Source organism: Pseudomonas sp. GW460-LB5 (assembly GCF_059423245.1).
Genome location: NZ_JBWKXT010000020.1, coordinates 1 through 94,122, shown reverse-complemented (window position 1 = coordinate 94,122; position 94,122 = coordinate 1). Strand labels below are relative to the sequence as shown.

The following is a 94,122-nucleotide window of genomic DNA, read 5'->3' as shown; positions in this document are numbered from 1 at the left end:
AGATCCCCCACAGTCCACCCTACAGGCCCACCTTCCAGAGGCCCCAGAGGAGACACCCATGAAAGGTACCGCGCTTTCGGCCCTGTTCGCGGCCGCCACCCTGCTGGCTTCGCCGGTGTTCGCCGCCGATGACCTCTGCAACACCAACCTGCAAAAGATCGACGACAGCATGGCCACCGCCGGCGCCACCTCCGAAGGCCTGGACAAGGCCCTTACCGAGCAGGTGGACAAAGCCAAAGCCGCCCAGGCCTCGGGCGACACCAAGGAATGCATCGCCATCACCAGCAAAGTGCTGGAGCGCCTGGAAAAAACCGAGAAAGGCAGCGGCTCCGGCAGCGGCGGCGCGTGAACCATGAAGCGGGCGACAGGACCGGCTGTCGACGTCGCCCGCGCAATGGCGTATACTCCATCCCACGTGCCGTAAGGTGCGTTAGCGTAACGCTAGTGTGGGGCCGATTAGGATTCGACGCCGGTAGCGAAACTCTAGGTGCATGCCGAGTTGGTAACAGAACTCGTAAATCCACTGTTGCAACTTTTATAGTTGCCAATGACGAAAACTACGGCGCGGAGTACAAGCTGGCTGCGTAAGCAGTCCTCTTGACCCGTTGCTTCTGGTAGCTTCGGCTCCAGCAATCACTAGGGGATGCCTGTAAACCCGAACTGATTGTCATACAGAACAGGATCGTCGCGTAGCACGTTGTGGGCGAAGTGACTAAAACTTACACAACTCATCCAAAGCACCCTGCCCGTCGGGCGGCTGCGGATTAAATCAGTAGACACGGCTACGCATGTAGTACCGACAGCGGAGTACTGGCGGACGGGGGTTCAAATCCCCCCGGCTCCACCAAATCCAAAGAAGAAGACGCCCTCGGGCGTCTTTTTTTGTGTCTGGATTTTGGGATCTGCGGTCGAAAAATCGGATTTACCCCCTTTCTTGTAGGGCGTTTCCCAAAGATACTCCCAGCGCCTGTTTTCCGTTGCGGTCATTTTTTCAGGGTTTTAGTCTCGGTGGGTCGTTGCTCATCAACGACCGGCTTTGACAGGCCGCAACGATACACAGCGCGCATAACCGTTCATGGCGGTTGTGCATGGGGCACGCTCGCGTGCGCCGGTTTCTGTGTTCGCCGGTCTGTCAACCCATGCACAGCTGCCACCATTCCGTTTGACAGCGGGTTGGCGGTGGCCCCTATCGAGAACACAGCACAATGTTAAAGATTGTTCCTGACCCACCTCACCACCTCCACTCCCTGGAAGACACGATCATGATGGCCTCGGACTACGCACTCTGTGCAGAAGCCGTAGCCCAGCAGGCGATGCTGATGCAGCCCAGGTCGCCCGCATCGGTGTTGATCATGGCCTCGATGCACGAGCTCGAAACCCTGCGCCGATTACTCGAGTCAGCGCTGACGCAAATACAGCAGCCAGCGAACCCGCAACCGATGCACTGATTCGCATACCGAGCGAAAAACCTGTGGGAGCCCGGCTTGCCGGTGATAGGGCCAGCCCAGGCAACCACCAGACCAGGGAGATTGATCAATGACCACCGAAGACACCAACTGCACAGTCGGCAAAACTATCTTCTTTCAAGGCGAAAACCAGACCCACCCACTGTTCCGCATCGAACCCGGCATCCCTTGCCAGAACGCGCGCGAACAGGCTTCAGAACTGATGGGCTATGCGCGGGACCTGACTATCGATGGCCTGATGGAAGACAAGCCCAAGCTGATCTGGGCGGCGCATTACCTCTGTGCGTTAGGTAAAGCGCTGTTGGATGATGCCGAACTCGGCATGATGCGTTGAGGTCGAACTCTTGCATTACGTGGCCGCAACCACACGACCTAGGTAGCGGCCACATCATCAAAATGCGGAAAGCTTTCTTTCAAACGCTCAATAGTTGATCCCCATTTCAGTATTTTCTGCCGGCACACCGTATTGTGATCGCCGCCCCCATTCTCCCGAACTGCCTGCCCGATCGGTGGATTTGCAATCCCTCCACCGGAACGAATACTCGCACGGCCTGAGGTCATCAATGATTGCTGCGAGGTTGCCAGCACTAGACCGCACAGCGCCGCCATTGGAAAGTACTGCCGCTCTAGCTGCGTTCAGTCGACCAAGGCGTGAGCGAGTCTTCAGTTGGTTGCCATGATGGTCGTCGCGAGCAACCTTGCCATGATCACAGTGCATGACGAGTCTTGGCGAAGATTTCGGCAAGCAGACAGCATGTGAGCGTGAAACAAAAAAGGGTGCGCAAACAGCGAAAGCTCTTACAATCAAAGGCCGAATTTCCTACACATTTTCTGCCCCCATTGATGCCGAGAGCAGCCCGTGAGTAATCCTGATAGCTCATCCGCGCCACTTGTTGACGTAGCGAAGCTAGCCGCATCCCTTCAGCGTTTTGCAGATGATCGCGACTGGCAACAGTTCCACTCCCCCAAAAATCTGATCCTGGCTCTTACTGGCGAAGTTGGGGAGCTGTGCGAGATTTTCCAATGGATGAATGATGCCGATTCTCTCTCCGCAGCTAAAGATGACGAGATTGGCCAAGCCGTCAAAGACGAGCTGGCGGACGTACTGATGTACCTGGTTCGGCTAAGCGATGTACTTGGCATTGACCTCAACGAGGCCGTGACACAGAAACTCGCCTCGAATGGCGAGAAGTATCCCGTGGATAAAGCCAGAAGCAGCAGCAAGAAGTACGACCGACTCTGACCATTACGCACCTAAGGACAACCCGTGATCGTTTACGCTGCGACCAAACAGCAATTTCTTAAAGACAACGATAACGATGACATTGAGGAGGTGATCCTCAGGCATTACAAGGAAGCTACCGGCAAGAACGTTGGCACCTCGGAAATCAGGTCTTGGCAAGGATCCCTGACGTACATGGCCAAAGTCCTTAGAGACGAGGGCCTGCCGAGCGATGCAGGGCTGGCCATTGAACTGCACATTCCGCAGTCGTCGAAGCGAATCGACTTTCTGCTCACCGGTCGCGACGAAAACCAGGCAAAAAAGGCCGTACTGATCGAGCTCAAGCAATGGAGTAAGGCCAACGCCACAACCAAGGATGCCATCGTCAAAACGGCACTGGGTGGCGGCCTTGTTGAGACCATTCACCCGTCCTACCAGGTATGGTCCTATGCAGCGCTGCTGGAAGGCTTCAACGAGGCGGTGTATGACAAAAGCATCGAAATCCGGCCGTGTGCCTACCTCCATAACTACGTTAGCGACGGAGTCATAGATTCAGCCCACTATGAGCACCACATCAGCAAGGCTCCGCTGTTTCTGAAAGGCCCGGAAGAGCTCAGTAAACTCAGAAGCTTTCTGAAAACACATATAACTCATGGCGACAACAAAGAAGTTCTCTACGAGCTCTCCGAAGGAAAAATTCGCCCCTCCAAGGCCCTGGCCGAAGCGCTGGGGGGGTTGATGAAAGGCAAGCCCGAGTTCGTATTGATTGACGATCAGAAAGCAATTTTTGAGTCGGCGCTGGCGGCGGCAAGCGAGGCCTCGGACCAAGCACCCAAGGTAATGATCATCGAAGGTGGACCGGGCACCGGGAAAACTGTTCTGGCTATCAATCTGCTGGTGAGGCTCACCGAACTGAAGCTGATGAGCAAATACGTCTCCAAGAACGCAGCCCCACGCAAGGTTTACGAAAGCAAACTGGTTGGCACCATCAAACGCAGCCATTTCTCGAATTTCTTCTCAGGCTCTGGGGCATTCATCGACACTGAGTCCAACACATTCGATGCGCTTATCGTGGACGAAGCTCACCGACTGAACGAGAAAAGCGGGCTTTACGGAAACCTTGGGGAAAACCAGATCAAGGAGCTGATTGATTCAGCGAAATGCTCAATTTTCTTCATTGATGAAGACCAGCGTGTAACTTTGAGCGATATCGGCAGCAAGCAGGCAATACGCGCCTTTGCGAAAGCCAAGGGTGCAGTGGTTGAAGAACACGTGCTGTCTTCGCAATTTCGCTGCAGTGGTTCCGACGGTTACCTGGCATGGCTGGATGACACGCTAAGTATCCGCTCGACGGCAAATCCGACGCTTGAGACTCAAGAGTACGAGTTTAAGGTGTTCGACTCACCTCAGGCGATGCATGAAGCAATCAATGAGAAAAACCACGGAAACAAAGCGCGTGTGGTCGCGGGCTATTGCTGGCCTTGGTTGAGCAAGAAAGACCCCACCGCTGCTGATATCGTCATTGGTGACTACAAACGCCAGTGGAACCTGGATCAGGATGGCAGCCTATGGATCGTCGCTGAGAACTCCGTCGAGCAGGTTGGCTGCATTCATACTTGCCAAGGTCTGGAAGTCGACTACATCGGGGTGATCATCGGGCCAGACCTAGTCGTACGTGACGGTAAGGTAGTGACATCGCCGGATGAGCGCGACAAGCACGATAAATCGATTCGCGGCTGGAAAAAAATGATGAAAGAGCAACCCACCCTCGCGAGAAATGAAACAGACCAGATCATCAAGAATACATACCGAACCCTGATGACACGCGGGATGAAGGGTTGCTATCTATACTGCACCGACAAAGAGACTGCGCAATACTTCAAGACTAGGCTTAGCCAACACAACAATCATTGACTGGATCGTTTGCTTCTGGCGCAGCCGGTGTTGGCAAAGGACGTGACTACCCCACCTGCGCCTTAAACGCATCGTACGCCGCTAACGGCAAGCTGATCCCCTCACGAACCGCACGAGCATAAGCTTGCTCCTTCCCCTTGCCCGGCAAGTAAACCCCCAAGGCTTCAAGCCGGGCCATCTGCTCACCCAACCGCGAAGCAAAGCACTCATCCAACAACCTGGGAGCAATCCCAATCACCAGCATCCCAGCCCCCGGCGATTCGCTACCAGCCCGAAAATCGCCTGCATCCAACGACCAATTAGCCCCCGTCACCCCCGCCGCCAGAACCTCAACCATCAACGCAATATTTGCCCCCCGACCACCCCCAAATGCCAACAACGTCCCATGCAGTGCCTCCCGCGCACTGCACGTTTCATTGCCTTGTGCATCAACCGCCCAGCCTGCCGGTATCGCCTCCCCCGCTTCAGCAGCCCGCAACAGGTTCACGTAGGCCGTGGCACTGCTGGCCTGGTCAATCGCCAGCAACCGCCCCGCTGCACTGGCGGCGGCAAATGCGATCGGGTTGGTGGAATACAGCGGCCTGCGCTGCCCCGCCACGGTAAGCAGCGGAGGGCCATTGGTGAACGCCAACGCGACCAGCCCCTCGCGCGCCAGGCGACGGGTGTAATAACCCAACTCGCCACAGGTAAAAGCGTTGAACTGCGCAAACAGGGCGATACCCAGTTGACGCGCATTGCTGCACAGCTGTGGGAAAGCGCGATCGAACCCCAGTTGCGCGATCCCTCGGGCCGCGTCGCAGCGGATCATGGCCGGTGCGACCTGGGTCACGATGGGCTCGGCAGCCGGGGCGATTCGGCCGGTGGCAAAGCCGCTGAGGTAATCAGGCAAATGGCCGAAACCGAGTTCGTGTTGGCCATGGGCCTGGGCTGATACCGTGGCGTCGGCAAGCGCCGAGGCCACTGGGTGGCTGGCGCCGTGGGCCAGGCAGAGTTGGTGTGCAAAGGCGGTGGCATCGGCCAGAGACAGGCGCTTTTCGGGTTTGTGGTTTTCCATGGTGGCTTCGGTGTTCTCGGATTGTTGGTGTGCCGCAGCCTGAGAACCTGCTGGGGCGGCGTTAGCCGCTCCTGCAGGATTTGATGACCGTTACTGAATCATCCTTGGCTCACCCACTTTTGCAGCCTCGCGGTCCAGGCCAAACGTGGCGAGGATTTCTGCGATTTCGCCCGAGGCGTGCAAGGCCTGGATGTTCTTGCCCAGCGCCTCGCCCAAGGCTGCGTTGGCCTTGGTGTACGGGAAGGCGCTCTGCCCGGGCTCAAGCGTGGCCTTGACCCGTTGATCGGGCTCGGACACCTTGATGCTCTTGCCGGGGTAGCCGCCCTTTTGCTGCGAAGAAACGGCCACTGCGAAGCTGTCCGCGCCAACCTGGATGCGCCTGGACGCCAAGTCTTGGGCCATGGCCACGGGGTTTGGGTAAAGCACCAGGTTGTCGCCAAAGGCCTTCTTCAAATCGTCCACCCACAGGTAGCCCTGCACGGTGCCGATACGCTTGCCATCCAGTTCGGAGATCTTGGTGTAACCCTCATCCGAAATAATGCCCATCACGTCCAGGTACAACGGTGCCGACAAGCCCAGCGCCTTGCTGCGCTCTGCCGTGCGATACCAATCGCCAATGCCGACATCGGCACGCTTTGCCACCACCGCCTGCACGACGGCGGCGGTGTCCACCACCATAGTTTTGACTTTCAGGCATTCGCGCTCGGCGATGCGCTTGATGATCTCGCCATCCACGCCGCTCAACTGGTTGTTGGGCCCCGGTATCGAGTAGGGCGGGAACACATACGCCGCCACGGTGAGTACACCCGGGGTGATGGTTTCAAACCGGTTCGCGGGGGTGCATTCGGCCAGGGCGTACGGGGCGCCGGCCAAGGTGGAGCACAAGAACATCCAACGGGTAAAACGTTTGAATGAGCGAGTCATGACGTCACCTTTGCATTAAGAGAGCAGCAGCCGAAATCGGCGCGAGTGGCATTTGTTGTTATGGCTGGCTGGGGGCCAGTCTTTTTTCCAGCGCTGCCACGCCCAGGGTCGCCGGGGCACAGACAGCGGCATACATCAAACCGGCCAGTATCAGCACTGGCATGTACTCGAACGTGGAGGAGCCAATGGAGGATGCCCGGCTGACAATTTCTGGCAGGGCGATGGTGAAACACAGCGACGAGGCCTGGAACATCATGATGGAGAACCCCAGCAGTGATGGCAGCGCCACCCGCAAGGCCTGAGGCAGGATCACAAAGCGCAGCGCGTCGAACCGGTTGAGGCCGATCACTTCGGCGGCCTCGGTTTGCCCTGCGGCCACCGACTCGATGCCACCGCGGATGATTTCACTGGTGTAGGCCGCCGTGCAGTACGCCATGGCCAGCGCAGCGGCCCAGAACGAGGTAAGGGTCAGGTTGACGCTGGGCAGGCCGAAGTAGAAATACTGCAGCAGGATCAATGCCGGTGCACCACGCCCCAGCTCTACCACTACCAGGGAGGGGTAACGCAACCAGCGGTTCGGCGCCGAAACGCCCAGGGCCAGCAACAGGCCCAGCACAACGCCCAGGCCCAGGCTCACCGCTGTCACCTGCATCGACAGCACAAAGCCCTTCCACAATTCTGGCAACCATTGCGCCCACATCGTCAACAGTTCGCTCATCGGGCAATCCTCTGTTTCAACGTGGCCGACAGCCAACGTGAGCACAGGGCCACTGGCACGCTGAGCACCAGGTACACCACCGCCGCCGCGCTGTAGACGCTCAGGCCCTGAAAGGTTTGCTGTGAAACCTGGTAAGCCTGAAAGCTGATATCACCCACGCCAATGGTCGAGGCCACGGCCGAATCCTTCAGCAGGCCAATGGCGTAGGTGGCTGAGGTGGGAATGGCGATGCGCACCAACTGCGGCAACACCACATCGAAAAACCGTTGCGGCGCCGACAGGTTAAGCGCGTAGGCGGCTTCGAACTGGCCGGCAGGAATCGCCGCGAACGCACCGCGGTATACCTCGGACATGTGCGCCGCCGTAATCAGCCCCAGGCCAACCACCGCTGCGGTAAACGGCGACAGGCTGACATAGCCGCCACCGATGCCGAAAAAGATGAAAAACAACCAGACAATCGGGGGGATCGAGCGCAGGGTCAGTACCAGCATGGCAGCCAGAGCACTCAGCACCTTGACCCTGGACATGCGCAGGGCACAGATCGGAAACCCCAGCACTACGCCCACACAGAATGCCAGCACGGTAACGGCAATGGTCCAGGGTACGCCGTTCAACAGCATCATCAGGATGTCTTGCATCAGCGATTCCTCACGGCTTGGAGAAACTGCACCACCCGTTCATGCTGGGGCTCGCGCATCACCTGCTGGCTTGGCCCGTGCTCGATGATGCGCCCGTCAGCCATCACCACCACACGGTCAGACACGGTTTCGGCGAAGTGCATCTCGTGGGTCACCACAATCATCGACATGCCTTCGCCGGCCAGCTCTTTCATCACCGCCAGCACCTCCAGGCCCAGCTCGGGGTCCAGCGCCGAGGTCGGCTCATCGAACAGCATCAGCTCAGGGTCCAATGCCAGGGCGCGGGCGATGGCGATGCGTTGCTGCTGGCCACCGGAGCAGCGCGCCGGATAATGCTGGGCTTTGTCGGCCAGCCCGACGCGTTCGAGCAGTTGCAAGGAGCGGGCGTCGGCGTCTTGGGGGGTGCGGCCCAGGGTGCGGATTTGCGCCAGGCTGACGTTGCGCAGCACTGTCAGGTGCGGGAACAGATTGAACGACTGGAACACCATGCCAATGCGCCGGCGCAACTTGAGCAGCTCGGTACGGGGCAACGCCTTGCCCGCTTCGATGTGCACGCCATCCATGCTGACCCGCCCCTTGGTCGGCGGCTCCAGTTGGTTGATGCAGCGCAGCAAGGTACTTTTGCCCGACCCGCTGGGGCCGATAATGGCCACCACCTCGCCCTTGTTCATTTCAAAACACACGTCGTGCAACACGGGGTAAGGGCCAAACTGTTTATGAATGCCCTCCAGGCGCAAGAACGGTTCGGCGCTGGCCACCGGCCGCGGCGCCAAGGTGGGTGCGGTTTCAATCACGGTCATGCTGCTCATGGTTTTGCTCCAGCTATCGATCGCCGTCGACTAAGGGCGTGCGCGAGAGTTTGATCGGCCCGTTGGCGCTGATCAGCACCTGTTCTTCGAGCTTCACCCCTTCCCCACCGCCTTGCTCACCAATGTAACTTTCCACCGACACCACCATGTTTTCCTGGAACAGGCCGTCGTAGCCCCACTCGGCGAAATCCACGGCGTAGGCGACGCTGGGGTACTCGTCCACCAGCCCGACGCCGTGCAACATCATCATGTAGCGGTTGTGCTCAAAGCGCTTGGGCACCGGCCAGCAGTGTTCGGCAAACTCGCGAAAGGACAGGCCTGGGCGCAGCAGCTCGACGTTGTGATTGATCTGCTGCGAGGCGATGTCGAGCAAGTCGCGTTGGGCCATGGTTGGCGCCTTGCCGGGGCAGATGAAACTGCGCGAGATGTCTGAAAGGTAACCGCCGGGTCCGACCATGTCGGTGTCGAAGCAGACCATTTCACCTGCCTTGATGACCTTGTCGGTGGCGTCCTGAAACCACGGATTGGTGCGCGGCCCGGAGCTGAGCAAGCGGCTTTCGGCCCACTCGCCGCCGTGCGCGACGTTGGTGCCGTGCATGATGCTCCACAGCTGGTTTTCGGTAACCCCCGGCACCAGGCTTGTGCGCATGCGGGCAATGGCCAGGTCGCACACACCCATGGACACCCGGTGGCTGGCCACTTCTTCCGCCGATTTGATCAAGCGTGCCTGCTCCATCAAGGGCTGCGCATCGAACAGTTCAATGCCCTGTTGCGTCAGGCGCTGGGCACCCCAAGGGTCGCAGCGGTCCACCGCCAAGCGGCGGTTGCCGCCACCGTGGCGGGCCATCAGGTCTGCCACCTCCTGTGCCCAGCGCTCGGCTTTTTCCTGCACGCGGGGGCCGGCAAGAAAATACAGCCAGGGAATCGCCGGGCGAATTTCATCGATGATTTCAACGTGCTCGCTGTTGTGCCGGCTGCTGGTGAACTCGAACAGCACCACCGGGCCGTCGGTGGCCACGAACACATAGCGGCTGGGCGAGTGCATCACCCACAAACCAAGGTTATTGGTGTCGGTGGCATAGCGAATATTGATCGGGTCGGCCAGCAGAATGCCGGCGTAATCCTGGGCGCGCAGTTGCTCGCGAATGCGCTCCAGGCGGTAATGGCGCAAGGCTTTGCGGTCGATGGCGGCATAGGCATCGAGTAACGCCGTGTCGACCGGCGCGATGGCATGTTCAGTGACTTTGGCATCGCTGCGAAAGCGCAGGTCGCGTTCGGTTAACGCCGTGAGCAGCTCAATGGAATCAGAACCCGTTTGCATGCAACAACCTCCGCTGAGTCAAACCAACTTTCGGGGCAGTAACTAAAGGTTTCTAAATCGGGTGACGGCTGTCTTTATTGTTGTGGGCAACACACAGTAGCTACAGGTCCTTGACCAGCCGCAGGGCATCGTAGATGGCCGCATGGGTATTGCGCGACGCCACTGCATCACCAATGCGGAACAATTGGAAGCGCCCGTCGGGGTTGCTGACAACGGTTTGCGGCTTGCCGACAATCAGGTCCATGTACTCCACGGCGCCTTCGTTGCTGGCCAAGGGTTTGAGTTCGAAATACAGCTCGTCCAGCGGCCGGGTGCCGTGGTTGACCACCACCTGGTCCACCAGGCGCGTTTTAGTCAGGTCGCTGTAATCGGTGCCGATCGTGGCCAGCAATTGGTCGCCTTGTTTCTCCACCGCCTTGAGCCGGTAGGTGACAGTGAAGGTGGTGTCCAGGTGCTGTAACGCGCGCATGTAGGGCACCAGGTTCATGCCCATGACTTCTGGCGCGAACGAACGGTCGGGGGTCATGATTTCAGTCTTGGCGCCACTGCGGGCTATGAACTCGGCGGCTTGCAGGCCGGCATGGTCGCCCGCATCGTCGTACACCAGCACATTGCGCCCAGGCTTCACATCGCCAGAAATGATGTCCCAGCTTGAAACCAGGTACTGATTGCCGTGTGCCAGCACTTCGGTGTGCGGCATGCCCCCGGTCGCCACGATCACCACGTCGGCATTTTCATCGAGCACAACCGCGGTGTCTGCCCAGGTGTTGAAGTGGAACGTCACGCCAAGGCGCTCGCATTGCGCCATGCGCCAATCGATGATGCTGATCATTTCTTTGCGCCGCTCGGACTGCGCGGTCAGGCGAATCTGCCCGCCGGGTTTGTCCGCCAGCTCGTACACCACCACCTCGTGGCCGCGCTCTGCTGCCACACGTGCCGCCTCCAGGCCACCAGGGCCGGCGCCCACAATCACCACTTTGCGCTTGTGCAACGCCTTGGGTATTTCATGGGGCATGGTGGTTTCACGCCCGGTCGCGGCGTTGTGGATGCAGTACGCAGCACCAGCGTTGTAGATGCGGTCCAGGCAATAGTTGGCGCCCACGCATGGGCGGATATCGTCTTCACGGCCTTCGATGATCTTGCGCACGATGTGCGGGTCGGTCATGTGCGCGCGGGTCATGCCGACCATGTCCACCAACCCCGAGGCAATGGCATGACGCGCTGTGGCCACGTCGGGGATCTTCGCTGCATGGAAGGTCGGGAAGCCGGTCAGCGCCTTGATTTCACCGGCAAAATCCAGGTGCGGCGCATTGCGCATGCCCTGGATCGGGATGATGTCGGTCAGCCCGGCGTCAGTGGCGATATTGCCGCGGATCACATTGAGGAAGTCGATCATGCCACTGTCTTTCAACAGTTGAGAGATCTGCAAGCCCTCCTCTTTTTGCAGCCCACCGGCAAGCACTTCGTCCCCGGTGTAACGGATGCCGACAATAAAGTCCGGGCCCACGCGTTTGCGAATGGCCGTGAGCACATCGAAGGTGAAGCGCAGGCGGTTTTGCAGCGAGCCGCCGTAAGGCCCTTCCAGTTCATTGGTCAGGGGCGACCAGAACTGGTCCATCAAGTGGCCGTAGGCTTGCAGCTCGATGCCATCCAGGCCGGCGGCCTTCATGCGTTCGGCGGCATCGGCATAGTCGCGAATGATGCGGTCGATGTCCCAATGTTCCAGCTGCTTGGGGAAGGCGCGGTGTGCGGGTTCCTGATTGTGGGAGGGCGACACCACCGGTAGCCAGTCGCCTTTGTCCCAGCGGGTACGCCGGCCCAGGTGAGTAAGCTGGATCATCACCGCCGCGCCATGTTCGTGGCACTCGTCAGTCAGGTCTTTCATCCAGCCGACCACTTCATCCTTGTAGGCCAGAATGTTGTTGAACACGGGCGGGCTGTCACGGGAGATCGCGGCGGAGCCTGCGGTCATGGTCATGGCTACACCGGCTTTGGCACGCTCGACGTGGTAGGCCCGATAGAGCTTTTTCGGCATCCCGTCTTCCGGGTAAGCCGGTTCGTGGGACGTGGTGATGATGCGGTTGCGCAGGGTCAGATGCTTGAGGCGATAAGGCTGAAGTAGCGGATCGTTTTTCATATCGGTCTCGCAAACAGGTCATCAGGCAAGCCGACAATATGCCCCTCTGTACACAGGTGTCAATACTCTTGACGATGGTGTACAGTTGCCACAAACAGCAGATTGAAAAGGGAGAAATGCCCATGAAAGGCGCCACCTCAAAGGCGGAACCCGCAGGCCGAGGCTCACTGGAAAGCTGGCTTAATGCGGCTTATGAAAGCCTGACTGAGTCAGGTGTCGATGCCGTGCGCGTGATGCCGCTGGCAAAAAAACTGAATTTGTCGCGCACCAGCTTCTACTGGTTTTTCGAAGACCGCGATGCCCTGCTCGTAGCCTTGATCGAGCAGTGGAAAAACAAGAACACCTTCAACCTGGTGACCCAGTCCCAGGCCTATGCCGAGTCCATCACCGAGGCGATTCTCAACGTCTTCGACTGCTGGCTGAACAGCGAACTGTTCGACTCGCAATTCGAGTTCGCCATGCGCAGCTGGGCGCTGCAGTCACCGGAAGTGGCGCAGGAAATCGGCCAGGCAGACGCGCAGCGCGTCGAGGCGTTACGGCAGATGTTCGACCGTTTCGGCTTTGAAAACGATGCTGCGATTACCCGCGCCCGGTCGATCTACCTTACGCAAATCGGCTACATCAGCATGAAAACCCGGGAGCCGTTGGCTCAGCGCATGCGCTACATCCCCGAGTACCTGAAGATTTTTACCGGCAGGGAGCCGGAAGCCCGTGAGCTGGAGCGCTTTTATCAGCGCAACGGTTTTAGTAGTGCCGATTTGAGCGCCTGACAAACACCGGGGCCTTTGCAAGCTTCAGGATTTGCGCACCTGTGGCCACGGGTTTGCCCGTGAACAGGGCGCAACCCGTGCCATCCGCTAGCCGTATTACCAGCTGTAACTCACCTTCGCCGTCACCTCACGCCCCGGGTTGTAATAGTTCGCCGTCCCCGAGCCCACCACATGCTGCTCGTCAAACAGGTTGCTGACATTCAGGGCAAGGTCTGTCCCCTTGGCAATCTTGTAGTTCAAGGCCGCGTCAAACAGCGTGGTGCCGTCGCTCTTCTTGGTGTTGGCAGCATCCATGTAATAGCCACCAACGTACCTGGCACCCAGACCAACGCTCACATCAGTGTTGGCAATGTCGTAGTAGCTCCACAGCGAAGCCGTATGCTTCGGCGCCACAGTGAATTCCTTGCCCTTGAGCGAACTGCCGTCATACAGCGCACCGCGCAGCACCTCGGTTTCCATGTAGGAATAGGCACCGATCAGGCTGAGGTTTTGCGTGACTTGCGCCTTGGCTTCCAGGTCCAGGCCACGGGCACGTGACTCGCCCACCGTCTGCTGCTCGATGATGCCACTCGGCAGCACCACGGCGATGGTGACGTTTTCCTGGGTCAGGTCATAAACGGCAGCAGAGAACAACGCATCCATGCCCAGTGGCGAGTACTTCACACCCACTTCGTACTGCCTGCCGGTCTGCGGCGTTACGCCCACCTGCGGCGGCGAAACCGATTCCACCATGCTCACATAAGTGGAGACTTCATCGTTGACGATGTAAGTCAGCGCGCCACGGTAGGACGTTTCAGAGAAGTTGTCGCTTTGCTTGCTCACCCCGCCGACGTACTCCGTGCTGGACAGGTCCATGGAGTCATTACGCACACCCGCTGTAGCGATCAAGCGGTCATGGAAGGACAGGTTCTGCTGCAGGAACACGGCCTTGGTGGTGGCGTCGTTCTTTTTGCGGGTATAGGGCGTGATGCCGCCCGGCACGCCGGTGAACACTGGGTTGGCGATATCGATGGAGGGCGCCAGGCTGTATACGGAGCTCTGCTTGGTGGTGGAGTCGAGGTATTCCACACCCACCAGGGTGCTGCTGTCGATGTGCTCGAACTGGGCATCGTATTGCAGCATCAGGTTACCGTTGAGCTGATCGGCATCGCTGTCAGTTCCGAATACATAGCGCGGCAGGGTGGTACCAACCCGCGAAGCGCTGTCGCTCAGATAGACATAGCCAAAGTCATCGCTCAACTCGCTGTAGCGCAGGTTGCCGCGCAGCGTGAAGCCGTTATCGAAGTCGTGGGTGATGTTGCCGCTCAGGCTGGTGCGCTCGACATCGTGGAAGTTGTAGCCGGGTTCGCCGTAGAAATCGCTGCGGTCGTATTCCTTGTCCAGTGGGTAGCCACCGCTGTTTGGCGAGCTGTTGGTCTTCAGGTAGTCGAGGATCACCGTGGCCGAAGTGAAGTCGGTAGGCGCCCAGGTCAGGCCGCCCATCACGAAGCGGTTGTCGTCCTGCGAATGGTCGTACTCACGGTCGCTGTTCTGCATCTTGGCAGTGAAGCGGCCGGCCAGCGTCTGTTCGTCGTTCAGGGCGTCGCCTACATCGATACCGGTTTCGGCATGGTCATAGGAGCCGTAGGTCACGTAGCCCTGGCCAAATTTTTCGAAGCGCGGCTGTTTGGTCACGAAGTTGACCGAGCCGCCTGGGTCTGCCGGGCCGAACAGGGTGGAGTTGGCGCCGCGCAGAATTTCGATGCGCTCGTAGGCGAACGGGTCTTCGCGCACACCGCGCATCGAGCTCAAGGTCAGGCCGTCACGGTAGGTGGTGGCCTGGAAGCCGCGGATCTGGAAGTAGTCGTTGCGGTCGTCCGAGCCGTAGAAGTCGCTGACCACACCTGGGGTGTATTGCAGCGCCTCTTCAGTAGTGCTGACGCTGCGCTGCTGCATTTCCTTGTTGGTCACCACCGACACGGAGGCTGGCGTGTTGAGGATGCTGGTCGCCACCTTGCCGCCCACCCACAGTTCCTTGGCAACCACCGAGTGAGTGTCATCGTCGGCACTGGCCTTGACCTTGGCATTGATGATGACGGGCGCCAGGCGGTAGTCCTCAGTCGCGCCCAGCTCCAGCGGGCCGGCAGGCTGGGGTTGCGGTACCACCAGGTAGGCAGCCTGGCTTTGCTGCTCGGGCTGCAGGTCGGTCCCCTGCAACAGCCGCGCTAATGCCGACGGGGTATCCAGCGCGCCCTGCACCCCTTGGGTATTGCGGTTGGCCACGCTCTGCGCATCGAACGACAGGCTGATACCAGCTTCACGCGCAAAGCGGTCCAGTGCGGGCGCCAGCGGGCCGGCAGGAATGTTCCACTGCTTCAGCGGGGTGTCGTGATCAGCGCTCAAAGGCTGCGCGAGCGACGGCAGTGCGTAGCTGCTGACCATCAAACCGAACAGTGCCGCGTGCAAGGCACGGCTCAGTGGATGGCGCTGTGGAACCGGGGTAGAACTCATTCTCTCGCTCCGTGTAAGAGGGTCGGCGGGGTGGCCTGTAATCCGGCCTTCTCTACAGGCCGGACGAGAATGAGAAATCACCTCATTTATTTTTCAATTCGGGACAAGGCCGTCGTGGCACCTCGCCTGATTCGGTAAAATCCACAAGGTCAAGCATCTATGGAGCGTCAAGAAATGGATTTCACTGCAATCATTAGCCAGCACTGGACAACCCTGAGTTGGTTCATCCCGCTCGTCGTTCTGCTGCTAATCCTCAAAAGGCCAGAAACCAAGGGGTACCTTGGTGAACTGCTGGTGCGCTATTTCGCATGGCTGAAGCTGGACGAAAACACTTACCGCCGCCTGCACAACATCACACTGGATACACCTGACGGCACGACGCAGATCGACCATGTCTTTGTCTCGATCTACGGTATCTTCGTGCTGGAAACCAAAAACATGAGCGGCTGGATCTTTGGTGGCGAGAAGCAGGCCCAGTGGACACAGAAGCTCTACAAACGCACCTTCAAATTCCAGAACCCGCTGCGACAGAACTACAAGCACCTGAAGGCATTGGAAGCGACACTGAACGTCAGCCCCGAGCACCTGCACTCAGTGATCACCTTTGTTGGTGACAGCACCTTCAAGACCGAGATGCCAGCCAACGTCACTCAAGGCAGCACGTTCATTCGCTACATGAAATCATTCGAGCAACCGGTGTTCAGCGAGGCCGATGTAGATGCCATGCTGCAAGCCCTGCAAACCGGACGCCGGGCACCAACCCTGGCAACTCATCGCGAGCATGTGCAGAACCTCAAACGCCGTAGCGACCCGAGCGCAGAACGGCAGTGCCCAAAGTGTGGCAATGCGCTGCTGATCAGAACCTTCAAGTCAGGCGCAAAGGTGGGGCAGCAGTTCTGGGGCTGCTCGGCATTCCCCAAATGCAGAATCATGCAGAGTCTCTAGCTGCTAACTCCTCGCTAAGGTCTGCCCTTTTCAGCTCTTGGTAGTGCTGCGCTAACCGCCCACCCATCACCCCATAACGCGCCAGCTGCCCTGCTGGCGCCACATGAAATCCTCGCAACTACCCGGAAATAATGGCCAATTGCCAAAATCTTTCCCGGGCCTCGCCATGTCAAAAAGTTGATACGCCAGCATTTTTGATACAGAATTAGAAACAGGATGCATTTTAGCGTATTTCAGTATGCTTTAAGCGAGTGCAGGGAATGGACGAATACACAACCTCTGAAGCGGGCACACCGCCGATCGATCAGCTGGACCTCACGGCACACGGCGTTCTGGGGCATTTTGCCAAGTCGTCGCGCAACGCCCAGCTGGTGGGTTTCCTGATGAGCATGGATCGGCTTGACCGCTGGGCGGTGGATTTCGATGAGGATGCCCCTGCGCAGCAGTTCGAAATCCAGTTGCTGATGCAAGAAATCCAGGCCTTCGTCGAAGCCTACGCACTCGTCCTGCACCAGGTTCCACAACCCTTCACCGAGCTGCTGGCCCACCTCACCTCTTCGCGCTGCATGTACCTGGTGCGGTATGTGGCACAGCGCAACATCGCATTCACCGGCGCGCTGGCCCCCCTGCTGGCTGGCGACTTGTCGCAGCCCGCAGAGCTCACGGCATTTCGCCGCCGGCTGGAGGCGTTCAGCAAGGCTCACCTGCTCAGCGAGATTTTCTCCGGGGAGCGGCTGCGCGAGATATCACAGATCATGGAGAGTTACGCAGATGTATGACGGACGACTGAACCCTGTCGCTGTGGCAGTGGGCAAATCTGTGGGCAAACGCGCAGTCATGGGCGGCGTGCTGGGGGCCTGGCTGTTGCTGGCCGGGCCGGCTGTTGCGGCAACCAGTAGCCTGGGCGCCACCTCCAGCAACTTGATTTCACAACAAGACTCGGTGGTGGCCGAAGCCATCAAGGCCGACGCCGAAGCCTGCGCCGAAGGCACTAAGGAAGGCACCATTGGCGCCTCCATCAGTGACGCACTGAAAATCCATACCGAGCTGGCGTCGGCAACGCCAAATGTCGAGTCGCTGTTCAGTGCCACGGCAGACTGCTTCGGCGGTTTGAGCAGCCTGTTCGACCTGTCCGGCTCGATCCCGAGCCTGGGCAGCATCCTGGCCTCGGCCCAGGCTGCCGTGCTGCAGTACGCACAGAAAAAGGTCTGCACCGCGATCCAGCAGGTTGCCTCGATGGTGACCAGCCCGATCAACCAGGCCATCGGCAAGGTCAGCAGTGGTACTTCTCTGGGCGACCTGAATGGCCTTACCAATGGCCTGGTCAGCAAGGGCATGAGCACGCTCGACCCACAACTGGGCAGCGGCTACCACAACGCCGCCGCCGGGTACGAGGCCACCTACACGGTGGATGTAAACCCGTTCAACTACGTACAGACCGACTTTGGTGGTGGCGCCAGCACCGGCAGCGGCACCACGACCGGCAGCGCGGCGGCAACCCGAGCCGTGGCACCGGCGCCCAGCCCCGCACCTGACACCTCTTCGAGCAGCACCGGCAGCTCCTCTTCCAGTAGCAGCAGCGGGTCATCCAGCTCGGCTGCCGGCCTGTTCAACTAAAGGGGGCCGGCAATGAAAAAAGTCGCGGCAGTTCTGGCCGTGGGCCTTGGGCTGGGGGCAACTGCGCTGCCGGCCCAGGCGCTGTCCTGGGCCTCGGTGCTGACCTTCATCAGCACCATGCAGACAGAAATGAGTGCCTGGTCGGTGACGGTCAAGCAGACCGCGCTGTCGGCCAACGTTGTCTCGCAAATGGACAGCGATTCGAAGAAGCAGCTTGCCAACGCGGTAGGGGCCATCGACATGTCCGACCGGGTGATGAAAGCCGCGACCTCGTTCGACTCCGCAGTCGGGCAGCCGGTGACCATCAAGTGCACCGCCCAGGAGCAGGGCAAGCTTTTCGTCGAGGCGGTATCACAGCGTGACAAGGATGCAGCGCGGCTGATGGCCACCTATGCCTCACAGCGGGTCGGCTCCAGGGCGGGTGCCGACCAGGCCACCCTGGCCATGCACCGGGATACCTATTGCACGGTGTCCGAAGCCAGGCAGGGTATGTGCGCGCTCAATGCCAACGGCATGCAGGGCTGGGACGTGGACTACGCAGGGCCGTTCAGCGAAAAGACCCTCGCCCCTGAAGGCGAGGCGGCAGCCTACGCCTATACCGCGATGATCACCGACCAACGTGCCGAAGCGCACATCGACTGCACCTCGGTGGCCTGCAATGACGCCCAGTCGCAACAGCTCGCTGCCTCGGCGATGAGCGCGATGGCTGCCAATTCTCTTGTTGGGCAGGTGACGGACCGTCGCGTGCCAATGCTCACAGGGCAGTGATATGAATTTTCGGCTCAAACTGGCCAGCATCGTCGCAGGCTCGACGATGCTCTCGAGTGTTTCGTATGGCGCGTTGTATGGCTTCGGCCCGGCAGAAGCCTGGACCGCAGCCCAGATAGCTGCGCTTACAACAAGCGTGTCCACCAACATAGCGGCCTTTGGCACGAGCTTCGGTACCCAGATGTCGTACAAGTTCGAGCAGATCATTTCGGCGGTGGCCATTGCCACCAAGCAGGAAGCGCTGTCTGCCAACGTGGTAGCAGACAACAACCGGCAGACATCCGAGCAACTGGTCAACGCCATCCGCGCCCAGCAGCAGAACACGGCCGTTGCCAAAGCCTACCTCGACTTCAACGCAGCGACCGGCCAGGGCTTTGACCCTTGCGGCACGGTGGCCAAGAACAAGTCGATGGACATCGCCTTCAGCACCATGGCGGCCAAGGCCAAAGCTTCGGTTGGTGAACTGGACGCATCGCCAGGGCGCCTGGTTGCCTCGACGGGCCAGGCCATGCAGCAACGACTCAAGCAGCATCGCGACAAGTTCTGTACCGAAGCTGAAGCCAACGCCGGCCTGTGCACGCTCAGCACCTTGCCAGGCGGCGATACGAACGCAGCGTTGCTGTTCGAGCCTGCGGACGAAAACTCGCTGACCACCGAGGCACGCACGGCCTATATCCAGCATGTAATGGGCCCGCCAGATCAGGCGCTGAGCAAAGAGGCCGGTGCGACGCCTGCCGGTGAAACCTACATGGTGCAGAAAAATCGCAAGGACTCGCTGCTCTCGGTACCGGCCTACAGTCTGTCGATGATCAACGCAGCCAACACCCGCAGCGCGGGCTTCGGCAACAAGTCACCCAATGAAGTGCTCAAGCTGCGCGTAAACCAGTACTTCGGTGGAAAGGAAGCGGAACAATGGTCAGGCAACCTGGCACGCCAGACCCAGCGCGGGTTGCTGGTAGAGGCGGCCAAGATGGGTGGGCTTGAGGTATGGATTCATCAGCAACAGTACGAGCAGAACCAACGCCTGCTCGCCAACCTGGCAACGCTGGTGGTCGCCTCCTCCGACAGCCTCGACGCCACGCTGGAAGCGCGGTACCAGAAGGTATTGTCTGAAACCGCTGCACGGTCGGTAAAGTGAGGTAGCCATGAAAAAGGATTTCGACGAAACACGCGATGCGCGCAGATGGAAGGTTTCATTCGGCGTATCGCTGGCCCTGACCTCCACACTGGCCTGGGCCTATTGCCCTCCGCAATACCAGGAAACTACCGTAGCCCCCGCATTCACGACGGCTACCCAGACGCTCAACGCGGCCGTTTCTGCTGTCGATGCGTCCCTCTCTGCCTTGCTTGAAACCGAAAGCCAACGCCTGACGTCGGCCATTGCGGTAATGACCAAGCAGAAAGCCCTTGCAGCCAACACGGTTGCCGAGGCCGGGCGCAATGCAGCGCAGCAGACAGCGACGGCACTCAACGTACTGGCCCAGACACAGCGGGTAAAACAGGCGCGCTTCGACTACGGCGGCGAGTTCGGGCAAGGCTATTCGCCCTGCAAGATTTTCTCGACCCGTACGCTGATCAGCAACCGGGATGCCGACATGGGCACCGAGGTTCGCCAGCGGGTCAAGGCCGAGATCGTGGCCGCACCGGGCACCTACGCCGAACCTATCAGCGCCCAGACGGCACTGATAGAAGCACGCAAGCCGTTCTGCACCCAGGACCAGGCAGACTCTGGCCTGTGCAAATCGGTGGGGACGATGCCGGGCGCCGACCTCACCGTCGCCACCTTGTTCGAACCCGCCATGGAAAACGAAACCCTGTACAAGGCAAAGGTCGGGTTCGTGAACAACGTTGCCGGCCTGCCAGACGGCCCGGTCCCGTCGTCGGCGGGCAAATCGTCTGCCGCCGAGGATTACTCCCTTTCCAAAGCCCGCAAGGACGCACTGGTTTCACCTGCGCTGTCCAGCCTCAAGGCGATCCAGCTCGACTACTCAGGCGTTGAAGGCAAGGAAACAGGTACCGACCTGCCGTTGGCAGTGCATTTCCGTAACGAAGTGAAGCGCTATTCGGGCAACACGGCGGAGTACGACAGCTGGGCGCGGGTCATGGCGGCACAGAACGAGCGTGGTGCATTGGTCGAGTTGCTGAAGATCAAGGCGCTGGACCTGGCCATCCAGGAAAAGCAGTACCGGCAGTACGAAAACATGGAAGCTCAGTTGGCGTCGCTGGTATCGATGAACGTCAGCACAGCTGGCGGCCAGACCCTGACCAGCAAAGCGGCAACGGATGCTGCCAGGCAGAACATGCAGCAGAGCGTGAAGTGACGGAGCGCAAGGGATGAAAAAAACGATCTTGCGCGGCGTTGTGACATTGGGCGTGCTGGCCTGCGCCCACAGTGCCGTTGCAGACACCTGCATGGTATCGCCAACCGACAAGGAAGTTGTTTCTGGTCGTTTCGGCAAATTCCGTGGTGGTGGCTCGGGCAACTTTGGCTCGGCCAACCAGAAAGCGCACATGCACGACGGCCTGGACTTTTCCACCAGTGGCGCGTCGCAACCGGTCTATGCCACCACCGAGGGCGAAATCACCTTCGCCGGGGCGCTAGGTTCTGCGGGTAACGCCGTGCTGATCAAGCGGGCCAACGGCGACATCGTCGCCTACTACCACCTTAGCGGCTTTGCCAACGGCGTAAAGCGCAAGGCCCAGGTCAAACCCGGGCAGCAGCTGGGCCTTTCGGGCAATACCCCCAGCAGCTCGATGACCAAGCATTTGCACTTCACCTACGGCACCTCCACCAAAGACGCCGCCAGGGCCAAGGCATTCACCGAAAACGCACAGCGCGGGCCATTCAACCCCGCGCAGCTGCCACCGGTGTTCAAGCGTCAGGACGGCATTGGCTGGAAGACTGACCCGGCACCCTATTTCTGCCAAACTTACCCCATTCAGGATGGTCACCCGGAGCATCAGCGCATCCTGGGCAAGGATACCAAGGCACAGCACGAGATCCTGTTCGGCAATGTACCTTCAGGCGGCGTTGCGCCAGACTCCACAGCCGAGCCCGTGCAAGTGGCAGCGGCCAATGCCGATGCGGCGCTGGCAGAGGCTGACGGCAAGACGCCACCGATGTACTTGTCCGACGCCGATGGCTATGGTGCCTTGCCGACGCCACCCATCGGTGGTTACGACACCATGTCGGTTTCGGAAATGATGATGACCGAAGCCTCCCGACGGTTCAGCGATGCCGAGTGGAACAACAGCATCACCCATGTTTCCAGCCGCGCGCTATGGGTTGACTACAACCGGGCGATAGGTGTCAGCAACTACTTGTCGGAAGCGATTTATCGCAAAAAGGAAAAAGTTGAAGCATTGCTTGCCGTTTACGCGTCGCAGAAATTGGCAGGTCAAAGGGCACAGACCGAATGGGCGCACCAGCGTGCTCAGAAAGGAGCTGTGTCCAGATCCATTGAATAATGCGGCGCCCACGAAAGGTAAACACAGATGGAACCCAAAGAACTCGACAAGCCTGATCAAGCCGTCGCTGATTCTGCGGCCGGGCAACCCGCCCAGCCAGGGCGGAGTTATGCAGGCATCTTGGTCCATCATGGCGCAGCGCCCTACAAACATGACCCTACAAACCAGAGCAGTTACTACGTCACCCTGGAAACACCCGACGGCAGCCAGACGCTGTGGGGGGCAGGGCTTGAACAGGCCATGCACGACACAACGGCGCAGCGCGGCGAACCTGTATTGATGGACTACCAGGGCGACGCCTGGGTAGCGCGCTCGATCGATGCAACTGCACTGCCGGCTTACAAGGTCGAAGCCGGTGGGATGAGCGCTGGCCAACCCCCACACGCCAGCCAGGCACAAGGCAGCCCAGACTTCGACGCAAGCGTGTTTGACGCCATCATGAAGGTTGCCGGCGAATTGAAGCCCGAAGGCGCTTCGCTCGACCCGGAAGAAGTGCGACGCATCAACGCCACCCTCCACGAGTCGGATACCGCCAATGCTGCAGACGCGCCCAACCCGCAGGCGCGAGAGCGCAACGCTGCCGAAACGCTGCTGCATGGCAGTGCCGAGCTCGTGGGTGGCGTGGCTTCGCTGACGGGTGCAGCCATGCAAGGCCTGGGCAAGGGTGCCAGCGCGCTGGCCAGTACCTTGCGTGCAGGCACGAGCAAGCAGCCTGAAGAGGCCGCTGCGGCGCAGCCGGCAACGCAGGAACAACCTGCCGCTGCGGGTGAGTCTGCGTTTGCTGAAGAGCTGGCTGGCCGGGTGCAGGTATTGCCCCGCCTGTCCGAATACCGGGTGGATCAGGTCGAGAAAGCCGCCAGCAATTACGAGAAGGCTCATCAGGCTTTCTGGAACGCGGGCGAACTGCCCCAGGTTCGTGAACAGATCGAAGCACGCGCCGTACAAACCGGCCTTACCGTGCCCGAAGTGGTCGAGAAGATGAAACCCGACGGTGAATTCACCGACTTGCACGAGGCATTCGTCGAAGCCGTAGGGCAGTCACCGGACGCACAGGCCAGCAAGAAGGCCATGGACAAGGCACTCACCGGCTGGGCCAGGCAGTACGGCCGCGCCCAGGAAGAGCTGCTGAACCCCGAGACCGAAGGCAGCCCGCATTACGACAAGCTCAAGAACCGGCTGGAAAACTCCAGCGAGAGCATGCACCACAATGCAGGCAACACCCCCGCATTCGCAGGCGAATCGCAATCGCACCTGGAGCGTTTGCAAGACGCCATGCAGCGCATTTTCGAGCGCCTGAAGGAAATGGTGCAGGGCATCGTCAGCCTGGTCCGCGGCAAGCCTTCAGGCTCATCGCAAGACAACGGTTTCACTCCCTGAGGCCAGACACGCGTACACGCTCACCCCCCAGCCAATGCCGAACGGGAGCCATGAGGGCGCAGGCATTCATCCAAGCAAGGAGAACGGAATGAAAGAGTACAGCAACTGGAAAGAAGTCACCGCCACGCCAGAGGCCCATCTGGACTTCTTGCGGGTGGTTGACGCCAGCCTGGAAGAGGGCCTGGGTGGCAAAAACCTGTACGAGAAGCTGGCGAAGGAAATCACGGTGAATGGCAAGGCTTTCAGCCAGGCCTTCCACTTGAACAACCTGGAAAACAACTCGGGCAACTGGGACACCGACGAAACCCCGGACCCGGTGAAACTGGAAATCGTCCAGTTGACCTCGAAGATCAAGCAGGCCGACCCTGGCTACGACCTGGCCCACTTCACGATCGGCTATGAATACATGATCAGCGAGATGAAAGAGCGCGGCGTGGAAGTGGACGCAGGCCTGGACCACAGCGAACCTGCGCCCAGAAACCGCAGTGGTTCGGATTATGAACCCGGCATGTGACGGCTGGAGGGGCTCGGTGAAAGCAAGCATGACGATAGTGCTGGCGCTCGGCGCGCTGGCCATGGCGAATGCCACCCTGGCGCAGGACGCCCCCGCGCCCCGTGAGGAGCAGTGGCAGGAGCTACCGCGCAACACCACCATCTACGTGCCTGTGCCGAAGCAGGTCACGCCGGTGGCCGCTTACCGTTCGTGCGCCAATCGCTACGAAGGCGAAAGCTGTGACTTCTCCACCCCTCGCCAGGGCGTGATCGAAGGCACCTGCCAGGCCCCGGAAATGCGACAGCCGCCGGCATACGGCTACGAAGTGCAGCAATACCCTGCGCAGGTACGCACGGCGTTGGTATGCGTACCCATCGACAGCCAGGGCACGCCGGATGATGCCCCCGCCAACCCAGGCCACGAGTCGCCCTACGCGCCTCAGCCTGCGCCGCCACCCGCAATCGACCAGCCTGCTCAATAGCCCCTCGGTACCCCTTGCGACAGGCAGCTGCCCTGGCCCGGCGCCTACGGCATTGGGTCAGGTTCACCCGCTTCTGGCCGGGGTGCAACCGATTGCAGCATGTCGATGATGAACCGATGCGTTTCGGGCAGCTGTTTCTGAAACGCCTCATCGAGCTCCGGGGCTATCTGGATATCGCCTTCACGCAGGCTATGCGCAACTTCTTGCCGGTAGTGCTCCACGAATCGCTCACGTACCAGCTGAGCCTCAGGCGTGCCATCGGCAACCAGCTCAGCCACAAGCGCCTGCGCCGCATGCGCGAACACCAGGGTTCGATTGTATTGCTGCGTCTTCAGGCCGGACTGCGCAAACGTGGACTGGAACTGCGTTTCCATCGAATCGATGGTTGCATGCAATAGCCGATTGGCTTTCTTGAGCGCGGCAACCTCTTCGGCCAGCCCTGCTTCCGGTCCGCCCTCCTGCGCCCCGGCGCGCCTGGCCTGTGCAAACTGCAGCATCTGCCCGTGCATCAGCTTGATCAGTTCACGCTGGCGCTCTACTTCGGCCCGCAGTTGCACGGCTTCGTCGAAGTACTGGCGAACATAGTCACGCAGCGGCTCCAGTTTTTCGTTGGCACGTGCCGCCCCGGCATACCAGCCTTGCGAGTACCCCTCTTCAAAGCCCTCCTTGTGGCCCTCCTCAAGGCCTTGCTTGCGGCCTTGGCTGCGGCCGACATGAAGGTTGGAGATTGCATGATCAAGCGACCCGGTATACCCGCCATCCAGGCCGCCACTGCGCCGCCCTGCCCCCCAGTTATGGTCCATTGCTGCCTCCAGGCATCTGCATATCGCCGGCACACGCGCTGCCGACATCAGCTTCAGGGTGAATCGGTCAGCCCATTGCCCGCGAAAGGGGGCGAATCAGGGCTACTTTGTCGTGTGTACTTCAGCCCCGGCGGCCTGCTGGGCATCCGCCTGAGGCAAAGAAAAATCAGTCAGCCGATGCAAGGCAACCGCTACCCAGTCACCCCCGAAACGCTCGTCCTCCAGCACAGACTTGAGCGCGAGAATCGGCACACAATGCCTTGCATCGCCTTGGACATAAAATACGGCCATCCATTCCGGCAGCAAGTGTTCCGTGCCTTCATGGGTTTCAACGCTGAACATCAACGCAAGCGTCCCGGGCATCGCCTTCACCTCCTGGCTGGGCAACGCATCGGCCAGCCAGAAGGCCACTTGCGCCAATTGGTTGGCCTGAATCGGCAGCAGTGCGATCACCTTGCGCCCGTCGTCATCAACCACGATGCCCGGCTCAAGGTCGAGCATTTTTGCGCCGTAGCCGATTGCCGCGTGCCGAACGGGCAGTGATTTCAGGTAATGCTCCAGCAGCGTGTACATCTCGAAAGCCGCGGGAATGTCCTTCTGGATGGCAGGCGAGCTTTTGGCCATAACGCTGACGAAGCCACCCCCTGCCTGCGCAAAGATATCGCCACTGATGGCCTGCGCCACAAAAGCCTCGAGTTCATACAGCGTATACATGGTCCAACTCCCTCGCACCGGCTCGGCTAGACTGAACTTCAACCTGCTGAAAGGTCCAACCGGCAGTCGTTCGTGTTTTGTATGTTTGCAGCCCAAACTTCAAGGATGTAGCAATGACCCATCAGTTTCACTGTGCATTTCAACCCGCGCCCGGCAATGTCGGCGGCGTGCTGAACATTGGCCCTGCCTCGGTCAGCATCGACCTTGAAAACCTGCGGCTGTTCGCCGATGTGGTCGGGCAGATCGAAAAGCGCCGGGCGGCTGGCGCAGCAAGGTCGGAGATTCTGGGTGAATGGGCTGGCAGTGAAAGCATTGACTGGGCCCATATCGGCTTTCACTCCTGCCGCGAAAGCTACAGCTTGCGCTACAACGGGGTAGCCTGGGAGGCGCCAGCCGACGCCACCATCGCCGCGGCCGCCGAGGCGCGGTTGTTCCTGGACAACCAGCGCCTACAGGCCTGACCCATCGGCATGGCCCTGGCCGTTAACGATTGACGGGCGTGCTTGCCTGATACTGGCCGAAAAACTCGAATTCAACCCGGCGGTTGGCGGCGCGGCCATCTGCAGTGTCGTTCGGGGCAATGTAATCGCCCACTTGCCCTTCGGCACTGATCTTCGACGCTGCCACCCCCCGGCGAACCAGGTACATCTTCGCAGCCTGGGCCCTGAGCAAGGCCACACGGCGGTTCGCCTCTACCGTGCCAACACCGTCGGTGAAACCCACGATCTTCACCTGCAGTGCGTCTTGCGCGGAGCGCACCAGGACGTCGCCATCATCGGCACTGGGGCTGAACCGTGAGTGGCCGAAGGCGAAATTCAGGGTCATGTGGTTGATCGAGGACTGGATGTGGTCCTGCCGCGCACGAATTGCCAGCAGCTCCTGGCGGCTAGCATTGGCATCGGCCTCTGCAGCCGCCAGACGAACCCGCAGGCTCTGGATCTCGACATTCAAGGCGTTGATGGTCTGCTGCATGTGCGCCGTGTCCTGCCCCTGGGCAGAAGGTGCGGCATAAGGGACCGGCGCCGCGGGGCTTTCTACCAGTTCGAACCCTGCGAAAGCCCTGGGCACCATTACCGCCGACATGACGGCCAGAACAAGCGGCAGCACGCTGCGTGGGGTGGCAAGCACGGTGTTCATACATCTCTCCAGTACCGCAGGATCACGAAAACGATGACGGACCAGGCATAGCCCAGCAACAGGGTGAGCATGCCTGCGAGCAAATAGGTTCGCAGCGGGTCGATAGCATCCTGGCCAAGCGGCTGCAGCCCAGGAACCAGCGTGGCCGGGAACCATGCGAACAACACCGCTACCAGCGGCGCGAGCCACAGGCCCAGGCGCAGACGATGATGGTCACCTTCGCGCGTCCACCATGCGTACCAGCCCAGACTCAACAGGTACGCAGGCAGCAGCATCACGCTTAGCAGCAAGGTCGAAAAGGACAGCGCGGCGGCGTAGAAACGTGGTGATCCTTGCGCCATTTCACCCATCAGGGTTGCAATGACCGCGATGGCAAAAGCGACAAGCGCCGCCAGCAAAGGCACCGACAACAGCCACAAGGCTGCGCGGCGATCGCCCACCACCCTCAGGCCCGACTCCACGGCAAGTGGAGGTAATGGGTAGGACATGCCAGGAAACTCCTTGTAAGGGCCAGCTGAACGGTAAGGCCCAGCGCAAACGCCGCAACAACTGACAGCGAAGTGCGTCAGCCACTGCTCGACGTCCTGTCAATTATCAAAATGGCCTGTTAGAAAAATGTTGATATGGATAGCGAGTATGAATTTGAGGCCTTGCCCCGTCAAGGTTTGAATCCTGCTCATGAGCAGCTGATCGCTTGACCCTGGGCAAGGCGTAGCGCACACTCGCCCTATGCAAAAAACATTTTTCTGACAACTAAAATTGATAGCATTTTGTCATCCAGAAGGATCTGACGCATGAACCCCCTGCAACTCGCCCTGCCGCTTTTGGTTTCGCTCGCCTGCACCTCGGCCTACGCAGAAAAAATCGACCCGTCAGAAGCCAGTGCCCGCCTGACCCAGGCGCTCACTTGCAAACGCAATGTATCGCCCGAGCAGTTCGAAGCCTTGATCAAGGCCGCGAACGGTAAAGCCATCGTCCAGGCATCGGACCTGTCCGACGGTGAATTCACCGTTCCAAACCCGCTGGACGTGTACGGCCGTCCCGTCACCCGGCTGTCGCTGCACCCTGGTTCCAATGGCGAAGGCGACTTCAACGCCTACGGCGGCGCATTCAGCGGCGAAAGCATCCAGACGGTCGCCAAGCTGGCCGACATTCCCAAGGACGAGGTTGGCGACTACAAGAAAGAAGTCGGCAACCATGACCTGTGGCTTTATGCAGATGGCAGCGATACCTACATCAGCTGTTCGTACGATGTACGCACGGTGGTGAAAACCCTCAAACGCAAAGCGCGCGAGGCAGCGGACGCAGTGCAGCGCGTCACCCAGTAAGTGCCAATCACCCTGCGTTGAATGGAGTCACGCCATGAGCTTCAGAACACTGGCTGCCAAGTTTCTGGAAACGGTCAAGGACGACATGGGCATCCCCGCCCGGCTGCGCCGGGTCATCGCGCAGGCGCCGAACATTCGAATGCGGGTGGATGACACCGCCGCCGTCATCGCCTCCTCGAGCGTGGTGCGCTGGCATGAGTGGTCGAACCATATCGGCTTCAGCCAAGGCAGCGAAAAGAACGGTGAGGTCAGGGGCTGGCGCGCCAGCGACGGCCACTACCAGAGCGAACACCGGCATATCCCGGCACTCGCCCGACTGGGCAGCAGCGAAACCACGGCCCACTTCACCTGTGACATAGCTGACGTGACGGGCCTGTCGGCCTCCAAGTCCGACCTGTATCGTTTCTACTCCATGCAGCAGATGGCGGAACAGGCCTGCCAGGCGTTGATCCGGGATGTGAGCCAGGAAGGGCTTGCGCAAAACCTGCGCTGGCCCGAGATCGGCATTGTTCATGGCACCAGCGACTTCCTGGTCCAGTACGACTGGGATGACGGACTGTACCTGGCCAACAGCGGTGGCTCGCATCATTTCGTCGCCGCCCAGCATATCGCCAGGCAGTTGCAGCAAACTGTTGCGCTGCAAGGCCGCCTCGTCCGTAACGGCCTCGATGCCGAAGCCGCTGCCCAGCTGAACGATGACTACGCCATCTACGCCGTCACCAAGGACGTGTTCTTTGCTGAAGGTCTCGATGCCATGCGCGACTTCAAGGCCACCCACTACTGGGGCGACCTGCCGCAGCCTTATGACAATGGCGTAGCCATCTTCCTGCCCAGAGATGAAGCACGCTCACGCAAGGTCGCAGAGATCTTCGAGAGTGAAGGCTTTACCAATGTGGGCGAACTACTGATGGCGCTGGCCTCTCCCGACGCCACAGTCGAGCGTCGCGCCCGCCAGGATGAAATACGCAGCCGCATACAAGCCCTGCCCGAACTGGAAGCTAGGGCCGGCGCGGCGCACTTGTTCGGCAAGCACGCAGCAGCCAGCCTTCGTGACGAGTTGCCGACCGCGGTGAATTGGCAAAGCGTCGAGCAAGCGACAATGGATGAAGCCTTTGGCGTGCACCGACTAGATGCCCACAGCGTTTACGATGCGCTGGCCCGGCACAGCCCAGGCGCCATCTCCAGCCAGGCCTTGAACACCCTGCGCGCCACGGTGGACGGCTATGCCGCCCTGCATGAGCACCAGATGGCCAAGCAGGCAACTCCGCAAGCACCGAGCCCAGACTGATCGGCCCCTGCAGGGGCAGTTTCATTCCGGGCTAAGCGGAGCAGTACTGGTCTGCCAGCTGGTGGACACGCTCCGCCGATTGCGTCTGCGCCTGGGCCTGCTCGCAGGCCCATCGCAGTGTTCCGGCATCAGGAACATAGTCCTCACCGCTCGCCTTCTTGGCCACGAACCACAGCGCACGCATGACGAAAAGCGGGTCGCCGCTCAGGCGCTGGTCATCCGCCGCCTGCATGTGGCCGACCAGTGCCTGGGTCGCTTTACCCAACCCCTTGCCCCGGCTGAACTGCACCAGGTTGCCCAGCTCTTGCGGATTCATTGAAGGATGAATCGTCAGTGGCGTGCAGCGCTCGGAATCGAGCAAATCCCAAAATGTCACGCCGTCCTTGCAGACCATGCCCACACGGCGACCACCCGCCATGTCATCGACCTCGATGAAGCTGCCTGGCTGGTATTTGTGGATTTTCATGTTCTAACCCTTACCGATTGACTGGCCGACCATCGCCGGCAACAGGTGCATTCTAAGCAAGCAGGTTGCAAAAAGCGTTACTGCAGTGTGTGCCATCGCCCGTATGTGTAACAGCATTGGCTCACTCAGGGCGCTGGGGCCTCCCAGGCAACGGTTCGCTGCTGCTCGGGCACAACAGGGCAGTCAACCATGGCACGAACCCGTGGCCTGCCATCCGCCCCGGCAATTTCGTATTCGTCTTTCAAGCTGCCTTCCGGCCGTTCAGCGATCCATTGCGCAACCTGAGTGAGGCCCTCGCGAATGACCCCCGCCTGTGCACCTGGCGCCACATGCTGCATGTCTATTGCGATCAGGATGCCGCGCTCTCCCGCAAATGCCGGCGCCTCACGCACAGCCTCCAGGCTGCCCACCCTATTGCCATTGGTATCGTGGAGCGCGATCGGGTCATTGATATTCAGCGGCCCTCGATTGCGGGTCAACTCACCGGCATCGGCAACAATGCGGGCGGCCTCGTAGCCAAAGCCCAGGTCAGCAAAGGCAGAAGAACCCTCGGGATCGACCCGAATCACTGCATACTTCGCCGACACGCTCGCGCCGGGAAGAGGCACTTCCTTCAGGGCCAGGCGCTGGATATGTTCGGCCTCCGGCTTTGAGCCCGCGAGCAATGACGAGAGCTCTGCCAATTGCTTGCGCGGCTCGGCGGCATTGGCATCGAAGTCGTCATCGATCAGCTCCATGGCACCAGCCATGTTTTCTGAAGGGTTATCCGGCACGGCTGAATCGTTGCTGACCTTGCCGTTCCACCCAGCCAGCGTCTGCCCCACATGCCTGCCTATTTGCTGGATGAGAGGTGCAGCGAGCGAGCGATCATTTTCGAAAATGACTTTACGACCGCTCACTGGATGGTCGAAGGGTTTTCGTTGCCATGCCATAAACCCGGACGTGCTTTCCCACCCAATAAAATTCAATGTGCCGCTCTCAGCAGGAAACGGCCGGTTATTGATGCGGGTGTAAGACCCATCCGCTTCCCGCTTGAACGCTTCATTACCCTTGAGCAACCGGGAATCAATCAAAGCCTCCTGCAACCGCTCGGGCTGTTTGATCAACGCATTATATTGCTCGATACGCTCAAGCTCTTTGGCCGGAAAATTCACCAGTTCCACGCCTGCTGACTTCAAGCGGTCATACATGAACGCAAGCGGGCCAGCTGCCAGCAAGTCATTACGGTAGCCACCCCCAACCTGCGAATGGGCCCCTGCAAACTTGACCTCTTCGATGCGCGAGTTGTCGTCATTGCGCAGCGCGCTGGTCAAGGGAAATGTCGCACGGTATTCATGCATGGCCACCAAATGCGTGGTGGACTTGACGTTGTTACTAATCTCCAGGTTTTTCCTGACGTGGCTTTCAGTAATGGGAATACCGTAGGAGGCAACCGTGTCAAAAATGGCAAGCTTGTTGATTTGCGCCTCACCAGGCGGGATCAGGTAATCGTCGGTGGCTTTCCATTGGCTGTCGAGTCGGGGCACACCACGGTCGATCACCTCGTTGGTAAAAGCACGGGCCTGCGCCGCCCCGCGACTGAAGCCGATCACATTCAATTCAATATTCAGATCAGGGTTCTTGTTGCAGAACGTGACGAAGGCATCATAAGCCTGCTCGATCCGGTTCTGGCTGCCGCGCCCTGTGCCCCGCTCGATCAAGGCGATAGGCGCATTACCCTTCTGGCTCCCCACCCCATCAAGGTAAATTTTCTCCGACTGGCCGGTAAGGCCGCCAGGGCAATACTTGCGGGGCGCAGCGCCGGAGTTGAGGGAAAGGTTGGTGCCGTGCGCGGTGTCGTATTCATAAAGCCTGGCCACATTGGTATGGCTACCGAGAGGCGTGTCCCTGTCCTTGTTGTTATCGGTGCCATCCATGTAGACACTAAAATAAATTGTATTAGTCACTTCATATCCCTATGAACAAACTGCCGCATCAGCCCTGATTCAACTTCAGAATATGCGCCTTTATGGCCTGCCCGGCTGCCTCGACAAGGCTCAGATAGAACGGCTTGCCTAGGCCGAGCAACGGTGATCCCTTCAATGATTCGGCCGTTGCCTTCAGCGTGATGACGCCGAATTGCTCGGCGATGATCTCGATACTGCGCTGGCGCTTTCCAGGCTGGTCATATGGCTTTTGATACCACGTGGCAATCTGGTACTGGGCGTCCTCTCTTTCGAATGCCGCGTACAAGTGCTGGGCCAGCGCAATAACCGTTTCACGAATCAGCCCAGGGTCGATATCGTGACTTTCCAGCAATGCCTCGAACGGGGCATTGGCTACCGCCAGAAGATCTCCAATGGTGTAACCCGCCATCGGCGGAAACACACCAGGCGGCAGCTCGACGGCTGGGCCACTCCCTTCATTTGAACTGTCTTCGTCGTGCATAAAAACTTCCTTGGGCTACAGGTAGAAAATCGGCCAGCCTTGTTTCACGTTCCGGATACTTACTGCAATCGCAGCACGGCCGCATGGTAGAGCAGCGTCAGGTCCTGCCTGGCATTCAGCACTTCACTGTGAAAAACCGCCGACACAAAAGGCGCCACCCTGAAAAAGTCGGGCAGCACCTCCGGCGCAGTGGCGTGAATAGGGAACACCGGATTGGCCGGTGCAGCCAACTGGAATTCATAACCAAACCCACCCAACCCGGCCCGCTCGGACAACGCCTGCGCAATGCACAGCACCGAGACCAGCCCGATGTCCGCTACATCATCAGCGTACAGTTCCCCGCCGTCATAGATGAACTGCTCACCGCGCACGATGGCCTGGTCAGCCAACCCGGTAAGAAGCCGTCGAAGCTGGTCTTCCAGTTGATTCTCATCCATGCGATGTCTCCGCCAAGCGATCCGAGTCGCGTATCAAGGTGCGCACACGATTGCGCGTCATCGTCCAAGACAACCGAAGGTTTGAAAAATTCCCACCCCCGCAGGCAGCCGACGGACCGTCATTGCACCCACGAAATGCCAAAACAAGAGCGGCACTTTGCCGCTCATCGACCCTCTTCATCGTCGTCTTTGGCGTTAGCCGAACCAGCCCCGGCAGGAAGCCCAGCGTCATTGAACTGCTGCCCCCGGGAGCCGGCAGTTTCAGGAGCAGCATCAGCCGAAGCGGCCTGATCCTGGCCCGCATCACTCCCGGCCGGTGCCGAACCACCCTTGAGCGAGTCCTTGAATGCCTGAACCCGGGCTGGCGCACCTTCGTGGTACGCCGCCTTGCCTTCTGCCTTGGCAGTCGAGAAGGCTTGCTTATAGTCAGCCCCAGCAGCGCTGGCCGTGGAAGCCAGGCCCGCACCGGCAGTCAGCGCGCCGGCCCTGACGCCGTCACGCAGCCGCCCGCCCATCGAACCAGAGCCCGAGCTTTGGAAGGATTCCACCCCCGAACGCCCTGCCGATAGCGCGGCGCTCCCCGCGCTGCGCAGCGACCTGGCAGTTGCAGCAGTGCCGCCCGTGATTGCCCGCCCCAGCGCGACACCAGCAGCCTCGGAGCGCTTTTCGCCAAGGCTTCGGGTGTCACCCGACTCGGCCGAAGCCTGTGCGCCTGAATCCCGGGCAGCTGCCCCACCGGCGCCCTGGCCGTTGGCATTAAGCAGAGGTGTTGCGCCACCCGCCCCGCCTCGAGGCCCGCCACCTCTGGGCCCGCCGCCAGGCGAAGAGCCATCGGGCGGTGGCAGCTTGCCTTTGTCATTACCGAGGCGCATGCCAGAACCCGAACCCTGAATGCCTGCGCCTACAGAAGCCATACCGCCCCGCATCTGGCCGACAGCATTGGTCTCACCCAGGTCGCCAATGCCTGCACCGATCCAGCGCAATACCTGGTCAGGCAATGTCTGCGGCAAGCCGAAGATCATGTACAACACGGGCAACAACGTCAGCCCGAACACCATGAACCACCAGGCAAAGGTCAGGAACTCGGAGATGGCACCTACACCACCTGAAGAAGACACCACAGCCCCCCGCATGGCAAAAAAGCCCTGGGCGATATAGTCGATCACCGGGTCTGACACCAGCACCGCGGCAAACAGCCCCAGAACAGCCAGCGCAGGGCGGGCGAACAGCGAAAGCAGAAGCAGGTAACCCTGGGTCTGGGAGCCTACGAACGTTCGATCCGGTGTCATGTGCATGACCGCCCACAGCGGCGCAGCAATGATCGACTGCAGCACGGCCAGCACCCAGCCAACAAAGACGATCATGAACAGCGTGTACGGCAGGCTTGGAAGAAAGACCGCAAAGTAGAACGCCAGAGGCTCGATGTACGAGGCCATCAGGGCGAGCTGCTTGACCGGCACGGTCATTACCCAGTCCCAGAGCGGGGTCACAACCTTGTCCAGATCAAGGCCGTTGCCCAAGCCCTTGACCGAGGAAAGCGCGCCGGCAATCACCCGAATCGCTGTCCCGGCAGTCTTGATGGCTACATCGGCCACAAGAATGCCGGCACGCGCAACGGTCAGGTAATCGCCCACACACTTCATGCGATTGAGCGAGCCCCCCATCTGCCCGGCCGTTCCGCACAGGGGTGTCTGCCCGTTGCTGCCCGCACCCGTGGCAATCTCCACCACGTTCAACATGACACTGTTGACGTACGAAGACATCTTGGAGTCCATGTCAGCTTTCAAGGACCCGACGTTGATATCGCTGTTGGGGTCCTTGGGAATGAGGCTGGCAATATCCTCAGGCTTGGCCGTGGTCGATTGCTTGTACCCTGGCTTCTCTTCTGACTTCTTGTCGATTGCCTCGGTGACCGTGGTCACGCTGTGCGTCAGCAGAGAGGCCCGGGCATCGGCAGGCAGTGCACCGAGAGAAGGCGCACTGACCGAACCGACCGGCTCGGACAGCACCCCGGCAATCTGGCCTCGGACCATACCCACGCGCTGGAACCATCCGCCAGCCGCCGACCAGCCATCATCGGTCAGCGTGCCGAGGAAGTCCTTGAGGCCATTGTCGACATCGCCCTGATCACTGCTCACCTGGGCGAACAGTTGCGTGGCCACCTTCTGCTCCGCCGCGTTCACGATGGTATTGAACTGGTCGGAGTCGACCGCATCCCAGCCAGCGTCGTTGATCGTCGCAGGCCAGCTTCTCACCCAGGTGTCCAGCTGGGTCATCATGCCCATGGCCGCTTCGCGCTTCTTGCCCTGCACATTCACCCGCAGCGATTCCAGAGCCCTGGCCATCGCCTCCGTCTGGGTCTGTGCCGAATACACCGCCACCTTAACGGTGCCACAGAAAGCCGCCCCACCGGCCAGGTTTGTATCGGCGTTGCGGTCCTTGATTTCGAAGACGTATTCCGTGCGGCCATTTACCGTGTTGAGCTTGTCCTGCGTGTTGTTCGCCCTTACTTCGGGAACCGCACCGGATGCCGGGTTGTTGCCATAGATCGAGTTGGCCGCCTTGGCACAATACGACGCCGCCAGGTAGCTGCGGGCGAAATCGCGCAAGCCGTAGAAATTGCCAGGTGAGTTAACCCCTTCGACGATGCCGTTCGGCGACAGCACGCCCATGGCCATGCCTGCTTTGTAGGTGCCATTGGCAAAGCCGACGCCCCACAGGGAAAACATCAACACAATGAGCTGTATGAAAGAGAAGCCGCTTGTTGTGGGCAGCAACACTGCGCCGCCCGCCACGATCCGTACCGGCGTCCACAGCGAGGACCAGTTCTTGCCCATCGCCTCCCCGTCGTTGGCCGTGTTGGTGACACCCATTACGGCAACGTAGGAAACGATCAGCGAACCGATGATGAGGATCCCGCTGTTGAAGAAGCCGAACATCGTCGCGAGGATATTGGCGCTTGCCTGCACAGCGTTGGGGTCGGTGCCTTTGACCAGGGCATCGATTACCGGGCCAAAGATCCTGCCAAGCATCTCGACTGACTGGTCGGTGCAGGCGTTTGCATCGCTGCACGGTGAAAACGGCATCTGAGCCATTGAGAATACCTACCTGAATCGAGTTGCGGACGGTTGATCTAAATCGTTCGCGACGAATTCCCCTTGGAATGCTCCGTCGTCCTTGAATTGAGCTCGCTGCACCCGGTAGGCGATGGCTTACACCGATGCTTTGAGCCTGAGCTCATGATACTACTCTGCAGGCATGATCCTGAAGATATGGAAAACGCGGCAATCTTAAACCACAAATGACAAAAAAATCAAAATAATGCTACGAAAGAAAATTAACAAAATCTGGATCAATACTGATCATGAAGCCGTGCTTTTAGCGAAACGGGGAAAGCGACCAACCTGTAAATTCGTGAAAATGCCGAAAATTTGGCTTAAAGAAAGAGATATGAGCGCGAAATTTCATAATTTGGCCAAAAATGAGGTTTTTTGAACCTTCGGGCTAGCACGTCATTCTGATGCTAGCGGGAGCACCATCAACCTGCCTTTTCTGCACAAAAAACGTACAGAAGGCTCTCAATTGAACGGCTTACAGGCTTGTAAAGTTGTGTAAATAGACATTTCACCTACTGGTCAGCACACGAAAGGGGCGGCATGATTGGCCACAACAGCCCGTTTTTAGTGGGCCTCCCGCTCATCAGCGTCCTGATGAGGGCTTTTGAGGACACAAGCCAGCGCTTGCTCCAGGGGATACCTGATTCAACCAAAAAACCTATTTATCCGACTCAAGCACAAGAAAAATAACAGTAAAAATGCTATGGTCACTCAAGCAAGCGAACCGCAGGGTTCGCGGTGGACTGGCACAGCACGTCAGCGCAGACTCATTCGACCGCCCGCATCAGCCTATGCGCCTGGGTACGGCGAGCCGCACAGGGAAGCAGATGTTGCTGAATGCCGACTGACTCGGGCACGTTCAAGCCCCGTGAAAAAACGACGGACATAGATGCAGCTATCAATACGCGATGCGAGCCGATTCGTGATCGGCGCCGGGCTAATGCGACAAAAGGCCATCGAGGCCTCAGGCAACCCGGCAATCAGCCTTGGCAACGTAGCGCAAGCCGCCCTGCGGGAAGGCCCTGACGGCCAGAAAGTCCGCCAGACGATCGACACACTGGCCGATCAAGCGTCTGAATATTTGCGCAACACGCCTCCCCACACCCTGCGCTCCGAGCGGATAATGCAAAGCAGAGAAGCCGAAGCCAGCGCATTCACAGCCATCCATCGTGCCGTGATCAGCAGCGTGACCCTGGAAATGGCCAGCCCGTCCGGGAGGAGTGGCGCCGAGTCCGAGCTGCGCCAGTCGCTGCTCGATGCACTCGAAGCAATCGACAATACCCCCGGCTCACGGGCAGACAGGGAAGGTTTGCTAGCCTCCGTGCGCGATCAGGTAATCGCGGCCTCCTCCGACGCCGACAGCATGAAGCGGATGGTGCGTGAAAGCGAACAAGCCTACCTGGCTGCCGACCTGGACAAGACGTTCGCCCGCTACGCCAACCCATCGCTACCACGCAGCGAAAGCAGTAACGACTACAGCATGTAAGGATTCAAGCCATGCCGACCCCGCAGGAATTTCAGAGCTTCACCGCCTCCGTGTTCCCTTCCCAGGCGGCGGAGACTGTCATTGCCAAGCAGCCCGTACTGGCCGACTACGGCCGTGAGCTGCGCAACGCAATCAGCCAGCTGCCACCTGAAGCCACACGGACGCTGCTCGGCGATTATGGCCAGGCATCCCCGGCGCTCATGACGTCGATCGAGGACTCCATCCTGCTTCGTGAATTTGCCCACGAACGCGTGGCTCAGCAGGCGGACGTCAGCCAGGAGTGGCTGAATGCTGCCGATACGCAACGGACGGGGATCGATGAGTCAGCGGCAGCTGCGGACGACACCTGGAACGCAGAGCCCTAGCCTGACAAGCAGGCACAAAAAAACCGGACCTGCGTCCGGTTTTTTGTGCCTGCTTCCGACTGTGAGGTCGGCCCATCACAGGTTATCGCGAAGCGGTCTTGAACTGACGAGTGCTGTCTTTGCAACCCATGGATGCAACCGTGAACAACACTTCATACCGCGTGTAGGCGCTTGCAGAAACACGTGATGGCCTGGGGCCTTTGTCTACTGTCTTGCTGTAGGCAAGCACCGCATCGCACGCTATCGCATCCACCACCTGGCTGCTGACCTGAGAGGCACGCTGGCGCATACCCAGTTCGAACTGCGCATCATCCAGAACAACCGGCGTACGTGCCGGCGTGGTTGCCAGCGCTACGTGGGCGCCCTGGGACTCTCCCAGCAAGCGCACGGCAATGGTGATGCCGCCGCTGCTCTCGATACGCGGGTATCCGGCAAACCGCGCGGTGAACTTGTCAGCGGCCGCCAACTGGCTGACAGTGCGGCCCACCACTTTGGCCCAGTACTCATTGGGCGGGTTCGAAGGATCATAAGCTGGCGCCCCCCGATCATAGGGCCTGCCCGCCATCCTCAGCTGCTCCTGGCGCAAGAAGTAGCTGGAGCGGCACTTGTTGCTGATCTGCGCGTCCATGGGGCGCCCAGACTTTGCGCTGTAGAGCAGGGCAGAAGCACACTCCAGCTCAAACTGTCCGTTGAGATACAGTTGCTCGCCCGTGCCAAGCGGGCTTGTTGTCGGAACAAGGTTGATCCCTCCCCCACCTGCGCCACCTGCAATCCCGGTAACGAGGCTGCCAGGCATCATCGAGGTGAGCGAACTGACAGCCTCGTCCGAAAAACGAATCTTGGTGGTCCCGTCCGGCATCTGCTCGGTGGTTACACAACCCGCCATCGCCGCAGCGGCCAGCAGGGGCAGGATGAGTTTGCACTTGGTCATGCTCGTGTCCTTACTTGAAAAATCTGCTTGAGCGCGTCAGAAGAACCGCCCCATGTCTTGCTGCTGTGCCTTCACCTTTCGCGTCTCGCGCAGCTGACCCACCACATCGCCCGGCCGCATCGCAAAAGCCTCGCCACAAGGCTCGCCGACCTCAGCCACATAGCCTTCATGCACACTCACCCGCACGAACTGGACGAACCTGGCTTGAGCCATGAGTTCGCGCTTGCCCTGATCGTCGACAAAAATGCCAAGCGCCAGCGGCGGCATGCGAGTGTCCATGAAGTTGACGCTCTCAACCGACAAATACAGCCGGTCGGATACGTAGGCAGCCTCGAAAGGCATGCACCCGGCCCAGGCGGCCTCGAAGGGCTGCACACCCACATACAGGGTGTCCCCTTCCAGCGCAAAGCTGAATCGCCCACTTTGCATGGGCGAGAGCAACATCACGCGGTCGTGCTCAGGATGGCGCAGCACTTCGTCCCGTTTGAAGTTCGCCGTCCAGCGCAAAAAGTTGGCGTACGCCACCACCTGCCTGGCGGCCCGCGCTATCCGGGCTCGCTCATCTGCGCTTATAGCCGGCCCGACATCCTTATGGCCTTGGGTTCCCATTAAATCAGTCCTCGTGCTTTTTGCGCTTTTCCAGCATCCCGAAGAAATCATCAAGAATCTTGTTCAACATCTTTTGCGGCGTATGGCCAAAGTTCTTGGCATGTTCCGACACCCGCTCATGATTGTCGTTGCGCAAGGTGTAGGCATTGGACGGATCTTTTTTCCGGTTACGGAACGAGATCAGCCCAGAACGGCGCGCCATCGACATCATGCGCTCATAATCGGTATGCGAAATGTTGAACTTCTTGCGGATATCGACCTTGGTCAGGCGCTCGTCCGCCTTCATCAGCCGCACCGACTCCAGCATCAGGTTGTGCAACTGGTTGAGCCGCACCAGGTGATTGAAGCCACTGTCGATCTGACCTCGCTCAACGGCACCGCGGTCGGTGTCCGGCCGGGCCAGCCCGCTGGAAAGGTTTTTCAGCACGACTTCATCGGACAGGTCCAGCGGGTTTCGGTTCTTCTTGGTTTCCTTGAAATCGGGCGACTCGCCACTGAGGTAGTAGACCGAGCCCTGCTTGGCTATTTCCACTTCCAGGAACGAGCAGGCAACCATGAAAATGTCTTCAGTGCAGAGCTTGCGCGACACGCCTTGCTGAATGGCTTCGCGGCTCAGGGGTTCGCCAGCTGCGCGCATGGCGGCATGGGTGTGCTTGGTCCGCTGAATGTCCTGGACCATGTTGAAATACGATTTCAGCGGCAGCACCTTGTCGGACAGGTTGACCAGCGGGTGCAACTCTTTGACGGTGTCTGCCAGTACATCCGGCGAGGGGACCAGCAGGGACCGCAAGCCTTGGGCAAGCGACAACAACTTGGTCCCGTCTTTCACTTCATTCGCTGGTCGCATATACGTACCTAAGGTTTTCCAATCCAAAATAGTCTTAAAGTGCCTGCAGGGAGAGCAACACCCTGCTCAAGCAGAACAGCACGGAAGGCTTCGCGGCCCTTGCCTGCTCTTAATCTCCAATCCTGGAAAAGAACCACCTTCGGCACCGCTTGGCAACAATCGGGCAAAGCGAAAAGGCATTACGCCATTTCACACGCCCGCAAACCAGCGAAAGGCATAACCCATCCCTCAAGATGGAAGCAACGGCAATCATTGCGGTGCCAGGCACCCGAGATCGCCGCCTTGACCTGGGTCAAGGCCCATGGACTGAAGCGTCTGCTTGGTAAGCTCCACCTGCGCCTTGATTGACTCAGGGTCATTCGCCATCTGCTGCGCGACAGCATTTTCAATCGGCGACGGGGAGGAAGCAAGATGAGACATGGTGGCCATTACCGCAACCACTACCAATGGCGGAACAACCCAGGCCAATGCAGTCTTGCGCCGGCGCGATCGGGCCTGGCGAGCTGCATCATCGGCGGCCTGTTCGCGCAGGGCCTTGCGTGACGGTTGCGGCGCAGCCACGGGAAGCGAAGCATTAAATGCCGCCGGCTGCAGCTGCCCACCCACCCTTTGAGCTTCATCGCGCTGGAAGTAGTCGTTCAGGGCCTCGTTCAAGCATTGCGCAAGGGCCTGGCGAACGGTGTAGGCAACCAGGGCCGGATCAATGTGGGTCAGCGCGCCCTTGCGATCTGCCTCGGCATGGAATACCAGCTGCAGGGCGGCCAGCTCGTGGTTGGACAGCGCGCCAGTGGCATCCTCGATTGCCAGGCTGACGCTGCCCTTCAGCAAGCGCTGATGACCATCGTCTTCAGCCGTATCAAAACCGGCAACCAACAGGGACAACTGCTGAAACCCCTTGGGAATACGCACGGTCCGGGGCGCCCGCAGCACGTCATGGGGGCTCTGGCTGTCGAACACCACCAGCAAGTGCTCGCTCGAGCCGAAGATGCGGATGCCGGGATCGAACTCGAAGTTCGGCGCTTTGGATTTCATGTACGTTGCTCCTTAAAGTTTCCCAAAGATGTCTTCAAGTACGACGGCCTGTGAAAGGCCCGTCATCATCCTTGGCTTCCCTGTGCGGTGGTCGATGAAGAACGCAGCCGGGACACCCGCCTGTTCCTTGCCGTTGTTTTCGAACGCGGCAAACAGGAACGCCAGGTTGGTGCTCAACTGTTCGACCGTTTCCGGCGATGGCTCAGAGCGGATCTGCTCGTGCTTGCCCAGCACTCGCGCCAGCGTTTTCTGGTCCTTGGCCTGCAGGATAGTGGCCGCAAGCGGCACGCCATCTTCCGGGTTGCCCAGCGCTGCTGAGGGGATCCACTTGATCGAGTGGCCCTTTGCCGCATACGCCCGTGTCAGGTTGTACGCCTCCCGGCAGTATGGGCAGCGGGGGTCGATGATGATGTAGACGGTATCGCCAATACCGCCCTTGCCTTCCTTCACCCCGGCAAGGGAGTCGACCGTCTTCATCGACTCCGGTACAGCCCCTTTGAAACTGCCATCCATCGCTGCGGCCTCACGCACGTTCGGTGCGACAACCGGCGACATCATCGGCGCGGCAGGTGCAACAGCAACGGCTGCAGGAGCAGGAGCAGGAGCAGGAGCAGGGTTGGCGACCTGCGCAGCGCCCGGCAGGAAGGCGTCGGAGATGTTGGCGCCCGATTCAGCATTCCAGGCCACACCGGTGAACAGCACCGCAGAATCCGGGGTGCTGAACAACACCACCTGATGGCCGTTTTTTTCCACCGTCCAGGCAGTCAACCCGCCCAGGCCCACCGGGCGGGCGTTGACGATGCGGCCATAGCGCGATACCCGTTGCGCGGTCAGGTCATCGAGTTCCTGCTGTGCCTGAGTGGCCGGCGCAACGGCTTGAGCGGTGATGAAAGCAGAGAGGTCCGCCGTTTGAGCCGGGGCGGCATGGGCGACTGAAACCCCCGCCGCAAGCACCGCAAGCACGGCAACAGGTCTTGCAAACACACCCTTCATGGCTCAACGTCCTTATTAATAATCCAATACGACCGCATTCTAACAAAAAAGCAGAAAAAGGCACTAAAAAACAAAAAATGGTCATATTGAATGATGACCCTCTGACAGCGAAATGCCGGCTCAGCAGTGCCACTTCATGTCGTTTTCTCATCGTGCATCGCCTTCCGTGCCGCGGCTTCCTTCTCTTCCTGGACGGCCTCGTAACGCTTCTTGTCGGCGTCGGTATACTTGTACGCCGACATGGCCTGTTCAAGGCCATTGACTGCCTTGTCCAGCTGGGGCTCCGCCAGCGATGCACCTGCCTTGCACTCATAAAGGAAGTGCGACAGGATGCCCGGCGCCTCCGGGAACCCGGCCTGGCGCCCGATCGTCTGCAGGGCATACCACATGTCCCTGTCGAAAAAGCGCAGCCAGCGCATCTCGGCGGGAGGCAACACGCCCAGGCGCCGCGCCTGGAAGAACATGGCGAAGATAATGGTCCTGACGAACGCATGGGCATGCAGGATCGCACTGGCGTTAGGGTGCTTTATGTATTTCTGGATGATTGCCCGCGGCACCTCCAGTGGCACTTCAGGCTTCAGCCAGGCATAAGGGTCGGCGGCACCAGCGCCTTTACCCCCCTTCGCCGAAGGCGCCTTGAACTGGTCCCAACACCACGCAACCATGTAGTCGCTGTCGGCCATCGCCGCCTTGAAGGCTTCGTCATCGAGCGACGTGTCTGTGGCAACCACCCGTGGCAAGGCAATTGCCACCAGCAGGGTTTCCGCCGCAGACAAGCTGCCAACCCGGGTCCAGTGCTGGCCCAACTGACGCCGCATCACTTCGGTGGCCTTCTCACGGTCGAGCGTCGGCGCCCAGCTTCGGTCCGACTGCGCTTGCCAGCCACTGATCAGCAGATGCTCGTAGGCAAACTGGCGGGAGGTCTGCGACATGCCGAATACAGGGTGGTCCAGTGGCTGGGCGATCAGGTCGAGCTCGGCGAACATCCGCAGGTGCGGGTACTGCGCCTTGTTCTCTTGCACATAGCTCTTGATGTTGTGTGTCCGGGTGAACCTGAGCTTGGGGTGGGTCTTGTTTATGCGCAGGAACATGCGCACCGAAAGCACTACCATGAGTACCAGCAAGAACCCGTTCATGAACAGGGAGGACGTGGTAATTTCGCCCCACGCCACGTTTGAAAAGTCACGCTGGCAGGCGCCCACAATGCCGTCGGGCGCACACATGCGCCCGACCCATTCGTTGATCGACGAAATACCCGGTATGTCCGCAAAGTCGCCAAGCACGCTCGGCAACCAGAGTTCCACGTAGCGGATGTAGGTGTAGGCGGCGGAAATCTTTTCGTGGGCGAAGTACCAGGCACCCCACCCCCCCAGGTAAAGCACCACGATGATCCCTATCAATATCGCGGGATCATCCCACGTGAAACTTTTTTGCCCACCGCCTTGCTGCTTCATTCAACGCCCCTTCTGCCGCCACAAAGATTTTCGCCGGTCATGCCTGCCGTGCCCCTACCTGACCAGCTCTTTGAGGATGTTGTGGGTGGTACGCACACGCCCCACCATGAACACCGCAGCCTGACGAAAAACAGCGCGTACGGTCATTTTCTTGACCACTTCGATGTAGACCAGCCCGAGCGTCATGCACAACGCCAGCGGCAGCAGAAACTTCCACAGCGCCGGCACCAGCAACAACAGCAACCAAGGCAAGGCAGCGCTTGCGTTGATCACGAAGAAACGTGCGGGTGGAGCACTTCTGCTCCAGTGATACCGTCCTGTTGCCATGTTCTTCCCCTGAATTCTGTTGGGTAGCCTTTACCAGAGCGCCCCGGCTCAGCCGTGGCGCAAGTCGCGGGCAGCCGCTTCGTTGATCACGCCCGCTGCCAGCAGGCGGTCCGCCTCGGCAGCAAACGTATGCCCTTCATCGCGCACGAACTCGGCGACACGCTGGGTAACCCGCCCCATGTCGGTCAGGTCCATCAAGGTGTCACGCACCTGCTCGGTGAATTTCAGCCAAGAGCGCGCCGCCGTGCGCTTGCCATCGACCGTTGGCACCAGCTTTTGCGCCATCATGAAACGGCTGGTGTCGACCAGGTCGTAGATGGCCGTCGCCCGTTCCTGTTCGGGGAAACGGGAGATCATCCGGCGCATGATCGCCGCCACGTCCTTGGCGTGGACCGTGCCGAACACCGGGTGGCCAGTCAGCGACAGCTCGACCGCCGCACGAATGGTTTCCTGGTCTCGCAATTCGCCAATTACACACAGGCCGGGGGCACGCCGCATGGCCTCGCGGTTGGCCCGGTAGAAATCCTTGAAGTGCGTGGGAATTTGCGACTGCACGAAGATCGAATGCTTGCTCTGGATCTTGTCGTAGGTGAACTCGATCGGCTCTTCATGGCTGATCAGGTTGCCCTTGATCGGCGTGTCGTTTTCCAGAATGAAACGGTTGATGGCGGCAAACGTGGTGGTCTTGCCATGGCCCGTGGCCCCGGCCACATAGACGATGCCATCACGCGGCGTGGCCATTCTGACGATGTCCTCGCTCAAACCGACGTCCTGGATTCGGGGCGGGTCATCGGGAATGGCCCGGATGACAATCTGGCACGACGTATCGCCATGGCAGGCAATAGGCGAGGCGTTTACCCGGTAGGCATAACGCAGGCGGGCGCCTCGCGCATCCTTGCGCTGCGGGTCGAACAACTCGTACCGCTCGTTGACCGCCGTCCCGGACACGATATCGGTAGTGGCGGTGTCCCGGTTGGCCGCCATCTTCAACAGTTCGTTGACTTCCCCGACATCGAGCGTACGGCGGGTGACCGCATACAACCGCCCGTACTTCTTCACCACCACCGGCAATGCGGGCTGGATGAAGATATCGCTGACGCCATGGGTAAGGGTTTCCAGCATCATCGCCTTGAACTGGTCGGCGCGGTCGAAGCGAAACGGGTCTTCGTAGCTGGTCAGCCGCTCCAGGCGCTCGATCAGTGCGCCCGGCTCCAGCATCATCACGTCATCGTGGAAGTCCTGCTTCATTGCGGCCCGCCTTCACCGGCAGCGGGCTGCGTGCGCAAGCGGCTGCCACCGGGGGCCGCGAATGCCTCGGCCGCTGCAGGCTGACGGGCGGCGGCCGGCGACGGTGCCGGGTTTGCGGCACGGGCTGGCGCAGCACGTCGCACCGGATCGGCGGTGGTGGAGGTGGCAATCGAGCTGCGCCAGACATTCATGTTGTCGTTGAATTCTGGCAGCGCCGTGATGCGCAACAGGGTTTCGTCCACCGCCATCGACCGCCCTTCCTTGGTAACAGGGATGGCCGCTCCGGAGATGATCGGCAGGGTGACCTGGCCGTGGCGGGCAAACTCACTGAAACGGCGCATGCCATCGATATCGCGGTTCATCCGGTCGAAGCCGTAGGTCAGCATCAGGTTTGCCTGCTCGACGCCTTGCTTCCAGCCTTCACGTACAGCCAGTTTCCATACCCGCTCTTCCTCGTCGGAACGCGGCACCAGCGCAGAAACCAGCGAGGTGCGGTCGAAGCTGGGCAGCGGGAAGGTCAGGTACTCGCGCCAGCTTGGCGGAACGGACGAAAAGCGCGCCTGCGATTCGATCTTGTAGGCCGCCCCCGACAGGCGCAGCGTGTAATCGCCGTCCTGGTTGTACAGGTGGCGCGCCTCGGTGATCACCGGCGGCACCACGCGGTCCTGGATCATCAGGCTGCTGAAGTCATAGACCGTATCGAACTCGCGCTCGCGCACCTTCAGCGCCTTGTTGATGTTGGTGAGCTGCCAGGCCAGGCCAGCCTTTACACCGACCTGCAGCGCGGCATCGAGAATGGCTTCGCCACGGGCTGCCGATGCCTGGTTCTTCTCATCGCGCATGGCCTCGACAGCGGACTTGGCATCGCCGGTGTCGCCCTGCTGCTGAACGTAGGCAGGCTTGTCATAGAGGCGCTCGGCGTCCTCAAGGGTCATCGGGGGCATGTCCATCGCCATGTTCAGCCCCTCCCCAGCGCCAACGGTACCGGCTTGTAGATCAGGCGCAGGGTATTGGTGCTCTTGTCGAGCACCACATCGGCACCGGTGTCGATCTGCGCGCCCACATCCTTGAGCACGTTGATCGGGGTAGCCTTGCGGACCCACACGTTGATGGGCTTGAGGTCCACACGCTTGCCGCTCTCGACGTAGGCATAGCCGTAGCGGCTGGCGAAGGTCTGCAGCAGCTCCTGGGGCTTGCCGATGAAATCGATATCCACCTGGTCGGTGTCGACCGCAGCCTGGCGAGAGGCGGCTTGCACACGGTCAGCGTTCAGGCGCGACACGTAGTTGTGCTGAGAGTTGACCGCTACCGATACCTTGTCGGCGATGATCCGGCTGGCAAACGCCTCGGTGTCGTCGGTGGTCGGTTTGGCAGAACTGGCACAGCCCCCCAGCGCAACCAATGCCAGCAGCACGCCTCCGGCCTTGCAGCAGCGTGCACCCATGAGCATTCCTTTCATTTAAAAACTCCTGAAGTTTGTCATTCTGATCGACCCTGCGCAGGGGCAACCTGCGGCGGCCTGGTTACTGGTAGCTGACCACCAGCCGGTCATGGCGCTGCCGTTCAAGGTATTTGCCCCATTTCACCGCGAGCGGGATCAGGTCTTTCTTGTAGATGTCGTTGAATTTGCGGGTGCGGGAGTGGTAGTTGGCCGCACGGGTCCAGAAGTCCTGACCATTGTTCTCGGCAAGCTTCTGGCGCAGCAGCCAGGCCGCCAGCTCTGCGTTGTAGCAACCGCGCCAGGCGACATCGGATTTGGTAATGGCCGGGTACGAGGCAAATACACCTTTCGGCCCCCAGTGGGTGGTATTGATCTGGAAGTGGCCAAGGTCGAAGGTGCCGTTGCTGTTCGACACGCTTTGCCCGTTCTTCCCGCTCTCCTTGCTGGAAATGGCCAGCAGCACGTTGGCCGGCACACCCTGGCGCTGTGCGGCCTGCACGACGCAGTCGATATCCGCAGGCCGCACGGCATAGAAGTCGTCGGCCAGCACTTGCGCAGACCACAGCGCCAGCACGGCGACTACCCATTGGAGCCCGTTGCGCGCCATGTTCAGATAATCCACTTCTGATGCTGGAACCAGAACCAGAACGCGCCTTCGACAAACAGCTGCCCGGTCGAGACCTGCCAGCTGCGATAGGACTTCTTCATGCCGAATACCCACAGCGCAAAGCCGATCGACAACCAGTTCAGGGCGATCATGATGCCGGCGCCGGTCGCCAGCATGTAGACGAACCCGGCAACGGCGAAAAGGCTGGCGATGAAAAACGCCCTGGAATGCAGCCGGTGGTTGCGGGCGATACGGTCGAGTTCGTCGCGCTCGATGGTCGTCAGCTGTGCCTTGACGCGCTCATTGCGGTAGCGCGCAGCATGCTCGCGGACCTTTGTGACATTGTCCTCTTCGAACAAGGCGAAGTCACAGTTGTTGCAGCCCCAGCTGTGCAGCACACGCAGCTTGCCTTTCGGGCTCTGCTCAAGCTCCTGATGATCGCCTTCGGTCTTGAGCAGGACCCCGCGCTCGCACTCGGGGCAAGTGGGGCTGAAATTGGAACGCCACAGCGACTTGATGTGCTGGTTGCCCATGCGCAGCTGGTTCACGCCCAAGGCCGCCATGGGCATGGTGATGAACGCGAACTTCGCTGCCTTCTTCCCTGAATCGAACAACCCCATCACGTCACCCTGGCATGCAAAAATTCTAGTTTCTGATTATCTGTTAGATATCTATCGTCGTCAATTTATGACAACAATTAGAATCTGCTTCCGACCAGTGGACGGGGGGCTCGATGCCTACTCATGCGGTTTGTTCTTCATCAGCGCGCGGCATTGCGCCTGCAGTTCATTCAACCGTTCACGCATACCCGCCACATCCTGCGCCTCAGGCGCGGGCGCTACGGAGTAGGCCGTTTCGCGAGCGATGGCATCGCAGGCTTCGCGGATGCGTTCTTCGGCGGCCCACTTGTCCGACAGCGATGCAAACCCTTCACCGGCAGCCATCACTTGCATGTCGAGCATTTGCTTGGGCATGACGATTGCCAGTTCACGGGCCCATTCATCGTCCAGCGTCTGCTCGTCCGCAGCCGCAACAGCGGGCACTTCTGGCGCCACCGTGTTCCCGACGATCAGGTCCGCCACCGCCAGAATGCTCGCCTCGATCGCCCCCGGGCTCAGTGGATCCTCCTGGGCTGCCGCTACGGGCGCAGCGGGTGGCGTAACGGGTGTTTCCAGCACCTGCTGCGGAGATGGCGCAGCCGGAGCCGGCTTTTTCAACGCACCGGTCAAATACCCCCCGAGCACGGCGAACGAAGTATCCAGCCTACCCAGCAGTGGCCGGTCGGGGTCTGCGTAGTTGTGTTCGAACGCACTGTGCATACGGGCAAAGGTAGGGTCGCCCTTGACCACCGCCCGCACCCGCCTGGCGAACGAGCCATCTTTCAGGCTGTCGACAAATGCCTGGCGCGATTGCCTGTTCTGCGGAAGGTCTGACGGCTCGGGCGGCTCGACCGGGATGAAATCGTTGATGCGCATTTCTTTCGGTGCCGGGCCGGCTGTGTAGAAGCCCATGCCGCGGATAAGGGCCACACCGCCGGTTTTGCCATTCTGCGATTTCTTGCCGACCAGGAAGGTGAACTCGCCGTTTTCCTGCATGGCAACGTCGTCGTAGTTCAACCGGCTGCGCTGCTCGATGCCGATGTTGTCCGACTGGCGCAGCTTTTCGTTGCCCGCAGTACGTTCGAAATTACCCAGCATGGCCTGCGAAGACTCGGCCGCCGCGCCCTGCACGCGCCGCCAGGTTTCCGATTCGGTGCCCGAGGTCAGGCGGCCGACGGCGCGGATGTTGGTGTTTTCCCAGGTGGCATCCGCTTCTTCGGCGCTGGATTTCTTCAGCGAGGAAAAGTCCTGCGCCGCGAAGGTGACACTGAAGCCCAGGCTACGCGCCTGGGCCGGGGCCACGGCGAAGCCGACCACGGCGTAATAGCCGTATTCGTCGAGGATGGTATAGAACGGGAACTTGGAGCCCGTTGGCCGGCTGTCGATGATTTCGCGTACCACCCCTTCGACCCGGTTGCCCAGGCAGCCGGCCATCATCTGCTTGATGCTGCCTACAATCATCTTGCCAAGCATGCGCATGCTGCCAGGTGCACGCTCCAGCGCCGGCAGCAGCACCACCAGCAAGCGGCGGTTGATCACCACATCGTAGAAGTCCACGTCACCGACGCGTGTCTTGAAGATATGGCCGTAGTTGAAGGTCAGGTCGTTGAAGATCCGCCCGAGCTGCATGACGATGTAGCCGTGCTGCTCCAGGGTCTTGGTTTCCTGCTTCTTGAACTTTGCCTTCTGGTAACCCGGCAGCGTCAGCAGGTAGGAGCGCAGCGGGGCCACGATCACATCGAACATCTCGCCGTACTTGCCGCCGTGCTCCCACACCAGTTCTTCGATCACGTTCAGCTCGAAGTACTCCAGGTACTTCTCGGGGGACAGGTTGATGTGACCCTTGTCCCGCAGATAGGTCAGCGGCCGCGTCAGGGCTGCCACGAACATGATCGCCCGCCCCTTCCACATGTCGCCGCCGCCACCGGAGTCATCCATCAGCGACACGATCAGCTCGATCAACATGCCCGACGAGGTATTCCCCATCATGTTCATGTTGTTGGTCACCTTGTCGACCTGCTTCTCGACGAAGTCGCGGCCAGAGGTGATGAAGTTGATGATCAACAGGTCATCTTCGCGGCCGAGGTAGCGCGACAGGCGGAAGATTTCCTTCTGCAGCTTGGGGTCACCCTTGCCGTCGACGTAGATGAAACCCGTGTTCTGCACCAGGGCGTTGAACACGATGCCGAGCAACAGCTCGGTGTTATGGGTGACCAGGCTGTCGTCGGTGATATACAGGTGGTGTGGGTGATCGATCTCGATGCACTGGCAGGGCGCCTGCCCGGCAGCGTCTACCTTCCACACCTCGGCCCAGCCATTGAACTTGGCAGACCCACGCTTCTTGCGCACCTTGGGCAGCATCACCACCACGCCACGCCCCATCAGCTCACGGATGGCATCGGTCGTCACGGTGTGCGCTGCTTCGCTACCATCCTCGCCGCGTGTAAGCACTCGCCACAGGTGGTCACCGGTGGCCTGGGCCCTGCGGCCGTCGCGGGTGGCAATCGTCCAGATCGGCTGAACGCCCTGCTCGATCACCCGCAGCACCGCAGCCTGCTTGCCATCGGGCGTGCACACGCTGTCTCCGACCCGGATGCGGCCCATTTCCACCCAGCCGCCCGGCGTCAGCACCTTGGCATGCTTGGGCTGCGGCTTACCGGAGCCCGTGGTGCCCAACACCAGCTGGTGCGTCCTCAGGTCGCTGTCGCCGGCGTAGATCTGCTCCCGGGTCTCCAGGTCATTGCCGAAAAGGGTAACCCCCTCGCCTTTCTTTTTGCCCTTGTACGAGCCGTCATTGACATCCGCCAGCTTGGGTACCCGGTAAGGGAAATCGAAGGCACGGTTTTCGACATCGACGAACTTTCGCTTGAACACCCAGGCCAGCAGCAACAGCAGCTCACCCGAGAAGGGCACCTTGATCGAAACCAGCGCCAGGATCGGCAGCGCGAAGGTGCCAAACACTGCGCCATCAGCAGACTGGAAAAAATCGCTGAAGCGCTGCCCGGCCAGGCGCGTGTCTTTGCGCCGCCGGCTGGTGCTGACTTCATGCTGACGGGATGCGCCCTTGTACTGAGCCATCTGTCACTCCCTCACACTACGTCTTCGTATGCACTGGCGCTGATGTAGTCAGCGACCAGATCCTTGGCGATGCGCGCAATCACGGACTGCTCCATGTCGTCATCGACGAACTCGACATCCTTGAACGTCTCGCGCTTGAGCCGCTCCACCATGTCCTTGCAGCCACCCGACGGGAAGCGGCGGGCCAGCAATGCGAGTGCGTCCGGGCGCGGCATGTGCTCGTAGAGCATGGTGCGCAGTTTCCGGTCCTCGGCGGTGGTGGTCAGTGCCCACAGGCGCATCGGCCCTGCAGACATGGTGAACAGCTGGCTGTAGGTGGCGTTCTTGGTTTCGAAGCGCGCCAGGAAGGTACAGCCATGCTTGTTGGCCCCGTGCACGAAGTTGACCAGCGCATGCTCCTCGGTGTCGGACAGGCCGATGTTCTTGCGCAGCCAGTCGCGGGTCTCCTTGGTACCCGAGTCGAGGATGAAGGTGGCCGTGGCGATCTTGGTCAGCTGGCCGAAGTCTTCCATCAACTGCGAAGCCAGGATGATCTCCATGTTCCACTTACGGGCCTCACGGCCATCGGTCTGCATCTGCTCCTGCAAGCCCACGTGGCCACCGGTCTTGTGGAATTCGTCCATGCACATGACCTTGTATTCATCCACCAGGTCCGCCACCAGGCGCTCGTAGAATGGCAGGTACTTCTCGGTGAAGAACGGGAAGTCCTCCTTCGAGAAGGCCACCTTCTTCATGAAGCACTGGCGGGCGATCATGTACATCAAGGCCGTCTGCTTTTTCGCCGATGCAGAGCCTTGCAGCGCCACGTCCTGCAGGTCGAGGGCCACGATGCGGGCACTGCCCACGTCAAAGCGGGTGTGATCGGAGAACACCGGGAAGTCACCCACCGCCTCGCGGATACCCAGGATGAAGGCGTCGACCAGGCTACGCCCGACCTCGCCGGACCCCTCGTATTCGGCCCGCACCTCCTCGGTCGACGCCACCGCCACCAGGTCATTGAGGGTTGGCACCGCGTAGCGCTGGGTCACCTCTGCCTCGTACACCATGCCGGCATCGAACATCGCGTCGACCAGCTCCCAGTAGGTGGTCGCCGGAAGAATCCGGAAGCCAAGCTGCGCCACGGCAGTATCCACGACATCGTTGTGCCCCGGCTTGTAGGTTTCCGGGCTGGCCCGCTCGATCTTGTCGTCCTTGCGCCGGTAGGCCAGGTCAACCATCCGGCCGACGAAGTTGCTCATCCCTTCATAGGGTTTTTCGCGCTCGGGCGGCGTCACTAGAATGGTCAGGAAGTTCTTGTTGAACTCACGGTCTTTCGGCAGTGGATAACGTTGGCCCAACGGCGTATCCAGCGGGTTGATGCAGTCTTTCCTGGCATTCTGCAAACGTTTGTACACCACCAGGTGATGAAGCCGGGGGGGCAGGTTGTCGCGCACCAGGTCACAGAAACCGGACGAGGAAATCCCGATGTCGGTGATGCCGATGTAAGGCAGGCCGGTCAGGCCCGGCATCAGGCAGGATTCGAAGTGGTTGTTGTTCATCAGCACCGACTTGCCCGAACCCGGCTTGCCTGCGATCAGCGTGATCCAGGTGGTCTGCTGAGACGAGAAACGCTGGTACTTGAGGATCTTGCCGTCCAGGCTGCGGTAGATGGTCGAACCCTCCTGGAACGGCGAGGCTGGCCGGGTCAGCGGCAGCATGGCCACGGCATCGCCAAGCGGCGCTGCGGCAGGGTCGCCAAGATGCTTGGTGGTCAAGGCCAGGCAGTTGGACTGGAACGCCTGCATCGGGTTGCCGGTACGCTCGATGAACACCGGTTGGCCCCACGACTCCAGCGTGCGCCAGAGCTTCGACTTGCGCAGCGCAAGCTCCTTCACGCCTTTCTCGTCCGGGCTGGCCCAGGTCATGGCGGCAACCTGCAGCTTGACCATGCACTCACCGTCACGCACCCGCTCGCGCAGCTCCTTGGTGGCCAGGTTGATGTTGCGGTTCTGCTCGGAGGTTACCGAAAGCAACTGGGCAAACAGGCTTTTCCAGGCCAGCACGCTCATGCCATCGGACGACAGCATGATCGACACCGAATACGGCAAGGCGCGTGACACACCGTTTTCCTGGGTTTCCGCGCGGTTGAGGCTGTTGAACAGGGTGTTGAAGTATTGCGGCTCTGCCGGTGGAATCGACATCAGCAACGGCGCATACACGCGCGAGCCAACCCGCACGCTGGTAGGGTCGGGCAGCAGACTGGTGCGCTCGCCACTGCCGATTTCAGCCGACGTGACCATGATCTGGCTGGGCAGCGTTGGGTACATGAACTCTGACATGTCCCCACTGCGCTTGCTGGTCTTCCAGCGCATCGGAATGGCGCTGCCCGGAATGTAGGGCTTCCAGGTACGCGGCGTGATGTCGGGGTTCACCTTCGCGCGGATGGCGCGGATTGCTTCACTGACGTCGAGCACATCCGCCGAGCAACCGAACTCGGGGGACGTCAGGTCTTCGGAAATCTTGGTGACAAAGGAAAGGTGGCGGTCCTTGAGGTAGGAAATGGGCCGCAACAGGTTCTGCGCTTCGGCGGTGGCCGGCCATTCCGATGCCTTCCTGAACTCGTTCAGCGCCTCGCGCGCCATCGACCGTTCGGTCTGGTCAAGCAGCGCGGGCCGCGACCAGAACACCAGGTAGCATTCTTCGTCATACACATACTGGGCGTACTTGCTCACGCCCTCGTTGATCAGGTGCCGCACGTTGAGGTTCAACCGCTCGGCAGTTGCTGCCTGCTGCGAGGCGTTCTGCTCCAGCGGCGCAGTCGCATCCAGGTCGCGGCTGAAGACAATCTGCAGGTGATGGCCGCGCACCTTGAAGTACACCGAAAGCGACGCTTCCAGCAGGCTCACCAGGCGCTCGAACTGTTCGCGCCCCAGTACGCTCTTGGTGCCGTTGAAACGTACGATGGACGCCAGTGAACCGTCGTTGGCGACGATGGACTGCCCACCGTCGACCGTTTCAAGGTCGCAATAGTCCTGCACGTCTGCCTTGAGCTGGCTCAGAACCGTCAGGATCACCGCCTCGAGTTTGTTAAACATTTCCTTGTTCTTCCTGTGTAAGGTTCTCAATGGCGAGGCTGATCAGCTCTGCTTCAGGTTGCATCAAGCGAATTGCTTCAGTAGCTGGCCGGTCAATGCCGACCAGTTGCCGGGCAGGAACAAGGCGCGGTTATTGGCCGCGTAATATTCAAGCTGCCCATCCTTGAACGCGCCCTTGGTTGGAAACAGCCGCAGCGGGGCCAACCATTCAGCACGTCTTTCATATTCTTCATCGCTGACAAGTGTTTTGCTTGCGAGGGTTTCGGCCACACTCAATACCGTGATCACTTCTCCGCCGAATACGTCCTTGAGCGTGTCGCCACCGCGAAACTGGAACGCTGCCAACAGGCTGGTCAGTTTCTCGTTGACCGCCCTGTCACCGAGCAACTCATTGACATAGATGCACCGGGCAATGTTGTTGATCTCGGTTTGTGTCAATTCCTGAACTGCCACGAAAAAACCGGTGCCATTCATGGCGCAGGCACCCAGGTGATGAACCTGGCGGCACAAGTTGCACGCGGTGATCAGGTTGTCCTTGGTGCAATTGTCGGCATTGCCATCCAGCGCATGGAGTTCCTGAAACTTGGCAGACTTGAAACCACAGAAGCGACAGGTGTAATTGTCGCGTTGCCACACCGAAGTGCGCAGTGTGTTGTGCGCTTCACTGAACAGTTTTCGTTGATCATCGTCAGAGCGCCACAGTGGCCGGCGCACGCCGAATACCGGTTGGTTGGCTGTACGGCTGACATAACCACTCGCCAGCGTGGGCACAGTCACTGCCCTGCCCTGCGCAGAGTTTGTTTCGCTCACGTCCGATATCCCCGAAACTGTCTGGAAATTGCGGGGCCTGGCGCCCCGCTTTAGGGTCAGCGGCGCGCAGCCTTAGTTGACCATGGTGTTGCGCATGATCCACATCACGGTGCCGACACCCGCCATCAGGCCACCGATGAACAGGCCGACAATGGCCGACATCGGCTTTTCACGCTCATCCTTCGACGCTTTCCACAGGGTGTACAGCGAAATGGCAACGACCACGAAACCACCAATCGACACCAGCGAGATCAGCAGCGTGGCGCCGCCCTGAGCGGTATTGTCGATGTTGGTCATCACGTCGTCAGCGGTCTTGCCGCCCGAGGTGTCCTGGGTCAGGTCAGTCTTGGTAATGGCAAATGCCGACGGTGCTGCCAGGGCACCGATAACTGCAGTGGTCGCACGAACTTTGGCCGAATCGTAAGCAGCTTTCAGGGTTTTGAGTGCTTTCATGAGTGACGCTCCTTGGGTTTCATATTTCGAAAAGCCGTTACGACCACGGCGTGAAAAGTCCAACCAGATTGAATCCGATTGTGTTGTTGAGTACATCGCTGAACCATTTGAAGTTCCACGCCAGCACACCGCCGATGATCCATCCACTGGCGGTCCCCAGGCCGGCCTGAGTTTGATTGTTGTAATAACCGTTTACCGTCAACCAACCTTTCACCATGGCAATCAGACCGACCACCTGCATGATGCCCAGCAGGGCGAGCGTGGCCAGTTGTGCCTGTTGCTGCAACGTGGTGCCGGTAGAGGAATAGGACAACATGCGCGAGTTGGCATAATCCCCGGTCAACGTTCGCGACATGATCCCCATCCACTCCAGTGTGCCAATGGCCAGCAAAATAGAGCCGATCACCAGTTGCACACAGGCGGAGCCGACAGAAAAACGCTGTCGCCCGGCTACATACTTCAATGCGTTGTCATGGGTAACACCCCAGATTTCAATCAACGCAGCACCTGTCAGGTAAAGACCGATAAGTGCGGCAATACCCTGGCACATCATGATCGCCGTCGGGATTACTTTCCCGATATTGACCAATACATCTACTAGATCGGCAAATCCGGCCGCCATGGCAACGTCCTTGTTTAAAGAGCGGGTGAAGTCACTACAATACCGCTGTCGCGATCAACTGAAAGCACCTTCAATTCGCGCTGCACCGGTGGCAACGTGTCGCCGGCCTTTACGCTGTCTTCACTCTCACCATTCTTCACCCAGGCCCGGTGCCCGACCACGGCCTGCACTTTGTAGCCACTCGATTGCGGAATCGGGTGAGCGCTTCTGGCGTACCCCTGCGACGCGGCAGGTGCTGGCGCCCTGCGCGGCGGCTTGACGATTTCCACACGCTGACGGTTCTGCTCGTAGCTGTTCATGCGCTGGGCCAGCTGGGACATGCTGTTATCCAGGTTCTTGATCTGGCTCAGCAGCAGCTGGGTATTGCGCTGCGATTCCTCACGCACGATCTTCAGTTGCTTTTCACTGTTCTCCTGGGCTTGCAGGGCCGCTTGCGCCTGCTCCCTGGACTTGGCGAGCTCGATGCTCAGCACATCCATGCGTGGCTGTTGTGCCGACTGAGCCTGGATTTGCGCTGTGCGCTTGGCCTTGGCGACCGGCGACGAGGAGGCCTTGATCACGACCACGGCGACCACGATCAGCGCCACGAAGCTACCGGCAAAAACGCCTATGAGTTTTCCGAATGACCAGTTCTTCATGTCGAACTCCTTATCGAGATTGATCGTGAACGTCTTGCAGGAAGAACAGGCCAAAGCCTTTGTTCGCAGGTGTTGCGTAGGTAGCCGGACGGTTGAACCCACGGCGTACTTCCGACGCGATCGCGGTACCCATCTCGCCCACCGACGAACCGATGACCTGCTTGGTCGAAGGCTCGGTCGTGGTCTGGGCCACTACACCGCTGGGGCTGATGATCGTGGTACCTGCCGTCTGCTGGTAAGCCCGACCGTAGCCAGACAGCAGCGAGGCAGCCCCCAGGGCGAAGTAGCGCTCCATGGTGTGGTGGTCCTTGGTCTCGGCAATACCCTGCTTGGCATCATCCTCTCGCAGCGCCACGGCGCTGATGCGCATGGTCGGGCGGGAATCGTTCACCGGTGGCGCCAGAATGGTGAATTTCACACGGATGTTGTCCGGCGCCTGTTCGATCTTGCCGATCAGCTTGGAGCCGTTCCATTTGCCGCCACGAATGGTTGCCAGCACGTCGCCGCCGTCGTCGGTGTTGACCTCCGCATCCAGCGTGGCGTACATGATGGTACCGGTCTTGATGAGCAACTCCCGGTCGGTGTCACCCACGGCCTCGATGTCGTTGGGGTCCTTCTTGTTCTTGTCGTTGCCGGCACGCAACACGCCATCACGTTCGCTGCTGCCAGCACGCTCGGTCGGGTAATAGCTGACCGTGCTGAAGCTGCTTTTTTCGGCGAAGCCTTTTGCGCTTTCAGACTCACCCATCAGTTGCTTGATCGACTTGAGCGTCTCGGCCTTGAGCTCGTTGACGTACAGGTCGCGCTGCTGCTCGGCCTTTTTCAGCTGCTCTTCCAGGCGCAGGCGTTCCTGTTCATCAGACTGTGCGTTGCTCGCGCCGGCGCGCTGGTTCTGGGCGGCCTCGCGGGGCGGCTGCCCCGCCCCGACATAGATCGGCGGCGGCTGCATGCTGGCATCGTTGTACGGCTGCCCGGGCACATTGAACTGGGCATTCTGGCCACGGGCAGCATCCCTGCCGGTGGACTGAACGATATTGGGGTCGAAGCCAGGCTGGTACGACATGCCGCGCTCGGCAGCCTGCTCGGCCTCCAGCGAGCTTCGCTGGTTGCGACGCTCCGCCTCGGCAGCGGAAATAGGGTCGACCGACACCTCGGGCTGCGGTGCACGCGGGACATCCACCGTAGAGGCCTTGCCGACAGGTTCGTCCTTGCTGGTCATGCCGTTGTAGGCCAGCGCCCCCAGCGCAAGCACCACCAGGCCGGCCGCGATCAGCGACACCTTGCCCACACCGGAACCGAACACGGCGTGCAGATTGCGCTGCATCTCATCGGACTTGCGCGCCTTCTTCACGTGCGAGCCAGCCGGCCCGTCGCGGTCGGCTACCAGGTGCTCGTCCTCTTCATCGAAGCCCGAGTCGTTCGGCGGCATGTTGTGATCACTCATTGCAGATTCCCTTGCTCGATGAAGACGGTTACGGCTTGCCCGCCAGTCGTGAACGTGACGCTGTTCTGCAGGCCCGCGTAGCGATACACCGCCACACCGGTGGTGCTTCGCGCAGCGTTGGTGTAGGCCGGGTATTGCGCATCAGCCTTGGCTTTCACGTACATGTTCGGGCCATAGCTCCAGGCCTCGACGCCCTCCAGCCCGGTCACCTTCAGGCGATTGGCCTCTTTCGGCGGCACACCATCCAGGAAGTAGGTCAGCGCATCATCGATACCCGGCATCCTCAGCATTGCCACAGAAGCCGCAGCATCCGGATTACGCCCGGGTACCTTCGCATCCACGCGCATGTCCACTTCTTCCTGGCCGGCAGCCAGGATCAGGATGATGGGCGTGGCCAGCCCGCGCAGGGTGACGGTGACGTTGCCGTAGGCCGCCGCTGTGGCGGGGTCCAGGGTGAGGATGTTGGTCGGTGCGGCAGTGCCGTTCTGTCCGTTCTGACCGCCTCGCTCGCGCCCGTCGCTGAAGAGTTCGCGGTTGATCGACACGTTCTGAATCATCCATGGCTGCCCGGCATAGTCGGAGAACACGATCGACGACTGCTGCCCCTTGCTCAGGCGAACGATGGGTGGCGACACGCCCGGGTCCAGGTTCAGTGCAAGCGTGCGGGTCACAGGTTTGGCCGGACTTATGTAGGCCGTGGCTTTCTGCTTTTCACGCTCCAGCCATAGCTGCTTGATCAGCTCTACCTGCGACGACGTCAGCTGCGAATCCTGAACGTCCTGTACCGTGTCGCTGATGACATCTTCCGGGCGCGGGTAGACCACTTGAGCAACACTGGATACTTGCCGGCCCAGGCCATTCATCGGTGGCTGGGGCGGAGCTTCGCCAGCTTGCGTCGCGCCAATCTGCCCCATGCCACCCTGGGCGGCCGGCGCTTCTGGCGCCTCGTTGGCAAATGCCGGCATGGCGATAGCGCTCGCAAGCAACGATGCGATCAGATGCTTCTTCATGGTCACTTCCTTGAGGTGTACGGCGACAGCTGAACAGAATCGACGGCGATGCCTTTGGTGTTGGTGGCCGAAGCGGGGATCTGGACGATGGTTACGGCTGCGAGGAAATCCTGGCGCGAGCGTGCTTGCTGATCACCGCCGACATAGAACTCGATGGCAATCGGCACCTGTACCACCCAGTAGTTCTGCCCGCTCGCCAGCACACCGCTTTCTTCGACCTGGGCCACCTGGGTGGCCATGGCCCGCAGGATCATCCGCCCCTTGAGCACGCGCTCCAGGTTGCCGGAATCGTCAAGCGTCTTCAGGAAGGCCTTGCGCCCCTCATCGGTGTACCAGCGCGCACCTGCGGCATTGAGGTTGGAGCGGTAGTTCACATAGTCGTAGGAGTACGAGTTGACCACCGCATCCTTGGCGTACTCGGCCAGCGTCGCAGGGGTGACGCGCGGGTTGCTTTCAGTGGAGACTTCACAGATGGCATGGTTGTCAATCGTCGGAATCCAGCGGTACTTCGGGTACCAGAACACCACCGCCGCGATGGTTACGCCGAACACGCAAGTCAGGGCCAGCAGCTGCCCCCAGACGCGCTTGTTACGGCGCTTGAGATCCAGGCACTCCAGCTGCAGACGCTTGACTTCCCTGACGGTGGCTGCGGCCTCACCGGGCGTTTCGTCCAGTGCCAGCTCCAGCAGCTTTTCTTCATCGGTGCCCCGCCGGGCCTGCGGCGCATCACCATCAGGGGTTCCGTGTTGGGTTTCCTTACTCGACATTGCGGATTTCCCCTGTCGTTCCGTCGTAAATGCAAATCGAGTCGGTTCCGTCATAGAACACGACATTTTCAAAATTCGTTTGCGTCACCAGCCAGATGGCGGCCACCGCTACACAAGGCAGCAAGCCGATGCAGGCCCACTCCCCGATATCCAGCAAAACACCCAGCAACCGGTTGTAGCGTCGTAGCGCGCGAACATCCACATCCTCGCCCGCACCGCTGCCCCATGACGTTGTGGTTGGTCCCAGTTCGTCCATATCTCGCTCCATGAAGCAGCATTTTCATCCAAGACTTAGAAATGTGCAACAGCGAAATTTTGACAGATTGGGTTAATACCTGCAATCCGCGACGCATTTCTGCACACCAATGTAAAAGCTTTTGACGCTAAATACCCAAAATCAAAGCGGGGCGCCGGCCAATACGGCCACGCCAAAATCAGGGCTATAGCCCTGATTACACTGGGGAAATCAACGAATTAGGTGGTGTTTACTGCACCTCGCCGGCATGCACAACAGCGCTGACCGGCCTACTCTAAAAAATTACCGTCGACCTATATTTTCGATGTGCAAAACCTGACCATTCGGACATTTAAAATGGCTGAAGTCAGCGGTCGGAAAAATGTGCGAAAAGCCCTGAAGGCCACGTAAACCGTGATCTCCAGCACCTGATCAGGAAGATCGGCAGGGTTGATGGCGGGGTTTGCAGCGTATCCTCCATGACAAACCTGAATCTTGGTCCAGCCCTCCTCCGTGAGTATCCATAGAACTGAGCGCTACTTTTACTAAAACCCTTGTAAAACAAGGGATAAATCCATTTTTAAGCCACGCACCAAACAGTAGATTGCGGCTACCGCTGGCGGAATCGCCCGATGCTCAAGGGCGGTTTCTTCTACCCAAGGTACTGCCTTGGTATGGCGAAAACGTGATTTTCCACCATCTACACAGTTTTGTGCGATAGCGGCTTTTTGCCATCAGGGCGGCAGATGGTGCTCATTGCACTTTGGCATCACTCAACAGGCCCGCAATCAATGACATTCGCCGTTCGAAATAGTTGAGGGCCCGGGAGAAATAATTGCAAAACGCTATCCTGTAACGCCGCGTGAGGGCTCACGCACCGTGCTCTGCCCACGCCTCCAGCTGCACTGGCGGGCGGCTCAGCAACACACCCACCACAATGGCAAACACCATGGCGGCAATGCCTGCGACGTGCAGCACGCTCTCAAAACCACCGATGAACGCCTGCCGAGCCAAGGGAGCAACCTCGGCACGCAAGGCGGGATCCAGCATGGCCAACGCGGCGGCCAGGTCACCGGCAGCCACTCGCGTGGCCATCGCTGTAACTTCTCCCAGGTGCGCTGGGGCCACCACTGCCATCGCCTCCTTCATCAACTGGCCGGTACGGGCGGCCAGCACTGCGCCCAGTACACCTATTGCCAGCACGATCGCGCCGAACCGCGTGGTGGTGCTCAGCCCCGACGCCATGCCAGTACGCTCACGGGGCACACAGGCCATGATGTTCTTCTGCGTATCGCCATTGAGCAGCCCGGCGCCCGCACCTAGCACCAGGCTGGCCACTGCAAACGCGCTGTAGCCGCCATGGTTTGCAGCCCAGGCACACAACAGGTTGCCTACCCCCACCAGCATCAGCCCAAGCGCAAACACCTGCGCAGCGCTGCAGTGCGCGGCAAGGCGCATGCCAACCCGCGGCATCAGCAGCATGGCCACGGCGAATGGCAACATGCCCGCACCCGCGGCCAGGGCCGACAGCTGCAGGCCGTTCTGCAGGTACAACGGCAGCAGGGTCATCATCACCTGGGCGCAAGCGGCGTAGGCGAACATGCCCAGCAAGGCACCGACGAAACGCGCACTGCGCATCAGCCGCAGGTCGATCATTGGCCGCTGCTGGCTGCGCTCGACCATGACGAACACGCCGAACAGGAAGGCGCTGATCACCAGCCTACCTAGCGTTTGCGCACTGCCCCAGCCCACCTGGCTGGCATCGATCATCGCCCAGATCAGGTAACCCAGGCCGCCGGCGAAAGTCAGGCTGCCCCATGGGTCGAGCCGGGCCGCCGCACTGTCGCGAGACTCATCGACGCTGTACAGCACCATGACCGCGAGCACTGCCACCAACGGCAGGTTGATGTAGAAGATCCAGCGCCAGCCCAAGGTACTGGCGATTATCCCGCCCAACAGCGGCGCGAAGGTGATGGTGGCACCCATGCAGGCACCCCAGAAGGCCCAGGCGCGCATGCGTTCCTGCGGCTCATGAAAGCGGTTGCCGATGGCGGCCAGTGCCGAGGTCAGCAACAACGCTGCCCCCACACCCTTGGCGGCCCTGGCCATGTCAAGGAACAACAGGCTTGGCGCTGCACCACAAGCCAACGAAGCGATGCCGAACAGCACCAGGCCGAGCAGCAGCATGCGCCGCCTGCCGAAGCGGTCGGCCAGGCTACCGGCAGGCAGCAGGCAGGCAGCAAAAGCCAGCAGGTAGGCGCTGACCACCCACTCGATATCGGCGAACGAGCCCGCCAGGTCACGGGCGATACTGGGCAGACTGACCGCGACGATGTTGGTGTCGAGAATGATCAGGGCGCAGAGCGGGTTGGCTTGGCGGTACGGTCAAGTTGCAGCATCGCCGGGGGCTGCTTTGCAGCCCATCGCAGGCAAGCCAGCTCCCACAGGTTTTGCCTAACCTTCGCGAGCGGTGCAGCCCCCTGCAAAGCAGTGCCCGGCTATTCCACAAGCGGCCTTTACCCCCAAGCCACCAGCCTTGTAGTGTTGGCCTCAACCATAACGCCGCCAACCCAAAGCGTTGTTAGCCCCGGCGGCCTGCGTCATTACCCTGTAGGTAACACCCATGGAAATCCGCCATTTCCGCTATTTCCTCTGCGTCGCCCGCCACGGTCATTTCACCCGTGCCGCCGAGCAACTGGAGATCGCCCCGCCCACTCTCAGCCGCCAGATCCAGGACATGGAGCGCGAACTGGGCGTACGCCTGTTCGAGCGCAGCCAGCGCGAGGTCAACCTGACCGCCGCCGGCCAGGCATTGTTGATCGAGGCGGAGCACGCCGTGCGTCAGTTCGATGCGGCGCAACTGGGCGCACAAAAGGCCGCCCGCGGCGAAAGCGGGCGTATCGAACTGGGCTACGTGGCTTCGGCCGCCTACTCGGGCATGCTCCAGCAGCAAGTCAGCCGCTACAGCGAAACCTGCCCTGGCGTGCGCCTGAATATCCGTGAACTGCCCATGGCCGAACTGCCCGGCATGGTCCGCGACGGCTTGCTCGACCTTGCCTACGTGCGCTCACCGATGGAGCTGCCTGACGAACTGGAAGCCATCGCCTTGCACCAGGAAGGTTTCGTCCTCGCCCTGCCCGCCAGCTCGCGTATCAACGAAATGCCGCAGATCCCGGCCTCGCGCCTGACCAACGAATCCTTCATCCTGCCCGAGCAAATTTCCGGCACGCTGGAAGTGGCCGCGCAAGGTGGTTTCGTCCCCAGGCTTGGCTCACAACCCGGCAGCCTGGTGGCAGTGATTACCTTGGTATCACTGGGGCAAGGCGTTGCCGTCGTCCCGGAATCGGTGGTGCAGCGCATCAACCTGCCACAGGTGAATTACCGGCGGGTCGTCGATTGCCAAGCTAGCTCGTGGCTAAGCCTGGTTCACCGGCGCTTCGAGAAAGCGCCGGCGGTGATGAGGTACATCGAGATGATGACGGCCTGACCGTCGCCCTGAAAAACAAAGGGCACCCATCCTCGGGTGCCCTTCGCCCTACCGCCAGGTGAACTGAATCACCCCATCGACCGCGCCCCCACAGGTTGCACATGGCCGCGCGAGGTAACGATCCCCAGGAAGGAAATCACGATCGCCAGGCCCAACGTAGAACTTACCTCTACCCGGTGCTCGGGCGTGTACATCATCACCGCCAAGGCCCCGGCAATGAAGATGATCACCGCCCAGGTCAGGTACGGGAACAGCCACATGCGGAACTTCAGCTCGGTGTTCTCCCGCTCCAGGCGGCGGCGCATGCGCAGCTGCGAGATGGCGATGACCATGTACACCAGCAGGGCGATGGCCCCAGAGCTGGCCAGCAGGAACTCGAACACCCCCTTTGGCGCGAAGTAGTTGAGAACGGCGATAGCTGCCCCGATCAGGGTACTGCCAAACACGGCAGCGCGCGGTACGCCAACCTTGGAGGTCTTGTTGAGGAAGGCCGGGGCGTCACCGCGCTTGGCCAGGGAATACATCATCCGCGAAGCAATGTAGATCGACGAGTTCATGCAACTGGTCACTGCCACCAGCACCACCAGGTCGACCATGAACGCTGCGTTGGGAATGTTCATGATTTCCAGCGCACGCTGGTATGAGCCCACCACTGCCAACTGCGGATCGTTCCACGGTACCACCGAGATGATCACGAAGATCGACAGGATGTAGAAGGTGCTGATACGCCAGATCACCGAGCGGGTGGCTTTGGCGATGTTGCGCGACGGGTCGCTGGACTCGGACGCGGCGATGGTCACTGCCTCGGTGCCGATGAAGCTGAACATCACGGTGATGAACGCACCCACCACCGCCGACCAACCTTTCGGAGCGAAGCCGCCATATTCAGCCATCAGCCCGCTCAGGCCGCTGACCTCGCGGTTAGGCAACCAGCCCATCAACGCGGCAAAGCCCAGGCCGATGAAACCCAGAATCGCCGTAACCTTGAGGATGGCGAACCAGAACTCGAACTCACCGTATTTGGCCACGCTGAACAGGTTGGTGCAGGCCAGCAGCAGCACCGAAGCCAGCGCGAAGATCCAGCTGTCCACCTGCGGGAACCAGGCATTCAACACATGCCCGGCAGCCAGCGCTTCGATAGGGATCACCAGTACCCAGAACCACCAGTACAGCCAGCCAATGGTGTAACCGGCCCAGCGGCCGATGGCCTGGTCGGCGTAGGTGGAAAATGACCCGGTATCAGGGTGTGCCACGGCCATTTCGCCGAGCATGCGCATGACCAGTACCACCAGGGTTCCGGCCACGAAATAAGAAACTATGGTAGCTGGCCCGGCCGCCGCGATGGCGTGGCCAGAGCCTACGAAAAGTCCGGCGCCGATGATGCCGGCGATGGACAGCATCGTTACATGACGAGGCTTGAAACCTTGTGCAAGGTTGCCATCAGATCCCACGGTGCTCATTGATGTTGTTCTCTTTTTGCTGACACAAGGATGGACGGGCAGGTGTAGGCGAAAATATCTCCTTTCAAATCAGTAAGTCGACAGGTTGCTCGCGCGCTGTTGTTGATCTTTGGCGCGCATCACAGAGCAACATGTCCGTGCGGTTCGGGCTTCATTTAAGCCTTGCAGGGCTGCGGGAAATTACACGAGAACGCCCCGGAACTGTTCGATCACGACAGGGCAGTTCCATTACCGCCAGATGTCGCGAATGGCATGCCCGATCGCGCCACCTCGCCATCTGGAGCTTTTGTTTTTCATCTGGATGTGGGTTGCCAGTGCCGGCCCAGGCGATTTCAGCTACTCACAAAAAAGCCCCGGTCACCCGGGGCTGTCTTTGCACTGCGGGCCTGTAACCGCCTCAACGCACCAGGCAAGGCCGCTTGTGATCGAAGCGCCAGCCCGGGATCAGAAACTGCATCGCCACGCTGTCATCCCGCGCCCCCAGCCCCATGTTGCGGTAGCACTCATGGGCCTTGGCCAACTGGTCCTCATCCAGCTCCACCCCCAGCCCCGGCCGGGCCGGGACCCGCACATGCCCGTCGACAATGCGCAGCGGCTCACGGGTCAGGCGCTGGCCGTCCTGCCAGATCCAGTGGGTGTCGATTGCGGTGATCTCGCCCGGCGCCGCCGCCGCCACCTGGGTGAACATCGCCAGCGAAATGTCGAAGTGGTTGTTCGAATGCGAACCCCAGGTCAGCCCCCAGTCATTGCACATCTGCGCTACCCGCACCGAGCCCTGCATGGTCCAGAAGTGCGGATCGGCCAGCGGAATATCCACTGCCTGCGACTGGATCGCATGGCCCATCTGCCGCCAGTCGGTGGCAATCATGTTGGTGGCGGTGGGCAGGCCGGTGGCACGGCGGAACTCGGCCATCACCTCACGGCCCGAGTAACCGTTCTCGGCGCCGCAGGGGTCTTCGGCATAGGCCAGTACGTGATGCTTGTCGCGACACAGGGCAATGGCCTCTTTCAGTGACCAGGCGCCGTTAGGGTCAAGGGTGATACGGGCTTCGGGGAAGCGCTCGGCCAGCGCCGTCACTGCTTCCATCTCCTCTTCGCCACGCAGCACACCGCCCTTGAGCTTGAAGTCGCTGAAGCCATAGCGCTGCTCGGCCGCTTCGGCCAGACGCACCACCGCTTCCGGGGTCAAGGCCTTCTCGTGGCGCACGCGGAACCAGTCGTCATCGGCATCGGCCTCATTGCGGTAGGCCAGGTCGGTGTGTTGACGGTCGCCGATGTAGAACAGGTAACCCAGCATCTTCACCGCATCGCGCTGCTGCCCCTCGCCCAGCAAGGCCGCCATAGGCACGTTGAGGTGCTGGCCAAGCAGGTCGAGCAGTGCCGACTCGATGGCCGTTACCGCATGCACGGTAATGCGCAGGTCAAACGTCTGCAGGCCGCGACCAGCCGAGTCACGGCTGGCAAAGGTCTGGCGCATGGCATTGAGCACGCGCTGGTAGTGGCCGATCGGCTGGCCCAGCACCAGGTTGCGGGCGTCTTCCAGGGTCTGGCGAATGTTTTCACCGCCAGGCACCTCGCCCAGCCCGGTATTGCCAGCGCTGTCGCGCAGCACTACCACGTTGCGGGTGAAATACGGGCCATGGGCGCCACTGAGGTTCAGCAGCATGCTGTCATGGCCGGCCACGGGAATAACGCGCAGGTCGGTGACCACCGGAGTGCTGGTATGAACGGCGGGATTGGTCTGCATAGTCATGATTGTTGTCTCGCAGTCATCAGTGGGTATGGCCCAGGGCCGAGGGGGCCTTGAGGTCATCGGTAGGGGCGCCCTTGGGGCGAGTGCGTACAAAGAAGATGGCAATGGCCGCCAGCACCGAGGTCACGGCCAGGCCGTACAGCCCACCCTGGATCGAACCGGTCTGCTGCTCCAGCAGGCCGAAGGTGGTGGGGGCAACAAAGCCGCCGAGGTTGCCGACCGAGTTGATCAGGGCGATCACTGCCGCCGCGATGCGGGCATCCAGGTAACCCTGCGGGATCGGCCAGAACAGTGACGATGCCGACTTGAACCCGATGGCCGCGAAGCACACGGCGACAAAGGCGAACACCGGCCCACCGGTGGTGGACATGAACATGCCGATGGCGGCGACCAACAGGGCACCGGCTACCCAGGCCTGCTGGAACTTCCAGCGCGCAGAACCAGCGGCAAAGGCGTACATGGCCAGGATCGAGATCAGCCACGGGATCGAGTTGAAAAAGCCGACCTGCAGGTCGCTGAGGTCACCCATGCGCTTGATGATGCTAGGCAGCCAGAAGGTGGCAGCGTAGATGGTCAACTGAATGCAGAAGTAGATCACGCAGAACAGCACGATCTGGCGATCCTTGAGCAGGGTCCAGGCCGATGCCTTGACTGTACCAACGGCTTCACGCTCACGTTGCTCACGGTCGATGGCGGCCACTAGCGCGTCCTGCTCGGCCTGGCTCAACCACTTGGCATCTTGCGGCTTGGAATCCAGCCAGAAAAACACGAAGAAGCACAGTGCAACCGAGGCCATGCCTTCGATGAACAGCATCCACTGCCAGCCATGCATACCCAGGCCCTGAATCTGCATCAACGCCCCGGCCAGCGGCCCGGAAATCAGCGAAGCCAGCGCCGAACCGCTGAGGAAGATGGCAATCGCCTTGCCGCGCTCGGCGCCTGGCAGCCAGCGGGTGAAGTAGTAGATCACCCCAGGGAAGAAGCCCGCCTCGGCAACCCCCAGCAGAAAGCGCAGCACGTAAAACTGGGTTTCGTTTTGCACAAAGGCCATGGCCGTGGCTACCAAGCCCCAGGTGAACATGATGCGGGTCAGCCAAAGCCGCGCCCCCACCTTTTGCAGCAACATGTTCGAAGGCACTTCGAACAACGCATAACCAATGAAGAACAAGCCGGCGCCAAAGCCATAGGCCGCAGCGCTGATGCCCAGGTCGCTTTCCAGGTGCGGGCGGATGAAACCGATATTGACGCGGTCGAGGTAGTTGACGATGAACATGATGACAAACAGCGGCAGGACATGACGCTTGACCTTGGCCACGGCACTGGCCAAGGCGTCACTGTCGTGCCGGGCAGACGGAGTGAGGGTGTCGTTCACTTGCAAATCTCCCACTAATTGTTTTTGTGCGGGTCTGGGTTGTCTGACATGGCAGTGGGGATGAGCATATGCGTGGCGATGTTGTACGACAAGATCAACAATGTCGGTAAAAAAGCAAAATACAAGCTGTCATAATGTAAACATGCTGCGATCTTTCAAAAACAGCGAAGCTAAACAGCAGTCTGAAGGCACAAAAAATCGGCAAAAAATAATTTGATGGTTTAACTTGTCGTACAAGTTAAGCGCGAAACGGATCACAGCATGGAACCCGAAAACGCCCGCAAGCACGGCCACAGCCGCGCCCATGACCTTGTCTCCAGCCTGACCCAACAGATTTTGCTGGGCACCTTCAAGCCGGGCGACAAGCTGCCTTCAGAGAACACGCTGGTGCGCGAGCACGGGGTCAGTCGCACGGTGGTGCGTGAGGCCTTGTCCAAGTTGCAGGCCTCCGGGCTGGTGGAGCCGCGCCACGGCATCGGTACCTTCGTGATGGCGCGCCAGGCCCAGGCCGGGCTGCGTATGGCAGCGGAAAGCGCGGCGAATGTGCGTGACCTGCTGGAACTGCGTATTGGCCTGGAAGGCCAGGCCGCCGCCCTGGCTGCGCTGCGCCGTGACGAGGGGCACCTGGTGCGCATGCGCCAGGCGCTGGATGACTATCAGGACCTGGCAGCCGCCGGCGACAGCTGTATCGAGGCCGACCGACGCTTCCACCTGCTGATTGCCGAGGCTACCGGCAACCTGTACTTCACCGAGATGCTGCTGCAATTGGGCAACAGCCTGATCCCGCGCAACCGCATAGCCCTGGCCGAACGCGGGGGGGCGAAGCTGGCGCGGCAGGCGTATCTGGCCAACCTGGAGCATGAGGCAATCCTCAATGCCATCCGCCGGCAAGACCCGGACGCAGCGAGGGCGGCGGTCTGCCTGCACCTGTCCAACAGCCGCGACCGTTTGCTGCCGGGCTAGGGGCCGCTGCGCAGCCCTTCGCGGGTGCGCCCGCTCACACAGGTCCCGCGTATGGGCAGGGCCTTTGGGAGTCCAGCCTTCACCAGGTCAGGCAGATCTTGCCGAAATGCCGGTTGCTTTCCTGGTAGCGGAACGCTTCGACGATCTGCTCCAGTTCGAAGTGCTTGTCCACCACCGGCCGCAGGCCGTTGGCATCGATCGCCCGCACCATCGCCTGCTGCTGGGCGCGGCTGCCCACCAGCACACCTTGCAGACGAATCTGCCGCACCAGCGCCTGCACCAGCGGCAGCTGACCGGCCACGCCGGTAAGGATGCCAATCAGCGACACATGCCCACCGATGCGCGCGGCAATCATCGACTGCTCCAGCGTCGCCGGGCCGCCCACTTCGATCACATGGTCGACACCGCGGTTGCCGGTGAGCGCGCGCACCTTCTCACCCCAAGCCGGGGTGCTCTTGTAATTGATCAGGTGGTCGGCGCCCAGGGCCTTCAGGCGCTCCAGCTTGGCGTCGCTGGACGACGTGGCGATCACGGTGGCGCCAGCCAGCTTGGCGAACTGCAGGGCGAAGATCGACACACCACCGGTGCCTTGCACCAGTACCGTGTCGCCAGGTTTGAGGTGGTCGTCGCTCATCAGCGCACGCCAGGCGGTGAGGCCTGCGGTGGTCAGGGTAGCCGCTTCAGCGTGGCTGAAGCCCTTGGGGGCCAGGGTGAACGCGGTGGCACGGGCAGTGACCTGCTCACGGGCATAACCATCGAGACCGTCGCCGGGTACCCTGCCAAAGCCTTCGACGTTGGCCTGGCCGTCGAGCCAGTCGGGGAAGAAGGTGCTGACCACATCGTCGCCCACCTGGAACTCGCTGACACCTTCGCCCACCGCAACCACTTCACCAGCGCCATCGGCCATGGGGATACGCCGCTCGCTCGGGCCCCACATGCCGCTGACCACGGCAAAGTCGTGATAGTTGAGGGAGCTGGCGTGCAGGCGCACGGTGATTTCGCCGGCCTTGGGGGCAGCGGCCTCGCTTGTGCCGACCTCGACCTTGTCGTAGCCGCCGCCGGGTTGTACGTAGATGGCCTTGCTGGTCATGGGTGGGTCTCCGTATCAGAGGAAAGAATGGGGTTCAGCATAGACAGGTTCGGCCCTTTCGCGGGCACGCCCGCTCCCACAGGGGCACCACAGCCCTGAGACTCGCGCAATACCTGTGGGAGCGGGCTTGCCCCGCGAAGCAGGCGACGCGATGGATGGCCCCGGCTGCGCCGGGGTTCGCGGGACAAGCCCGCTCCCACAAAGTCATTGCTAAATCAGTAAATCAGTTGGGCTGCGCTGTCGCGCAGGGAGCAAGTGCCATTGTGGGAGCGGGCATGCCCGCGAAGAGGCCCGCATTGCCAACACAAAATCAGCCCAGCATCACCTTCAGTGCCCGGCAATCGGCCGCATGCCAGTCCGCCAGCTCCGGCCATGGGTTATCCGGCAGGTTCACCAGCACCGTGCGCGCACCCGCTGCACGACCGCAGTCCAGGTCAAACCGGTAATCCCCCACCATCACCAGCTCGCTCGGCGCCACGCCCCAGGCACCGGCAATTTTCAGCAGCCCATCCGGGCTTGGCTTGGGCGCCGCTTCGTCACGCCCAAGAATGTGCTCCACCGGGAAGCAGTCTGCCAAGCCGATGGCCTCCAGCGTCACATGCGCCAGCTCGCGGGCATTGCGGGTCAGGATGCCCAGCCGGCACCCGCGCCCGGCCAACTCGCGCACCAGCTCCACCGCCCCGGTGGCCGCCGTGGAGGCTACCGCCAGGTCGCGTTCGTGCTCCAGCAACCAGGCATGCTTGGCCGCCGCTTCGTCTGCCGGCAACGCCGCCAGGTGGGTGAGGATGTCGTGCTCGGCCGGTATCTCCAACGCCACGCGAATGGCGTCGAAATCATGCACGGCCACGGTCAGGGTACCGTCCATGTCGAACACCCAGTGACGCACCTCGCCCAGGCTCATGCCCAGTCCTTGCGATGGCGAATCAGGCCTTCCTGGCTCGACGATGCCACCAGTTGCCCGGCCTGGTTGAAGATGCTGCCGCGGCAGAAACCGCGGGAGTTCCCGGCCCAGGGGCTGTCTGTTGCGTACAGCAGCCACTCATCGGCGCGCAGGTTGCCATGGAACCACAGCGAATGGTCGAGGCTGGCGATTTGCATGTCGCGCTGCCACACCGACTTGCCATGCGGCAGCAACGCCGTGGTCAGCAGGCCGAAGTCCGAGGCATAGGCCAGCAGGTACTTGTGCAGGGCGGGTACGTCGGGCAGGTTGCCGTCGGCGCGAAACCAGGCGTACTTCACCGGGTCGCCGGGCTTGGGGTTGAACGGGTCGCGCTCGGTGACCGGGCGGATCTCGATTGGCTTGGCGCACAGCACTTTGTCGCGAATACGCTCGGGCAACTGGTCGGCCATGGCGCGGGCCAGCTCCACCTCGGTGGGCAGGTTTTCCGGGCCGACCACGTCAGGCATTTGCGCCTGGTGCCCGAAACCTTCCTCGTCGTACTGGAACGACGCGCTGCAGGTGAAGATGGTCTGGCCCTTCTGGATCGCCGTCACCCGTCGGGTACTGAAGCTGCCGCCATCGCGCACGCGGTCCACCGAGTACACCACCGGCAGGCTGGCATCGCCCGGGCGCAGGAAGTAGCCATGCAACGAATGCACATGGCGGGCGTCCTCGACTGTCTGGCTGGCCGCCGACAACGATTGGCCCAGCACCTGCCCACCGTACAACTGACGGAAGCCCAGGTCCTGGCTGCGTCCACGGAACAGGTTCTCCTCGATGGATTCGAGGCTCAACAGGTCGACCAGGTCGTCCAACACATGACTCATTGGGGGTTCTCCTCGCAAGGCAACACGTCTCTACAGCGCTCGTTATGAAGGCAAATGATACAGGGTTTGTCATTCTTACCGGGCATGGCCGTGCATTCAGGCGCGCAGGGTGCGCTCCCAAAGCGCGCGGTCGATGCGGTACAGCACATGCGGGCGCAACGGGTGCCCCACGGGCAGGCGGGGGTGTTCGAAGCTGCCGTTCAGGTCCTGCTGCATGCCGATGGCCTGCATCACCTTCTGCGACGGCAAGTTGCTCTCGCTAGTGAACGACACCACCTCTTCCAGGCGCAATTGGGCGAAAGCACAACGCAGGCAGGTCCACGCCGCCTCGCTGGCAAAGCCCAGGCCCCAGTGGCGGCGTGCCAGGCGCCAGCCGATCTCCACCGCCGGGGCAAAAGGCGCGTCGAAGTTGACATTGAGCAACCCGGTCATGCCGATGAATGCGCCACTGTCCTTGCGCTCCAAGGCCCACAGGCCAAAGCCGTGCTCATTGAAATGCCCGCGTACCCGGCCGATCAACGCTGCCGCCTCAACACGCGTCAGCGGCGCCGGAAAATAGCGCATCACCTGTGGGTCGGCGCACAGCGCGGCGAACTCGCGCAAGTCATCGTCATGCCATTGACGCAGCACCAGCCGTGCGCTTTCCAGTTCAAGAATGGGGGTCATCGTGCCTGCTCCGGTTTACCGCCTTGCAGTTTACAGCGTAGGCGCGGGCGCGGGGTTCACCCAGCCGGCAGCAGCCAAATGCAATTTTCACACGCCCTTCACCGGTCCCCGACAGGCCACTTGGCAGGATGCTGCCATCCACCTCCGCGCCAACCGCGGCACCGCCAACGGAGCAACACATGCTATCGAGCAACACCCTGGGACACCCTGCCATTCACGCCCGGCGCAAGCGGCGCCTGTCACGCAAAGCCCTCGGTGCCGCCCTTGGGCTTTGCATGGTCGTGGCGGCGGTGACCACCTGGCTGGCGACGAGGACGCATATCGTGGACCTTGGTAACGAGCAACAACTGAGTGACAGCGGCCTGCTGCAGGACTGGGCCGACGGCGCAGTGATCGTGATGATCCGCCACGCCGAACGCTGCGACAGCGCCCCCGGCCCCTGCCTGGGCGACCCCACCGGCATCACTGTGGCCGGCAGCCAGGCCGCCGGACGCGTTGGCCAAGGGTTGCACCAACTGGGCCTTGACAACGCCGATATGCTTAGCAGCCCGAAACTGCGCACCCGGCAAACCGCGCATTTCATCCTCGGCCAGGCGGTGGCCAGCGAGAACTGGCTGGAAGGCTGTGACAACCAGTTCGCCAGTGAAGCACTCTCACGCAAGCGCCCCGGCCACAACCTGGTGCTGGTGACCCACAATGGCTGCATCGACCATTTCGCCCGCCAGCAGAACGTTGCGGGTGGCGAGCGCGAGAGTGGCTATGCCAGTGCCCTGTTCGTGTCGGTGGATGGCAATGGCAAGGCACGCATCCTCGGGCGACTGAACGAACCCGACTGGCAACGCGTATTGGCCAGCACAGGAAAATAGCCCTCAAACGTAAACGCGATCCCTGTGGGAGCGGCCCAATCGCGACACAAGGCCGCTCCCACAAAAGGGCCAGTACCGGCGAAAAAAACAGGTACTCCCATTGCAGTCACCCGTCATGGCAAGATCAGCACTGGCCCTGATTGCGACCCCACCCATGCCGTTGCCGCTGATCTACCACGAAGACTACAGCCCGGAGTTCCCCGCCGAACACCGCTTCCCGATGGACAAGTTCCGCCTGCTGCATGACCACCTGGTGGACAGCGGGCTGACCACCGACCAGGCATTGCTGCGCCCGGACATCTGCCCCAACGACATCCTCGCCCTGGCCCACGACCGTGGCTATATCGAGCGTTACATGAACGGCGACCTGTCCCGCGAGGACCAGCGTCGCCTCGGCCTGCCCTGGAGCGAAGCCCTGGCCCGGCGCACGGTGCGGGCTGTGGGTGGCTCGCTGCTGACCGCCGAGATGGCGCTGCAACATGGCATCGCCTGCCACCTCGCCGGTGGCACCCACCATGCCCATTACGACCACCCCGCCGGCTTCTGCATCTTCAACGACCTGGCCGTGATCAGCCGCTACCTGCTGGAGGCTGGCCGGGTACACCGGGTACTGATCTTCGATTGCGATGTGCACCAGGGTGACGGCACCGCGCGCATCCTGCACGACACCCCCGAGGCCATCACCGTGTCGTTGCATTGCGAACAGAACTTCCCGGCCCGCAAGGCGCAGAGCGACTGGGACATTCCCCTGCCCCGTGGCATGGGCGATGCGGCCTACCTGAAGGTGGTGGACGACACCCTTAACTACCTGCTGCCGCTCTATCAACCCGACCTGGTGCTGTATGACGCCGGCGTCGATGTGCACAAGGACGACGCCCTGGGCTACCTGCAACTGACTGACGCCGGCCTGGCCGCCCGTGACGAAGCGGTGCTGCGCCATTGTCTGGGCCGTGACATCCCGGTGGTTGGCGTGATCGGCGGCGGCTACAGCAAGGACCGCGAAGCGTTGGCCAGGCGCCATGGCATCCTTCACCACAGCGCGGCACGCGTCATCGGTTGTTCACAGTGACTGTGGAACCGCTTGTGGATAACCTGCGGGAAAGGCGCTGTAGCCCTTTGTACGCAAGGCCTGCAGAACTATGATCATTTTTTGACCAGTGCTTCCATGGGCAGCGCTGCGCTAGAATGCGCATCTTTTCCACAGCCTGCTGCCCACCATGTCCGATCTGAACCCCGCCTCCCCTCCTCTCGCCGTCGTTATTGGTGGTGGCCCCGCCGGCCTGATGGCTGCCGAAGCACTGGCCCAGGCAGGCCTGGCGGTCGAGGTGTTCGACGCCATGCCTTCGGTGGGGCGCAAGTTCCTGCTGGCGGGTGTTGGCGGGATGAACATCACCCACTCCGAGCCGTACCCGGCGTTCGTTTCACGCTATGCCGGGCGCCAGGGCGAAGTCGAGGCGCTGCTGCGCGGCTTCGACGCCGAAGCCTTGCGCCAGTGGATTCACAGCCTGGGCATCGAAACCTTCGTCGGCACCTCGGGGCGGGTGTTCCCCACCGACATGAAAGCCGCCCCCCTGCTGCGCGCCTGGCTCAAGCGGCTGCGCGACTGCGGGGTAGTTATCCACACCCGCCACCGTTGGTTGGGCTGGAATGCCGACGGTGCCTTGCGGATCGCTTATCCACAGGGCGAGCGCGCGGTGCAGGCTGCAGTCGTGGTACTGGCGCTGGGTGGCGGCAGTTGGGCGCGATTGGGTTCGGATGGCGCCTGGCAGCCATTACTGGCCGAACGGGCTGTGGATATCTCGCCTTTGCAGCCCAGCAACTGCGGGTTTGAGGTGGATGGCTGGAGCGCATTGTTGAAGGAGAAATTCGCGGGCGCACCGCTGAAGAACATTGCCCTCAGCGTCCCCGGCAGCGCGCCGCGCAAAGGCGAGTTCATCCTCACCGCGCAGGGTGTTGAAGGCAGCCTGGTGTATGCCTGGTCGGCACCGGTGCGCGAAGCCATCAACCGCGAAGGCCGAGGGGTACTGCTGCTCGACCTGCTGCCAGACAAGCCTGTGGACAACATTGCCCAGGCACTGGCCAAGCCACGCGGTTCGCGCTCCATGGCCAAGCATCTGCACAGCCAGCTGGGCATTGATGGCGTCAAGGCGGCGCTGCTGCGCGAGCTGACCGATCAGGCGACCTTTGCCGACCCATTGGCGCTGGCCCAGGCGATCAAGGCCTTGCCGATCACATTGGTGCGTACGCGACCACTGGATGAAGCAATCAGCAGTGCCGGCGGGGTACGCTTCGAGGGGCTGGATGAGGGGTTGATGGTCAAAAGCATGCCGGGGGTGTTCTGTGCCGGCGAGATGCTGGACTGGGAGGCGCCGACCGGGGGGTACCTGCTGACGGCTTGCTTTGCCAGCGGGTTGCGTGCCGGGCGGGCGGCGGCGGAGTGGGTTACGCGGGTTTCCTGACAAATTTTGGGGCCGCAAAGCGGCCCCATCAATCTCAAGGCTTACGCTTACGCGGCCCACCATTGAAGCTCGGCACCTTGCGCACCGCCTTCACTGCCGGCTCCGGCTCCCCACTGTCCATCCAACGCCCCAGCCCGCGCTTGGCGCTGTTCTCTTTCGGCTTTTTGGGTTTCTTCGGCTTCTTGATCACCTGGCCACTGGCGTCGGTCATCGGCACCCGGTGATCAGGGATGAAATCCGGTTCTTCATGGCGTGGCAGGGTCTGCCGGGTCAGCACTTCGATAGCCCCCAGCAACTGCACTTCATCCGCGCACACCAGCGAAATCGCCTCGCCCTTGTTACCCGCCCGCCCGGTACGCCCGATGCGGTGCACGTAATCCTCGGCGACGATCGGCAGGTCGAGGTTGACCACCAGCGGCAGGTCGTCGATATCCAGGCCACGGGCCGCCACGTCGGTCGCCACCAGTACCTGAATCTCGCGGGCCTTGAAGCTGTCCAGCGCCCGCTGGCGGGTGGCCTGCGGGCGGTCACCGTGGATGCCGTCGGCGTTTACGCCTTCGGCCAGCAAGCGCGACACCAACTGGTCGACACCGTTACGGGTCTTGGCAAACACCAGCACCTGGCTCCAGCGCTGTTTGCGCAGCAGGTGACAGAACAGGTCTTCCTTGCGCTTTTTGTCCACAGGCACCAGCCACTGTTTGACGCTGGTTGCAGTGGCGTTGCGCGGGCTCACTTCGATACTGAGCGGGTCATTCAACGCCAGCCCCGCCAGTACGCGAATCTGGTCAGAGAACGTGGCAGAAAACAACAGCGTCTGGCGCTTGCGCGGCAGCGCGGCGTACACCGATTGCAGTTCTTCGGCAAAGCCCAGGTCGAGCATGCGGTCAGCTTCGTCCAGCACCAGCGTCTGCACCTGGTTGAACTTCACCGCATTCTGCCGGAACAGGTCGAGCAAGCGGCCCGGGGTGGCCACCAACAGGTCGACGCCACGGCGCAGGCGCATCATCTGGGGGTTGATGCTGACGCCGCCGTACACCGCGTAAGTGCTCAGGGGCAGGTTCTCGGCATACTCGCGCACGTTGTTGTGCACCTGCTCGGCCAGCTCACGGGTAGGCACCAGCACCAGCGCGCGGATCGAGTTGCTGGCCACCTTCTCGCCCTCCAGTGCCAGGCGCTGCAGCACGGGCAGGGCAAAGCCTGCGGTCTTGCCGGTGCCGGTCTGGGCCGCGGCCATCAGGTCGCGGCCGGCCAGCACGGCGGGGATGGCCTTGGCCTGCACCGGGGTCGGGGTGGTGTAGTCCAGCTGCTGCAGCGTGCGCAGCAGGGGTTCGATCAGGCCGAGTTTGGCGAAATTCATGGCAATACCGTCAGGGGGTTCAGCGAAGGCGGCAAGTTTACCGCATCACCCCGGCCTACTTGCAGATTTCGCCTTCCAACGGCTGCGCAGGCGCAGGTGCCTTGCGCCACTGTGGCAGGCCGATCAGCACCACCGCACCGATAATCACCGCCATGGCCACGCACTCCTCGGCGCCAATCTGTTCGCCGGCAAAGACAATGCCCAGCAGCACGGCAACCGCCGGGTTAACGTAGGCATAGCTGGTGGCCGCCGCCGGGCGTACGTGCTTGAGCAGGTACATGTAGGCACTGAACGCCAGGATCGAGCCGAAGAACACCAGGTAGGCCAACGCCCCCCAGCCGGCCGCAGTCGGCATCTGCGTCATACGCTCGCCAGACAGCACGCTGCCCAGCAACAGCGCCGCGCCACCCACCAGCATTTCTGCAGCGCTGGCCATCGGCCCTTGGGGCAACGGCAAGGTCTTGCTCCACACCGAACCGAACGCCCACGACGCCGCCGCGAAAACAATCAGCGCCGCACCCATCGGGCTTGCCTGCAGGTTGGAGCCCAGGTTCAGCAGGCCGATACCTACCAGCCCCAGGGCGATCCCAGCCCACTCCAATCTCGAGTTGCGGTGCCCGAACAACAGGCCGAACAGCAAGGTGAACAAGGGAACTGTGGCCACTGCCAGCGCCGCCACGCCCGATGCCACCCCTGCATGCTCGGCCACGGTCACGCCGCCGTTGCCACAGCTAAGCAGCAGAAAACCGATTGCCCCTGCCGCCCGCCACTGCGCCCAGGTCGGCGCCGGCGCACCACGCCAGCGCAGAAAACCGTACAGCAGACCACCCGCAATCAGGAAGCGCACCCCGGCCATGAGCATCGGCGGCCAGCTCTCCACACCAATGCGAATGAACAGGTAGGTAGAGCCCCAGACCAGGTACAAGGCCAGGAAAGCACCGATGAGCAACAACGGGAAGCGACGGGAGGCAGGCATGGGAAAACTCGAAATCCGTTTACGGGTCATTCAGTCTAACGGCCTGCCTGGGTCAAGGTACGTTACAGAACGGGTGCAAATGAGCGGCACAATTGTGGTGCGTCCGGTTTAGGGGCAGTGTTGCCTAACGGTATTTGGCCAGCGCTTCGCGCATTTTCGCAGCCGGGGTCTTCTGCAAACGGCAAAGCAGGTCGTGCGAGAGTTGCTGTACACCATGGGCCTGGCGCAATTCGCCTACCAAATGTTGCAGCAGGTTGGCGGCCATCTCGGCATCGGCCATGGCCCTGTGCGCGGTACCGGTATCCGGAAGGCCGGCCCAGCGGGTCAAAGTGCCCAGCTTGTGGTTCGGTGCCATCGGCAGCAGGCGCCGGGACAGCAGCAGAGAGCAGGCGAAAGACTGGCTACGGCTACGGCCAATGCGGCTCAGCTCGTAGTCCCAGAACTTCTGGTCGAAGGCAGCGTTGTGCGCCAGCAACGGGGTGACCCCGACGAACTCGGCGACTTCGTTCATTACCTTGTCCACCGGCGGCGCGCTGCGCAGCATGGCGGTGGTAATGCCAGTCAGCCCGGCGACGAAGGCTGGCACCGGCACACCGGCGTTCATCAGGCTCTGGTAGCGCTCGACAATGCGCCCGCCCTCCAGCATCACCACCGCCACTTCGGTAGCGCGGCAGCCGGCGCCAGGGCTGATGCCGGTAGTTTCAAAGTCGATTACAGCAATACGTTCCATCAAAGGGCCTCAATGTTTGAGCAATAGCTTACCCTCGATGGGCACATAGCGGGTGGCCGCACGGATCAACGACAAGGCGGTAAGCCCAGGCACGCCATACACCACGGCCTCTGTACCGTGGCGCTGGATCACCCGTTCCAGCAACAGGTCGAAGTCACCATCGCCAGAGGCCAGCACCACCTGGTCGACCCGGCTGGCCGCGTCGATCACATCCAGGGTAATACCCACATCCCAGTCCCCTTTGGCCGAACCATCGCTGCGCTGGATGAAGGGTTTGAGGCGGACATCGAAACCAAGGTTGCGCAAAATCTGCTGGAACTGCTGTTGCTTGCTGTCGCCACGGTCGATGGCATACGCCACCGCTTCGACAATCTGGCCTTCACGGCTGACGTCAGCCCACAACGCGGTGTAGTTGAAATGGCAGCCGTGCGCCTGGCGCACGGTGTAGTAGAGGTTCTGCACATCGGCGAACAGCGCGATCTTTTTCACCTGGGAACCTCATGTCTGGCCTGGGATACCGGGGGCTGCTGCGCAGCCCTTCGCGGGCACGCCCGCTCCCACAGGTGTCGTACATGTCACTGTGAGAGCGGGCGTGCCCGCGAAGGGGCGCCCAGCGCCCCCAGAATTGCCAGCAGTATGCCAGACCTGTCAGACGTACGAGTCGTCGTCCGAGAAGAACTCGCCATCGTCACTGCCGTAATCGGTGTCGGCATAACCGCCCTGGTCGCTGCCCCAACCACCGTTGTCAGCCACCTGCTGCTGCCCGCCCTGGTCGTTCCAGCCGCCGCTGTCACTGGCCGGTGCTGGCTCTTCCTTGATCACCTCGACCACCTCTTCCGGCTGCGAGTTATGGTTGAACAGGCTGCTGATGCCCTGCGCCAGCAACACACCACCGGCCACACCGGCTGCGGTCTGCATGGCCCCACCGAGGAAGCTGCTGGCACCGCTGCGCGCCGGCGCAGCGCCAAAGCCAGGCTGCTGCGGCTGAGGTTGAGGCTGAGGCTGAGGCTGGGAGAAACCTGGGGCCGACGGCTCGCGCCAGCCACCGCCGGATGCTGCAGGCGGCGCCGAAGGGCGCTGAGGCTGCACAGCCGGGGCCGCACTGCGCCCGCCCGAGCCAAAGATGCTGGACAAGAAGCCACCGCCGCCGTTGCCTGGTGCGCTGTTACCGGCTTGTGCGGCCTCGGCTTGGGCGCGGGCCTGCTTCAGCTCGGCCTCCAGTTGCTTGTTCTGCTCGTCGAGGCGTTTGATTGCCGCCTCCTGCACCAGAATTGCCTGTGCCATGTAGTAAGGCGCCGCCGGCTGCTGACGCAGGTGTTGCTCGATGCACGCCTGGGCCTGCGCGTCACGCGGCTGGTTCGGGTCTTCGGCTTGCTTGATGCGGCCGAACAGGCCGTCGATCAGGGTTTGTTCTTCAGTGTTCATGGGGCGACCTCGTGGGGTAGCGTGACAACGGACAGCGTCAAAGATGGGGTGTAGCGGCACAGGATTCAATCACCGGCGCCGTGAAACTTTTTTCAGCAAGTGACAGCCCCCCGCCTGCTTTGGGCTAAAGTTATGCCCCTGTTTTTACTGCCATGCGATGTTGACTGATGAATCCGCTGAGCGTTCTGCGCGACTCCCTGTACTTCTTCCGCCGCCACCTGCCGAACATTCTCCAGCTGTGCCTGCCGTTTGTGGTGCTGGAAGCCTTGCTCACCCAGCTGCTGTACCGGCAGATGGGCGACCAGGCATCGCCGGCCTACGGCATGCTGGTCAGCCTGCTGTTCTACCCGCTGTACAGTGCGGCACTGATTCTTTACCTGCACACCCGCAGCAACGGCCAGGACATCGGCAAGCGCGACCTGTTCGCCCGCGCCTTGCAACTATGGCCACAACTGGCCCTGCTGATCCTGATCAGCTCGCTGCTGATCATGGCCGGCCTTGCGCTGTTCATCTTCCCGGGCGTGTGGATCATGATCAACCTGGTGTTCGCCGAGTACCTGCTGGTGCTGCGCGGCCTGCCGGTGGTGCAGTCGATGCGCGAAAGCGCCCGCATGACTACCGGGCACTTCATGCGCATCATGATCTGCGTGCTGGCAGTGCTGGCACCGATCTGGCTGATCGACGGGCTGCTGCTGATGGCGTTCCCCGAGCCATCGCCCGGCATGGAGCTGGCCATGGACAGCCTCAGCGGCTTCCTGCAGCTGTTCAGCACTGTGGTGCTGTACCGCCTGTTCATGCTGCTGGAAGGTGAAGCCGACTGACCACCGGCCCGGCTACGGTCACGTCCCCCTGGGCTTGGCCCGTGCTGTAGCCTCGGCCACCAGCGGGTCGTCCGGCCAGTAATTACCACCATCGCAACTGCGATGCATAGATTGACACGCTCAAACCAGCAGAAAACCTGGGTTTCTCCCGCATACCCATTGACGGTGATTGACTGTCAATGGATTCGCCCTGGATTGACGCTTCTGCAGGTATTTTGAGGACATATTGACAGCCAAAATGTGCGCAGACTGCATCCAGCTCCACAACGATTGACACCCCGCGCCCCTCACCCTAAAACGGTAATCCACGCTAAGTTTGGGAGCGGGAAAATCTCGGGGTGTGAAAGACACCTCTCGCTATACTTCCTACTAAATGGCACAGTGCCTCCATGGCATTGATTGCCGTGAATTGCCTCTCTGATCGCGAGCGCAGACGCTCACCGGGGAGCTGATTCTTCTGCCAGATCCTCGAGTCCTGTCGCCTACGGCGATGGGGAAAGCAAAGGCTGCGGCCCCTTTGGAAAGATCGTGTTATGGATGGCGTAATTTTCAAGCAAACCGGTCAGTACGCAGTGTGCTGTGTTGAAAACTTTTCTGATGAGCTAAAGACCACGATACGAGACAACCTAACGCGTATCTGCCATGGCGCCGATCTCGCCAGCCGCAGCTCAATCATGTTCAAGTATGCAGCCACCCTCAAATCATTCTGGGATCGCTATTCGACTAAAGAAGATAAGACGCGAATTGGTATGCTTGGAGAACTCCTGGCACACGTGATCATTCTTAAAAAGCTCGATAGCTTCGATGTCATTTCCCCGTTCTTCAACATGGAAGAAAAACACATCAGGAAAGGCTTTGACCTCGTCCTGTACGAATCCGCTTCGAATGAAGTGTGGATCACCGAGGTAAAGTCGGGCGGAGCAGGCACAAGAACCTCTTGCGCAGCTACTAGCGCATTGCTGGCCAAGGCTCGAGATGACTTAAAGGGCCGACTTGCCGAGGCCGAGACGAACCATTGGCACAACGCGATCAATGCCGCCCAGAAATCAATCAATGAAAGTAAAGGCTACAAAGAATCAGTTCTTGAGATTCTAGGTCTAGAGGGTGACAACGCCTACCTGAACACTGCTGTTGCCTCAGACAACAATGTCGTTCTGGTATCTGCGCTATTCAACGATGCGACGCGAAAAGTAGAAGAGAAGACAGTCGAACATTTCACAAACAAGCTGATAGCCAACCCGATATTCAAAACCGTTCTAGTGCTATCGCTTCAGAAAGGAACGCTTCAGAAGCTAGAAGACTTCCTTCGCACAGAGGCAGGATGCTAAATGCAAGAGCTCACCATCAAGGAGTTAGCAAAAACCCGTTTCAAAGACATTTACATGAACCTTCTGCGCGGTCATGAAATGTCCGATGGGGAAACTGTAAAACTTCTCGCTATCGCTGTATTACTACTTAATCACAGCGCGGCAGAAATTAAGCGCCTAGGTTATCGAATCACCCTGCTTTATGGAAACCTTACTGGCCGATACGAGCCTCTTTACGACGTAGCCGTGAACAGCGGGCTTCTCCCAGTTTCTGCCGTTATCGGAAAGTCGTTTGAGCAAGATGAACGGCTGAGCAACTCTTTTATCCAGAACATCGTAAGTAGCTACGTAGATACCTTCCGCGATCAAGAGATGGTGCTTACAGAGCAGCAGGACACCTTGAGAACTTTCGTACAAGCTGAGTATGAAAATTCATCAGTTGTAGTAGCTCCGACCTCTTACGGCAAATCAGATCTGATCATTAAGTCCGTTAGAGACAACCCTGAAAAACGTGTACTCATTCTTGTACCCTCAAAAGCCTTACTGGCTCAGACAAAAAAGCGGTTGATTTATGCTGACATCAACGACATGGGCAAAGTCATCACGCACCCCGAGATGTATTCTCCTGAGCGAAACTGCCGCGTTTTTGTACTGACTCAAGAACGACTGAATCGCATGCTTAACGAGCATAGTTATTTAAAATTCGACATGGTGTTCGTGGACGAGGCGCACAACCTCCTCCAGGGCGATAGCCGCAACGAACTATTGGCCACGATGCTATGTATTTTGGGAGCTCGCAACCCCGACACTTCCTTCAAGTTTCTAACTCCATTCCTTTGCAATGAGCTTAATGTTCGTGTTCGCTACTTGGACATGACACCGAAGGGATTCAGGATTGATGAGTATATAAAATCCGAGCGTTTCCTTGTTAGGGACTTCAGAACCGGAAAGGATGATGGAAAGCTTAAGCTCTATGATCATTTCCTTAACCACTGGATTGACTTAGATCGCAAGCACAAGAACTGCTTTGACCTTATTAAAAATGAATCCCTTGCCAAGAACATTATCTACGGAAACACGAAAAAACGGATCGAGCAATTTGCGCTCGAACTAGCCGAGAGCTTGCCAAACATTGAATGCCCACTGGTTCAAACAGCTTGCGACGAACTCGAGGAAACGTTCGACAAGCGCTATCGGCTCATCGCTTGCCTACGAAAGGGTGTGATGTACCATCACGGTTCAATCCCAGATACCATCCGTCTTTATCTTGAAAATCTGTTCAATAAGTCCAAGGCGATTAAATACCTGGTATGCAACTCAACGTTGCTTGAAGGAGTAAATTTACCAATCGAGCGACTGTTTATATTTGACTACTCCAAAGGAATAGGAAACCTGACGTCATCACAGTTCAAAAATTTGATTGGTCGGGTAAACAGATTTAGTGAGGTATTTGACCCCAAGGCGGGTTCTGCGCTGCAAAAGCTTGAATCCAGCATTTACCTTTTGGGTGTTGATGAATACACCCACAAGAGAGCGAACCTCAAGACGTTCTACGAAAATTCCGTAAACGTCTCGAAAGAAGACGAAGACACGGTCAACAATGTTCTCCTCGAAGCAGCTGACATAAGTGATGACAAGGCCGCCCTACGCCACAAGGACGCGGTATCAAGGCTTGAAAACCTTCAGCCAGGCGTTGTCACTGGCGAAGAATGCAAATATGTAAAGACAGAGGTTGGCCGCTTAATGATCGCCAACAGCGTCAGCGAAATCGACGTATTTGCCTCAGAAGAAGACGTGGACGAAGCCATTAGCCTATCACTCGAGGCGAATGGGCCAATCAATACCGCCGACCGGCTCTTAACCGACATCAAGACTTGCTTCATCGAAAAGTTTCATGCAGGAACAAAAAATAGCGACATGCTGCGCCTAAAAAATCAGGCAGCGTTGGACTTTTACGCAATGTTCCTGGATTGGAAACTAAAAAAACGCACTACAAAACAAATCATCAGACACACGTTAAAATACTGGGAAGATCTCCCCCAAACGAAAGGCACTGACTATGTATACGTGTCCAGCTGGGGCGACACCAAGTACAAAAATAGCCATAGTGCTCACTATGTAAGAATTTCACGAAAGAACGACGTAGAACGAGTCAATCTCGCAATCGTAAGGCTCAAAGACGAAGACGACTTTTTTGACAACAAAATCTTCAGATTCCTTGAGATCCTCAATGGAGTGGGCGCCGTAGAGCCTAGCTTCTACAAGCGAGTGAAGTACGGTACCGACGATGAATCAAAAATCAAATTGATTCGCGAGGGGTATAGTCGCGGATTATCCGAACTGTTGCTTGATCGATACCCTCGGTATGTGCGCATGAATGCGAATGGTGAGATCGAGGTCAGCTCCCATGTAATCGGGCTGATGAGACGGAACGAAGAAAGTGACCTGCTGATCTTTGAAGCCCAGCTGAACTTGAAACCTGTGCCAGAGCAGTCGGCGTAGCTCCACAGAGAGCTGAAGGATGATGCCCGCTGGCCTGGTTGATACCGGGAGGGCGGGCAGGACTCGGAGGCGGCCAGCAGAACACCTATCAGTCAGCCTGAAGGGTATAGACCGCCTTCCGCTTTCCATATAACGCGATTTTCATAACCTCATTTCCAGCGCTTGCAGCCTCTGCAACCTTGATGAGCTTGACCATGCTGTTGACCGTGCTCGTCTTGGACTGGTACTTGAACCGTTCGATTTCGGCCACGGAGCAGGCACGGTAGGCCGTTCGGATCACCCCGGATCTCTCTAGAAGGTCGATCTTTTCGGGCGAAATCCATGAGATCAGCTCAGTGATTTTGCTGATTTTCTCGTGCAGGTGGGCCACTGCTTGGTGTTCATCATTGACGTTGAAGCGCTTCCAAGCGGGTTCGTGGTGGAACACTCGATTTCGGAACTTCCGTACCAGCGCAACCTGATCCTTGCACCCGGCCAGCATGGCGCTCGCCTGACTCGTTGGCCACTGGCCCTTGAAAACCCGCCCAAGATTCTTCGGCCAGATAAGGTTGTTACCCATATATTCGTTGTCCAGAACGAATTCCCACGTGGAAAATTCCGTTTTGGATACGACCTCTTGGTGGTCTGGCTGCCCACTGACCTGCCGGCTTTTGCGCTCGTACCAGGCGGTGTTGAAGGCTGACCCGAAATTTTTAGTCAGTTTCGCGACCGCATCGGGCACCTGGCCTCCGGGAGTAAAGCTCTTGTACTTAAGCGTCTTTGCCTTCCACCAAAATTTCCCAAGATCAGCCGTCAGGGCGGTGTCAATCGAGTTCCGTAACGTGACCTCCGCCGCGCTGAGCAGGGGGTAGAGAACCCCACAAACGTGCGAGTTCCACAGGTAGGCCCCCACTAGCTCAGCGTCATTGCTGGTCGAAAATACCTTGCTGTAACTGGCGATTCGGTGAGAGCTGATGAGGTGGTCGATCAGCTGGGGTCTATACTGGATGGTGTGAGGCATGCTCGGCTTCCTACTGGCCAGGTGCCTGTATAAAGGGGGTTGACATCAGTGTCAACCGCTCGTAGGATTGAGAAACGGTTGGCATTGAGCTCCAATGAGCGAAAGCTTACGACTCCTTGCAAAGACCACGAAACACCCGCCCCGGCCTCGAGCCGGGGTTTTCGTTTCTGGAATATAAGTACTCATTTCACCCCCTCGTACACGTCGCCTCCCCCGTTATCATCCCGCTTCCAAACCGCCATTCCTGCACCTAAAAAGCGCCCTAAATCGTTCACGTATTCCTTGCTAGTCAGCCGTTAGGCTACCATCGACCTGCCACCATATAGCCATCACTTCGTAACGCTCGTTTAGGCCTTCAGGCTCAGAACTGGTTGATCAGAGGGAACTCATGCCGAACATTTGGCTCAAGCTGTCGGGCGTTCTCGGAGCCTGGTTCGTCTCCGCGGTTGTCCTGCTCATTGCTCCGATCCTGTTCTTTCCCTTCACTCTTATTGGCTGGCTGGCATTCGGATTTGCTTCGCCGGCAGCCGTCTACTTCTTCATCTACGACAAAGATCACATGGCCGTCGTAGGCGTGCTCCTGATGCTGCTCCTGGCTTGGAAGGAGGGCTTCAAGGCATCGCTGAGCGACGCTGCTGCCTTGGCAAAATACGAATACGAGACGGATAACCCAGGATGGCTCGAGCGCTACTACCTTCGTCGAAACCGAGACCTGGTCGAGGCCTACTGGCGGGTCTACAACTTCGAGGTGGCAGAGGACTCGCTGGAGGAGTACCTGAAGAAATACATGCCTGAGGTTTACAGGCACCACACACAGGGGCTGTCATTCCTGCCCGATTGGCCGATCTTTCAGCATGTCAGTGGACACGTTCGAAGCGGTCACATCCGAAACACCCGCAATGGCCCCGTGGCGGTGAGATCGCACCATGTCTCCGGCCATACCAGGACTAGGCGCCGATGAGCCGCAGGCGGCAGAAATGCCAATCGTGGCCTTCGTCACTACCCCTCAATTAAAATCATATTTGAGAACTAGAAGAAGGACTTTCGATGTCTTCCAATAAATTCATCCTAGAGCGTTCACTGCTCCGCCGTGCCGATATCCTTCTGACCGGTGATAAGAGCCTCACCAGTCTGGGGATCCGAGCCGCCACCGCAAGCAGATACTCTCATGCTGCCCTTTACATCGGAGGAACCACAATCGAAGCTACTCTCGATGGTGTGTTTTCCAAAAGTCCACAGCGCCTGATCTTTGACAAAGCAACTGATATTCTTGTACTACGCGCCAAACGGCCACTTTCCGAAGAAGAGGTAAACGCTATATGCGACTATGCACAATCGAAGGTTGGAAGTCTTTACTCGGTCAATGAGGCAATCACGGTAAGAGCGAGATCGCTACTGCGGCACAAGGAAAGTGAACGACAGTTCTGTTCTCGCTTGGTAGCTAAGTCCTTTGAACACGCAAACTTCAATCTCATCAATTTGAGAAATCCCGCGTTCTGCACTCCGAGACAACTCTCGCTGTGTCAAGCCTTTGAGCCCGTTCCAGGGGTGGTTAGGCCTGCTAGCGAAGCAGAGGTTACCTTCGCGATGACGGAGGATCCAAACCAGACGCATCAGCGGCAAACCTATGACTGGCTAGGCAAGGTCAGACATCTAGTAGGTGAGAATGAGGAACTGGCTAAAAAATGGGATATCCAAGCGCTTGATGATGTCAACAGCTTCCTGCTTGCTCACCCAGAGTACGACCAACAAATATCTGAATTCATGCAGAGCAGCGGTTATCTTGAATTCTACAAAATAGAATCAATAAACAACCCGCATCGATACAGCAGCAAACTCCTCATACATCAACTTAGGCAAATTGAAGATCCTGGCGACTATATCGACGACGAGCTTGAAAAGGAGCCTGGCCTTTTCCGAAGGTTTGGAACAATGCAATATCAGCTTTCGCAGCTATATAAAGAAAAAAATCTTAATTTTTTCTGGCTACAGATAAGACTCTACAACAATATGCTTAAGGAAATCCTTATCCGAGTATCGGTAATTCGGGACACTTACCTTAGTCTTAGAATGCCGGAAGAGGCCCAAAATCTGAATTCAACCATTGAGACCGTTGCATCTGTGGTTCGCCAAGGGCAAGAGTTGTTGGATGGACATCGCCCAATCTGAATAAGATCACAGGGGTTGCGCTGATAGGGATGCTACGAAAGCAGACACTTGGATGCGCCACCTATCAGCATGTAGCCTCTACACGAATGCCGATGGGGTGACGCCGCCCTTCCGAGAACCTGGAATCGCCAAAAGGAATGGCAGCCTATTTATCCTCAGCGCTTAACTTTAGCAAGCGTATCTACGACTTTTTCCAAGAGCTCAAGTTCACCCTTCTCCAGCTTTCTGGCTTCAAGGATCTCTGTAGACTGATCTTTCTCAAGTGCGGAAATCTTTGAGAAATAGCAGTCGCTTTTCAGAAGCTCCATCAAATTGATCTTCGGCTCGGATTCAGCTGAGAGTATGAGCAGCGCGCTGACTTCCTCCCGCCTTCTTGCGATCGACTCGTAATACCTAAACTCATCCATAGCCGATCGATACTGCCTCAAGAAAAAGAAAGCAACAAACTCAATAAAGAACAGTATCCCGAACTTTGGCGCCAAAAGCAGCAGCTTATCGATCAGCTGACCCGGCTCATTTAAAACGGGCGTCTGGATATAGAAAAAAGCAAGGCCGGAAAATGCCACCAATATACCGAGAAGTAGATATACGCCAGCACGCCCATAAATGCTTCTGGCCAAATTGCGGGAATTTTCAGCCTGATCAAACAGGAGATCCGCTCCGCTTGCAACGCGAGAACGCTTTGCATGGCTACCGTCTAAACCATCCCCAACCCTTGGTGGGACATTATGTTCTAGACTGGCAGATGCCTGATGGAAAGCCTTACCTTTCAGCAAAAACTCCAAAGGAAAGCTTGAGAATATTTGCCTAAAGAATATTGGAAAAAGGATAAATAGCGTAGAAACAATAATTAATCCAAAATTTTCCTGAAGAGAATAATCAATAGCTCTGTACCCGTAAACATATGTCTGACGGAAGAACAAAAGTAATGGCACAACCATCCAGATAAGCATCTCGACAGACTGCGGAGGCGACCAAAGAAATTTTAGAAATTTAACCGGCTTATTCATTCACACTGGCTCAGACAATGAAAGCACTAAATATCCTCAAAGGGATCAATATCCTCAAAGGGATCCTCTAGCGTATTTGATAAGTAATTTCACGAACATAGCTTAATGACATCATCGCAGACAATCTATTCTGAATAGCCCCGGGTTTCGTGGAGGCCTCAACTCTTGAGAAGATGAGGCCATGAGAAAGACTACGACCTACTCCCCTGAAGTCCGTGAACGTGCCGTGCGCATGGTTCTGGAACACCTGAATGACTACCCCTCCGAGTGGGCGGCCATTGAGGCCATTGCCCCGAAGATTGGCTGTGCCGCGCAAACCCTGCATGGCTGGATTCGTCGCCAGCAGACAGATGTGGGGCAGCGCCCCGGTCAGACTAGTGAAGAGCGTGAGCGCATCAAGGCCCTGGAGCGAGAGAATCGCGAGCTGCGCAAAGCCAACGAGATCCTGCGCCTGGCCAGTGCGTATTTTGCCCAGGCGGAGCTCGACCGCCGCACCAAGTCCTGAGGGCATTCGTCGATCAGCATCGTGACCGTCTCGGGGTCGAGTCGATTTACCGTGTCTTGCAAATCGCCCCGTCCGGTTACCGCAGGCACGCGGCACAGCAACGCAACCCGGCACTACGCTGCTGCCGTGCTAAGCGTGATGACGCGTTGACCCTGGAAGTCCAGCGGGTGTGGGACACCAACATGCAGTGCTATGGCGCAGTGAAAGTCTGGAAGCAACTCAGGCGAGAAGGTATCGAGGCGGCCAGATGTACGGTAGAGCGGTTGATGCGTCGGGCTGGATTGCAGGGCATCAGGCGCGGCCAGATCCTGCGCACAACGGTGGCCGGCGACAAGTCGCTCTGCCTGCTGGATCGCGTGCAGCGCCAATTCCATGCCGACCGCCCAAATCAGCTGTGGGTATCGGACTTCACGTATGTGTCGACCTGGCAGGGCTGGCTGTATGTGGCGTTCGTGATCGACGTCTTTGCACGCCGTATCGTCGGCTGGCGAGTCAGTACCAGCATGAAGACCGACTTCGTGCTGGATGCCCTGGAGCAAGCCCTGTATGCCCGCCAGCCACATCGTACGGGTGGCCTGATCCATCACAGCGACCGTGGCAGCCAGTACGTCTCGATCCGCTATACCGAGCGACTGGCAGAGGCCGGCATTGAACCTTCAGTTGGCAGCAAGGGCGACAGCTATGACAACGCCCTGGCTGAGACTATCAACGGGCTGTACAAGGCCGAGCTGATCTACCGCCAGTCGTGGAAGAGCCGCGAGGCTGTTGAGATGGCGACCTTGAAATGGGTGCACTGGTACAACCACCAGCGGTTGCTGAGCTCAATCGGCTATATCCCGCCTGCGGAGGCTGAGGCAAACTTCCACCAGCAACAAGCAGGTCAGGCCATTGCGGCCTGACTTAAACGAAACGGCCTCCACGAAACCCGGGGCGATTCAGGTTGTATTTTTCAAGGCTGGAGGCACCGGGATTGGTGGCCGTATCGGGCTCGATGACGACCTTGCCCAAAATCACCTCAACGAGCGTGGCCAGGGTTTTGCGCTGAGCCTTGGCTTCAGCAGTGAGGATCTGAACGGCCATGGTTTCACGCAGATCCGGGAGTGCTTCGCCAGCCTCCAATGCCTCCGCTTCTGTAAGCGCTTGTACCTGCTCAAGCACTTCAGGTCGTGAGGCAGCGAACACCATGAATGCCAACATCGTGTCGTCCATCGCCCCGCCCCTCGTTTAATCGGCCTGGCTCTTGTGGCACGGGCTCAGATCGTTCGATACCGGTGTGATCAGGAATGTTCAGCTTGAAATGGTGGCGTCGAGAATGAGTTTTAAGTACCACCGGACTTGTTGGGCTGAACTTTGCCATCTGTCCTGGCTTCCCCTGCATACCTACCACGGAAAAACGCCTGCAGGAGCTTACCCTCATGAGAGCGCTCACCTACCACGGAGCACACGACGTCAGGGTCGATAACGTCCCCGATCCCATCATCGAGCACGAAGACGACATCATCCTCAGGGTCACCGCCACGGCCATTTGTGGCTCTGACCTGCACCTCTACCGAGGCAAAATTCCAGAAACCGAAGCGGGTGATATCTTCGGCCATGAGTTCATGGGCATCGTCGAAGATACTGGCAGTGCCGTCACCAATCTGCAGATCGGCGACCGCGTAGTGATTCCCTTTGTGATCGCTTGCGGCAGTTGCTTCTTCTGTCAGCACGATCTGTTTGCTGCCTGTGAAACCACCAACACAGGTCGTGGTGCGATCATCAACAAGAAGGGGATTCCCCCAGGCGCCGCGCTGTTTGGATATAGCCATCTCTATGGCGGTATCCCTGGCGGCCAGGCGGATTACGTGAGGGTGCCCAAGGGCAACGTCGGCCCGTTCAAAGTGCCCACCGAGCTGGCCGATGACAAGGTACTGTTTCTCTCGGACATCCTGCCGACCGCGTGGCAGGCGGTCATCAATGCCGAAATAGGCCAAGGGTCATCGGTGGCGATCTACGGCGCCGGGCCGGTGGGCTTGCTGAGCGCCGCCTGTGCGCGAATGCTCGGTGCCCAGACCATCTTCATGGTCGATGACAACGGCTACCGCCTGGCTTACGCCCGCGAGGCTTACGGCGTCATACCCATCAACTTCGAGCAGGACGACGATCCAGCCGACAGCATCATCCGTCAGACTCCAGGCATGCGCGGGGTCGATGCGGTGATCGATGCGGTCGGATTCGAGGCCAAAGGCAGCACTGCCGAAACGGTAATGACGGCGCTGAAGATCGAAGGCAGCAGCGGCAAGGCGCTGCGCCAGAGCATTGCTGCAGTGCGTCGTGGTGGCGTTGTCAGCGTCCCCGGTGTGTACGCCGGCTTCATCCACGCGTTCATGTTCGGCGATGCCTTCGACAAAGGCCTTACCTTCAAGATGGGCCAGACCCATGTGCAGAAATATTTGCCTGAACTTCTTGAACACATCGAGGCAGGACGCCTGCAACCAGAGCTGATCGTCACCCACCGCCTGGCCCTCGAAGAAGCGGCCATGGGCTACAAAATGTTCGATCAGAAGCAGGACAACTGTCGCAAGGTCATCCTCGTGCCAGGCGCGGCAGCGGGCGCCTTGGGCCCTGACTTCGTGTAGAGGAGTCAAGCACATGAACGGTATCGCCAGCTACTTCTGGATTGCCGTCGCGGCAATCCTTTTACTGATCGATCTGTGGGCCATCGTCAGCGTCTTCAGAAGCGACAAGTCAGATGCAGTCAAAGCGGCCTGGGCTCTGCTGATACTCGCGCTACCGCTGGTTGGCCTGGGTATCTGGGGCGTTGCCGGCCCGCGAGGCATCAAGCGAGGCACCGGGCCCACTTCCGATGAGCACAGCAAAGGCTGACATTTCCGAGCTCCACTTACAGGGGTTTCAACATGATCAATCAAGCGACAGGCATGAAATCAGGCAAACGCTATCGCGTGGAAAACGTGGAGCGCGCTCATCAGTTCCCCGGCTTCTTTCAAGACGGGAAGTATTATCTCGGCCCTGAGCTTCTCACCGCCGTGGGCTGGCTCGAAGGTACGCGCTTCATCTACGACAGCCTGGATGCCGAAGGTGAGCCCGTATTTCCAAACCGGGAGGCAGGCACGGTGGAAGGGCTGACGTTGACCCTGATCGATGGCACCTCTCTTGAGCTCTCGCGGATCGAGGCCAGCGAAACCGTTGCCCCCCTTGACCCCAGCGCCTCGGGTGCGCAACGAGAAGCGCCTGTCCGTGGCGCTCCGCTCAAAGGGCCTCTGCGCGGCAAGGTCGTGGTCATCACCGGCGCATCCAGCGGCATAGGCCGAGCAGCCGCGCATGCCTTTGCGTGCAAAGGTGCTCGCCTGGTACTCGCCGCACGCGACGAAGAGGCGTTGTTCGACGTACTGGATGAATGCACCGATTGCGGTACGGACGCCATAGCGATCACGACCGACGTTACCCACAGCGACCAGGTTCAAGCGCTTGCCGTTCAGGCCGCAGACTTTGGACATGGACGGATCGATATCTGGGTCAACAATGCCGGGGTCGGCGCGGTCGGCAATTTCGAAGAAACGCCGTTGGAGGCGCACGAGCAGGTCATCCAGACTGACCTGATCGGTTACCTGCGAGGTGCCTACGTCGCCCTTCCCTACTTCAAGGCTCAGGGTAACGGCACGCTCATCAACACGCTGTCGCTGGGCAGCTGGGTGGCCCAGCCCTACGCCGCCGCTTATTCGGCGAGCAAATTCGGCTTACGTGGACTGACCGAGGCATTGCGAGGCGAGCTGACTGAATATCCCAACATCCATGTCTGCGATATCTATCCAGCAGTCATGGACACACCTGGCTTCCGAGACGGTGGCAACTACACCGGACATACGCTGACACCGCCAGGCCCCGTATACGATCCCGAGATGGTGGCAAAGGCTATGGTGGCCTGCGCAATCTCGCCTCGGGCTCACACCACCGTTGGCGCTGCAGCGCGCATCGCGCATTTGGCCAGCTACCTGATACCAGGGCTGCCTCTGTTGTCAGGGAAGCTGACGCGCTGGGG

At 59.8% G+C, this 94,122-nt stretch carries 90 protein-coding genes, 1 other RNA gene and 1 other annotated feature; of the genes, 36 read left to right on the top strand and 55 right to left on the bottom strand.

Annotation, left to right across the window (positions count from 1 at the left end):
* The first annotated feature begins 58 nt into the window (after positions 1–58).
* The 6 genes from AC07XM_RS14475 to AC07XM_RS14450 all read left to right on the top strand — a co-directional run bounded on the left by AC07XM_RS14475 (position 59) and on the right by AC07XM_RS14450 (position 4,602).
* Positions 59–349, top strand: a complete 291-nt coding sequence (locus AC07XM_RS14475; protein WP_023047600.1) for a PA2433 domain-containing protein — start codon at positions 59–61, stop codon at positions 347–349.
* Positions 350–448: 99 nt separating this feature from the next.
* Positions 449–847, top strand: a transfer-messenger RNA (tmRNA) gene (gene ssrA, locus AC07XM_RS14470).
* A 358-nt stretch (positions 848–1,205) separates the two neighbouring features.
* Entirely contained in the window at positions 1,206–1,448 is a 243-nt protein-coding gene (locus tag AC07XM_RS14465) for a hypothetical protein (RefSeq protein ID WP_016489249.1), read from the top strand.
* 88 nt (positions 1,449–1,536) lie between these two features.
* Positions 1,537–1,800, top strand: a complete 264-nt coding sequence (locus AC07XM_RS14460; protein ID WP_016489250.1) for a DUF3077 domain-containing protein — start codon at positions 1,537–1,539, stop codon at positions 1,798–1,800.
* 525 nt (positions 1,801–2,325) lie between these two features.
* Positions 2,326–2,709, top strand: a complete 384-nt coding sequence (locus AC07XM_RS14455; protein WP_060518488.1) for a nucleotide pyrophosphohydrolase — start codon at positions 2,326–2,328, stop codon at positions 2,707–2,709.
* A 24-nt stretch (positions 2,710–2,733) separates the two neighbouring features.
* Entirely contained in the window at positions 2,734–4,602 is a 1,869-nt protein-coding gene (locus AC07XM_RS14450) for a DUF2075 domain-containing protein (protein WP_016489252.1), read from the top strand.
* Positions 4,603–4,648: 46 nt separating this feature from the next.
* On the opposite strand, the gene AC07XM_RS14445 is transcribed toward AC07XM_RS14450, so the two are convergent.
* From AC07XM_RS14445 to AC07XM_RS14415, 7 genes are all read right to left on the bottom strand, one after another.
* Positions 4,649–5,656: an Ldh family oxidoreductase gene (locus AC07XM_RS14445; protein WP_102689266.1), complete on the bottom strand. Its 1,008-nt coding sequence runs from the start codon at positions 5,654–5,656 to the stop codon at positions 4,649–4,651.
* A gap of 90 nt (positions 5,657–5,746) precedes the next feature.
* Positions 5,747–6,580, bottom strand: a complete 834-nt coding sequence (locus AC07XM_RS14440) for a substrate-binding periplasmic protein (protein ID WP_102689267.1) — start codon at positions 6,578–6,580, stop codon at positions 5,747–5,749.
* Positions 6,581–6,638: 58 nt separating this feature from the next.
* Entirely contained in the window at positions 6,639–7,298 is a 660-nt protein-coding gene (locus AC07XM_RS14435; protein ID WP_019470406.1) for an amino acid ABC transporter permease, read from the bottom strand.
* A complete protein-coding gene (locus tag AC07XM_RS14430; protein ID WP_102689268.1) occupies positions 7,295–7,936 on the bottom strand; it encodes an amino acid ABC transporter permease in 642 nt (213 codons plus the stop codon). Before AC07XM_RS14430 ends, AC07XM_RS14435 begins: the two co-directional genes overlap by 4 nt.
* The gene (locus AC07XM_RS14425; RefSeq protein WP_102689269.1) at positions 7,936–8,745 is read right to left on the bottom strand and encodes an amino acid ABC transporter ATP-binding protein; all 810 of its coding nucleotides are present in this window, start codon (positions 8,743–8,745) and stop codon (positions 7,936–7,938) included. The genes AC07XM_RS14430 and AC07XM_RS14425 overlap by 1 nt, the downstream gene beginning before the upstream one ends.
* A 13-nt stretch (positions 8,746–8,758) precedes the next feature.
* Positions 8,759–10,066 carry a M24 family metallopeptidase gene (locus AC07XM_RS14420; protein WP_102689270.1) on the bottom strand — a complete coding sequence of 436 codons (1,308 nt, stop codon included), beginning with the start codon at positions 10,064–10,066 and terminating at the stop codon, positions 8,759–8,761.
* Between the two features lie 100 nt (positions 10,067–10,166).
* Entirely contained in the window at positions 10,167–12,203 is a 2,037-nt protein-coding gene (locus AC07XM_RS14415; RefSeq protein WP_102689271.1) for an NADH:flavin oxidoreductase, read from the bottom strand.
* A 122-nt stretch (positions 12,204–12,325) separates the two neighbouring features.
* Here AC07XM_RS14415 and AC07XM_RS14410 point away from each other — a divergent pair, with 122 nt between their 5' ends.
* The gene (locus AC07XM_RS14410; protein WP_016489260.1) at positions 12,326–12,973 is read left to right on the top strand and encodes a TetR/AcrR family transcriptional regulator; all 648 of its coding nucleotides are present in this window, start codon (positions 12,326–12,328) and stop codon (positions 12,971–12,973) included.
* A 96-nt stretch (positions 12,974–13,069) separates the two neighbouring features.
* Here AC07XM_RS14410 and AC07XM_RS14405 read toward each other — a convergent pair whose 3' ends face one another.
* Complete coding sequence (locus tag AC07XM_RS14405; protein ID WP_060518503.1) at positions 13,070–15,463, bottom strand: TonB-dependent siderophore receptor; 2,394 nt, start codon at positions 15,461–15,463, stop codon at positions 13,070–13,072.
* 174 nt (positions 15,464–15,637) lie between these two features.
* Here AC07XM_RS14405 and AC07XM_RS14400 point away from each other — a divergent pair, with 174 nt between their 5' ends.
* The 10 genes from AC07XM_RS14400 to AC07XM_RS14355 all read left to right on the top strand — a co-directional run bounded on the left by AC07XM_RS14400 (position 15,638) and on the right by AC07XM_RS14355 (position 24,612).
* Complete coding sequence (locus AC07XM_RS14400; protein ID WP_023047583.1) at positions 15,638–16,408, top strand: nuclease-related domain-containing protein; 771 nt, start codon at positions 15,638–15,640, stop codon at positions 16,406–16,408.
* A gap of 260 nt (positions 16,409–16,668) precedes the next feature.
* Positions 16,669–17,187 carry a type IVB secretion system protein IcmW gene (locus AC07XM_RS14395; RefSeq protein WP_016489263.1) on the top strand — a complete coding sequence of 173 codons (519 nt, stop codon included), beginning with the start codon at positions 16,669–16,671 and terminating at the stop codon, positions 17,185–17,187.
* Complete coding sequence (locus AC07XM_RS14390) at positions 17,180–18,025, top strand: hypothetical protein (RefSeq protein WP_016489264.1); 846 nt, start codon at positions 17,180–17,182, stop codon at positions 18,023–18,025. Before AC07XM_RS14395 ends, AC07XM_RS14390 begins: the two co-directional genes overlap by 8 nt.
* Positions 18,026–18,037: 12 nt before the next feature.
* A complete protein-coding gene (locus tag AC07XM_RS14385; RefSeq protein ID WP_016489265.1) occupies positions 18,038–18,793 on the top strand; it encodes a hypothetical protein in 756 nt (251 codons plus the stop codon).
* Position 18,794: 1 nt separating this feature from the next.
* The gene (locus tag AC07XM_RS14380; RefSeq protein ID WP_016489266.1) at positions 18,795–19,931 is read left to right on the top strand and encodes a hypothetical protein; all 1,137 of its coding nucleotides are present in this window, start codon (positions 18,795–18,797) and stop codon (positions 19,929–19,931) included.
* A gap of 7 nt (positions 19,932–19,938) precedes the next feature.
* Positions 19,939–21,114: a hypothetical protein gene (locus AC07XM_RS14375; RefSeq protein WP_016489267.1), complete on the top strand. Its 1,176-nt coding sequence runs from the start codon at positions 19,939–19,941 to the stop codon at positions 21,112–21,114.
* A gap of 13 nt (positions 21,115–21,127) precedes the next feature.
* Positions 21,128–22,261 carry a M23 family metallopeptidase gene (locus tag AC07XM_RS14370; protein ID WP_095116520.1) on the top strand — a complete coding sequence of 378 codons (1,134 nt, stop codon included), beginning with the start codon at positions 21,128–21,130 and terminating at the stop codon, positions 22,259–22,261.
* A 27-nt stretch (positions 22,262–22,288) separates the two neighbouring features.
* Positions 22,289–23,638 (top strand): hypothetical protein, encoded by a 1,350-nt coding sequence (locus AC07XM_RS14365; protein ID WP_016489269.1) that lies wholly within the window; start codon positions 22,289–22,291, stop codon positions 23,636–23,638.
* An 88-nt stretch (positions 23,639–23,726) separates the two neighbouring features.
* Positions 23,727–24,152, top strand: coding sequence for a hypothetical protein (locus AC07XM_RS14360; RefSeq protein ID WP_016489270.1), 426 nt, complete (start codon positions 23,727–23,729; stop codon positions 24,150–24,152).
* A 28-nt stretch (positions 24,153–24,180) separates the two neighbouring features.
* Positions 24,181–24,612 carry a hypothetical protein gene (locus tag AC07XM_RS14355; protein ID WP_256596934.1) on the top strand — a complete coding sequence of 144 codons (432 nt, stop codon included), beginning with the start codon at positions 24,181–24,183 and terminating at the stop codon, positions 24,610–24,612.
* A 44-nt stretch (positions 24,613–24,656) separates the two neighbouring features.
* Here the strand turns inward: AC07XM_RS14355 and AC07XM_RS14350 are convergent, their stop codons facing one another.
* Positions 24,657–25,415 carry a FliH/SctL family protein gene (locus tag AC07XM_RS14350; protein WP_016489272.1) on the bottom strand — a complete coding sequence of 253 codons (759 nt, stop codon included), beginning with the start codon at positions 25,413–25,415 and terminating at the stop codon, positions 24,657–24,659.
* Between the two features lie 102 nt (positions 25,416–25,517).
* On the bottom strand, positions 25,518–26,129 hold the full coding sequence (locus tag AC07XM_RS14345) for a hypothetical protein (protein ID WP_016489273.1): 612 nt from the start codon (positions 26,127–26,129) through the stop codon (positions 25,518–25,520).
* Between the two features lie 113 nt (positions 26,130–26,242).
* Between AC07XM_RS14345 and AC07XM_RS14340 the strand changes: the two genes are divergently transcribed.
* Entirely contained in the window at positions 26,243–26,590 is a 348-nt protein-coding gene (locus AC07XM_RS14340) for a hypothetical protein (protein ID WP_016489274.1), read from the top strand.
* A 22-nt stretch (positions 26,591–26,612) separates the two neighbouring features.
* Here the strand turns inward: AC07XM_RS14340 and AC07XM_RS14335 are convergent, their stop codons facing one another.
* A complete protein-coding gene (locus AC07XM_RS14335) occupies positions 26,613–27,266 on the bottom strand; it encodes an OmpA family protein (RefSeq protein WP_016489275.1) in 654 nt (217 codons plus the stop codon).
* On the bottom strand, positions 27,263–27,754 hold the full coding sequence (locus AC07XM_RS14330; RefSeq protein ID WP_016489276.1) for a hypothetical protein: 492 nt from the start codon (positions 27,752–27,754) through the stop codon (positions 27,263–27,265). The genes AC07XM_RS14335 and AC07XM_RS14330 overlap by 4 nt, the downstream gene beginning before the upstream one ends.
* Before the next feature lie 306 nt (positions 27,755–28,060).
* On the opposite strand from AC07XM_RS14330, the gene AC07XM_RS14325 reads away from it, so the two are divergent.
* The gene (locus tag AC07XM_RS14325) at positions 28,061–28,594 is read left to right on the top strand and encodes a hypothetical protein (protein WP_016489277.1); all 534 of its coding nucleotides are present in this window, start codon (positions 28,061–28,063) and stop codon (positions 28,592–28,594) included.
* 34 nt (positions 28,595–28,628) lie between these two features.
* Complete coding sequence (locus AC07XM_RS14320) at positions 28,629–29,882, top strand: DUF6685 family protein (RefSeq protein WP_102689273.1); 1,254 nt, start codon at positions 28,629–28,631, stop codon at positions 29,880–29,882.
* 31 nt (positions 29,883–29,913) lie between these two features.
* On the opposite strand, the gene AC07XM_RS14315 is transcribed toward AC07XM_RS14320, so the two are convergent.
* The 5 genes from AC07XM_RS14315 to AC07XM_RS14295 form a co-directional block, all read right to left on the bottom strand.
* Positions 29,914–30,348: a hypothetical protein gene (locus AC07XM_RS14315; protein ID WP_102689274.1), complete on the bottom strand. Its 435-nt coding sequence runs from the start codon at positions 30,346–30,348 to the stop codon at positions 29,914–29,916.
* Positions 30,349–30,473: 125 nt separating this feature from the next.
* On the bottom strand, positions 30,474–32,294 hold the full coding sequence (locus AC07XM_RS14310) for a phospholipase effector Tle1 domain-containing protein (RefSeq protein WP_256596935.1): 1,821 nt from the start codon (positions 32,292–32,294) through the stop codon (positions 30,474–30,476).
* Positions 32,295–32,322: 28 nt separating this feature from the next.
* Entirely contained in the window at positions 32,323–32,775 is a 453-nt protein-coding gene (locus tag AC07XM_RS14305) for a hypothetical protein (protein ID WP_023047575.1), read from the bottom strand.
* 59 nt (positions 32,776–32,834) lie between these two features.
* The gene (locus AC07XM_RS14300) at positions 32,835–33,212 is read right to left on the bottom strand and encodes a hypothetical protein (RefSeq protein ID WP_016489282.1); all 378 of its coding nucleotides are present in this window, start codon (positions 33,210–33,212) and stop codon (positions 32,835–32,837) included.
* A 164-nt stretch (positions 33,213–33,376) separates the two neighbouring features.
* Positions 33,377–36,307 carry a DotA/TraY family protein gene (locus AC07XM_RS14295; RefSeq protein ID WP_060518521.1) on the bottom strand — a complete coding sequence of 977 codons (2,931 nt, stop codon included), beginning with the start codon at positions 36,305–36,307 and terminating at the stop codon, positions 33,377–33,379.
* A gap of 961 nt (positions 36,308–37,268) precedes the next feature.
* Here AC07XM_RS14295 and AC07XM_RS14290 point away from each other — a divergent pair.
* Both AC07XM_RS14290 and AC07XM_RS14285 read left to right on the top strand, forming a co-directional pair.
* Entirely contained in the window at positions 37,269–37,814 is a 546-nt protein-coding gene (locus AC07XM_RS14290; RefSeq protein ID WP_016489284.1) for a hypothetical protein, read from the top strand.
* Positions 37,815–37,825: 11 nt separating this feature from the next.
* Positions 37,826–38,179, top strand: a complete 354-nt coding sequence (locus tag AC07XM_RS14285; RefSeq protein WP_023049287.1) for a hypothetical protein — start codon at positions 37,826–37,828, stop codon at positions 38,177–38,179.
* An 82-nt stretch (positions 38,180–38,261) separates the two neighbouring features.
* Here AC07XM_RS14285 and AC07XM_RS14280 read toward each other — a convergent pair whose 3' ends face one another.
* The 23 genes from AC07XM_RS14280 to AC07XM_RS14170 form a co-directional block, all read right to left on the bottom strand.
* Positions 38,262–39,110, bottom strand: a complete 849-nt coding sequence (locus AC07XM_RS14280; protein ID WP_102689276.1) for a hypothetical protein — start codon at positions 39,108–39,110, stop codon at positions 38,262–38,264.
* A 36-nt stretch (positions 39,111–39,146) separates the two neighbouring features.
* Positions 39,147–39,719 carry a hypothetical protein gene (locus tag AC07XM_RS14275; protein ID WP_232894869.1) on the bottom strand — a complete coding sequence of 191 codons (573 nt, stop codon included), beginning with the start codon at positions 39,717–39,719 and terminating at the stop codon, positions 39,147–39,149.
* 4 nt (positions 39,720–39,723) lie between these two features.
* On the bottom strand, positions 39,724–40,566 hold the full coding sequence (locus AC07XM_RS14270; RefSeq protein WP_016489288.1) for a hypothetical protein: 843 nt from the start codon (positions 40,564–40,566) through the stop codon (positions 39,724–39,726).
* Between the two features lie 249 nt (positions 40,567–40,815).
* Positions 40,816–41,598: a hypothetical protein gene (locus AC07XM_RS14265; protein ID WP_102689277.1), complete on the bottom strand. Its 783-nt coding sequence runs from the start codon at positions 41,596–41,598 to the stop codon at positions 40,816–40,818.
* Positions 41,599–41,610: 12 nt separating this feature from the next.
* Positions 41,611–42,591 carry a thioredoxin domain-containing protein gene (locus AC07XM_RS14260; RefSeq protein WP_102689278.1) on the bottom strand — a complete coding sequence of 327 codons (981 nt, stop codon included), beginning with the start codon at positions 42,589–42,591 and terminating at the stop codon, positions 41,611–41,613.
* Positions 42,592–42,725: 134 nt separating this feature from the next.
* Complete coding sequence (locus AC07XM_RS14255; protein ID WP_102689279.1) at positions 42,726–44,045, bottom strand: secretion/conjugation apparatus DotM-related subunit; 1,320 nt, start codon at positions 44,043–44,045, stop codon at positions 42,726–42,728.
* 54 nt (positions 44,046–44,099) lie between these two features.
* Positions 44,100–44,372 (bottom strand): hypothetical protein, encoded by a 273-nt coding sequence (locus AC07XM_RS14250; protein ID WP_172455929.1) that lies wholly within the window; start codon positions 44,370–44,372, stop codon positions 44,100–44,102.
* Between the two features lie 48 nt (positions 44,373–44,420).
* On the bottom strand, positions 44,421–45,620 hold the full coding sequence (locus tag AC07XM_RS14245) for an ATPase, T2SS/T4P/T4SS family (protein WP_016489293.1): 1,200 nt from the start codon (positions 45,618–45,620) through the stop codon (positions 44,421–44,423).
* Positions 45,617–46,564 carry a type IV secretory system conjugative DNA transfer family protein gene (locus AC07XM_RS14240; RefSeq protein ID WP_224372393.1) on the bottom strand — a complete coding sequence of 316 codons (948 nt, stop codon included), beginning with the start codon at positions 46,562–46,564 and terminating at the stop codon, positions 45,617–45,619. Before AC07XM_RS14240 ends, AC07XM_RS14245 begins: the two co-directional genes overlap by 4 nt.
* 14 nt (positions 46,565–46,578) lie before the next feature.
* Positions 46,579–47,079, bottom strand: coding sequence for a DotD/TraH family lipoprotein (locus AC07XM_RS14235; protein WP_231995295.1), 501 nt, complete (start codon positions 47,077–47,079; stop codon positions 46,579–46,581).
* A gap of 64 nt (positions 47,080–47,143) precedes the next feature.
* Entirely contained in the window at positions 47,144–47,668 is a 525-nt protein-coding gene (locus tag AC07XM_RS14230; protein WP_016489296.1) for a transglycosylase SLT domain-containing protein, read from the bottom strand.
* Positions 47,669–47,670: 2 nt separating this feature from the next.
* Positions 47,671–48,288: a hypothetical protein gene (locus AC07XM_RS14225; protein WP_023047878.1), complete on the bottom strand. Its 618-nt coding sequence runs from the start codon at positions 48,286–48,288 to the stop codon at positions 47,671–47,673.
* Between the two features lie 117 nt (positions 48,289–48,405).
* Positions 48,406–51,345 (bottom strand): TraM recognition domain-containing protein, encoded by a 2,940-nt coding sequence (locus AC07XM_RS14220; RefSeq protein WP_102689281.1) that lies wholly within the window; start codon positions 51,343–51,345, stop codon positions 48,406–48,408.
* Between the two features lie 11 nt (positions 51,346–51,356).
* Complete coding sequence (locus AC07XM_RS14215; RefSeq protein ID WP_016489299.1) at positions 51,357–54,419, bottom strand: putative type IV secretion/conjugal transfer ATPase; 3,063 nt, start codon at positions 54,417–54,419, stop codon at positions 51,357–51,359.
* A 63-nt stretch (positions 54,420–54,482) separates the two neighbouring features.
* Positions 54,483–55,133, bottom strand: a complete 651-nt coding sequence (locus AC07XM_RS14210) for an HNH endonuclease (RefSeq protein ID WP_224372397.1) — start codon at positions 55,131–55,133, stop codon at positions 54,483–54,485.
* Positions 55,134–55,301: 168 nt separating this feature from the next.
* The gene (locus AC07XM_RS14205) at positions 55,302–55,682 is read right to left on the bottom strand and encodes a hypothetical protein (protein WP_016489301.1); all 381 of its coding nucleotides are present in this window, start codon (positions 55,680–55,682) and stop codon (positions 55,302–55,304) included.
* 37 nt (positions 55,683–55,719) lie between these two features.
* On the bottom strand, positions 55,720–56,304 hold the full coding sequence (locus tag AC07XM_RS14200) for a hypothetical protein (RefSeq protein ID WP_016489302.1): 585 nt from the start codon (positions 56,302–56,304) through the stop codon (positions 55,720–55,722).
* Between the two features lie 14 nt (positions 56,305–56,318).
* Positions 56,319–56,942, bottom strand: a complete 624-nt coding sequence (locus AC07XM_RS14195; protein WP_016489303.1) for a hypothetical protein — start codon at positions 56,940–56,942, stop codon at positions 56,319–56,321.
* Between the two features lie 10 nt (positions 56,943–56,952).
* Entirely contained in the window at positions 56,953–58,386 is a 1,434-nt protein-coding gene (locus AC07XM_RS14190; protein ID WP_016489304.1) for a DotG/IcmE/VirB10 family type IV secretion system protein, read from the bottom strand.
* On the bottom strand, positions 58,383–59,396 hold the full coding sequence (locus tag AC07XM_RS14185; protein WP_016489305.1) for a DotH/IcmK family type IV secretion protein: 1,014 nt from the start codon (positions 59,394–59,396) through the stop codon (positions 58,383–58,385). The genes AC07XM_RS14190 and AC07XM_RS14185 overlap by 4 nt, the downstream gene beginning before the upstream one ends.
* A 2-nt stretch (positions 59,397–59,398) precedes the next feature.
* Positions 59,399–60,163, bottom strand: coding sequence for a DotI/IcmL family type IV secretion protein (locus tag AC07XM_RS14180; RefSeq protein ID WP_016489306.1), 765 nt, complete (start codon positions 60,161–60,163; stop codon positions 59,399–59,401).
* Positions 60,153–60,419, bottom strand: a complete 267-nt coding sequence (locus AC07XM_RS14175) for a hypothetical protein (RefSeq protein ID WP_016489307.1) — start codon at positions 60,417–60,419, stop codon at positions 60,153–60,155. Before AC07XM_RS14175 ends, AC07XM_RS14180 begins: the two co-directional genes overlap by 11 nt.
* An 849-nt stretch (positions 60,420–61,268) precedes the next feature.
* Positions 61,269–62,753, bottom strand: coding sequence for an MFS transporter (locus AC07XM_RS14170; protein ID WP_102689282.1), 1,485 nt, complete (start codon positions 62,751–62,753; stop codon positions 61,269–61,271).
* A gap of 268 nt (positions 62,754–63,021) precedes the next feature.
* Here AC07XM_RS14170 and AC07XM_RS14165 point away from each other — a divergent pair, with 268 nt between their 5' ends.
* A complete protein-coding gene (locus AC07XM_RS14165; protein ID WP_102689283.1) occupies positions 63,022–63,885 on the top strand; it encodes a LysR family transcriptional regulator in 864 nt (287 codons plus the stop codon).
* A 68-nt stretch (positions 63,886–63,953) separates the two neighbouring features.
* Here the strand turns inward: AC07XM_RS14165 and AC07XM_RS14160 are convergent, their stop codons facing one another.
* The 3 genes from AC07XM_RS14160 to AC07XM_RS14150 all read right to left on the bottom strand — a co-directional run bounded on the left by AC07XM_RS14160 (position 63,954) and on the right by AC07XM_RS14150 (position 68,470).
* Entirely contained in the window at positions 63,954–65,345 is a 1,392-nt protein-coding gene (locus tag AC07XM_RS14160; RefSeq protein WP_016489310.1) for an amino acid permease, read from the bottom strand.
* Between the two features lie 397 nt (positions 65,346–65,742).
* Positions 65,743–67,098 carry a glucarate dehydratase gene (gudD, locus tag AC07XM_RS14155; protein ID WP_070086784.1) on the bottom strand — a complete coding sequence of 452 codons (1,356 nt, stop codon included), beginning with the start codon at positions 67,096–67,098 and terminating at the stop codon, positions 65,743–65,745.
* 19 nt (positions 67,099–67,117) lie between these two features.
* Positions 67,118–68,470 carry an MFS transporter gene (locus AC07XM_RS14150; protein WP_016489312.1) on the bottom strand — a complete coding sequence of 451 codons (1,353 nt, stop codon included), beginning with the start codon at positions 68,468–68,470 and terminating at the stop codon, positions 67,118–67,120.
* Between the two features lie 261 nt (positions 68,471–68,731).
* On the opposite strand from AC07XM_RS14150, the gene AC07XM_RS14145 reads away from it, so the two are divergent.
* The gene (locus AC07XM_RS14145; protein ID WP_095116510.1) at positions 68,732–69,433 is read left to right on the top strand and encodes a FadR/GntR family transcriptional regulator; all 702 of its coding nucleotides are present in this window, start codon (positions 68,732–68,734) and stop codon (positions 69,431–69,433) included.
* 79 nt (positions 69,434–69,512) lie between these two features.
* Here the strand turns inward: AC07XM_RS14145 and AC07XM_RS14140 are convergent, their stop codons facing one another.
* From AC07XM_RS14140 to AC07XM_RS14125, 4 genes are all read right to left on the bottom strand, one after another.
* A complete protein-coding gene (locus AC07XM_RS14140; RefSeq protein ID WP_016489314.1) occupies positions 69,513–70,523 on the bottom strand; it encodes a zinc-dependent alcohol dehydrogenase family protein in 1,011 nt (336 codons plus the stop codon).
* 310 nt (positions 70,524–70,833) lie between these two features.
* Positions 70,834–71,424: an HAD family hydrolase gene (locus AC07XM_RS14135; protein WP_016489315.1), complete on the bottom strand. Its 591-nt coding sequence runs from the start codon at positions 71,422–71,424 to the stop codon at positions 70,834–70,836.
* The gene (gene tesB, locus AC07XM_RS14130; RefSeq protein WP_016489316.1) at positions 71,421–72,290 is read right to left on the bottom strand and encodes an acyl-CoA thioesterase II; all 870 of its coding nucleotides are present in this window, start codon (positions 72,288–72,290) and stop codon (positions 71,421–71,423) included. The genes AC07XM_RS14135 and tesB overlap by 4 nt, the downstream gene beginning before the upstream one ends.
* Positions 72,291–72,386: 96 nt before the next feature.
* Positions 72,387–72,956, bottom strand: a complete 570-nt coding sequence (locus AC07XM_RS14125) for a GNAT family N-acetyltransferase (RefSeq protein WP_102689284.1) — start codon at positions 72,954–72,956, stop codon at positions 72,387–72,389.
* A 179-nt stretch (positions 72,957–73,135) separates the two neighbouring features.
* Here AC07XM_RS14125 and pmrG point away from each other — a divergent pair, with 179 nt between their 5' ends.
* The 3 genes from pmrG (at position 73,136) to AC07XM_RS14110 (ending at position 76,281) form a co-directional block, all read left to right on the top strand.
* Positions 73,136–73,822 (top strand): lipopolysaccharide core heptose(II)-phosphate phosphatase PmrG, encoded by a 687-nt coding sequence (gene pmrG / locus AC07XM_RS14120; RefSeq protein WP_016489318.1) that lies wholly within the window; start codon positions 73,136–73,138, stop codon positions 73,820–73,822.
* Between the two features lie 154 nt (positions 73,823–73,976).
* Positions 73,977–74,891 carry a histone deacetylase family protein gene (locus AC07XM_RS14115; RefSeq protein WP_016489319.1) on the top strand — a complete coding sequence of 305 codons (915 nt, stop codon included), beginning with the start codon at positions 73,977–73,979 and terminating at the stop codon, positions 74,889–74,891.
* A gap of 148 nt (positions 74,892–75,039) precedes the next feature.
* Complete coding sequence (locus AC07XM_RS14110) at positions 75,040–76,281, top strand: TIGR03862 family flavoprotein (protein WP_023048885.1); 1,242 nt, start codon at positions 75,040–75,042, stop codon at positions 76,279–76,281.
* 34 nt (positions 76,282–76,315) lie between these two features.
* Here the strand turns inward: AC07XM_RS14110 and rhlE1 are convergent, their stop codons facing one another.
* From rhlE1 to AC07XM_RS14085, 5 genes are all read right to left on the bottom strand, one after another.
* Positions 76,316–77,638, bottom strand: a complete 1,323-nt coding sequence (gene rhlE1 / locus AC07XM_RS14105) for an RNA helicase RhlE1 (protein WP_060518539.1) — start codon at positions 77,636–77,638, stop codon at positions 76,316–76,318.
* 55 nt (positions 77,639–77,693) lie between these two features.
* Positions 77,694–78,614, bottom strand: a complete 921-nt coding sequence (gene yedA, locus AC07XM_RS14100) for a drug/metabolite exporter YedA (protein WP_023048887.1) — start codon at positions 78,612–78,614, stop codon at positions 77,694–77,696.
* Positions 78,615–78,738: 124 nt separating this feature from the next.
* The gene (locus AC07XM_RS14095) at positions 78,739–79,344 is read right to left on the bottom strand and encodes a 3'-5' exonuclease (protein ID WP_016489323.1); all 606 of its coding nucleotides are present in this window, start codon (positions 79,342–79,344) and stop codon (positions 78,739–78,741) included.
* Between the two features lie 9 nt (positions 79,345–79,353).
* The gene (locus tag AC07XM_RS14090) at positions 79,354–79,833 is read right to left on the bottom strand and encodes a LabA-like NYN domain-containing protein (RefSeq protein ID WP_016489324.1); all 480 of its coding nucleotides are present in this window, start codon (positions 79,831–79,833) and stop codon (positions 79,354–79,356) included.
* A 159-nt stretch (positions 79,834–79,992) separates the two neighbouring features.
* Positions 79,993–80,769 carry a DUF2076 domain-containing protein gene (locus AC07XM_RS14085; protein ID WP_102689285.1) on the bottom strand — a complete coding sequence of 259 codons (777 nt, stop codon included), beginning with the start codon at positions 80,767–80,769 and terminating at the stop codon, positions 79,993–79,995.
* Positions 80,770–80,936: 167 nt separating this feature from the next.
* On the opposite strand from AC07XM_RS14085, the gene AC07XM_RS14080 reads away from it, so the two are divergent.
* The 3 genes from AC07XM_RS14080 to AC07XM_RS14070 all read left to right on the top strand — a co-directional run bounded on the left by AC07XM_RS14080 (position 80,937) and on the right by AC07XM_RS14070 (position 85,399).
* A complete protein-coding gene (locus AC07XM_RS14080; RefSeq protein ID WP_016489326.1) occupies positions 80,937–81,590 on the top strand; it encodes a YciC family protein in 654 nt (217 codons plus the stop codon).
* 533 nt (positions 81,591–82,123) lie between these two features.
* Positions 82,124–82,918: a Hachiman antiphage defense system protein HamA gene (locus AC07XM_RS14075; RefSeq protein ID WP_049275212.1), complete on the top strand. Its 795-nt coding sequence runs from the start codon at positions 82,124–82,126 to the stop codon at positions 82,916–82,918.
* Positions 82,919–85,399 (top strand): DEAD/DEAH box helicase, encoded by a 2,481-nt coding sequence (locus AC07XM_RS14070; RefSeq protein ID WP_102689286.1) that lies wholly within the window; start codon positions 82,919–82,921, stop codon positions 85,397–85,399.
* Positions 85,400–85,487: 88 nt separating this feature from the next.
* Here AC07XM_RS14070 and AC07XM_RS14065 read toward each other — a convergent pair whose 3' ends face one another.
* On the bottom strand, positions 85,488–86,399 hold the full coding sequence (locus AC07XM_RS14065; protein WP_049275213.1) for a CAAX protease: 912 nt from the start codon (positions 86,397–86,399) through the stop codon (positions 85,488–85,490).
* A 388-nt stretch (positions 86,400–86,787) separates the two neighbouring features.
* Between AC07XM_RS14065 and AC07XM_RS14060 the strand changes: the two genes are divergently transcribed.
* Positions 86,788–87,360 carry a hypothetical protein gene (locus AC07XM_RS14060; RefSeq protein ID WP_028699935.1) on the top strand — a complete coding sequence of 191 codons (573 nt, stop codon included), beginning with the start codon at positions 86,788–86,790 and terminating at the stop codon, positions 87,358–87,360.
* Positions 87,361–87,446: 86 nt separating this feature from the next.
* Positions 87,447–88,568 carry a YiiX/YebB-like N1pC/P60 family cysteine hydrolase gene (locus AC07XM_RS14055; protein ID WP_028699936.1) on the top strand — a complete coding sequence of 374 codons (1,122 nt, stop codon included), beginning with the start codon at positions 87,447–87,449 and terminating at the stop codon, positions 88,566–88,568.
* Positions 88,569–88,723: 155 nt separating this feature from the next.
* On the opposite strand, the gene AC07XM_RS14050 is transcribed toward AC07XM_RS14055, so the two are convergent.
* Positions 88,724–89,578 carry a hypothetical protein gene (locus tag AC07XM_RS14050; protein WP_049275214.1) on the bottom strand — a complete coding sequence of 285 codons (855 nt, stop codon included), beginning with the start codon at positions 89,576–89,578 and terminating at the stop codon, positions 88,724–88,726.
* 181 nt (positions 89,579–89,759) lie between these two features.
* Here AC07XM_RS14050 and AC07XM_RS14045 point away from each other — a divergent pair.
* A protein-coding gene (locus tag AC07XM_RS14045; RefSeq protein ID WP_102689287.1) for an IS3 family transposase occupies positions 89,760–90,982 on the top strand; the annotation gives its coding sequence in 2 pieces (ribosomal slippage) (positions 89,760–90,045 and positions 90,045–90,982; 1,224 coding nt in all).
* Positions 90,038–90,154: a sequence feature (AL1L pseudoknot), on the top strand. Its footprint overlaps the gene before it by 117 nt.
* 1 nt (position 90,983) lies before the next feature.
* Here AC07XM_RS14045 and AC07XM_RS14040 read toward each other — a convergent pair.
* Positions 90,984–91,292, bottom strand: coding sequence for a hypothetical protein (locus AC07XM_RS14040; protein ID WP_028699939.1), 309 nt, complete (start codon positions 91,290–91,292; stop codon positions 90,984–90,986).
* A 206-nt stretch (positions 91,293–91,498) separates the two neighbouring features.
* On the opposite strand from AC07XM_RS14040, the gene AC07XM_RS14035 reads away from it, so the two are divergent.
* From AC07XM_RS14035 to AC07XM_RS14025, 3 genes are all read left to right on the top strand, one after another.
* Entirely contained in the window at positions 91,499–92,701 is a 1,203-nt protein-coding gene (locus AC07XM_RS14035; RefSeq protein WP_028697810.1) for a zinc-dependent alcohol dehydrogenase, read from the top strand.
* A gap of 13 nt (positions 92,702–92,714) precedes the next feature.
* Positions 92,715–92,948, top strand: coding sequence for a PLDc N-terminal domain-containing protein (locus AC07XM_RS14030; protein WP_028697811.1), 234 nt, complete (start codon positions 92,715–92,717; stop codon positions 92,946–92,948).
* 32 nt (positions 92,949–92,980) lie between these two features.
* On the top strand, positions 92,981–94,122 hold a 1,142-nt coding region (locus AC07XM_RS14025; protein ID WP_495044875.1), incomplete at its 3' end, for an SDR family oxidoreductase.

Bases quoted from the DNA above. Each gene is read 5' to 3' on its own strand.
- AC07XM_RS14125 (WP_102689284.1), bottom strand. From the start codon at position 72,956: ATGACCCCCATTCTTGAACTGGAAAGCGCACGGCTGGTGCTGCGTCAA.
- AC07XM_RS14175 (WP_016489307.1), bottom strand. From the start codon at position 60,419: ATGGACGAACTGGGACCAACCACAACGTCATGGGGCAGCGGTGCGGGC.
- AC07XM_RS14180 (WP_016489306.1), bottom strand. From the start codon at position 60,163: ATGTCGAGTAAGGAAACCCAACACGGAACCCCTGATGGTGATGCGCCG.
- AC07XM_RS14240 (WP_224372393.1), bottom strand. From the start codon at position 46,564: ATGCCCCCGATGACCCTTGAGGACGCCGAGCGCCTCTATGACAAGCCT.
- AC07XM_RS14080 (WP_016489326.1), top strand. From the start codon at position 80,937: ATGAATCCGCTGAGCGTTCTGCGCGACTCCCTGTACTTCTTCCGCCGC.
- AC07XM_RS14030 (WP_028697811.1), top strand. From the start codon at position 92,715: ATGAACGGTATCGCCAGCTACTTCTGGATTGCCGTCGCGGCAATCCTT.
- AC07XM_RS14385 (WP_016489265.1), top strand. From the start codon at position 18,038: ATGAAAAAAGTCGCGGCAGTTCTGGCCGTGGGCCTTGGGCTGGGGGCA.
- AC07XM_RS14305 (WP_023047575.1), bottom strand. From the start codon at position 32,775: ATGCACGACGAAGACAGTTCAAATGAAGGGAGTGGCCCAGCCGTCGAG.
- AC07XM_RS14395 (WP_016489263.1), top strand. From the start codon at position 16,669: ATGGACGAATACACAACCTCTGAAGCGGGCACACCGCCGATCGATCAG.
- AC07XM_RS14235 (WP_231995295.1), bottom strand. From the start codon at position 47,079: ATGAAAGGAATGCTCATGGGTGCACGCTGCTGCAAGGCCGGAGGCGTG.
- AC07XM_RS14410 (WP_016489260.1), top strand. From the start codon at position 12,326: ATGAAAGGCGCCACCTCAAAGGCGGAACCCGCAGGCCGAGGCTCACTG.
- AC07XM_RS14335 (WP_016489275.1), bottom strand. From the start codon at position 27,266: ATGAACACCGTGCTTGCCACCCCACGCAGCGTGCTGCCGCTTGTTCTG.
- AC07XM_RS14060 (WP_028699935.1), top strand. From the start codon at position 86,788: ATGCCGAACATTTGGCTCAAGCTGTCGGGCGTTCTCGGAGCCTGGTTC.
- AC07XM_RS14300 (WP_016489282.1), bottom strand. From the start codon at position 33,212: ATGGATGAGAATCAACTGGAAGACCAGCTTCGACGGCTTCTTACCGGG.
- AC07XM_RS14115 (WP_016489319.1), top strand. From the start codon at position 73,977: ATGCCGTTGCCGCTGATCTACCACGAAGACTACAGCCCGGAGTTCCCC.
- AC07XM_RS14230 (WP_016489296.1), bottom strand. From the start codon at position 47,668: ATGGCGCGCAACGGGCTCCAATGGGTAGTCGCCGTGCTGGCGCTGTGG.
- AC07XM_RS14225 (WP_023047878.1), bottom strand. From the start codon at position 48,288: ATGGGGTTGTTCGATTCAGGGAAGAAGGCAGCGAAGTTCGCGTTCATC.
- AC07XM_RS14050 (WP_049275214.1), bottom strand. From the start codon at position 89,578: ATGAATAAGCCGGTTAAATTTCTAAAATTTCTTTGGTCGCCTCCGCAG.
- AC07XM_RS14095 (WP_016489323.1), bottom strand. From the start codon at position 79,344: ATGGAACGTATTGCTGTAATCGACTTTGAAACTACCGGCATCAGCCCT.
- AC07XM_RS14165 (WP_102689283.1), top strand. From the start codon at position 63,022: ATGGAAATCCGCCATTTCCGCTATTTCCTCTGCGTCGCCCGCCACGGT.
- AC07XM_RS14400 (WP_023047583.1), top strand. From the start codon at position 15,638: ATGGATTTCACTGCAATCATTAGCCAGCACTGGACAACCCTGAGTTGG.
- AC07XM_RS14250 (WP_172455929.1), bottom strand. From the start codon at position 44,372: ATGGCAACAGGACGGTATCACTGGAGCAGAAGTGCTCCACCCGCACGT.
- AC07XM_RS14215 (WP_016489299.1), bottom strand. From the start codon at position 54,419: ATGTTTAACAAACTCGAGGCGGTGATCCTGACGGTTCTGAGCCAGCTC.
- AC07XM_RS14370 (WP_095116520.1), top strand. From the start codon at position 21,128: ATGAAAAAAACGATCTTGCGCGGCGTTGTGACATTGGGCGTGCTGGCC.
- AC07XM_RS14145 (WP_095116510.1), top strand. From the start codon at position 68,732: ATGGAACCCGAAAACGCCCGCAAGCACGGCCACAGCCGCGCCCATGAC.
- AC07XM_RS14325 (WP_016489277.1), top strand. From the start codon at position 28,061: ATGAACCCCCTGCAACTCGCCCTGCCGCTTTTGGTTTCGCTCGCCTGC.
- AC07XM_RS14280 (WP_102689276.1), bottom strand. From the start codon at position 39,110: ATGACCAAGTGCAAACTCATCCTGCCCCTGCTGGCCGCTGCGGCGATG.
- AC07XM_RS14255 (WP_102689279.1), bottom strand. From the start codon at position 44,045: ATGAAGCAGCAAGGCGGTGGGCAAAAAAGTTTCACGTGGGATGATCCC.
- AC07XM_RS14420 (WP_102689270.1), bottom strand. From the start codon at position 10,066: ATGCAAACGGGTTCTGATTCCATTGAGCTGCTCACGGCGTTAACCGAA.
- AC07XM_RS14200 (WP_016489302.1), bottom strand. From the start codon at position 56,304: ATGGCGGCCGGATTTGCCGATCTAGTAGATGTATTGGTCAATATCGGG.
- AC07XM_RS14465 (WP_016489249.1), top strand. From the start codon at position 1,206: ATGTTAAAGATTGTTCCTGACCCACCTCACCACCTCCACTCCCTGGAA.
- AC07XM_RS14260 (WP_102689278.1), bottom strand. From the start codon at position 42,591: ATGAAGGGTGTGTTTGCAAGACCTGTTGCCGTGCTTGCGGTGCTTGCG.
- AC07XM_RS14460 (WP_016489250.1), top strand. From the start codon at position 1,537: ATGACCACCGAAGACACCAACTGCACAGTCGGCAAAACTATCTTCTTT.
- AC07XM_RS14445 (WP_102689266.1), bottom strand. From the start codon at position 5,656: ATGGAAAACCACAAACCCGAAAAGCGCCTGTCTCTGGCCGATGCCACC.
- AC07XM_RS14350 (WP_016489272.1), bottom strand. From the start codon at position 25,415: ATGGACCATAACTGGGGGGCAGGGCGGCGCAGTGGCGGCCTGGATGGC.
- AC07XM_RS14380 (WP_016489266.1), top strand. From the start codon at position 18,795: ATGAATTTTCGGCTCAAACTGGCCAGCATCGTCGCAGGCTCGACGATG.
- AC07XM_RS14195 (WP_016489303.1), bottom strand. From the start codon at position 56,942: ATGAAGAACTGGTCATTCGGAAAACTCATAGGCGTTTTTGCCGGTAGC.
- AC07XM_RS14315 (WP_102689274.1), bottom strand. From the start codon at position 30,348: ATGAAAATCCACAAATACCAGCCAGGCAGCTTCATCGAGGTCGATGAC.
- AC07XM_RS14160 (WP_016489310.1), bottom strand. From the start codon at position 65,345: ATGAGCACCGTGGGATCTGATGGCAACCTTGCACAAGGTTTCAAGCCT.
- rhlE1 (WP_060518539.1), bottom strand. From the start codon at position 77,638: ATGAATTTCGCCAAACTCGGCCTGATCGAACCCCTGCTGCGCACGCTG.
- AC07XM_RS14205 (WP_016489301.1), bottom strand. From the start codon at position 55,682: ATGAAAGCACTCAAAACCCTGAAAGCTGCTTACGATTCGGCCAAAGTT.
- AC07XM_RS14075 (WP_049275212.1), top strand. From the start codon at position 82,124: ATGGATGGCGTAATTTTCAAGCAAACCGGTCAGTACGCAGTGTGCTGT.
- AC07XM_RS14290 (WP_016489284.1), top strand. From the start codon at position 37,269: ATGCGACAAAAGGCCATCGAGGCCTCAGGCAACCCGGCAATCAGCCTT.
- AC07XM_RS14345 (WP_016489273.1), bottom strand. From the start codon at position 26,129: ATGTATACGCTGTATGAACTCGAGGCTTTTGTGGCGCAGGCCATCAGT.
- AC07XM_RS14270 (WP_016489288.1), bottom strand. From the start codon at position 40,566: ATGCGACCAGCGAATGAAGTGAAAGACGGGACCAAGTTGTTGTCGCTT.
- AC07XM_RS14220 (WP_102689281.1), bottom strand. From the start codon at position 51,345: ATGGCTCAGTACAAGGGCGCATCCCGTCAGCATGAAGTCAGCACCAGC.
- AC07XM_RS14340 (WP_016489274.1), top strand. From the start codon at position 26,243: ATGACCCATCAGTTTCACTGTGCATTTCAACCCGCGCCCGGCAATGTC.
- AC07XM_RS14330 (WP_016489276.1), bottom strand. From the start codon at position 27,754: ATGTCCTACCCATTACCTCCACTTGCCGTGGAGTCGGGCCTGAGGGTG.
- AC07XM_RS14285 (WP_023049287.1), top strand. From the start codon at position 37,826: ATGCCGACCCCGCAGGAATTTCAGAGCTTCACCGCCTCCGTGTTCCCT.
- AC07XM_RS14085 (WP_102689285.1), bottom strand. From the start codon at position 80,769: ATGAACACTGAAGAACAAACCCTGATCGACGGCCTGTTCGGCCGCATC.
- AC07XM_RS14320 (WP_102689273.1), top strand. From the start codon at position 28,629: ATGAGCTTCAGAACACTGGCTGCCAAGTTTCTGGAAACGGTCAAGGAC.
- AC07XM_RS14355 (WP_256596934.1), top strand. From the start codon at position 24,181: ATGACGATAGTGCTGGCGCTCGGCGCGCTGGCCATGGCGAATGCCACC.
- AC07XM_RS14265 (WP_102689277.1), bottom strand. From the start codon at position 41,598: ATGAAATCCAAAGCGCCGAACTTCGAGTTCGATCCCGGCATCCGCATC.
- AC07XM_RS14245 (WP_016489293.1), bottom strand. From the start codon at position 45,620: ATGAAGCAGGACTTCCACGATGACGTGATGATGCTGGAGCCGGGCGCA.
- AC07XM_RS14135 (WP_016489315.1), bottom strand. From the start codon at position 71,424: ATGAGCCTGGGCGAGGTGCGTCACTGGGTGTTCGACATGGACGGTACC.
- tesB (WP_016489316.1), bottom strand. From the start codon at position 72,290: ATGAGTCATGTGTTGGACGACCTGGTCGACCTGTTGAGCCTCGAATCC.
- AC07XM_RS14065 (WP_049275213.1), bottom strand. From the start codon at position 86,399: ATGCCTCACACCATCCAGTATAGACCCCAGCTGATCGACCACCTCATC.
- AC07XM_RS14070 (WP_102689286.1), top strand. From the start codon at position 82,919: ATGCAAGAGCTCACCATCAAGGAGTTAGCAAAAACCCGTTTCAAAGAC.
- AC07XM_RS14185 (WP_016489305.1), bottom strand. From the start codon at position 59,396: ATGAAGAAGCATCTGATCGCATCGTTGCTTGCGAGCGCTATCGCCATG.
- AC07XM_RS14365 (WP_016489269.1), top strand. From the start codon at position 22,289: ATGGAACCCAAAGAACTCGACAAGCCTGATCAAGCCGTCGCTGATTCT.
- AC07XM_RS14035 (WP_028697810.1), top strand. From the start codon at position 91,499: ATGAGAGCGCTCACCTACCACGGAGCACACGACGTCAGGGTCGATAAC.
- AC07XM_RS14055 (WP_028699936.1), top strand. From the start codon at position 87,447: ATGTCTTCCAATAAATTCATCCTAGAGCGTTCACTGCTCCGCCGTGCC.
- AC07XM_RS14295 (WP_060518521.1), bottom strand. From the start codon at position 36,307: ATGGCTCAGATGCCGTTTTCACCGTGCAGCGATGCAAACGCCTGCACC.
- AC07XM_RS14190 (WP_016489304.1), bottom strand. From the start codon at position 58,386: ATGAGTGATCACAACATGCCGCCGAACGACTCGGGCTTCGATGAAGAG.
- AC07XM_RS14390 (WP_016489264.1), top strand. From the start codon at position 17,180: ATGTATGACGGACGACTGAACCCTGTCGCTGTGGCAGTGGGCAAATCT.
- AC07XM_RS14110 (WP_023048885.1), top strand. From the start codon at position 75,040: ATGTCCGATCTGAACCCCGCCTCCCCTCCTCTCGCCGTCGTTATTGGT.
- AC07XM_RS14425 (WP_102689269.1), bottom strand. From the start codon at position 8,745: ATGAGCAGCATGACCGTGATTGAAACCGCACCCACCTTGGCGCCGCGG.
- AC07XM_RS14375 (WP_016489267.1), top strand. From the start codon at position 19,939: ATGAAAAAGGATTTCGACGAAACACGCGATGCGCGCAGATGGAAGGTT.
- AC07XM_RS14415 (WP_102689271.1), bottom strand. From the start codon at position 12,203: ATGAAAAACGATCCGCTACTTCAGCCTTATCGCCTCAAGCATCTGACC.
- yedA (WP_023048887.1), bottom strand. From the start codon at position 78,614: ATGCCTGCCTCCCGTCGCTTCCCGTTGTTGCTCATCGGTGCTTTCCTG.
- AC07XM_RS14430 (WP_102689268.1), bottom strand. From the start codon at position 7,936: ATGCAAGACATCCTGATGATGCTGTTGAACGGCGTACCCTGGACCATT.
- AC07XM_RS14475 (WP_023047600.1), top strand. From the start codon at position 59: ATGAAAGGTACCGCGCTTTCGGCCCTGTTCGCGGCCGCCACCCTGCTG.
- AC07XM_RS14275 (WP_232894869.1), bottom strand. From the start codon at position 39,719: ATGGGAACCCAAGGCCATAAGGATGTCGGGCCGGCTATAAGCGCAGAT.
- AC07XM_RS14435 (WP_019470406.1), bottom strand. From the start codon at position 7,298: ATGAGCGAACTGTTGACGATGTGGGCGCAATGGTTGCCAGAATTGTGG.
- AC07XM_RS14140 (WP_016489314.1), bottom strand. From the start codon at position 70,523: ATGACCAGCAAGGCCATCTACGTACAACCCGGCGGCGGCTACGACAAG.
- pmrG (WP_016489318.1), top strand. From the start codon at position 73,136: ATGCTATCGAGCAACACCCTGGGACACCCTGCCATTCACGCCCGGCGC.
- AC07XM_RS14440 (WP_102689267.1), bottom strand. From the start codon at position 6,580: ATGACTCGCTCATTCAAACGTTTTACCCGTTGGATGTTCTTGTGCTCC.
- AC07XM_RS14040 (WP_028699939.1), bottom strand. From the start codon at position 91,292: ATGGACGACACGATGTTGGCATTCATGGTGTTCGCTGCCTCACGACCT.
- AC07XM_RS14360 (WP_016489270.1), top strand. From the start codon at position 23,727: ATGAAAGAGTACAGCAACTGGAAAGAAGTCACCGCCACGCCAGAGGCC.
- AC07XM_RS14405 (WP_060518503.1), bottom strand. From the start codon at position 15,463: ATGAGTTCTACCCCGGTTCCACAGCGCCATCCACTGAGCCGTGCCTTG.
- gudD (WP_070086784.1), bottom strand. From the start codon at position 67,098: ATGACTATGCAGACCAATCCCGCCGTTCATACCAGCACTCCGGTGGTC.